Source organism: Candidatus Zixiibacteriota bacterium, assembly GCA_035380245.1.
In the GTDB taxonomy this organism is placed as follows: Bacteria; Zixibacteria; MSB-5A5; order GN15; family FEB-12; genus DAOSXA01.
The window spans coordinates 576,714-692,056 of sequence record DAOSXA010000003.1 but is presented as its reverse complement, the minus strand read 5'-3'; the positions used below and the strand labels follow the sequence as shown (position 1 = coordinate 692,056).

Below are 115,343 nucleotides of genomic sequence, written 5' to 3'. Positions count from 1 at the left end.
CTCTACCGTATGTAGTCCGCTTCCGGTTTCAATCACATAGTCGTCCATGCTGTAGCCCTCCATACGGACATTGAACGAACCGTACGGAGACAGAGTCGTGCCGTTTGAAAGCGCAAAGGGATAGGAACCGGTAGCCTTACCGCCGATCTGCCAAACCGACAACGATCCAAGATCGACATATTCCCCGAAACCTCCCAGTTTCAGGTCAAAAGGATCGGATAGTCCGGCATCGACATCCAGTAATTGGTAGTTGTAATCGACCCCGAAAGCCAGCTTGGTATCGAATCCTTCATCGTCGGCCAGTCCTAACTTGATCGATCCCTCGGAAAAATCGGACAATCCATAGGTAAAGCGACCGAAAACCGAGGTCCGGTCAGCCACACCGACGCCGATCATCATATCGCCCCGATTATCTCCGATCGCTTTCCCTGTCATCAATGTACCGAAAACCGAACCGAACGCATCGACAGCGTGGACCGATCCGGCACCGACCACCACCAGCAACGTCAGGGCTAATAAAACTCTTCGCATCATCTTACCTCTAAGATCACATCTGGAATATAATTTCAGTCTTATACAATCGCATCTTCACATAAGATGTTCCCTTCGAGACATTCAACAAAAATAGCTGAGAGTCTATTAATTGTTGACACCCAATGACCTGGCCGGTTGGTTGCGGTTCTATACAATGGACTGGGGCGCGGAATCCGGGTAGTGGTCTGCCCCGTCGTCATCATCAGTGTTCGGAGAGGAGTCATGGCAGAACAACCCACCGGCGACACGAAAACATCATCCCAATCGACCCGAGGCAATTGGGGAACACATCTCGGCTTCATCCTGGCGGCGGCCGGATCGGCTATCGGTCTCGGCAACATCTGGAAATTTCCTTACATTACCGGAGACTACGGCGGCGGCGCCTTTGTCCTGGTTTATCTGTTGTCGGTTGTAGTGGTGGGGCTTCCGGCTATGTTGGCCGAGTTGATCATCGGCCGACGTTCTCAAAAAAGTCCCGTGGGTGCTTTTCAAGCTATGCATCGCAAGGGCAGCCCCTGGCGTTTAACCGGCTGGCTGGGTATTTTATCGGGTTTCGTCATTCTCGCTATCTACTCCGTGATTGCCGGCTGGTCCATGGCTTACGTTTACAAATCATTGCAGGGTTTCAGCGGCTCCGCGGCCGACATCATGGAGCAGTTCGATGCTCTCGCCGGCAGCGCCTTTGACACTTCCGTCTGGCACACCTTGTTCATGGTACTGTGCACCCTCATCGTTATCGGTGGTGTACAGCGCGGCATTGAGCGGTGGAACAAAATCCTGATGCCGCTCCTGGTCATTATTCTAGTCGGGCTGGCAACCTACGGCATCATTGCCACGCACGGCGGCGGTCAAGCGATAGCGTTTCTCTTCAAACCGGATTTTTCCAAGCTGTCGGCGGAAGGGGTACTGTCCGCGTTGGGGCATGCCTTCTTCACCCTGTCGCTGGGTATGGGGGCAATGATAACCTACGGCAGTTACATGAAACGTGGAAGCAGTCTGGTCAAGGATGCCATCACCATTTCAATCCTCGATACCCTGATTGCCCTTATCGCCGGTGTAGCTATCTTCTCGCTGGTGTTCCATTACAACATGGAACCGAGTCAGTCGGTCGGATTGATCTTCAAAACTCTTCCGGTTCTTTTCGCTGAAACGGGACCGTGGATATCCGTCCCGTTCTTCATCCTGCTTTCGTTTGCCGCGTTGACCTCCGGTATCAGTTTATTGGAGGTAGTCGTCTCGTATTTCATTGATGAACGCGGCTGGAGTCGTATGAAAGCCACCCTGATCATGGCCTCAGCGATCTACCTAGTCGGACTGTTTGCAGCCAATCCTCATGCTATGGTGCCCTTTACAAACCTGACCGTGTTCGGATTGATTGATGTCACCTCGACTAACTACATGCTGCCGATCGGCGGTCTATTGACGGTGATCTTCCTTGGATGGGTTGTCTCGGACGCCGTACGCAAAGAAGAACTCAACCTGTCGGATTCGTTCGCGGGGGCTTTCAAGTTCATCGTAAAATACCTGACACCAATTGCTATCCTGATCGTGCTTTTGCACGGCGTACAGCTTTTACCGTTCGTTGATTTTTAATCTAAGCGGACTGGTCGGAAAGTTCTCGAAGATATCGGACCGCTTCTTTCCGGAGGCGGTCCTTGTCATATCCTGACAGGTTGGCCGACAACAGGAAATCAAGGAATCCTTGTTCGATATGAGCGAATGAAGTTTTGCCGAATTGCGGTGCATCCTCGTCTGCCGACTCGCGAGTAAAACGGATGTTGAGGTCGAACGACTTCTCCTTTAATTCCGTAATCACCGCTGCCGGGATTGTTTTGAGCGCCTCATCACTGACTCCGGTGACATTCAAACGTACGATACGATTCTCGGCTTTTGCCGCTTCAACCGTATCAATCAGCAACGTGGCCAGTTCATCCCCGCGCTTCTGGCTGGCATCGATTTGCGGCAGGTCGAGCATCGTTCGTGAAGTCACACATTCGAATTTCACTCGAAGCGGATCGAACTCGACGACCGCGAAACCTTTTTCCGAGGTACGTTCCGACTGTGAAAGGCGCTCGGTCGACCCCGCATACCAGGCATGTTTCGACACCTGACAGAAGTTATGAAAATGCCCCAGCGCGGCATAACCGAATCGATCCAGCAGGGTTAACGGCAGTTCCTGCTCTTTGAGATCGGCCATAGAAAATTCCGGCATCCCGGCCGCGACACCGTGAGCTACGAGGATGTCGTCGCTCAAGTCCGATTCGAGATTGATCTTTTCGATTTCGCGGGCCAGATCAGCCGTAGTCAGGCAATGAGGCAAAGCAAAAATACGTCTGCCGGTCAGTTCGAAAATCTCCAACTCTCCCCGGCTGGCAATATAAAGGTTGTCTATCTGACGGAAGATATCGACTGCCGCCCCGATATGCGGTTGCTTGGGAGCGTCATGATTCCCTGCAATAAGAACCGTGGGAATCCCCTTCTCTTCGGCCAGTCGATAGAACTGCTCACCGGCCCGAGCAATAATGCTGTTGAGCGGTCGGACCGAATGAAACAAATCACCGGAATAAATACACAGATCGGGTTGCAGGGCAATGATCTTATCGACCGCTTCACAGAATGCCCCGATCATATCTTCCTGACGTACGGTAAGCCCTGAGGAAGCTCGTCGATGGAAATTCTCCCCCGCACCCAAATGGCTGTCGGAAAAATGGCACAGTTTCATGGCGTTATTATAGCAGATTCATCACACGGACAAAATAACATTCTGCCAAACATATCTGTGCGATGGAATCGGATCGCAGGATCGGACACTTGGACATTTGCCAGAGCAGTATTTCAATACAGGCGATACCAAGCCGACCGTTACGCCATCCGCGAACCCGGAATCACACGCAGCGGCGGGGCTTGTCTCAACCGCGAGGGAACAGACAGGCGTCGTCCTACGCTCCCAGGCACACTCGTCGCGTTACGGGAACGAACTGATTCGTCGTTGTCGAGGATTAATATATCTGGAACCGGGCGACGCGATCACGCAGGGTGTTTCTGGAAATACCCAACGTTTCGGAGGTCTTGACCTGGTTGCCTTCGAAATGCTTCAGACAGGACGAAATCACCGCCTGCTCGAAAGCCGATTCGAGCAAATGGAATATCTGTCCCGGCGAGTTGGCAATCAACCTCGGCATGGCCGGATCGACGATTTTTTTGAACGCCTCGAAATAGTCGTCTTTAATCGTCGCGGGATCGACCGTAACCTTACTCTTGTCCTCGTTGAAGATCGGGAAATCTTCGGGCTGAAGCTCTTCGTTCTTGGACATCACCAGCGCGGTATGCACGTTGTTTTCCAACTCACGCACGTTGCCCGGCCACTGGTATTTCATCAGCAACTGGATCGCCTTTTTCGAGACATTCCGTTTCGGCTGATTGAGCTGTCCTGAGAATTTCTTGGTGAAATGGTTGACCAAAAGAGGGATATCGGTCCGACGCTCCCTCAGCGGCGGAATGAAAAGCGATACGACCTTGAGACGGTAGAACAGATCGACCCGGAAAGAGCCGTCCTTCATGGCCTGCACCAGTGACTTGTTGGTAGCGGCGATAATCCGGACATCGACTTCGATCGAGTCGTTGCCGCCGACTCGCTCGAATTTCTTTTCCTGAAGAACGCGGAGCAGCTTCGACTGTGTCAACATCGACATGTCGGCAATCTCATCGAGGAAAAGCGAGCCTTTGTCGGCCTGCTCGAACTTGCCGATTCGTTTGAAATAGGCGCCGGTAAATGCACCCTTTTCATGGCCGAACAACTCCGACTCGAGCAGCGTCTCGGGCAAAGCGGCACAATTGACGGAGAGAAAGGCATTGGAACGACGATTGGAATTGCGATGAATCGCACGAGCTACCAGTTCCTTACCGGTGCCGCTTTCGCCGAATATAAGAACGGCGGCATCGGACTTGGCTACCTGACCGATCAACTTGGCGATCTCGACAATCTCCGGAGATTGACCGATGATCTCATCGACTCCGTTGGTATGTCCCTCGGCCTGCTCCACCACGAACGGGTTCTTGCGATTGGAAGCATAGCCGCAGGCCTTGTTGACCGAGTCGATAAGTTTCTCGATCTGGAACGGTTTCGTCAGATATTCAAAGGCGCCTTCGCGCATCGCTTCAATGGCATCATCCGTCGAAACGAATCCGGAAATCACAATCACCGGAAGACTGTCATCGACTTTACGAAGTTGCTTAAGCACCTCGAGTCCCGACAGACTCGGGAGATTGACATCGAGCATGACCAGGTCGATATCTTCGTTTTCCGTAACGAAATTACAGACCTTGTCACCGTCCTCTAAAAACCGGAAACTGAACTTTTCCGGATCGAACAGGTTCGCCAGTGAGTGAGATAGATCTTTATCGTCGTCTACCAGAAGTATATTCTTCATACAGCCTTACCCAACATCCTTGTATATGCGTATATTATCGACCGGCGATTTGTTTTATAAATAGCCAATCGTTCAGATTTTGGGCGGTTTTACAGGTTTTTTAGGGGAATTTCACGATCCGGGAAGCATCCTTGCCCGGATAAAAGGCACAGGCTTTTCAACCTGAAACAACTGATAAAATCACTCTTCTATTTCCACTAGAAATCTGGCGGCGGTTCCCATCCAGAGGAAGTTGGCGATCATCTCCACGAACAAAGAGACTACCAACGCCCAGTACACCAGCTCCGGGCGGAATTTATCAACGATCAAACCCGGCTGCCCGGTGAAAAACGACATTATCACCGGTCCGGTCAGAACCAGAGCCGCCAGACAAAATGTCGAAACCGGATTCTGAAGACTGATAAGCATCCCTCTCTTAAGAGCCTGCCAGACGTTCTCGCCGAATATCGCTATACGCGGAATAACGAAAAACTGCAATGAGAGCAAAGCCACATAAACAGCCGGTAATAAAACGAATTGATACGCGAGTATTCGCCGGGGTGAACCGGCCATCCAGGACTCGAAATAACCAGGAAGGTATACCGAAATAAGCAACATCAGACCATTCATCAACGCCCAGGCCAGCGACAGATACAACCAGGAAGAGAAAATGACCCGCAGAGGAGTCTTCTCTTCCTCCGGTGAATCGAAATGATCCTCATATAAAATGAGAGCGGCCGCTCCCAGAATCGGTCCCTCGATTATGAATCCGATGATCAGTTTGGCCCAATCGAACACGTACGGCAGGATCATGAAATGACCCGGGTAATGAGAAAAACCGGTCGCATATTGATCGCCTACCAATCCGACGAAAGCCATCACAGGACCGTAAAGTGGCGGCCACATGAAGTTATCAAGAACGACCAGAATACCCCACTGAATGAGGAAGTTGACTAGAAAAAGCAACCAGACCCGACCAAGACTCACTTGACGGAGAGTATCAATAACGGTTGAGATGTATCTGTTAACGTATCTGACAACACTCATTCCCTGTGCTCCTGTCAGAGTTCAAGGTCGCTTGTTAGTCGGTTATTTCATCGTGCCGTCCGGTCGACACCTTGGCCGGCGCCAGCGTGACGATCCTTGACCAATAACCTTCAATACCATGCTTCGAAACCGGAGCAACGGCGAATCGGTGAATTACGCTCGTGTTCAGCCCGCCGATCGTTATGCTCAAGCCGGCGGTAGAATCATGCGCCGTGAACGATCCGGTCTCCGTTATGGCATGATACACCCGGTAATAAGAAACGTTCGTATCCGACTCGATTTCCCAGGAAAGAAACAGCGAGTTTTGACCCGGGTCGATATTCGTAAACTCCGGTACCGAAAGATCCTCAGGGGGATCTTCGGTTGGATAACTGACCGGCACATACCTGTCACAACCGGCAATTATAACCAGCGCGGCTAAAATCAATATGCTCAGGATTCTCATTACTAATAGAGCCTCAAAATCTGAACGCCAGTTTTACCCCGGTCCGGTCGGAACTAATAACCGGTTTCAGGCTAAGTCGCTTGGCCGGTTGTTCGCCCGCTGCAGGTTCAGGAAACAGCAGGGCATCGAGAAGACTGATAGAATAAATTCCGGCCACCAAACCTATCGTAACTCGTCGAACATTCTCGGCATCGTAGGCATCCTTTTGCGTCGTCACAAGATGGCCGTACCAGAACTGCTGTTCGTGCACCGTGCGGGAGGCTTTGTACTTAGCTCGTATATCCTGATAGGTGTCGTGCTTGCTCTGGAACCAGTCTTCCACCAGAAAGAATGTCACCACTGATGCCGTTGAAAGAATAAAATAGGATTGACCACGAGTTTTATGTCCGGCATAGGCCGTTCCCCAACCGGGGATGAACATCGAGCGCAACGCACCTTTGAGGCGAGTTTTCCGAGCTAATTTCACGGTTATATCAGCCAGAGGTTCATTTCCGACTTTGACTTCGGCTTTATGGGTCGCGTAGCCGGAGAGACATATCTCAACCTTATAGTCACCTTCCGGCACTTGCTCGAAACGCACCGGACTGATCCCGGTAGCAATCGCTTTCCCTTTAACCGTCACCAATGCTCCGGGGGGATCAGTCACCACTGTCAGGGTGTAAGATTCACCGGCTGCTGCCGTGGAGACCGACAACACCATGATTATAATCAGGAGAACAAAGGTCGTCGCGTCTGTCATCAGTTGTCGAAACATACTCTTAATAACCGTAGCTTTTGGGCTTAGGGATTATAAAACATGATCCCACTAATGACAACTGTTTACCACGCTGAGAATTGTCGAAAAATCTCTTCTGTATCGGAGACGAATATCTGGAGGTATGACATTTTCTACAGACTTTTGATTGAGCACAAAAAAAGCCGCTGTAACAGCGGCTTTCAAATTTACGGGGGGACAACCGGTAGCCTAGTTGGCTCCACGACCGGTGACAACGACAATAACCGTCCGGCATAGAATCTTGAAATCGAGCCAGGGTGACCATTCATCGATATATTTCAGATCATACTCGAGTTTGCGGGCCACGGACTCAATCGAAGTATCGTAACCGCAGGACACCTGCGCCAGCCCGGTCAATCCCGGCTTGACATCCAGACGACGCTCATAGTCATCGATTTTCTGGCTGAGATCAGCAACGAATTTCGGACGTTCCGGGCGCGGTCCTACCAGCGACATATCCCCTACCAACACATTGATAAACTGAGGGATCTCATCCAAACGCGTCTTGCGCATGAATCGGCCCAGACGGGTGATACGCGGGTCGTTCTTGGTGGCCCATACCGGCCCTGAGGCTTTCTCGGCGTTGTTGACCATTGTCCGAAACTTCATGACTTTAAACACTCGGCCACCGGCATCAGAACGACGGCGGTCGCGATTACGACGATCTTCCGATAAATCGGTTTTCTGACAATACCGACGGGAATGCTTACGACGGTTTTCGCCGACTCTAGCCTGGCTGTAGAACACCGGACCGCGAGAATCAAGCTTGATCAGAATAGGCAATACGATAAAGACCGGAAGAGTCAGAAGCAGCCCGATTAAAGCTCCTGCTATATCCACAAAACGCTTAGTGATCCGAAAAACGTACGACATCGCGGACTCCCGCTTCATTAGCATCGTCGGCACGGCCAATATAAAAATCGTAGAGGCCAGAACAAACAATATTCCCTTGAAGTATTCCCCGTAGTAGAATTGAAGCTGGTTCCAGAGGCTTACCGATGAAACCGAGGAAGCAGAATTCCATCCGACTTCTATCCCCCGGGCTGTCCCCAAACCGGGGTTAGCGGCCTGGATTGCAACGCCGTCGTGGGCGCTTATGTCGGTATTGTTGTGAAGCTCGTTTGCCATCTATTTCCATCCAAAGGCAGGTTCTTACGGCCTCTGCCCTTGTAATTCATATCATAAGTAAGTGCTATCGCTCATGGTTTGAGCAAAACGGTTGCCAAAAACCGAGTGAACAGCATTTAACAGCGGCGGCGTCCCGGCAACATTAACCGACGACAAACAGGCTGAGTAACAATAAGTTACAAACGCAATTTCTCGGCGAAATAGAGATGGGATTAGTCGGACTTATTTTCTCCCGTATTTCTTATTTACTGTTGGAATGCTGCGCACAATATCTGCAAGTGATTGCGCAGAGGTGCGAAACCAATACACAAAAACGGACAGGCCGCCTCAAGGCCGCCTGTCCGTTAATTAAACCAATAAGGAGTAAAGGATTATCTTATTCGCCCACCCCTAAGGTCAAAGAAATCCGGTGCAAGCTTCCAGCCGTATAGCGATCATCGGGTGTGAAAGAATAGTCAAACTGCATCCGACCCATTCTTATACCGGCGCCGATAGCCGCTTCAGATCCGGAGACTTTATCAAAGCTACCCGGGATGTAGTTCATTCCGGTTCTTATATAGTATTGACCATCGAAGGTAAACTGTAGTCCCTGTCTAAAGGTCAGATCGCCATCGAACTGATTATCCAATTCGACTGAAGTGGTCAGCATATCATCGAAGAACCTGACGGCCAATCCTAACCGCGCGGAAGTCGGCAGCGGCTCAGCTACTCCGTCGAATTCCAAATCCGGTCCGACATTAGCCACCACCCCCGCCACGGTTACGCGACCGAAATTGGCTGATCCGCCCATATCGAAAGCATAAGTACCGGCAGAGATATCGTCCAGTTGCTGGTTGATATACTTAGCTGTAAGACCAAAGGCGAACATATCACTCAAACGATATCCAGCCGACAGACCGGCCGCCCAGTCATAGGCCGTGATCTGTTCACCGGTAGGACCGTTATAATCGGTTGCGGCAATCTCTCCATAGCCGACGTAGATCATTGAAAAGGCCATGGACAGGTTTTCGTTTACATTGAAACCAGCGGCTCCCTGTTCGACACTGATATCCTGGTACCACTCGAAATGCCCTAAGGTCACCTGACTGTTGCTCATATATGTTAACTGAGCCGGATTCCAATAGGCGGCATCGACATTTTCAGCAACTGCCGAGTAAGCATCCCCCATCGATGCTGAAGAAGCCCCCATGCCGACTTTTAGAAAATCAGCCGCTGTTCTCCCGGCATCAGTTGCAGCTACTGTAACCTTGCCCAGGAGAGCTACCAGAACGACCAGTAAAAACCAGCCGAGTAAAATCTTCTTAAGAACCCTGTATCCCATATCGTACCTTCCTGATCATTGACCTTGCCCCTTTTGCAAGGGTTCCGCCTGTTTCACGGTCAACAATTGCAAGGACAATGCCAAGAAGGGTGCTGTTTATTATTGACTCACCCCTTAAACGGGACAAATCACAATTACATTTAAGCCATTCAAACACAACCTGTTCGCGCAAGCAATCTTGCGGATCAGATTACTGAAACCCCATAGGCCCAAAAGCTCAACGATCCGCTGTCAGCCCATGTGCGTACCTTTCGCACAACTTGACCGGTAAAACCCCTTCTCGCTCTACCTAAGCGACGTCCGGTCAAGCTGTTAGGTACGACTGCTCATATCCCGACCGGTTTTCAGGTGGTTTGTTCAACCGCTGCTCATACCGGAACATAAACAATAGGGCTTCCCCAACAGCTATCGGTCTCATTAAACACTTTTTGAAGTCTGGTTCAACAAAAATTTTTCCCATTTCGGGAAAAACATTCCGCCACGTAAGCTATTGGGGTATACCGCACTACACGCATACAAACATTACCCAACAACCTGCACAGTCATTATTGGGAAATTGATTACGTTATCCACGAATTCGCCAACGAGATTTCTCGTTCCGATATCAACCTATAGCATCATTTTATATGAGAGTCAAAGAGGATATCAGAGAGCGTAAACGACACTTAAACGCTACGGTTCACGTAGAATACGTCTATTGGTGATTATGATAAGGTCTGAAACCGGGAGATGAAACGTAGCCTGTGGCAACTAATGCAATCTGCGTTTCATTGATTGATAACGCTCCGTTCCGGAGCTTAATCCGGGAGGTAGTGGTTTCATCTCAGCGATTTGTTTGGTTGCGTTAGCGATTCGCTCTTGTGTCTCGGGATGAGTTGAAACCAGTTTTTCAAAACTACTGGCTTCCCCCTGCTGAGCTCCGAGCGCCGCTAACTTCTCGAACATACCAAGAGCACCTGCCGGATCATAGCCGGCCTTGACCATATAATGAATTCCATACTGGTCGGCTTCTCGTTCGTTGTCACGGGAATAATCGGCCAACAGAAGGTTCATCCCGGCACTAATAGCTGTTCCCAGCACCTGACTGGCGCCCTCATCTCCAAAGACCAGTTCATAGGCCGCCGCTACCCCCAACGATGTCTGTAACCGCTTGATACCGTGCCGCGCAACCACATGTGATATCTCATGAGCCATTACGGCCGCCACTTGTGCTTCGGAGTCCATCTGCTTAAGCAAGCCCGTATAGAAATAGATATAGCCACCGGGAGCCGCGAAAGCATTGACTTGATCCGACTCTATGACTGTAAAATGATATTCAATATCATGACGGTCACAGACAGCTACGATCTTCTGCCCCACTTCATTGATATAAGCCTGCCATTGCGGATCGGCCAGGACCTTCTCCTCGGCTTCAACTTGCTGAGCCATACCGGCGCCAATAGAGACTTCCTGGGAGGTTGGAATAATGATAAGCGACTTCTGCCCCCCGGGACCGGTCGTGGCACATGCCGCCAGCAACAGCAATAATGCCGTGACAGCGAAGAATCTAGGCAAATCTACCCCTTTTTATAGTCTAGAGCTTTGAACGATCGGCCAGATCGCCAATGATCGGTAACCGATAATTACGTCCCTGTACGGCGAAAACTATCCCGGCCACCGATAATCCCGCAGCTAGAAGAAGGATCCCTTTAAAGACCAAATCGGAAATGGCATCAACCAGGAACAACACCGCCACTAATTCAATCAGGAATAAAATCACCCCCTGGCGGGCGTGAAAGCGGGCTTCCTTATTATCTTTCATCGTAAACAATGGAATGAAACAAAGGAACGGGATATAGGCCAGTATCGCCGCCATGCGACCTTCGTCAGAAACGAATTCATCCCCGGCCTGATCTTGCTTAGTGTGATTGTCGTCGAGGTGAGGTAGTTCTCCGGACGGACCCGATTCCGGTTCATCCTTGAAAAACGATTCAGCCATCGCCTGCCTCCATCCTTAGCGGCCACCCAGCATCAGGGATAAGTGGGCCAGAACAACTCATCACCCGGCGGAGCGATCTCAAAACTTATCTCATTCGATTCCGGCCATTCTTCCACGACATCCAGATCATCGAAAATGCTGATCTGGATCGAAACCTTACCGTAACCGGCATCAAAAATAACCGATCTGTCAACACCGATCTCGAGTATCTGTCCTAAATAACAGACTACTCCAGGTTCGTTAATTCCGGTGCGGCAGTCTTTGGCATCCAGGTTCAAAGTAGTCGGACGCGTCGATTGAACCAGGAGCTGAAACTTCGGCTTTATTAATGAGTCTATGCCGTTTCTATCGGTAAAGTCAAGACGAATATACAAACGTTTGTGATCGTAGGCGAAGTAGATAGCCGACACCAGGTTGTCGACTCGATGCATTGCTCCGCCGGAGCGGAGACAATCGAAATATCCTGCCCCTGCCCACTCGTAGAAATATGTCAGACGACCATCAATGGTCGGAGTTACCAGACTGTCGGGCAAAACCGGTTTAAGCGCTGCCCCGCGGTTATATATAGCCGTGTGCAACTTAATCGGAATGTCCAATCCGAGCAATTCGTATACTCCCATGAGGTGGTGGCGATAGATGACATCGAACTGCTCATTGTTTTGACCGCGATGTTCGTCGCCGTACCACCAACACCAATCGGAACCCTCGGCAATATGTAATTGCTTCCACGCTGCCTGGCGGACATCCTCAGCCATATCAGGATGATCGTGCTCATAAGCGATCAACGCCTCACGAGCCTCCCAGAGAAGATCCCAGGCGGCATTGTCTTCATGATGCCCGATCCAGATTCTGAAGTTATGATTGATCCAGGAACCGGCGTGCAGTTTCGGCAAACGTCTCGCGGGGGTTTTCTCCGCGGCGTCAGACATCCCCACCATCTCGATCAATTTATCTTCGGCAAGCGTCCGATAAAAACGTCTCAGGAAAGATAATCCATCGTTAGGGAAAAACTCCCAGGCATTCTCACCGTCCAGAATTACCGGTACGACGGTTTCCTCGATTTGGTCGGGGCTGAGTGAATCACGCATACGGTGCAAGGTATTTACGAAATCTTCCGTAGAGCGCGCAGCATCCCAGCCGGAATACACAAAACCTATTCGGTCGGAAAGCCCGTGATCACGGAAGAACATTTTCAGACCGTTGGTATATTCATAAACGTGATGCGCAGCGTCTCCGCCAACCATCAATCCCGATTTTTCGAGCGAACAGCGCAGGACTTCCTCATCCGAGGCTATCCACTTGATTCCCTTTGTCCGGGCCAGTTCCGCCACCTGAGATGAAATTGATCCTTCTGAGGGCCACATCCCGACCATGGGACGACCGAACAATGTCTGAAACAACTCCATCGACTTTTCAATATGCCAGGCGGCATCTTCGGGATGTTGAAAGCGATGCTTGGGTAGTTCAAGATTAGGGGTAGCCTCGCGTGCAACGTCGGTATCACAAAGCAGCGGTAGAATGGGATGGTAATAAGGCGTAAATGAAAGATCGATACGGTTCTCGTCGAGCGCTTTTCGATAGGCGGGAATGATCTTTTTCAGGTGTTCCAACTGCCAATTCAGGAGCTCTTGCTTCTGTTCTTCGTGGTATTGTCGACCTTGTTCAAAAAGTCTCGCGATCAGCGGATCTCCGCGAAACAACGGATCTACCCATACTAAATTAGACCATACCTGCAAATCACGTAATTCCTCAGCGGAGAACAGCGCTGCCAGAACGTCACTGTTGGCCTCCGAACGAGCTTTTTTATAGAGCTGAAGATAGCGCGGGTATGGTTCGATCATGGTTGGCGGGTGAGCGCAGAAAAACGTCTCCAGGACCCTTGTCCGTTGTGCGGGACTTAGCTGTGAAGCATTCATCCGGCTGAGATCGAGATGAGGATCCGACCCACCTTGCACATAGAGGTCAATTTGATCGAGAAGTGACGGAACCAGGTTGAACGTTACTTTCACCGACGACTGCTCAGTCGCCAGCATAAGCATATCCAAATAATCCTTGGTTCCATGGAGACGAACCCAGGGCAGAACCAGATGGTTCGACCCGGGTTCCTGATAGTTAGGCTGGTGCATGTGCCACAGCAGCGCCAGTTTGATCGGCTTTTTCTCCGGCACAATTAGCCCCTTACTGATAACGTCGTAGAATTACCCCGGATACTTTTCCTGAAAGATCCTGATCGCCCGATTAGCCAACTCGGTCCCTTGGTACGATTTCGTTACGTGATCGAGCTGTTCACGAGCCAGGTTTTCTTGTTCCGTTTCTAGATAGCAACGCATGAGCGCCAGACTGTAATCGCCGTCAAGCGGCCCATCAGGATATGCTTTTATCGCTTTGAGATAATAATCGGCGGCCTCGGTAAACATTGACTGGTTTTCATAGGCAACGGCGATACCGGCTGCGGCCGCAGCTCTTGTCATAGGAAAACCTTTCGTTTCCTTGAGATATATCTCATAATAGCGAGTAGCTTCCGAATAGTTGCGTGAACGAAGATTCAAATTACCGAGAAGATAGGTTGCTTCGTCCGCCAACGAACTACTACTGTGTTCGCTAACGATCGTTTGCAAGCGCATCGATGCTTCCTGGGTGTTTCCCCTGCGGTAGTAAGCAACGGCCTCAGCGAATTTCGCGGCCGCTTCTTCATCGCTGGTCACTCGCGATTGCGCATAATAGACCACTGCTACCGAAAGCAAAATCACGACAACCAGTCCGATCGTCACAAACTGCCAATTGTCCTGAAACCATCCCCGTGACTTGAGCATGAAGATGGTGAACTTATCTTCTTTTATCTGCCGCTTGGTCAGCTTGACCTTCTGTTGCATTTTCTCTCCTTAAGAGTTCCTCTATACCGTAACCGTATAATTCGTGTATCGGCAGTCCATACAAGCAGGGTTAGTCGATCTCGACTAACCCTGACCAAATTCTGATCCAATTACTAACAGACTCTATATTCGTACAGCCCTGAGAAGACTAGAAATACCCGGTAAAGGTGAAGCCGACATCGTGGTTCTTCACCTTGATTTCAAGACCGGTAGTCTCGAAATCACGATCAATCATGCTGTAGGTGTAAGCCCAGTCAAGATGGATCTGACTCCAGTGAATCCCGGTGCCGGCGGAAAGATCGACACGTGTGGGAGAGCCATCGAGATTGGGTATCGGAGTGGGAACGACACCAAAACCGGCACGGATCGGCACCAAACCGAAACTGGTCTGTTTCATGTATTCCGTTCCGATTCGGAAAATAAATACATCATCCCATTCCGGATCGACTTCGGAGAATGTTTCGGTCGTTTTACCGGACTGATCGAGTTTGTAAGATTCCCGTATCCGCACCTTGGAAGAGCTGAAAGCACGATATTCGGCCGTAGCGGATACCAGTAAATTCTCGTTAACTTGGCGAGCGTAACCTAGAGCCACCATGAACGGCATATGGTATTTTATCAGAATGTCATCATAGAAAGTGGTATCAGTACCGGTGCTCTGAGGAAGACCGTTAATACTGTTAATCACGTAGATAGACTTATTGGTCTTTACTCTCAAATCGAACGGAGTCTTTATCACCATCGCCAGACTGTTTTTATCTACAGTGTATTTCAAACCCAGCGTGAAACCGATTCCGGAATACTTGGCGGTATCCACATCATAGTAGTCTTCGGTCATGAGTACGGGTTGCTCACCAGGTGAGACCGGATAGTCATGAATGTAATTGATATGGGTAATTTCCGTAGTCCCGTGGCCGGTATACACATTGACTCCCAATCCGGCGGCTAGACGCGAAGTCAGACGAGTACCGAAAGAGAACGTTGCACTCGCCACGCGAGCTCTGAAACGACGGTCGTCGGTTGTGTTCAAATCGAAATCTTCGGTTACCGCAATGTTATTGCGTGATACCGTCAAGGGAATCTGCATCGAATCCAACCAAGCCATTTGATAGAGATCGGTAAATTCCGTGTTATAGCTGAACGATCCTACGAACGGTCTTCCCTTAACTCGGAACGGAGCCACAAAACACAGGTCCGAAACACCGCTAAGACCGCGATCATGATTAAACCGCTGAATACCGCTGATCACGGTTCCGCTGTAGTCGGTATAGCCCTTCGGTACGATCGATCCGTACGAGAGAGAGAGCATTGGCCCCTCAATCGTCACCAGTCCGGCCGGATTCCAGGTGCCGGCGGTGATATCATCGGACACGGCGATGAAGGCATTGCCCATACCTTGAGCGCGAGCCCCAGCACCAGTGAAGTCAAAAGTATAGTAGTCCTGGTATGAACTCCCCTGAAGCGAGTAGTCGTCGGTCTCATCTTGAGCCATAACCGCCGCTGTCATTACCATTAGCAGAACCGCCACTACGCCAATACACTTCTTCATCGAGCTAACTCCTATTGCTACATCAAACACTTCTCATCCCTATCACTATGACGCACCAGGGGTGCGAAATAATTAACGAATATACATTCGACAATCTAGCCTGTCAACGACTTTAAGCACATAATTCGTTATGTATCTTATTAGTTATAAAGGAGTTGACGGCTAACTTGCGCCCCTGAAAAAGATTCCGAATTCTCGTTTCTCGCCCTTAAAAAATACCCCCGGCAGGAATCGAACCTGCGGCACTCGGTTTAGGAAACCGATGCTCTATCCTACTGAGCTACGGGGGCGTCAACGGCCCAAAGTAAACGGTTAGCATTGCAAAAGCAACGACAGTTTACTCCGAGTCATAACTGACGAGATATTTAACCGGATACCGGCTCAATTTCTCACGCCAGGGTAAAAATGACAAGTCAATTACAGCAGCTATGCCGGCTACTTCCCCCCCCAGCTCCTCGACAAGGTGAGATGCGGCCTGAAGCGTTCCTCCCGTTGCAATCAGATCATCAACGATTACGACACGGTCACCCGGTTTGATAGCATCCTCGTGAATTTCAAGGCTATCCTTGCCGTATTCCAGATCGTATTCGGAAGAAACGGTTCGAGATGGCAGTTTTCCCGGTTTGCGAGCGATTACCAGCCCGGCATGAAGTCGATCAGCCAGCGGTGCTCCGAAGATAAAACCGCGTGACTCGATCCCGAGAATGAGCGATGGTTCCCATGCTTTCACTACAGAGGTGAGTTCATCCAGCGCCAGACGGAAACCCTCAGGATTTTTCATGAGCGTCGTTATATCATAGAAAAGAACACCGGGCTTGGGAAAGTCCGGCACGGATCTGATGTATTTAGTGAAGTCAGTCATAATCCCTGTCTTTATAACGTGACATACTGATATTGAAATCGTGGAATTGTCCGGTAGGTTTAGTCCATGTTACGGAGACTTCCGATATTGCCGAGGTAGACGATCCGCTTTTCAACTCGGCGATAAACGCCTCGACAGCATCCCGATCTCCTTCAGCAAAGAGCGCCACCGAGCCATCCGGCTCGTTGCGCACCCAGCCCAGGATCCCCAGTCCCACTGCCTTACGATAACAGAAATAACGGAAACCAACTCCCTGGACATAACCAATAACGCGGAGTTCGGCCGCGACTGAATTCAAGCCAGGTCGTCTCCAAGGATATCGGCCGCCAGCGACATGGCCTTATCAGCTGCTTCTTCAGGCGAATCGACGTGTAAAATTTCATCGCTCAGACGCCAGGCATTGACCGAGATCACGGGTTTTTTAGCCTGCAATGCAAAGGCCATTTCGCTTAGTGTGCCGTACTTCCCGGGAAAAGCGATAACAACATCGGCCGCACGAACGACTAAAACATTGCGTGCCTCACCCATGCCGGTAGGTATGGAATAATCTATGTACTCGTTGGCATCATCCTTGTAGAGTGAGGGTAGAATGCCGACTGTCGTGCCACCCGCTTCCCGGGCGCCACGAGCTGCTCCTTCCATTATCCCCCCAAGGCCGCCGCAGACTATCACACCGCCTTTTTCGGCGATAAGTTTGCCACAAACCGCGGCCATATCACGCAGCTTCTTCGAGCACTTCCCCGCCCCAACAACAGCTATCATCGGCTTACGTTTTGCAGCCATTTGAGCCATCCTTTCTTGAGCCGTCATTGCTTGGTAAGTGTAGTCGGAATGGTGTCTGTCTATCTCTGAGGCCTGAGATAAAATCGGGGCGACTGGATTTGAACCAGCGACCTCTTAGTCCCGAACCAAGCGCGCTACCAAACTGCGCCACGCCCCGATCAAATCACGTTCAGATGGACATTATAGACTATTTCCTCATCTTGTCAACTGTTTTGTAGCCTCCTACAAATCATATATTTACAGTCAAAAACCAGCTCCGTCCCGCCTGGCTCTCGGAGCTTTCAGACAAAAAACGGAGGGAACTAAAGCCTCAGGGTTGTTTGTTTCAACCGGGCCAGAGCCTCCGTATCGGTAAATTTCATATTCAACGGGGTAATTGCTATTACGCCACGGGAGACAGTTTCAAAATCGGTTCCGGTATCGACCTTCCACTTTGGCCGCCCGCCAATCCAATAATATGGTTTTCCCCGCGGATCGGTCTTATGGATAACGATATCTTTATACTGCCGCACGCCCAGGCGGCAAAACTCGTACTTGCGGTAGGCACGACCGTTGTCGGGCGGTAAATTTACATTCAGAAACGTACTCGGACCCAGGTTCATTTCATCGTAAATTGCCAGGAGTTTATGCACGAATTTAGCCGCTCGCGCCATTGGTATTCCAGGTTCATGATGCGCCATGGATACGGCTATCGACGGAATCTGTAAAATCGAGCCCTCGATTGCCGCTGCGACCGTACCGGAATACGTGACATCGTCGCCCATATTGGCTCCGTGGTTGATTCCCGAGATAATCATATCCGGTTTTCGGCGCTTGAACAACAGGTGAATCGCCAGCATCACACAATCGGTGGGGGTGCCGTCGGTAGTGTAGCAGGATTTGTCCAGTTTGTGAATTCGCAGAGGGCGATTGAGCGTCAGGGAATGTGAGCTGGCGGACTGTTCCCGATCCGGCGCCACGACAAACACCTCCGCTTCGGTCAACAACTCCTCTCGCAGCGCACGGATTCCGTCGCTGAAATAACCGTCGTCATTGGTAAGTAAAATCCGAAGCTTGCGTTTAGACATGGGGGACCTCCAGTCCCTGCATGTGCATCAGCATAAAAAGCTGTCCGCGATGACGTGCCTGATGCTCCACCACATGCCAGCTCAACCAGCGCTTGGATACCTTCTCACCGACATCCTTGATCAGATAGAACGTCTCATCCCAGTCATCGCTTGTTTGCGATTCGAGCCATTCGCGGGTCACCTCGAAGTACTTATCGAGCACCTCGAGAATCTGCTCCGGAGTATGGGTCTCTCCAAACGGATCGTCGTCGCCGTCGCACCAGTCCTGCTCAAGAGCGACACATTCAATCCACCAGGCTTCGGTCTCAACGATGTGCCGGAGGATATCAGCAACCGACCAGGGATGCAGCCCCGTGCGCCAGTCAAGCTGTTCCTGCGTCAGACCGACCACCGCGGCACGCATTTCCTTACGCACCGTGTCGTAGTTGGAAAACAGATCCGATAGCTTCATGTGGAGGAGTCTAAAAGATTGACCCGGTTAAGGCAAGCTAATCTTAACCGGGCTACACTGAATAATACGAAATCAAATCAGCGAGATTATTGGTCCAGTTTAACGGATGGGGAGACGACAGATCCGATCCCGGCACTCCGCCATAGTCACGACTATATGACATAGTCACTCGGACCTATTGATTCAAAGGTGATCCACCCCCCTGTTTCTTTTCTCGCTTCATTTGCTTTTTCTCTTTGGGAGAGTGTTTCGGTTTCTTCTTATTCTCCCGTTTCGCCTTATCCTTGCTTCCTTTGTCAGCCATAACGAATCTCCTGAAATGAAATCATTCACCCATAGCTGAGTTTTATCATCCCCATATAAGTTATACGAATATATCATCGCCAATGATGCAGGGCTATACAACAAAAAATCCCCCCGTATCACAGCAATACAGAAGCGTCGCCATCCTCTTCCGTCATATATTATCAATGATTTAAATCACGCAGACACAACCGACTTCCCCCTCTACGCCCACACTCTCTTCCACATCAGGCGGACGAAACGAAGGGTGTCAGCCATAGGATTGATGAATGAAGGCGAGCCCTCGTAGACGGTTGAGATCGGCACCTCTACTACCGGGCAACCCAGCGCCCCCGCCTTGAAGAGCAGTTCCGATTCGAAATCATACCCGATCCGGCGCAGGCGCAACGCCCTCAACAGCCAGATCGGAATAAGGCGATAGCCGGATTGTGAATCCCGCACCCGCTGTGACGAAAAAACCGAGACGATGATTGAAGTGAGATTGTTCGAGAGCCAGCGCGCGAACGGCATCACTTTCGGCTTGATCACGCGCACCCCCAGCACCAGACGTTGTCCGTCGTCCTCGGCCAGAAAGCGCGGCACCTCCTCGGGCAGGTGCTGGAGATCGGCATCGATCGTCAACACCGAGCGATACTCATGTTCCATGGCGTACTCGAATCCAGCCTTGAGTGCCGCCCCTTTCCCCTGGTTTTCGCGGAATGTTATATACCGAACGCTTTGATCGGCAAGAATGGCGGCGGTTTCATCGGAGGAGCCGTCGTTCACTACCAGCAAATCATCATCGTTGACATGCTGTCGCAGACGATGAAGCAACTCCGGCAGATATTGTGCGGCGTTGTAGGCCGGAATCAGCACCAGGGTATGATTATAATGAGTCGTATTCATCGTATTCATTATACAAATCGGTCGATTCCGGGCACAATATAGAATGGACCACCGAGACTTATGCCCACCCCAATATCTTATTAAACTGTTCGATTGGTTATGGTCGGAGCGAGCCGATTTGAACGGCCGACCTCTCGCACCCCAAGCGAGTGCGCTAACCAGGCTGCGCTACGCTCCGACTTGATCTTGCACGGCTTATCGCCGGGCTTGAAAAATAGCCAAAAATGGCCTGAGTTCAAGCTAAATCTTTGAGCAGGTCCTCGATATCCTTGCGAATTTGCCCAATCAGGGTTTTTGTTCGAGCTGAGGTTTTAACCTCCTCCACCTGCTCCGAAGGACGCCGCATGGTCAATTTAGCCCGGGCGCCGGCGATGGTCAGCTTTTCCTTGGTCCGGAGATGGTTGATCCGATTGATCAACTCGATATCCTTGGAAGTGTACATCCGACTGCCACCCCGATTCTTGCGCGGTCGCAGCATGGAGAACTCCTTCTCCCAATACCGAAGGACATACGGCTCCAGTCCCGTGATCCGGGCTACCTCACTTATGGAATAATACAGTTTCTCGTTAGCATCAACTTTTGTCATGCCAACCTCCGTCCTATCCTCTTAACGCCAAATCTCGGCTTTCAGCTTGCGACCCATCAGATCGCTGACTGCAGCCGAGGGCGGCTTATCTTCAAACAAAACCTGGTACACCTGCTCCGTTATCGGCATCTCTACATCATATTTCTGAGAGAGCATGTAACCCGAGCGCGTGGTCGCGACTCCTTCGGCTACCATGTGCATCGCCTTGAGAATATCGGCGAGCTTTTGCCCCTGGCCGATCTTCTCCCCCACATGGCGATTGCGACTGTGACGACTAATACAGGTGGTAATCAGATCACCGAGTCCCGACAGTCCGGCGAATGTTTCCGGCTGCGCTCCGAGCACGGTTCCCAACCGTACCATCTCAGCCAGACCTCGAGAGATCAATGCCCCGCGTGTGTTGTCTCCCATTCCGAGGCCGTCGGTAATTCCCACCCCGATCGCGATGATATTCTTGAGCGAACCGCCCAGTTCCACTCCGACCACATCATCACAGGTATACATCCGAAAATACTGATTGCTGAACCGTTCCTGGAGTTTCTCAGCCAGGATTTCCGACACACTCCCGACCACGACTGAGGTCGGCATTTCCCTGGCCACTTCCTCGGCGTGTGACGGCCCCGACAGCGTGGCTATCCGGTCCGCCATCACTCCGGTCTGTACGGCAATCACTTCCGACATTCGCTGCAACGATTCGTTTTCGATCCCCTTTGCCAGACTCACCAAAGGTGTATCCGGAGCGAGACGATTTTTTAATCCGCCAAGAGCGGCACGCATGGACTGCGACGGTATCGCCAGCACGATCAGATCGGCCCCATCGATCGCCTCATCGCGGTCGTTGGTCAGATCGATACTCTCCGCCAGCCTGAATCCGGCCAGCTTTTCTTCGAGTCCGCGATCCGCTACCAGGCGGTTGTATTCGTTGCGGTCGAATTCCCAGAGAATTACATCGGCGCCGTTGTCATCGAGCACCTTGGCTATCGCCATCCCCCAGGATCCGGCTCCCAGTATCGCTACCTTATTGAACATGTTGCCCTCTATGCTTTCCCCGATTTCGACGAAAGCGAAAATCTATTCTCTCGTCCGTGAAGCAACCGACCGATATTCTGACGATGCGTAACCAACACCAGCATTGCCAGCACGACTCCCATCCAGACATAAACCTCGGATATCTCGGCATGCATCACGAATCGTTGAACCAGCAGAACTGCCGCCAGTGCCAATCCCGCCAGAATCGAACCCAATGAAATGAAGCGCGAAATCAACACCGTTACGATAAACACCAACAGGGCGATCAGGGCCTGTACCGGGATCAATGTCACTACCACGCCCAATCCGGTAGCCACCCCTTTGCCACCCCGAAAACCCACGTAAACCGGAAAGACGTGCCCCAGAACCGCCGCAAAAGCCGTAACCACCAGGATTAACTCGTGCCATGCGGACAAATCGGCAGCGTATTCACCAAGCCAGACACGGGCGAGCATTATGGCGGCCACCCCTTTGAGAATATCTCCGGCGAAGGCCAGAATACCTGCCGTTGCTCCCGCCGCACGCCAAACATTGGTCGCGCCCAGATTGCCGGAACCGACACCGCGCAGATCGGAGATACCGTAAAGGCGGGCGACTATCAAAGCGAACGGAATAGCGCCCAGCAAATAACCAAGCACCACCGGTAAGGCGGCTCGTAAAAGATCGTTCAAAGGGTCAAGAACCTTCCGTTTACGTGCAAGTAAAGCGGCGGCGATGCTCCCGGAAATGCCTGACATCGCCGTTCAGGTTGGTTATTATCAGGTCTCGGGGAACCGGCAAAGACGATTCCCCAAGACCGGTTTATTCATCTACCGTTGTTTCTTCCAATAACACCGTCGAGTCGGCAGTCAAAGTCGTATCGATTTCCAGTATTGCCGGACCCGCTACCTCAGCCAGCTCAGGATAGAGTTGTATCATCGCCTGAACCAGACGCTCGATATCGTCAGCCGTGTACGGCTGTTCCTTAATCGATTCACCGGCTTGTTGTACGAACAGCGCCAGCTCCTGTGGATTCTGGTCGGGCTGATCAATTTTCTCGATGAAAACTTTCGTTACTCTGTTATAACGATCGACGTCGACCCCTTCAACCGGATGTGCAATAAGTTCAGACTGGATTCCTTTCACGATTGTTTTTGCACCGACAGCCGCTAGTTTATCCAGGTTCGACACACAGTAAATCACCATAGCCACGATAAGTACAATTATCGCGCCTATCACGATCAGTGTCACCTTGAGACCGGTCGACATGCCCTTCTTGGGTTGTACAACAGGATTAATGGGTTGATCAGTCATCCTAACCTCTCAATCTCGAACAGAAGCGTTACTTTATGAATTCATCGTAATTGTCTGAGCTAGTTAATGTCACGATGCGACTTCCCTGTGTCCCTGCGCATTTATATAACACACGGACGGCTCGGAATCAAGCCCAACGATAGCAATGATCGTAAATTAATCTCATGACTGAGTAAAAAAAACCGGGCCGGTATTCAGCCGGCCCGATTGGACTTGTCTGGATCGTTATGATAGAAGGACTACTTGGCTTTTTTGTCCTTCTTCGATGGCTCTTCTTTGGGAGCTTCGATCATCAATTCGACCACCGAAAGAGGAGCGCCGTCGCCGCGGCGAACGCCGAGCTTGATGATGCGGCAGAAACCGGAGTCGCGGTCGGCGAACTGCGGGACAACCTCACCATAAAGCTTCTTGAACACTTTCTTACTCTTGACCGTCCGGGCCACCTGGCGTTTTGAAGCCAGCGTGTCCTTTTTAGCGGTGGCGATGACCCTGTCGACGATCGGCTTGAGAGCCTTCGCCTTGGCATCGGTGGTCTTAATCAGACGGTGTTCGATCAGCGACATGGCCATGTTGGTCAGCATCGCATCTCGATGGGCTCGGGTGCGCCCGAGCTTTTTCACTTTATCGCGGTGTCCCATTTTCTATCTCACTAACTGGTACTAGTTGGCTGTTCGATAAACTTGGAGATATCCATTCCGAACGAGAGGTTCATCTCCTCCAGAATGCTGCTTATCTCATTAAGCGACTTGCGGCCGAAGTTACGGTATTTCAACATGTCGCTTTCGGTTTTAGTCACCAGATCCTTGATGGTCTGGATATTGGCTGCCCGCAGGCAGTTGGAGGACCTCACCGAGAGCTCCAGCTCGTCGACCCGGGTGTTGAGCAGGTTACGAACGCGGATCACTTCCTCGTCCTCTTCCGGCTCCTCTTCCACCATAACCTCTTCATCCAGATGGATGAACAATTGCAGGTGATCCTTGATCAGCTTGGCGGCATACGAAAGGGCATCCTCCGGCGTAATAGAACCGTCGGTGGTGATCTCGAGGATCAACCTGTCGTAGTCGGTACGCTGTCCCACACGAGTATTCTCTACGGTGTAGGATACCTTGATGACCGGCGAGAAGAGGCTGTCGACGAAAATGGTACCGGCCGGAGCGTCCGGACGCTTATTAGCCTCGGCGACACTGTAGCTCTGACCGGAGTCAATATCGATTTCCATCTCAAAATCGATATCGTTGGTCAGTTCGCAGATATGCTGATCGGTGTTGAGGATTTCGACCGAGGGGTCACCCTCGAACATACCGGCAGTAATCTTGCCCTTGGTGTTGGCCTTGAGCGTGAGCGTCCGCATTTCGTCGGCATGCAGCTTCACGCGAATAGCCTTCACGTTCAGGACGATATCGGTCACGTCTTCATAGACGCCCTCGACCGTCGAGAATTCGTGCAGCACCGACTTAATGCGCATCGAGACTACCGCAGCGCCCTGAATGGACGACAGCAGAACGCGACGCAGGCAGTTACCGAGCGTATGCCCGTAACCGCGCTCGAGCGGCTCGACAATAAACCGAGAGTAATTGTCGGTCGCCGAAGACTGGTCGTTAACGACCTCCTTGGGCATGGTCAGTGGCTTCCATTTCATAGTCTAATAACCTCCCAAAGGGAAGAACATTACTTGGAGTAAAGCTCCACAATAAGTTGTTCGTTAACGTTTAGCGGAATATCGGAGCGCTTGGGGATCTCGAGCAGTTCGCCCTCGAGCGCCGCCTTATTCAAACGCAGCCACGGGAGTTCATCACCGCGTCCCACTTCCTTGAGGGCCGCGTGGACCAAATCCAGGTTCTTGGACTTGTCCTTGATTTTGATAATCTCGCCCGGCTTAATCGAATAGGCGGGAATATCCACAATTCGCCCGTTGACCATGACATGACGATGCCGAACCAGCTGTCTGGCCGCTTTACGAGAAGCCGCAAAGCCCAGTCGATAGACGAGGTTATCCAAACGCGATTCAAGCAGTTGCAGCAGGGTCTCACCGGTTACACCGGTTTTCCGATCCGCTGCCTTAAAGTAGTTGCGGAACTGCTTCTCAAGGATGCCGTAAATACGACGCATCTTCTGCTTTTCGCGCAGCTGAAGACCGTACGGAGATACCTTACGGCGGATACGTCCACCATGCTGACCCGGAGGGGTCGGCCGTCTCTCCATCGCACATTTATCGGTCATACAGCGTGTGCCCTTCAGGAAGAGCTTCTCACCTTCCCGGCGGCACAGCTTGCAGTTTGCATCACGGTAACGAGCCATCAAGTCTCCTATAACAATACTAATTCAAAATCTCATACACGACGACGTTTCGGCGGCCGACATCCGTTATGCGGAATCGGCGTTACGTCTTTAATCAGCGTGACCTCGAGTCCCGCCGCGGACATGGAGCGGATAGCCGCTTCGCGACCGGAGCCCGGCCCTTTAACCCAGACTTCAACCCGGCGCAGACCCATATCCATCGCCTCTTTGGCCGCTGTTGAGCCGGCCAATTGGGCGGCGAACGGCGTGGACTTCTTGGAACCCTTAAAACCGACTCGGCCGGCGCTCGCCCAGGAGATAATCTGCCCGGACTGATCGCAAACCGAAATAATGGTGTTATTAAAGGTCGCCTTGATGTGAGCCACACCGCTAGCGTCTACTTTGCGTGCCTTTTTCTTGGTACGCCCTTTTTTCTTAGCATCTGCCACGAAAGCACCTCAACCGTGTTTCAGTCTTACTTCTTGCCCGGCGGCTTCTTCTTAAGTCCGCCGATTGCCCGCTTCGGACCCTTCCGAGTGCGGGCGTTGGTTTTGGTCCGCTGGCCATGGCACGGCAATCCGCGACGATGGCGCAGACCCCGATAGCTGCCAATGTCTATAAGCCGCTTGATATTCATCGAAATCTCACCGCGAAGGTTACCTTCGACGTTGTATTCGTTTTCGATGACGTTTCTCAGCTTGGCTACTTCCTCATCGGTCAGCTTGTTTACCCGAGTGTCCGGGTTTATCCCGGTTTTCTGAAGAATCTGAGTGGCGCTGTAGGAACCGATCCCATAAATATAGGTCAGGCCTACTTCCACCCGCTTCTCCCTCGGCAAATCAACACCGGCAATTCGAGCCAATTGTGTCTCCTCAGTTTATCAACAAGACTAACTTAACTTTCCAACTAACCCTGGCGCTGCTTATGGCTCGGGTTACGCTTGCAGATCACTCGCAGGATTCCATGGCGACGGATTATCTTGCAGTGCTCACAGCGCTTCTTGATCGATGAACGAACTTTCATAACAACACCTTCAACTGCACTACTTATTTGTAGCGATATGTGATCCGCCCGCGAGTAAGGTCGTACGGGGATAATTCCAAAGTCACCTTATCTCCCGGAAGGATCTTGATAAAATGCATTCTCATTTTACCGGAGATATGAGCCAGAACTACGTGTCCATTGTCGAGTTCCACCTTGAACATCGCATTCGGCAGCGGTTCAATCACTTTTCCCTCAACCTGGATTGTCTGTTCTTTGGCCATAAGCTCCTTTACGATAATGTCAAAACGTCAGGACCGTTTTCAGTCACGGCCACCATGTGTTCAAAATGCGCCGAGGGCAACCCGTCGGCTGTGACATAAGTCCAGCCATCCGGTTTCGTGTAAACTTCCCATGTGCCCAAATTAATCATGGGTTCGATGGCGATGACCGTGCCGATCTCCAGCACCGGCCCCGCGTTCTCCGAACCGAAATTGGGAACCTGGGGATCCTCGTGCATATTCCGGCCGATGCCGTGCCCAACCAGAGCACGCACCACACCAAAACCGGCCCTCTCCGCAGTTTCCTGCACAGTGGCCGAAATCTGTCCCAATTTATTCCCTGGTCTCGCTTTGTCAATAGCCTTATCGAGACACTGGCGGGTTATTTCCATCAGCCGCGCCTTCTTGTCGGAAATCTGCCCAATGGCGAAGGTTCGGGCGGAATCACCATAGTAATTATCCACGATAGAACCAACATCCACCGACACGATATCGCCTTCTTTGATAACTCTTGTACCCGGGATACCGTGGACTACTTCCTCGTCAATCGAAATGCAGGCAGAAGCCGGGAATCCGTGATAGTTAAGAAAACCGGGTTCAGCGCCCTGCGAGCGAATGAACTCCTCGATGATCTTGTCCAACTCACCGGTAGTCATTCCGGAGCGAATGGTCTTCTCGACCATATCGAGCGTCCGCGAAACAACTCTTCCGGCGCGACGAAGGATCTCAATTTCATCTTTTGTCTTCAGTTTAATCACTGCAAATGCCTTAATATAATACTTTAGCCTTTTACGGCTTTCATGATGTCGTTAAATACGTTATCGGGAGTATTCTCGCCCCGAATTTCGACTAAAACGGACTCGTTCCGATAAAAATCCTCTATCGGCTGAGTCTGTTTTTTGTAGACTTCAAGGCGATTACGAACGACCGACTCCTCATCATCCGGACGACGCATCAGCTTGTCGCCGTCATTGTCGCAAATGCCTTCCTGCTTCGGCATGTTAGCCGGGTAGTTATAGGTCTTCTGGCAGGTCGGGCAGAAATAACGACCGGATAAACGTTTCACGATCTCTTCATCGCCAACAGCAATCAGGACCGCTTTGTCGAGTTCCATGGCGTTCTTAACGAACATTCCCTTGAGACTCTCGGCCTGAGGAACCGTGCGGGGAAAGCCGTCCAGGATAAATCCGTTCTTAAGCTCACCCGCCTTTACCTTATCTTCAATGAGGCCGACAATCAGAGCATCGGGGACTAGTTCCCCTTTCTCCATGTAGCCTTTAGCCTTCAAACCCAGTTCCGTGCCCTGCTTGACCGCCTCACGCAACAGGTCGCCGGTCGATAAATGCAGCACACCCAATTCTTTCGAAACGCGGGACGCCTGTGTCCCTTTGCCTGACCCCGGAGGGCCCAAGAAAATCAAGTTCATCTTACATTGACCTCCCGCGGATACGACCCTTCTTCATGAAACCATCGTAGTGGCGCATCAACAAGTGCGACTCGATTTGCTGGAGCGTATCCAGGGCCACACCGACCACGATCAGCAGACCGGTACCGCCGAAGAAGTAATTGACCTGAACCTTGGCCACGAGCACCCAGGGCAGAATGGCGATTGCCGCGAAGAAAAGTGCGCCCGGCAGAGTGATACGAGTTAAAATCTTCTCAATATAATCGCTGGTATTCTTGCCGGGACGAATACCCGGAATATAGCCGCCGTTCTTGCGCATATTGTCCGCCATTTCCATCGGATTGAACACGATGGCGGTATAGAAATAGGCAAAGAATATGATAATCAACCCATAGATAATGGAATACCAGAGTCCGCCGGGAACCAGCGCAACGGAAACAAGATTCTGGATCCAGTCGACATTCGGGAATAACTGGGCGACCGTCGACGGCAAAAACATGATTGACTGTGCAAAAATGATCGGGATAACACCGGCGGAGTTAACCGACAACGGCAAGTGTGTGGTAGCGCCGCCGAAAACCTTCCGACCCACGACCTTCTTGGGGTATTGCACCGGCACCTTACGCTGGGCGCGGGTTACCATGATAACGGCCGCGATAACACCGATCATCATGGCCACCAGGAGCAGTTCCAGAAGAATGCTGCGGGAGCCATACCAGACATAGCGGACTTCTTCGATAATAGCATCCGGGAAACGGGCGATAATACCGATGAAAATGATCAGCGAAATACCGTTACCTATGCCCCGTTCCGTAATCTGTTCACCGAGATACATGATAAATATCACGCCACAGGTGAATGTGATAATGGTCAACGGGATAAACCAAGTCGTGCTCATGTGCACGGCCGATACTCCGTTATGCTGAATGGTCGTCAGGAAGCCGGCCGTACCCCAGGCCTGCAGAGCACCGATAAGCACCGTCAGGTAACGAGTGTACTGGGTGATCTTGCGACGACCTTCTTCTCCCTCGCGCTGCAAGCGCTGCAGGTACGGAACGACCGAACCGAGCAACTGCAACATAATCGAGGCCGAGATGTACGGCATAATGCCGAGCGCGAAGATCGTGGCCTTGGCAAAAGCGCCGCCCGCGAACAAATCGAGCAGTCCGAAGATCGAGTTCTGCGAAAGCGCTGCCGCTAGAATGGAACCATCGACACCCGGGGTTGGGATATGACCACCCACACGGTAAACGATGAGAATACCAAGTGTGAAAAGGATCCTTTTTCTAAGTTCCTCAACCTTGAAGATCGACTTGAATGTTTCTAGCACTAAACCACCTCCGCCTTGCCCCCGGCCTTTTCTATCTTCTCGATCGCGGACTTCGAGAAGGCCTGTGCTTTAACGGTGAAGGCTTTCTGAACCTCGCCCTTGCCCAACAGCTTGAACGGGGCGTCGGCCTTCTTGATCAGACCGGCTTTGACCAGCGTCACACCGGTAATCTCACCCGGTTCGCAATGCTCAAGGTCAGCCACGTTAACGATCTGATAGACCTTCCTGAAGATATTAGTAAAGCCGCGTTTAGGTAGACGCCGCTGAAGGGGCCACTGACCACCCTCGTTGCCGAAGCGGTGCGTGTATCCGCTGCGGGCGCCCTGTCCCTTGTGACCGCGACCTGAAGTCTTGCCGAGGCCGCTGCCTGCCCCGCGTCCGACACGTTTGCGCGTCTTTTTGGAGCCGACCGGCGGTTGTAGCGTATGGAGTTCCATGGGAGCCTCTATCACCTCTTTTAGTCGATTTCTTCCACTTGCACCAGATGAGCGACGGCACGTACCATACCGCGTATCTGCGGTGTGTCATTGTGTATGACCGTCTTACGGATCCGACCCAGACCGAGCGCTTTAATGGTCCGCTTCTGGGGTTCCTTGCGGTCAATCGTACTGCGAATCTGGGTAACTTTTAGCCTGGCCATTTCATTCATCCTTTATCTGAGCCCAGATCGTTAATGGTCGCGCCGGAAAGCCTGTTCCTGATCGCGAGTACGCAGGAGCTGCAGACCGTTCATGGTGGCTTTAACCACATTGTTCGGATTGCGACTGCCGAGCACCTTGGTCAGGACATCCTGGATTCCCAATGACTCCAGGATAGCGCGAACCGCGCCACCGGCGATAACACCGGTACCCGGTGAAGCCGGCCGCATCATTACCGTGGTCGCGCCGAACTGGCCATCGATACGGTGCGGTATCGTCCCTTCGACGAGACTTATCCCGGTCATCTCTTTCTTGGCCGCCTCGGTGGCCTTGCGAATCGCCTCGGATACTTCGGGAGCCTTACCGTGACCCACGCCCACCTTGCCGTTGCGATCACCGACAGCCACTAAAGCTGTAAAGCTGAAGCGACGGCCGCCCTTGACCACTTTGGCCACGCGGTTGACGTTGATTACTTTCTCCTCGAATTCGAGGTTGTCTTGCTCGAATCTTGCCAATTTGAGCCTCTCTATTACTAAAGCGGACTTATTCTCTTAAAACTTGAGACCGCCTTCACGCGCCCCTTCGGCTACGGCCTTGATTCGGCCGTGGAAGAGATACATGTTGCGATCAAACACTACCGTTTCGATTCCCTGTTCTTTGGCCTTGCGGGCAATAGCCTGCCCGACCAGCTTGGCCACATCAACCTTGGACATGTCGTCCTTAAGTTCGGTTTTGATGTCTTTCGCGTTGGAGGCGGTGCCGATCAGGGTTCGTCCCTCTTCATCGTCAATAATCTGCACGAAGATATTATTGAGCGACTTGGCAACAGTCAGACGCGGACATTCGGCGGTACCAAACACCTTACCTCTGACCCGGCGACGACGCCGTACGGCCCGCTTAGCTTTCTTAGTATTCTTATCTGCCATCAGCTTAACCTCGTATATTAGGCGCCGCCGGCCGCCTTACCGGCCTTGGAGCGAACATGCTCACCGACATATCTGATACCCTTGCCCTTGTACGGCTCCGGTTTGCGCAGCGACCTGATTTTCGCGGCCACTTCGCCGACCAATTCCTTGTCGATACCTTCGACAATGATCTTGCTCTCTTTGGGCAGGTTCGTAAACTTGATTCCGTCCGGAGGAATGAAGATCGTCGGATGGGAGTAGCCGAGATGCAATACGAGCATCTCACCTTTCATTTCCGAACGATAACCAACGCCGACCAGTTGGAGTTCTTTCTTATATCCCTGCGAGACGCCTTCGACCATGTTGTGCAACAGCGCTCGAGTCAGTCCGTGCAGCGCACGATATTTCTTTAAATCGCTCGAACGGGTAACGACAACCTGGTTCTCCTCGAGGGCGGCAACGATATCAGGATGAATGGTACGTTCAAGAGAGCCCTGAGGTCCGGTCACCTTGATATGCTTGCCATCGATCTCGACCTTGACTTTGTCGGGAATCGTAATCGGTTGTTTGCCTACGCGTGACATCTTATAGCTTCCCTTTCACTACCAGCATCTGAGCAGCAGCTCGCCGCCGATCCCCTTCTTAGCCGCGTCGAAATTGGTCATTACACCGCTGGAGGTGGATACGATGGTCATACCGCGCTGGTTGAAGGTCGAATGGCGAACCTCGTCGGCGCTGGCATAGCGGCGAAGTCCCGGACGCGAGACGCGCTGGATCCCTTTAAGGACCGGTACATCGCCCTTACTGTAGCGCAGATATACCCGCAAAATACCCTGTTTGTTGTCCGGCAGCTCGGTTGAATCTTTTACGAAATCGGCTTCCTTAAGGATACGGACGACTTCACGCTTGATATTCGAGGCCGGGATATCCACCGCATTTTTGTGAGCTTTTGAGGCGTTTCTGATCCGCGTCAAAAGGTCGGCGAGAGGGTCGGTCATGCTCATTATTCGCTACTCCCAAACTTCCTTAGCTTCTACCAACTGGCTTTTACCACACCGGGGATTTCGCCAGCCAGAGCCATTTGTCTAAAACAGATGCGACACAGACCGAAGCGACGCATGTACGCCCGCGGACGACCGCACCGACGGCAGCGGTTGTATTGACGTACCTGGAATTTCGGCTTCCGGCCCTGTTTCTCTATCAAACACTTCTTAGCCATGGGTCCCCTACTTCCGGAACGGCATTCCCATTTCGGTCAACAGCAACCGAGCCTCTTCGTCGGTCTCGGCGGTCGTCGTAATGGCAATGTTCATTCCGCGGATTTTATCAATCTTATCATAATCGATTTCAGGAAAGATCAACTGCTCTTTCAAACCGAGGTTGTAATTACCTCGGCCATCGAATCCGTTGGGATTGACGCCGCGGAAGTCACGAATGCGCGGGATGGCGATATTGATCAACCGATCCAGGAATTCGTACATGACATCGCGCCGCAATGTTACGGAGCAGCCGATCGGCACCCCCTCACGCAGTTTGAAGTTGGAGATGCTCTTCTTGGCCCGGGTAACATAAGGCTTGCGTCCGGTGATCTTGGTCAAATCCTCGACCGCTGCCTCAAGAGCCTTGGCGTTCTCGATCGCTTCTCCGACGCCGATGTTAATCGACACCTTGGAAATGCGCGGGACCTGCATCGGCGATTTGTACTTGCCGTCTTTGGTCAGCTTCGGAACGACTTCTTCTTCATATTTTCGTTTCATGCTCGTCATAGCGTCTTACCTTAAATCTGCTCGCCGGTCTTGCGGCAGACCCGCACCTTATGAACTTTGCCGCCGTCGGATATCGCTTTGTTGGTGGTCTTGGTCGGACCACTCAGGGTCGAGCTGTACAGAGCGACGTTGGAGAGGTGAATCGGCGCCTCGATCGAGATGATCCCGCCCTTCGGGTTCTTCTGCGACGGACGCTGGCGACGTTTGCGCATGGCTACGCCTTCCACCAATACCGTGTTCTTCTCATAGTCGACATGCAGCACCCGACCGGTCTTGCCTTTGGCTGACCCCGTCCGAACATAGACCGTGTCGCCTTTTTTGATTCTCATCGCCATAAGCTGATTCCTTACAATACCTCAGGTGCCAAAGATACTATTTTCATGAATTGCTTGTCGCGAAGTTCGCGGGCCACCGGGCCAAAAATACGCGTTCCCCGCGGTTCTTTCTGGTCGTTAATAATCACGGCAGCGTTATCCGAAAAACGGATAATCGAACCGTCTTTACGACGCAGACCGGCTTTCGACCGTACCACCACGGCCTTACAGACCTCGGATTTCTTTACGGTTCCACCGGGAATGGCTTCCTTGACGGCCACCACAATGATGTCGCCGATACGGGCGTACTTCTTGCGGCCGCCTAAAATGCGGAAGCACATAGCCTTTTTTGCCCCGGAGTTATCCGCAACCGAAAGAATCGTATATTCTTGAATCATCGTTCAACCACCTTCACAGTTCGGTCACAATAGCCCGAGGCTATTTGGCTCTTTCCATTATCTCTACCAGACGCCAGCGTTTCTGGGCCGACAGCGGTCTGGTCTCCATTACCCGCACGGTGTCGCCCATGTGAGCATCGTTCTTCTCATCATGAGCGTATACTTTCGAGTAACTACGGAAAATCTTCTCGTATAGCGGGTGACGGTAGGTCCGGTCCACACGTACGATAATGGTCTTGTCCATCTTGTCGGAAATAACCCGACCGATACGCGTTTTCCTATGGTTTCTTGGAGTGGTCTCAGCCATTTTCTAACCTCTATTCACCCTTTTTTTCCGTGTCTTTCCTGGTGTTGAGGATCGAAGTACTGGTCTCGGCCAGCTTGTGGATACCTTTCGTATCCTCACTCAGCACCGTGTTGATGCGCGCAATCTCACGCCGAAGCTGACGCAGACGGAGCGGATTGTCGAGCGCCTTCAGCGATCTCCGCATGTGGAGATTGAACTGCTCGTCCTCGAGGTCGAACTTCTTCTGAAGCAACTCGCTGCGAGTCAATTCGCGCAGAGACTGAACCTTCAACATAATCACACCCCTTCCGTATCGGCGCGTGAAACGAACTTCGTCTTCAACGGCAATTTATCGCCGGCGAGACGCATCGCCTCTTTGGCCATATCCTGGGTTACCCCTTCGATTTCGAAGAGAATACGGCCCGGCTTTACTACGGCTACCCAGTATTCCGGAGCGCCTTTGCCTTTACCCATACGGGTTTCGGCCGGCTTCTGCGTTACCGGCTTGTCCGGGAACACACGAATCCAGATTTTACCGCCGCGCTTGATATATCTTGTCATTGCGATACGAGCTGCCTCGATCTGACGGTTAGTCAGCCAGCAGGGCTCCATCGCTTTCAAAGCGTATTCGCCAAAGCTCACTGCCCATCCGGTCTGAGCCTTTCCGGTCATCCGTCCGCGCTGAGCTTTACGAAACTTGACTTTTTTCGGCATCAACATAGGTCAAATCTCCAATGCGTGAATCAGCTTTCGGACCCTGACGCGGAGTCAGAAGCGCCATCCGCTTTCTTGGGCTTATTGTCTGCGGCACCGCTGTCGGCGGCAGGAGCCGACTTATCACGAGCCGAATCGGGACGCCGCCCCTTGGGCGCACGCCCATCGGGACGACCGGCCTTACGAACCTTGCCGCGTGGACGACGACGCGGTCCGCGTTCACCTTTATCACCAGGCCGACGGCGCGGGCGACCGCTGGGAGCATCGCTCTGCTGCTGTTCAGCCTGCTCTTCGGGACGATCATACTGACCGGCGTCAAGAATCTCACCACGGCAGATCCAAACCTTGACCCCGATACAACCATAAGTAGTATGAGCGGTAGAGGTGGCATAGTCGATATCCGCACGGAGCGTGTGTAACGGTACCCGCCCCTCACGGTATTTTTCGGTTCGAGCTATTTCAGCTCCACCCAGACGACCGGAACACTGTACCTTGACGCCCACAGCGCCCATGCGCATCGTCGCCGCCAGGGCTTTCTTCAAAGCACGTCGGAACGACACACGGCCTTCCAACTGGCGGGCAATCGAGTCGGCCACGAGCTTGGCATCCAGCTCCGGCTTACGAACCTCGACGATGTTGAGCATAATATCCTTGCTGGTCAACAACTGCAATTCTTCGCGCAGTTTATCGACCTCGGCGCCCTTACGACCGATTACAATACCCGGTCGGGCGGTATGAACATCGACCGTCACCTTCTTCGGCTGACGCGATATCATAACGTTGGCAATCCCGGCATTCTGCAAGCGACGGAAAATATAGCGCTTGACCATGAGGTCTTCGTACACCAGATCGCCGAATTGACGTCCGGTAGCAAACCACCTGCTATTCCAGGACTTGATGACCCCCAGTCGGAAGCCTATCGGGTGTGTCTTCTGTCCCAAAGTTAATTCTCCCAGCTCATCATAACTTGTCCAACTCCTGCCTATTCATCATCCTTTTTAACGTCAGCCGGCCTGGCTTTCGGCGTGGCTTCCACCTTCGCCGTTTTAGCCTTTTTGGTCGCGGCTTTCGTCCTGGACTTATTATCAGCGGCCTCGGCCGTGGTCTGCTTGGCCGCAGTGGATTTCTTCGTTGCCTTGGCCCGGCTCTTGGCCTTCTTCGGCATCACCTCTTCCTCGACATGACCCTCGAGGATAACCGTCAAATGACTATACCGCTTCTTGTAATGATGAGCCCGGCCCATCGAATAGAAACGGATACGTCGAGCCGACGGAGCCGCGTCTACGGTGATGTTTTTAATAAACAGGTCCTCCGGACGCAGGCGATCAGTCCCTTCCTGCGACAGCGCGTTGGCCGCCGCGGAACTGACTGTCTTGGCCACATGACGAGCCGCAATCTTCGGGGTGAAGTTCAGCACGTCGAGAGCCTTCTGCACCGGCATCCCTTTGACCTGACTGGCTACCAGACGCATCTTACGCGGCGGGATGCTAACATGTCTGAGGCATGCTCTTGATTTGATCAGCATATGTTACCACCCTATCCTTTCAACGAGGACGCGCGCTCCTGGAGCTTGCCGCCGTGCCCACGATAAATGCGGGTCGGAGCGAACTCGCCGAGCTTGTGACCAACCATGTTCTCGGTGACATAAATCGGGACAAACTTGTTGCCGGTATGAACGGCCAATGTATGTCCGACAAACTCCGGAATCACGGTTGAACGTCGCGACCAGGTCTTTATTACTTTCTTTTCGCCGCTGGCGTTAAGCACGTCAATCTTCTTGGCCAGCTTCGGACTAACGTATGGTCCCTTTTTAAGCGATCGTGGCATTTAACCTTCTCCGACTCTATTTCCTCGCCCGGCGCTCTTCAACAATGTGAGCTTTGGACTTACGTTTACTTCTGGTTTTGTAGCCCTTGGTCGGTTTTCCCCACGGCGTACAAGGATGACGTCCACCGGAGGAACGACCTTCGCCGCCGCCCATGGGGTGATCAACCGGGTTCATGGCCACACCGCGGACGGAAGGCCTCCGGCCACGCCAACGCGAAGCACCGGCCTTGCCCCAAACCACGTTCTTATGGTCGATATTACTAACCTGACCGATCGTGGCATAGCAGACCTGAGGGATCAAACGAACTTCGCCCGACGGCATTTTGAGCGTAACTTTGTTGCCTTCTTTGGCCACAACTTGTGCCATACTTCCAGCGGAACGGCACAACTGGCCGCCCTTGCCGGGACGCATCTCAATGTTGTGCACCTGAGTTCCCAGAATCATCTGACCAAGCGGCATCGCGTTGCCCGGACGATTCTCAACGGTTTCACCGGATAAAACAACATCATTCACCTGAAGCCCTTCGGGAGCCAGGATATAACGCTTTTCGCCGTCGACATAATGCAACAGGGCGATACGCGCCGAGCGATTGGGATCGTATTCAATCGAAGCGACGCGAGCCGGGATGTCACGCTTGTCACGACGAAAATCAATCACGCGATAATGACGCTTGTGACCGCCACCGCGACAGAAGGCCGTGACTCGGCCCTTGTTGTTTCGGCCGCCGCTCTTCTTCAGCGGGCGCAGCAACGACTTCTCCGGGATCGTCGAAGTGATCTCGTCGAATGTCGGTACCGAGCGAAAACGCTGGGAGGGGGTTACCGGTCTAAACTTCTTAATAGCCATACAATCTATCCCACATCACCTTAGATGTTGTCGAAAATGGCGATTTTCTCGCCTGATTTCAGGCGAACAATAGCCTTCTTCCAGGTGGGCGTTTTACCCATAAATCTTCCGGTACGCCGAGGCTTGCCGGCAACCACCATCGTCCGCACACTGGCAACTTTGACCTTAAAAGCCGACTCCACCGCCTGCTTTATCTGGTACTTGTTGACATCCCGCTCTACTTCAAAAACATACTCGTTATTGAGTTCACGGAGCTTGGTCGAGCGCTCAGTAGCTATGTGCGTCTTGATAATCGGGCGAAGATCTGCTTTCATCCGAACACCTCCACGACCTTCTCGAGTCCGGCCTTGGTCAACACCAGATAGTCGGCGTTCAGAACGTCGTACCCGTTGGCCAACGCGGCACGGCAATACTTGACCTTATCAAGATTCCGGCAGGACAAAACCAGCTTATCGCTTTTGCCTTCATCCAGAAGCAGACACTTCTTGCCGTTCAGTTCGAGGCGAGCCATCATCTGGGCCACCGCTTTGGTCTTGGGCTCTTCCAGCTCGATATGATCTATAACTTTAATTCTTTCGGCTAAGGCCTTGTCGGAAAAAGCGGAGCGAATCGCTAAACGCTTCATCTTCTTGGGCATATTATAGCCGTATTGACGAGGCTGAGGGCCAAAAACCACACCGCCGCCACGCCACAGGGGCGAGCGAATCGTGCCAACGCGGGCCCGACCGGTTCCCTTCTGGCGCCAGGGCTTACGTCCACCGCCACTAACCTGGCTGCGACCGCGGGATGCTGACGTCCCTTGCCTCTGGCGGGCGAGATAATTGACGATATACTGATGGACAATCGCTTCGTTCGGCTCGATACCGAACACGGCATCCTTCAGCTCGACAGTTCCGACCTCGTCACCTTGTTGATTGTATACCTTGACGTTCATCTGCATAATCCACTATTTGCCGCGGTTAGTGCTCCGAATCTTGAGCAGGCCGCCCCGGAACCCCGGAACACTGCCCTTCACCAGCATCAGATTCTCATCTTCGATAATCTTGACTATCTCAAGATTCAATACGGTCACTTTGTCCTTGCCCAAACGACCCGCCATACGTGTGCCTTTGAACACCCGTGACGGGTAGGAGGACTGGCCGATCGATCCCGGGGCGCGCCAGCGGTCGGACTGACCGTGGGTTTTATTAGCGCCCTGGAAATGATGGCGTTTCATGCCGCCGGCAAAACCGAGCCCGCGGGAAACACCGGACACATCGACTCGTTCACCCGCCTGAAACAGGTTCACCGTGATGGTCGTACCCGGCTCGTAGTCGCCGTCGGTGATTCGGACCTCGCGCAGATACTGAGTCGGCTGCACGCCGACGGTTTTGAAGTGACCTTCCGTCGGCTTGTTGATACGACTCTTGCGACGCTGTCCAAAGCCTACCTGATAAGCCTCGTAGCCGTCTTTCTCAACCGTCTTCCTGGCAACAACCGGGCAAGGGCCGGCCTGGATCACCGTAACCGGAATGGCCTCACCGGTCTCATTGAAGATACGGGTAGAGCCAATCTTTTTTCCAAGGATCTCTTTCATCGTTGCCCAACCTATCAGGTTTTGATCTCCACGTCAACGCCGGCCGGAAGGTCGAGTTTCATGAGAGCATCGACCGTCTGGGGCGTGGAGTCGTAGATATCCATCAACCGCTTATGAATCCTGGTCTCAAACTGCTCGCGCGACTTTTTGTCGACGTGCGGCGACCGAAGCACCGTGTAGACCGTGCGTTTTGTCGGAAGAGGAACCGGACCCACGATCTTGGCTCCCGTGCGAAGCACGGTCTGGGCGATCTCCTTCGTGGACCGATCCAGAGCATAATGATCGTACGCCTTGAGACGGATTCTTATCTTCTGTACGTGCATCGAAAACCTGTATACTATAGCCTAATGTTTATTCAAAAATCTCGGCGATGACCCCGGCGCCGACCGTTCGGCCGCCTTCACGAATCGCGAAACGAAGCTCTTTCTCCATCGCGATCGGCGTGATCAACTCCACATCTATTGTCACGTTGTCTCCAGGCATGACCATCTCGACGCCTTCCTGAAGCGTCGCGACACCCGTCACGTCCGTCGTACGAAAATAAAACTGAGGACGATATCCCGTAAAGAACGGCGTGTGACGACCACCCTCGTCCTTGCTCAATACGTACACCTCAGCACGGAACTTCGTGTGAGGAGTTATCGAACCAGGCTGTGCCAGAACCATTCCACGCTCGATCTCGTCCTTGTCGATACCGCGAAGCAACAAACCTACGTTGTCACCAGCCTCGCCGTAATCGAGAATCTTCTTGAACATCTCGACACCCGTACACACCGTCTTGCGCGTGTCGCGAATGCCGATGATCTCCAAAGTCTCACCCATCTTCACCTGGCCACGCTCAATACGACCCGTCGCTACCGTTCCGCGACCCGTGATCGAAAACACGTCCTCGACCGGCATCAAAAACGGCTTGTCCTTGTCGCGCTTGGGCTCAGGAATGTAACTATCCAACGCCTCGATCAACTCAAAGATCGACTTGAACGCCGGATCATCAAGACTCTTCGAGAGATCCGCTCCGGCCGTCATCGCTTCCAACGCCGAACCTCGGATCACCGGAATATCATCTCCCGGAAACTGATAGCTCGAAAGAAGATCGCGAACCTCCAACTCCACCAAATCTAGCAACTCCGGATCGTCAACCTGGTCCACCTTGTTCATGTACACCACGATGTACGGAACACCGACCTGGCGAGCCAACAAGATGTGCTCACGCGTCTGCGGCATCGGACCGTCGGCGGCGCTTACCACCAGAATCGCTCCGTCCATCTGGGCCGCTCCCGTGATCATGTTCTTCACATAGTCCGCGTGTCCCGGACAATCCACGTGCGCATAGTGTCGTTTGTCTGACTCATACTCCACGTGCGCGGTCGCGATCGTGATTCCCCGCTCGCGCTCCTCGGGGGCGTTGTCAATCGAATCAAACGAGCGTACGGCCGTCTTGTTCTTCCGGGCCAATACCATCGTCATCGCCGCCGTCAACGTCGTCTTGCCATGATCTACGTGACCAATCGTACCTACGTTCACGTGCGGCTTGGTCCGCTCAAACTTCTCCTTCGCCATAGCCTTCGACTTCCTCCGTTATATTCTTACACCTTGAAACATTTTCTGTGTTATCTCCTCCGGAACCGGCAGATAGCGGGCGAACTGCATCGAGAACACCGCCCGCCCCTGAGTCAGATTCCGCAGGGCATTGGCATATCCAAACATTTCCGAAAGCGGGACAATCACAGCGATAACCGTAACGTCACCGCGTGGCACCATACCGCTTATTTTTCCACGTCGCGAGTTGAGATCACCGACCACCGCTCCCATATAGGCCTCCGGTACGACCACTTCGACATCCATGATCGGTTCGAGCAAAACCGGCCTGGCTTTGCGCACACCGTCCCTGAGAGCCATATAACCGGCCACCTGGAACGACCGCTCGTTGGAATCGACCTCATGGGCGCTACCATCGATCAACTCGACATGAATACCGGTCAACGGATAACCAGCCAGAGAGCCGGAACTCATCGCCTCACGCACACCCTTTTGAATCGAGGGTACAAAAGCACGCGGAATAGCATTCCCGACCAGTTTGTCCTCGAAAACGAACTCGGAACCGTCTTCAGTCGGCCGCAGGCGGATTTTAACATGTCCATACTGGCCTTTGCCGCCGCTTTGACGAACAAACCGGCCTTCCTGTTCGACTTCTTCGGTGATCGCTTCTTTGTATGCCACCGACGGCCGTCCTACGGTAGCCCCGACGCCGAACTCACGCACGAGCCGGTCGGTGAGAATGTCCAGATGAAGCTCGCCCATACCGGAAATAATGGTCTGGCCGGTGTCTTCGGAAACACGCACCACGAAAGTCGGATCCTCTTCGGCCAGCCGCGCCAGTGCTTCGGCCAACTTCTCTTGATCGGCTTGAGTTTTCGGTTCAATCGCCACTGAAACAACCGGCTCCGGGAAAGTCATCCGCTCTAAAACAATCGGATGCTTCAGGTCACACAAGGTGTCACCGGTGGTGGTTTTACGGAAACCAATCGCAGCTACGATATCACCGGTTGAAGCCACTTTTATATCTTCGCGTTTATTGGAATGCATCCGCAGAAGGCGGGCGATCCGCTCTTTAATGCCTGAATTCGGATTGTACACATAACTACCGGCGTTCAATTCGCCTGAATACACCCGCAAATAGGTCAAACGCCCCACATAAGGATCGGTGGCAACCTTAAAAGCCAAAGCCGCCGCCGGTTCTTTCGGATCGGCTTTACGTTCAACCGTCTTTTCCGGTTTGTCGGGCAGTGTGCCGTGAACCGGAGGAAGATCAACCGGCGACGGCAGAAAGTCAACAACCGCGTCCAAAAGCTTTTGAATACCTTTATTCTTGAACGCCGACCCGCAAAGCACCGGCACCATATCATTGGCGATAGTAGCCTTGCGAACTGCCTGGAGAACCCGAACGGGGTCCAGTTCTTCATCATGGAGAAACTGTTCGAGAAGGTCGTCATCATGTTCGGCAACCGCCTCGAGTAATTTCTCGCGATATTCGTTCGCCAGAGGCAACATATCTTCCGGAACTTCCAGGTCTTCGTAATGGATCCCCTGAGAGTCTTCATTGAAAACCCTGAACTTCATCTCCAGGAGATCAATAATACCGGCAAACATTTCTCCTTCGCCGGCAGGAATGGCGATTGCCACACACTTGGTGGCGAACCGCTTGTTCATCATATTGAGCGTGCCAATAAAATCAGCCCCGGTACGGTCCATTTTATTAATGAAGGCTATCCTCGGGACACGATAGCGGTCCGCCTGGCGCCAGACCGTTTCAGACTGCGGCTCAACACCGCCAACGGCACAAAAAAGAGCCACCGCGCCATCCAAAACCCGCAGTGACCGCTCGACCTCGACCGTAAAATCCACATGGCCGGGGGTATCTATGATATTGATCGTATGATTACGCCAGAAACAGGTGGTGGCGGCAGAAGTGATGGTGATGCCGCGCTCTTTTTCCTGCGCCATCCAGTCCATCGTGGCCGAACCATCATGCACCTCGCCGATTCGGTGCGTCTTGCCCGTATAGAACAGGATACGCTCCGTGGTCGTGGTTTTGCCGGCATCGATATGAGCCATAATGCCGATGTTTCTGATGCGTTCTAAGTTCATCTTTTGTCATGGAGGATACGATTCTGAATAGCGCAAAAAAACCCTGACCGTCTTCAAAGAACCCGGTTATGCGTGACTCGCTTGAGGGAAGCGGTACACCCGGTTATTCAGATCAGCAGGGCAAGAACAACCAAGCTACAACTTACAACCACAATTTACAGTCGCACGATAGATATCTCTCGTCACGTATCTGCTTTAGTCAGTGGTGCTCGCGCAGTTTTCACACCTCAGTGGCGTCAATTACCACCTGAAGTGCGCAAAGGCCTTATTGGCCTCCGCCATCTTGTGCGTATCCTCCTTCTTCTTAATCGAAGCGCCTTCGTTATTGGCCGCAGCCAGGAACTCAGCCGCCAGTTTTTCAGCCATACTCTTACCGCCGCGGGCTTTGGCGAAACCGATAAGCCAGCGAATCGCCAGCGCGGTACGACGATCCTGTCGCACTTCCACAGGAACCTGATAAGTTGCACCGCCGACCCGGCGAGAACGAACCTCCAGTACCGGCTTCACGTTGTTGACAGCCTTCTGGAACAGCTCCAGGCCGCTCTGACCGGATTGTTTTTCCATCCGATCGATGGCGTCATAAATCAACCGCTCGGCGGTCGAGCGCTTGCCGCGCTCCATCAGACATGCCACGAATTCGGAAACCAGCATGTCGTTAAACTTATAGTCGGGGGACTTGCCCCGACGGCCTGCTCTGGATCTTCTGGACATAGCCTATCTTAACTTAAGCCTTTGGACGCTTGGTGCCGTATTTCGAACGGCTCCGTTTTCTTTCGGCAACCCCGGACGTATCCATGGTGCCCCGGATAATATGATAACGGACCCCCGGCAAATCTTTAATACGACCGCCGCGGATCATAACTATCGAGTGTTCCTGCAGATTGTGGCCTTCACCCGGGATATAAGCCGTGACTTCCATCTGGTTGGTCAAACGGACTCTGGCTACCTTGCGCAAAGCCGAGTTCGGCTTCTTCGGCGTCGAGGTATATACACGAGTACAAACACCGCGCTTCTGCGGGCAGCTTTTTAGAGCCGGAGTCTTGGTGGACTCGGTGACAACCTTGCGGCCCTTGCGAATCAACTGATTAATAGTCGGCAAAATATCTCCTAAATATACCACAATACACGGGAATTTATTCCCAAACAGACGCACATATTACGAGAATTGGCTATCTGTGTCAAGAGTTTTTGTCAAAAATATCAGCTATCGAGGCCGGTTCGCCGTTATCGGGGCTATCCCCCGTATCCGGTTCGCCGTCTTCATGTTCCACCGATACATTCTTATAAGCATCAATACCGGTCCCGGCCGGGATCAAATGACCGATAATCACGTTCTCTTTGAGTCCCAACAGGTAATCCACCTTGCCCGACACCGCTGCTTCCGTCAGTACCTTGGTGGTTTCCTGGAAGGAAGCCGCCGAAATGAAACTGTCGGTTGACAGCGAGGCTCTGGTGATACCGAGCAGGAGCGGTCGAGAAGTCGACGGTTCACCACCCTCGGCAATGACCCGGGCGTTTTCTTCGGCGAACTTGATTTTATCAACCTTCTCCCCTTCCAGGAAGTTGGTTTCACCGACCGTCTCGATCTGAACTTTCTGCATCATCTGGCGCACAATCGTCTCGATATGCTTATCATTGATCTTCACGCCCTGGAGACGGTAGACTTCCTGGATTTCATTAACCAGGTAGGCCTGCGCCTCGAATACTCCCAAGATGTCCAGGATATCGTGAGGATCGATAGCCCCTTCACAAAGTCGCTCACCGGCTTCGACACGGTCACCCGCGTGTACCATGAGGTGTTTGCCGTGCGGGATGAGATAGTCGCGTTCTTCGTCCTGATCGCCCTTGACAATGATCTGCTGCTGACCGCGAACGATCTTGCCGAACTCGACGATTCCTTCGATCTCCGAAATAACCGCCGGGTCGTGCGGTCGACGAGCTTCGAACAACTCGGCTACCCGCGGCAAACCGCCGGTAATATCGCGCGACTTGGCGATCATGCGTGGCATTTTCACCAGGATCTCACCACGTTCGACCTTCTGACCATCCTGGACCTGGAGCTGAGCATCGGTCGGGATTCGATAATTACCGACCGTTTTGCCCGCCTTGTCCTCGATCAAAATGGTCGGGAACAGGCTCTTCTCCTTGGTGTCAATGATGATCAACTGGATCAAACCGGTCTGACTGTCTACGGCTTCACGTACCGAAACATCGGGAATAATATCCTTGAACTTGATCTTACCGGCTCGTTCCGAAAGAATAGTCCGGGTATAAGGATCCCATTCGTAGATGGTGTGCCCGCGTTCAAGCGTCTGTTCATCCTTGGCAAGCAAGTGTGCGCCGTATGGAATCTTCAGACGGGAACGGGTGCGGCCACGCTCATCGATAATGTGAGCCTCACCGATACCGTCACGGCTGATCACCATACAGGTACCGTCGGGAAGGTCGACCGTTTTGACGTTTTCCAGCTTCACCGAACCGGTATACTTCGAAACCACCTGTGATTGTTCGGCGATACGAGCGGCGGCGCCGCCGATGTGGAAAGTACGGAGGGTCAACTGCGTGCCCGGTTCACCGATAGACTGAGCCGCGATTACACCCACGGCTTCCCCGACCTCGACCATCCTCATGGTCGCGAGGTTACGTCCGTAACAGGCGGCGCAGACCCCGTGTTTGGCCTCACAAGTCAATACGGAACGGATACGCACGCTCTCGACACCGGCTTCTTCGATCGCTTCGGCCTGTTCCTCACGAATTTCCTGACCGGCCTCCACGATCAACTCGTCGGTAATCGGATCGTAAATATCATCAGCCGACACACGCCCCAGAACACGATCGGAAAGCGACTCGATAACTTCTTCGCCTTCTTTCAAAGCTTCCACTTCAAGGCCAAGAATCGTGCCGCAGTCACCTGAACGGATAATCACATCCTGGGCAACATCGACCAGACGGCGCGTCAGATAACCGGCGTCGGCCGTTTTCAGAGCCGTATCAGCCAATCCCTTACGAGCACCGTGAGTCGAGATGAAGTATTCCTGTACGGATAAGCCTTCACGGAAATTGGCCACAATCGGGTTCTCGATAATTTCACCGACTCCGCCGGTGATCTTCTTCTGCGGCTTAGCCATCAGTCCACGCATACCGGCCAACTGACGAATCTGCTCTTTGGAACCACGAGCACCGGAATCAGCCATCATGAACACCGGATTGAAACCGTCTTCCTGCTGAGAGAGATTCTCGAACATAACTTCGGCAACGCTGTTGGTAGCTCCGGTCCAGGTGTCAATAACCTGGTTGTAACGCTCACCGTTGGTGATCACACCACGCTCATAGCGCTTCTGGATCTTTTTGATTTCCTCGTGCGCTTCGGCAATAATCTGGTTCTTGGCTTCGGGAACAACCAGATCCTCGATCGATACGGTCACACCGGCTTTGGTAGCATACTCGAAACCGATGTACTTCAACCGATCGAGGAAATCAACAGTATCATCCCGACCCAGCCGCCAGTATGAAGTGGCGACAAGATCGCCCAACTGACCGCGAGCGGCGACATCGTTGAAGAACGACGTCCCGGGCGGAAGAATGTTATTGAAAATGATCCGGCCGATCGAAGTATCCATCACCTGCCCGTTCATGCGAACATGAATACGAGCGTGTAAATCAAGAGCACCGGCGGCATTGGCGGCAATGGCTTCATTCGGACTGGAGAAGGCCATCCCTTCACCTTTGACTCCGGGACGAATCTTGGTCAGGTAGTAGCAACCGAGCACGATATCCTGCGACGGGACCGCCACCGGACGCCCTGAACGAGGCAACAATACGTTGTTCGTAGAGAGCATCAGCAGGCGAGCCTCGAGTTGAGCCTCAAATGAAAGCGGCACGTGCACTGCCATCTGGTCGCCGTCGAAGTCCGCGTTGAAAGCCGCGCAGACCAGCGGATGCAGACGAATCGCCTTACCCTCGACCAGCACCGGATAAAAAGCCTGGATACCGAGTCGGTGCAGAGTAGGCGCGCGGTTGAGCATCACCGGGTGATCTTCGATGATTTCCTCGAGGATATCCCAAACCTCGGGCCGTTCCTTTTCAACCAGCCGTTTGGCTGATTTAACGGTCTGCACGTAACCCTTTTCTTCAAGTTTCATGATGATAAAGGGCTTGAACAGCTCCAGCGCCATATTCTTGGGAAGACCGCACTGGTCAAGACGCAACTCCGGACCAACCACGATCACCGAACGACCGGAATAATCGACACGTTTACCGAGCAGGTTCTGACGGAACCGCCCCTGTTTACCCTTGAGCAAATCAGAAAGCGATTTGAGCGGCCGTTTGGAATCACCACGTACCGAGTAAGTCCTGCGACCATTATCGAACAAAGCGTCAACCGCTTCCTGCAACATGCGCTTCTCATTGCGGAGAATCACATCCGGCGCCTGAATCTCGATGAGTTTCTTGAGGCGGTTGTTGCGGTTGATCACCCGACGATACAGGTCGTTCAGATCGGAAGTGGCAAAACGACCGCCGTCAAGCGGCACCAGCGGCCGCAGATCGGGCGGCAGTACCGGGATGACACTTAGCACCATCCATTCCGGTCGGTTGTTCGATTGCCGGAACGATTCGATGATGCGCAGCCGCTTCAGGATATCCTTCTTACGCTGAACTGATGTTTCCACTTTAGCCTGCGCACGAAGCGTAACGGCCATCTCGTCGATATCTATCTGAGAGAGGAGTTCCCGGACCGCTTCGGCGCCCATACGAGCATCGAACGTCTTGCCGGCTTCCTCCAGCTCCATATACTCTTCTTCACTGAGGGTGTCGCCTTTGGCATAAGAGGAGTTGCCCGGGTCGATCATCAGGTATGCTTCGTAATAGAGAATCTTCTCCAGTTCGCGGATGGAGAGATCCAGCAAGTGCCCGATACGGGACGGCAGAGATTTGAAATACCAAATGTGCGAAACCGGCACGGCCAATTGGATATGGCCCATGCGCTCACGCCGCACCTTGGATTGCGTCACCTCTACCCCGCAGCGATCACAAACGATTCCCCGGAAACGAATGCGTTTGTACTTGCCGCAGTTACATTCCCAGTCTTTAACCGGACCGAAAATGCGCTCACAGAAGAGCCCATCGCGTTCCGGTTTGAAAGAACGGTAGTTGATAGTCTCCGGCTTGGTTACTTCGCCGTAAGACCACGACAGGATTACATCCGGCGACGCCATCTGAACCTGTATGGCCGCGAACTCAGACGGCTTCTTCGGCGCCGGTTTTTGATCCAAAATATCTACCATGGCACTAACTCCTCTATTGTCCACAGTCTGCCCAAAGCAGACCTCTTTGCCTGACCCTAATTACTCCTCCAGGAGCTTCACATCCAAACCAAGCGCCTGCAGTTCCTTAATGAGAACGTTGAACGCTTCCGGATAACCCGGTTCCGGTGGATTTTCGCCCTTGACGATCGCTTCATACACCCGGCTGCGGCCGGTCACGTCGTCCGACTTGACCGTCAGCATTTCCTGCAGAGCGTAGGCAGCGCCGTAAGCCTCGAGCGCCCAGACCTCCATTTCACCGAATCGCTGGCCGCCGAACTGGGCTTTACCGCCCAACGGCTGCTGGGTAACCAGCGAATAGGGTCCTATCGACCTGGCGTGGATCTTATCATCCACCAGGTGCGACAGTTTGAGAATGTATATATATCCGACGGTGATCCGGTTATCGAAGGCATTTCCGGTGAGACCGTCATACAGAGTGAGTTTTCCATCTTCAGGCAACCCGGCTGAAGCGAGTTTTTCCTTGATCTGTTCGATCGAGGCTCCCTCGAACACCGGTGTTGCGACATGCTCACCGAGAGCCATGGCCGCCCAGCCCAGGTGCGTCTCCAGAATCTGGCCGACATTCATACGGGACGGGACGCCAAGCGGATTGAGAATAATATCCACCGGGATACCATCAGCCTGGTACGGCATGTCTTCGATCGGCACAATGCGTGAAACGACACCCTTGTTACCGTGGCGACCGGCCATCTTATCGCCGACCGAGATCTTACGGCGAATAGCGATAGTCACCTTGACCAACTGCTTGACACCCGGCGGGAGTTCCGCACCGCGTACCACTTTGTCGATCTCGACTTCCATCTCTTCGCGTTTCTTCTCGATCAGGTTCGCCGCTTCTTCCAGCACGTTCTCAACGTGCTTGTTGATCGTGGCGTCCTTGCAATAGCCTTCCGGCGCGACGGCGTTGGCAAAATCGTAATCGGCAAAGAAGTCAGCCTGGAATTTATGACCGGCACGGATTAAAACCGCATTGTCGGCAGCCGAACGAACCGTCTGCGAACTCTGGTCGTCCAGCAATTCACCGATACGTTGCGCTCGCAGCTTCTCGATGTTGTGGATCTTCAAGTTGAAATCCTTCTTGATCTCCGCAACTTGCTGCTTCTCCAGCTTCTTGGCTTCTTCGGTGCGCTCTTTACGACTGAAGACCTGTGTCTTGATAACAACGCCCTTCATACCGGGCGGCGCCTTCAAACTGGCATCACGGACATCACCCGCTTTCTCCCCGAAAATAGCTCGGAGCAAACGCTCCTCCGGAGACAGCTCGGTTTCACCTTTAGGCGTAACCTTGCCGACGAGAATGTCGCCCGCTTCGACTTCGGCGCCGATACGTATTATTCCCCGTTCGTCCAGATTCAGCAGCGCTTCTTCCGATACGTTGGGAATTTCACGGGTTACTTCTTCCGCGCCGCGTTTGGTATCGCGGACTTGCAGTTCGTATTCCTCGATATGAATCGAAGTGAAAATATCCTCGCGTACGAGACGCTCGGAAAGAATAATCGCATCCTCGAAGTTATAACCGCGCCAGGGCATGAAAGCCACCAGCGTGTTATGCCCGAGGGCCAGTTCACCGCGATCAACGGCCGGGCCGTCGGCGATGATATCCCCCACCTTCACCTCGACACCGGGTCCGACTGTCGGACGATAATTGATACAGGTGTCCTGGTTGGAACGGCGGTACTTCGTCAGGTGATATTCGACATCTTCGATATATCCCAACTGACCGACTCGCGTCTTCGACTGCGGCCTGATGACGACTCGGGTGCTGTCAACGAACACAACCTCTCCGGCATGCTTCGAACGAATCACCGCTCCGGCATCCGCCGCCACCTTGGCTTCAATACCGGTTCCCACGACCGGAGCATCGGTGCGCAGAAGCGGTACTGCCTGGCGTTGCATGTTCGAACCCATGAGAGCGCGGTTGGCGTCGTCGTGTTCGAGGAACGGAATCAACGCCGCCGCCACCGAGACGATCTGCCTCGGCGACACGTCCATGTATTCGATTTCATCGGGTGAAACCGCCGGATATTCCGAACGACGGCGTACGAAGATACGCTTATGGACGAAATGATTGGTCTCGTCAAGCGGCTCTTCGCAATTGGCTATGTAATGCCGATCTTCCTCGTCCGCCGACAGATAATGAATATCATTCGTGACTTCGCCATTTTCCACGCGACGATACGGTGTTTCGAGAAAACCGTAACGGTTGATACGGGCAAAGGTAGCCAACGAGGTAATCAGACCGATGTTCGGACCTTCCGGAGTCTCAATCGGACAAAGACGGCCATAATGCGTGTGGTGTACGTCACGGACCTCAAAGCCGGCTCGTTCACGCGTCAAACCACCCGGACCGAGAGCGGACAAACGACGTTTATGCGTCAACTCAGACAGCGGATTGGTCTGGTCCATGAACTGCGAGAGCTGCGAGGATCCAAAGAATGTCTCGATTACGGATGAAACGGTACGGGCGTTGACCAGCAACTGCGGGGTTACGTTTTCCTGATCTTTGAGCGAAAGCCGCTCGCGGATAGTTCGAGCCACGCGGGAAAGACCTACTGAGAATAAATTCGACAGCAGCTCCCCAACCGTTCGCGCCCGGCGATTGCCCAGATGATCGATATCATCGGTGAAACCGGAGTCATTACACAAACCGATCAGGTAGCGGATAATCGCAAGAAAATCATCATTGACCAGGGTCGTGGATTCAAGCGGGATATTGAGTCCCATCCGCTGGTTGATCATGTAGCGACCGACTTCACCGAGATCATAGCGCTTGTTGGAGAAAAAGAACTTCTCCAGCAGTGACTCGGCCATTTCCAGCGTGGGCGGCTCACCCGGACGAAGCAGTGAGTATATTTTTACCAGAGCTTCTTCACGGCTCTTGGTCGGATCCTTCCTGAGGGTATTCAGAATAACAAACGTTTCACGACGTTCCGTGGAAGAAATCATCTGGCACTGTTTGTACCCCATTCCCTGCAGTTTGTCTACGACTGTTTCCGTCAGCGGTTCGCCGACACCGAAGACCACTTCACCGGTTTCTTTGTCAACGATCGTCTCGGCCAGGAAACATCCCTCGTACTCTTCATGCGACTTGCCCTTGAAAACGAGCCGGGACACTTTGTAAAATTCGCTTACGATATCCTCATCGCTGGAGAAACCGATCGCTCTAAGAAGCATGGTAACCGGGAGCTTCCGTTTGGAGTCGATATAAGCGAACATGATATCGTTGATATCCATGGCGAATTCGACCCAGCTTCCACGGTACGGGATAATGCGTGCAGAATACAACTCTTTACCGTTAGGGTGAGTTGTCTGGTCGAAAAAGACACCGGGACTACGGTGCAACTGACTGACAACCACGCGCTCCGAGCCGTTGATGATAAAAGTCCCCCATTCAGTGATAAGGGGCAGCTCGCCGAGATAAACATCCTGCTCGATTACATCCTTGACTTCCTTGTCTTCCTTCTCGGCGTCACGAACGATCAAACGCATCGTAACCTTGAGCGGAGCGGCAAAGCTCATATTGCGTTCACGGCATTCCTCGATCGAATAACGCGTCGGTCCCAGATGGTAACTGACGTATTCCAGCGAGTAATTCTCGTGAACATCGTTAACCGGGAAAATCTCTCTGAAGATCTGCTCGAGACCTCTGTTTTCCCTTTTGTCCGGAGGTATTTCGGCTTGTAGAAATTCTTCGTATGACTGGGTCTGAACGTCCAACAGGTTGGGCATATCAGTGGCGTCCGCCAGCACACCGTAACTTTTCCGTGTCAATACTCCTGAACGGGCCAAAGCATCACCCTCCTAAACAGAGATGAAGCCTCCCGAACGCACGTCTAGCGTCGGGGGACCAGATAAGAACTCGTATATAATCCAAAGGCTTGGATGATTCTGTCATAAATAACTTCTTCTCCCCGAACTCAATCTGGGGAGCCACTATTGCAGTCAATCAACCAACCGGAAACAAGAATGGGAACCTAAAAATAGTGATATACTCCCGAAAAACCGGGCCGGGAGCGGCAAAGCTCCCGGCCGATGATCCTATTGCAGTAGTTACTTAATATCTACCTGAGCGCCGACTTCTTCGAGCTTGGCCTTGACTTTCTCGGCCTCGTCCTTAGACAGAGCTTCTTTAACCTTCGTCGGAGCGGCTTCCACCAGGTCCTTGGCTTCCTTCAGACCCAGACTGGTAACCTCACGGACAACCTTGATAACCTGGATCTTCTTGTCGCCAACCGCGGTGAGCACGACGTCGAATTCGGTCTGCTCTTCGGCTTCGGCAGCGCCGGCGCCTGGAGCCGCGATAGCCACGGCCGCCATCGGAGCGGCGGCGGTTACGCCAAACTTGTCTTCAATGGCCTTGATCAGATCGGCCACATCCATTGCGCTCAGAGCCGCAATTTTGTCAACGATTTCTTCTATTGCTGCGTTCGCCACTTTCGTAACCTCGCTAGTTATTGTTATGTTTTTTTGTCTAAACTAGTTCTTATTGTCCCGGCTTGCCGGACCGCAAACTAGGACTAACTTCTGCGGGCAGTTAGCCCTCATTCTTCTTCTGTTCCTCAAGGGACATCAGCACACCCGTCAACTTACGGAATAACCCGGACAAAGCTCCGGCCAAATTCGTAAGCGGCGCACCAACGGCTGCCGCCAACTGGGCATAGAGGATTTCCTTCGACGGCAGGTCGGCCAATCGACCGATCTCTTTACCGGCGTGAAGTTCCTCTTCCAGTGAGAACACCCGCATTTTCGGCAGTTCCTTATCCTTGAATGATTCATTCAGGATCTTCGCGGCCACTGCCGGATCTTCGGATGTAAAGGCTATTGCCGTCGGTCCCTCGAGATATTGATCCAACCCTTCGATATTCGCTTCGCGGGCAGCGATGCTGAAAAGGGTATTCTTACCGATCAGGAAACGAACGTTGGACTCGCGCAATTTCTTACGCAGAGCGGTTATATCCGCCACGTTGAGCCCCTGGTAATCGGTAACGAAGAAGGCGTTGGATTCCTTAAACAGCTCGCCGTATTTCGCTACGGCATCTATTTTATCCTGTCTGGGCATCTCAAACTTCCTCTCTGGCTACCGCTTCAGGCTCGCGACCATCTCGGCGTGGTCCAATTTCAAGCCCGGACTCATCGAGGAACAAATGGATGCTCCCAAAAGATAGGCGCCTTTGGCTGCAGCCGGTTTGGCGCGCATGATGGCATCCAAAAACGCCAGCACGTTTTCTTCTATCTTCTGAACATCGAACGACAGCTTACCCACCGCCGAGGCGATGTTGGCTTGCTTGTCCACTCGGAACTCGATGCGTCCCGCCTTTAACTCTTTGATCGTCTTCTCGATATCCATCGTCACCGTGCCCGTCTTCGGGTTGGGCATAAGGCCACGCGGTCCGAGAACCTTACCGAGCTTACCGCACACCTTCATCATGTCCGGCGTCGCTACGGCGACATCAAAGTCTGTCCAACCGCCCAAAATCTTCTCGGCCAGTTCCTCACCACCGACGAAATCGGCGCCCGAGGATTCAGCTTCAGTCGCCTTCTCGCCCTGGGCAAAAACCAGAACACGAACCGATGATCCGGTACCATGAGGCAAGGCCACCGTACCACGGACCATTTGATCGGCATGTTTGGGATTTACGCCAAGACGCAGAGCGACTTCGACCGATTCGTCAAACTTGACGTAATGGTTTTCCTTCAGCAGATGTACTGCATCGGAAAGCGAGTAGGCTTTGGTGCGGTCGATTTTCTCGCGATACGCTTTGTAGTTTTTTGATCTCTTCATGGTCTCCTATTCTCCCCGGGCGCAACCATGCTTGCCCCGGGTACGGACGAATGTTTGAGCCGGACAATCCGGCTGGTTACGGATATCTTTCCTAACGAGTCACTTCGATACCCATCGAGCGCGCGGTACCTTCGATGATTCGCATCGCCGCCTCGACATCGGCAGCGTTCAAATCGGCCATTTTAGCCTCTGCGATCTCGCGCACCTGGTCAGCCGTGACTCTGCCCACCTTATCTTTATTGGGAACCCCGGAACCCTTCTTGAGCTTGGCCGCCTTCAACAGAAGTGTCGACGCGGGCGGGGTTTTGGTTATGAAGGAGAACGATTTGTCATGGTAGACGGTTATGATCACCGGCGTTAACAGACCTTTACCTTCTTTGGTCCGCTCGTTGAACGCCTTGCAGAACTCCATGATATTGACGCCGCGCTGACCGAGCGCCGGGCCCACCGGGGGAGCCGGATTGGCCGCTCCGGCCGGAATCTGCAGTTTGATGTACCCTTCGATTTTCTTAGCCACTTGTCTATCTGCTCCAGAATGAGTCTTTTTCTATTTTTTGGCTATTTCCACCTGCAGGAAATCCAACTCCACTGGAGTGGGGCGACCAAAGATGGAAACCATTACTTTCACCTTCCGTCGTTCCATATTGACTTCGCTAACAGTCCCGGTGAAGTCAGCGAAAGGTCCGTCACAGACCTTGACGGAATCACCCGCCTGGAACGGAATATCAGTAGGTTCTTCGGTACGGCTCTTGTCGATCTGGCCGACAATCCGCTCAACCTCCTGGTTTTTGAGCGGGATCGGCTTACCGGCGCCACCGACAAAATTGGTAATACCGGGTGTCGACACCACTAACTCCTGTGTGACTTTGTCCAATTCCATTTGGACCAGGATGTAGCTGGGAAGAAACTTCTTGGTCGTCGTCGACCGTTTCCCCTGCCTCATCTCCGTGACCTCTTCGGTCGGCACCAACACGTCGCCAAACTTATCCTCCAGACCGGCATTTACTATTGCCGACTCGAGATATCGCTTGGCCTTGTGTTCATGACCCGAATAGGTGTGAACCGCATACCAGCGAAGCGCCATCTGTAACTTACCCTCCAAGACCCCCGCCGAAAATCGTCGTGATTCCCCACGAGAGAATGCGATCGACGATACCGATGAAGATCGCCACGATGAACGACACTACGATCGTAACGATCGTGGAACCGATCAACTCATCTTTCGTCGGCCAGGTGACCTTACGAAGCTCCGCGACAACCTCTCTGAGGTATTTTTTGATCTTCTCCAAAATAACCTACTTATGATCAATGCAGGCCAGGAGGGATTCGAACCCCCAGCATCCGGTTTTGGAGACCGGCGCTCTACCAGTTGGAGCTACTGGCCTGTGATTTTTATTATCTAGCTTCTTTGTGTACAGTATGTTTATTGCAATGACTGCAATACTTGCGATACTCTACACGCTCCGGGTGCAACCGTTTATTCTTCATCGTAACGTAGTTACGACGTTTGCACTCACCACAAGCTAGTATGACACGTTCTCTCGGCATCGATTGCTAACCCGCGTTTACATTTGCGTTTTTATTCAAAAATCTCGGCGATGACCCCGGCGCCGACCGTTCGGCCGCCTTCACGAATCGCGAAACGAAGCTCTTTCTCCATCGCGATCGGCGTGATCAACTCCACATCTATTGTCACGTTGTCTCCAGGCATGACCATCTCGACGCCTTCCTGAAGCGTCGCGACACCCGTCACGTCCGTCGTACGAAAATAAAACTGAGGACGATATCCCGTAAAGAACGGCGTGTGACGACCACCCTCGTCCTTGCTCAATACGTACACCTCAGCACGGAACTTCGTGTGAGGAGTTATCGAACCAGGCTGTGCCAGAACCATTCCACGCTCGATCTCGTCCTTGTCGATACCGCGAAGCAACAAACCTACGTTGTCACCAGCCTCGCCGTAATCGAGAATCTTCTTGAACATCTCGACACCCGTACACACCGTCTTGCGCGTGTCGCGAATGCCGATGATCTCCAAAGTCTCACCCATCTTCACCTGGCCACGCTCAATACGACCCGTCGCTACCGTTCCGCGACCCGTGATCGAAAACACGTCCTCGACCGGCATCAAAAACGGCTTGTCCTTGTCGCGCTTGGGCTCAGGAATGTAACTATCCAACGCCTCGATCAACTCAAAGATCGACTTGAACGCCGGATCATCAAGACTCTTCGAGAGATCCGCTCCGGCCGTCATCGCTTCCAACGCCGAACCTCGGATCACCGGAATATCATCTCCCGGAAACTGATAGCTCGAAAGAAGATCGCGAACCTCCAACTCCACCAAATCTAGCAACTCCGGATCGTCAACCTGGTCCACCTTGTTCATGTACACCACGATGTACGGAACACCGACCTGGCGAGCCAACAAGATGTGCTCACGCGTCTGCGGCATCGGACCGTCGGCGGCGCTTACCACCAGAATCGCTCCGTCCATCTGGGCCGCTCCCGTGATCATGTTCTTCACATAGTCCGCGTGTCCCGGACAATCCACGTGCGCATAGTGTCGTTTGTCTGACTCATACTCCACGTGCGCGGTCGCGATCGTGATTCCCCGCTCGCGCTCCTCGGGGGCGTTGTCAATCGAATCAAACGAGCGTACGGCCGTCTTGTTCTTCCGGGCCAATACCATCGTCATCGCCGCCGTCAACGTCGTCTTGCCATGATCTACGTGACCAATCGTACCTACGTTCACGTGCGGCTTGGTCCGCTCAAACTTCTCCTTCGCCATAGCCTTCGACTTCCTCCGTTATGGTCTAAAAAGCCCAGAACCAGGATTGAACTGGTGACCTCATCCTTACCAAGGATGTGCTCTACCGACTGAGCTATCTGGGCTTCTCTTCTTATTCTAACTGTTTACCGGCCACAAAAATAGCCTGTGCCTAATCAAGGCAGACCCCATATATAGTGGGCCAGAAAATACTGTCAAGGGATTTCTTCATATAGGGCAAAAAAAATGAAAAAAGTTCCCAGCAGCCGGCCTAACAAGAAAATCGGCAGTCTACTCCGGCTTTATTAGCGATTCTGTTCATTTTTCGCACAGAATTTTCATAAAACACCGAAAAACCATCCCGGGAGCACCTATCCCCTTATCGGATCAGCACTTAAACAGTAGACAGAACCGGCGAGAGACAAAAAAGCGGGAGACGGGGTTCGAACCCGCGACCAACGGCTTGGAAGGCCGTGACTCTACCAATTGAGTTACTCCCGCTTGCAGGCCGCAAGTTATTCGGCGAGTTCTATTTTGGCAAGTGAATTCTGACTAACAGAAGCCTGTCGATCAATCTTCATCACCGCGTGCGGATGGTACTATACCCCAGTGCAGCTTCTTCTTGAGCACTTTATAGAAAGAGGAATTCCCCGGGAAAACAATGAAACGAGTGCGGAACGAAGCTCGCCGTACCGTAATCACGTCGGTATCAACCAGCGGCGCCATTACTTGTCCATCCAAAGTTAAACCAGCCACTTCGTGCTCCGACCGCACCCGCATTTGCAACACATCGGACGCAGCAAAAATCATCGGTCGCACTGAGAGACTGAACGGAGAGATCGGCGTACAAATAATCCCATCCATCGAAGGATTCATAATCGGGCCGCCACACGCCAGCGAGTAAGCGGTTGAACCGGTCGGAGTCGAGATAATCAGGCCATCGGCCCGATAGGTCACAATCGGTTCCCCATTAACCGTCAGATCGATATCGATTATTCGGCTGATTGGTCCATTGTCTACGACCACATCGTTCAAGGCATACGGGCTTTCGAGCCGATGCTTGCCTCCGGTGGAAACCTCCAGCATCATCCGCTCTTCCACCCGGTACTGCCCCCGAGTGATGGCATCGAGAGCCGCGGGAAGTTCTTCGGGAGTAAGCTGCGTCAGAAATCCCAGTGAACCGAGATTAATCCCCAGCAAGGGTGTCCCGGTAGCTCCCACCGCGCGGACCGAAGCCAGATAGGTACCGTCGCCTCCCATCGAGACCACGATATCACTATCGGCAGTCACTTGTTGAAGTGAACCGATGTCTAACTCGTCGCTACGCATGTGCTCGAGGTCCGGGGAAGCGACAATCTCGTGCCCGGTGCTTCGAGCCCAGTCCAAAATGATCCGGATGGCATCATCCGAACCTTCGCGCTTGATATTGGAAATTACCCCAATTCTCATAGTCAGCTTCGCCCCTTTTCATCCTGAACGGCGGAATGATAAGCATCACCTTTGGTCTTCGCTTCCGGTTGCAACCGCACTGAGGACGGTTTCTCTTCCTCATCCGAAGGTACGGATGCCGCCAGGCGCTTGACCGTATCGACAATCCCTCTGGCGTCCAATTCAATCGCACGTAAAAGAGTAGTGCGATCGCCGTGCGTGATAAACTTATCCGGAATACCCATCGCCTTAAAACGGCCGCTATAACCGGCTTCCAGTAAATAGTCGGCCACCGATGATCCAAAACCACCGACCAGGCTGTTTTCTTCGATAGTCACGATCACCCGACAGCGCCCCCGAAGTTCGTCGAGCAGATCGACATCCAGCGGTTTGATGAAGCGCGCGTTCACGACGGCGGTTTCGATGCCTTCGGCCTTAAGTAAATCCGCTGCCGCCAGCGCTTCCGTTACCATGGTACCGACACCGATGATCACGATATCCTTCGACTCGGTTAACTCGGTCCAGCGCCCCCAGCGAATTTCTTCTACTTTATCCTCTATCGGGGTCGGAACGTTGGCGCGGGGATAACGAATTGCTACCGGCCCGGTGAGATCATTGGTTGCCGTATAGTACAACATTGAGCGTAATTCGTTGCCGTCACGCGGCGCCGCTACCGTCAGATTAGGGACACTGTTGAACAGCGACAGATCAAACACACCATGATGGGTAGGACCGTCAGCCCCGACGAGACCGGCTCGATCCATGCAGATCACGACCGGCAGTTTCTGGAGAGCGATATCGTGAATCAACTGGTCCAGGGCCCGCTGCATGAATGTCGAATAGATCGTCAAATAGGGTCTCATCCCTCCGGTAGCCAGCCCTGCCGCAAAACAACCGGCATGGCCCTCGGCAATACCGACATCGTATAAACGATCCGGGAATTTTTCGGAAAACTTCACCAGCCCGGTGCCGGTCGTCATGGCGGCCGTGATGGCCACGATTCTTTCGTTCTTTTCAGCCAACTCGGCCAACATGTCACCGAAGACGTTCGTGTATGACGGCAATGAAGATGTTTTTCCGGTTGGTTTGCCGGTCACTTTATCGAACTTACCTACACCGTGGAACTTGGTCGGATCACCTTCGGCCGGTTGATACCCTTTCCCCTTGACCGTCGCCAGATGCAACATGATCGGTCCGCTAAGATGTTTGATACTCTCCAGTGTTCGGATCACCAGCGGCAGGTCATGACCGTCAATCGGGCCGAAATACCGAAACCCCAAACTCTGGAATACCATCCCCGGGGCAAGAAATCCCTTGAGTGATTTCTCCAGGTGTGAGATCGTGGCCCGGATTTTATCGCGCCGTTTGAAACGACCTGTAAGCTCCCAGATTTCATCACGCAAACGATTGAATTTCTCGTCCACCATGATCGAGGTCAGATATTTCGACAGCGCCCCCACGTTTTTCGAAATCGACCAATGATTATCGTTGAGAATAACCAGTAGATCGCGTTTGGACGATCCGGCATTGTTTAGTCCCTCAAAAGCGAGACCACCGGTCATGGAGCCGTCGCCGATAATCGCAACCACCTTGTGATCCAATCCGGCATGGTCACGCGCCGCCGCCAGTCCAAGGGCGGCTGAAATCGAAGTCGAGGCATGCCCCGCTCCATAGCAGTCGTACTCGGATTCGGTCTGTTTCGTGAATCCGGAGAGACCATCGTTCTGGCGAATTGTGCCGAACGATTCCCGCCGTCCCGTCAGCAACTTGTGGGGGTAGACCTGATGCCCGACATCCCAGACGAATTTGTCGCGCGGGCAGTCGAACACGTAATGCAGGGCAATCGTAAACTCTACCGAACCGAGGTTGGTGGCCAAATGACCGCCGGTTTTCGATACCGTGGCGATCAGCTCCTCCCGGATCTCTTCGGCAAGAACCGTCAGCTCTTCTTCTGACAGTCGCTTCAGATCGGAAGGATTCTCTATGAAAGGCAGATACTTCATATTTGTGTATACGTAACCAATCAGAAATCTCGTTGCCCGATAAAACGGGCAATATAGGTCAGCATGTTGTCGCCCGCTTTATCACCGAGCGCCTCTTCAGCTTGCCGGATCAGGTCACGGGCGTCCTTACGCGCTCGATCGAGACCGACCGCGGCCGGATAAGTCGCTTTTTGATTTTTACTATCGGACCCGATATCCTTGCCCAACAATTGTTCATCGCCGACCACATCCAGAATATCATCTACGATCTGGAAAGCCAGCCCGATTTTCTCCGCATAAGAGGTCAACCGCTCAAGCAGCCCCGGTTCGGCGCCGGCTAAAATCGCCCCGATCCGGACCGAGCCACGCAACAGCGCCCCGGTCTTGCGGCGATGGATATTGACGACTTCTTCCAGCGTGATACTATCGCGGCCTTCCGCCTCGATATCGGCCACCTGGCCGCCCAGCATGCCTTCGGTGTCAACCGCTTCGGCCAACTCCCGAATCGCTTCAATGGATTCGGTACGAGTCATCAACTCGAACGCCGCCACGTGCAGGGCATCACCGGCCAAAACCGCCATCGCTTCGCCGAACTGCTTGTGACAAGTAGGGATACCGCGTCGCAAGTCATCGTCGTCCATGCACGGCAGATCATCATGAATCAGCGAATAAGCATGAACCATTTCCAGCGCCGCCATGGCGAAATGAACCGGGAGGTCTTCGCCGTCGGCATTGCCGCCGCAAAATTCATACGCGGCCAGACAAAGAGTCGGTCGCAACCGTTTGCCGTCCGCAAGAGCGGAATAACGCATCGCCTTATGAAGCGAAGTCGGCTCTCGGTCTTCGGCTGGAAGATACTTCCGCAACAGCCGATTGGTCAACTCACGACTGTCGGCAAGATACTGGCGTCCGTCTATCGCTGCCACTTCCATTACTCTTCACTACTATCGCGCGTGAATGTTTCTTCAACCAGAGCGCCGTTTTTCTCGGCGATTATTTTGATTTTTTGTTCGGCTGCTTCGAGTTTTTTATGGCATTCCTGAGCCAGCTTGAGCCCCTCGGTATACAACTCGATCGACTGATCCAAAGAGGCCTCGGTCGATTCCATCTCGGCCGTTATCTCTTCCAGCCGTTCCAGCGCCTCTTCAAAACTCAGTTTTTTGCCTGACGACATTTCTTTTCATCCTTTCGGATCGACTCCACGAACGACACGACTTCGCCGTCCGATAAGAGAGTTTCCATACGGTCACCGGGGAGAATGTCGCCCGTAGAACGGAGCACCTGATGTTTGGGGAGACGACGACTGACCGAATATCCGCGTGACAGAATCTTGAGGGGCGAGAGCGTCTCCAGTTTGGTCACGGCCAAAGATAAGCGGTTGCGTCCCGATTCAAAACAGTTTTTTCCCGAGGTCATCAGCGCCTGTACGGCATAATCAAGCGCCTGTTGACGCTGACGGATCATCTCCAGCGGCCGCTTAAAAACCGGTCGGCTCAACTGAGCTTTTAACGTCGTGCGAGCATGGTCAACCCGGCGACTTAAAATCGAAGCCTGCCGCGTGATATTGCCATCCACGAATTCACGGGTGTCCGACAACGACCAGACGGCCAGTTCCGCTGCCGCCGAAGGTGTCGGAGCACGCAGGTCGGCCACGAGATCGGACAACGTTATGTCCACCTCATGCCCTACCGCCGAGATTACCGGCAAGCGCGAGGCGGCAATCGCCCGCACGGTTATTTCCGTATTGAACGGCCAGAGATCTTCGAGTGATCCGCCGCCGCGCCCGACGATGAGCAGGTCGATATCATCACGACCGTTGAAATACTCGATTCCACGCGCTATTGTCGTTTCGGCGCCGTCTCCCTGGACCTTGGCCGGATAAATAATAAGTTCCACGGCCGGATTGCGCCGTCCCGATATCTGGATGATATCCCTGATTGCGGCTCCGGTCGGCGATGTTACCACCCCGATCCTTCGCGGATAAGCCGGAATCGGTTTCTTGCGATCTTCTTCAAAAAGCCCTTCAGCCGTCAGTTTCTCATGAAGCTGACGAAACGCCAACTCCAACTCCCCCACCCCCACCGGAACCAGCTTACGGCAATTGAGTTGGTAGCTGCCGCCTTTTTCATAGACGGTGATATCGCCGAATGCCAGCACCTTCTGGCCGTTTTCCGGCTCGAATTTTAAAGCCGATCCGGCCGAACGCCAGATAGTGGCGCGCAGGTTCGCATGGGCATCCTTGAGATTGAAATAACGATGCCCGGACGAATGATGGACGTAATTGGAAATCTCCCCCTCGATCCAGACCGACGGCAACGATTGTTCCAGCAGGTCCTTGATTATCCGCGTTATGGCCGCGACCGTATATGCCTGGGGTTGTTGCATGGCTTAGGATAAAGATTCTCCCTCAACCGGGGCAAGCACTAATCCGGTTTAATGGCGTCCATAATCAGCCGCGCCAGCTTTTCGTTGATTCCCTGCAACGCGGTCAATTCCTCCAGCGAAGCCTGCTTGATCTGCGCCACCGAACCGAACTTGTCCAACAGGAGTTTCCGCTTAGCCGGGCCGATGCCGGGGATATCATCGAGCGCCGATTTGATCGTCCGCTTGGACCGCACCTTGCGGTTGTAGGTGATCGCGAACCGGTGGGCTTCGTCCCGGACCTGCTTCAGCAGCATCAACGCCGGGGAACGTCGGTCTAGTGTGACCGGGTCCGATTCTCCCGGTCGGAACACCTCTTCCAGTCGCTTGGCCAGTCCGATCACGGCCTGGTCGGAGAAACCCTGCGCCTGAAGCTCCGCCAGCGCCGACGAAAGCTGCCCCTTGCCACCGTCGACCACCACCAGATCGGGCGGATCAATTTCTTCATCGCGAATCCGGCTGAAATAGCGCCCGATAACCTCCCGCATCATGGCGAAATCATCCTGTCCCTTGATCGTCTTAATTTTGAAATGCCGATAACCGCTCTTTTTAGGTTTGCCGTTTTCGAAAAACACACACGAGCCCACGGCGTCGGTCTCCCCCGTGTTGGAAATATCGAAGCAGGAAATACGACGCGGCGCCGTGTAGAGTCCCAACTGTTCCTGCAACGAAGAAACCATCTTGCTCGTGCGCTCGGCCTGGCCCCGTTTCTGGATCAACAACTCATCGAGCAACAGGCGAGCGTTGGCCGCCGCCAGTTCGACCAGCCGAACGTGTCCGCGCGCTTTGGGCGACTTGATCCGCACCGGACTTCCCTTGAGTTGCCTGAGCCAGGCGGCCAAAAGATCGGTCTCGGGGATATCCAGCGGCAGACATAACTCGTCGGGCAGATTGGGCTGGTGGTTATAATACTGTTTGAGGAAAGTATCCAGCACCGTTTCATTGGGATCGTCCTCATCGGCCGTAAGCTGGAAATCCTGACGTCCGATCAACACCCCCTCGCGGATTTGCATTACGACCGCCACCGCATCTCGTTTCTCTCGTGCGATGGATACGATATCCCGGTCAACTATTTCCCCGATATCGACGTTCTGTTTGATCATTATCTTGCGGATCGCCTCTATCTGATCCCGCAACACGGCCGCTTGCTCGTATTCCATAGCGTCGGAAGCGACCTGCATCTTTTTGGTTAATCGGTCGATCAGCTTACTGCTGCGCCCCGATAACACCATAACGACGGCATCGACCAGCTCCTTGTACTCCTCACTGTTCTGGTGACCGGCGCATGGCCCGCTGCAGCGTTTGATGTAATAATCGAGGCAAACCGGTTGCGGCTTGCCCGAGGGATGCGGAATGGTCAGGTTGCAGGTACGAATGGTGAACAGCCGCGTCAGCAGAGCCACTGTCGAACGCATCGATTTGGCGCTGGTATACGGTCCGAAATAAGTCGCGTTGTCCCTCTCAAGGCGGCGAACGATCAGCACCCGGGGAAAAGGTTCATCGGTGGTGATTTTGATATAAGGAAAATGTTTGTCGTCTTTGAGCGCCACGTTGTAACGCGGCTTGTGCTCGCGCACCAGATTGGCCTCAAGGATCAACGCCTCAACCTCGGTAGCAGTCACCATCAACTCGACATCCGCCACGCGCGACACCAACCGTGCAGTCTTGGCATCATGCCCCCGCGATCCCTGGAAATATGACCGCACCCGGTTGCGCAGGACTTTAGCCTTGCCGATATAAATGATCTTCCCGCTCTCGTCACGAAACATATAGACACCGGGACCGGTGGGGAGATTCTTCAGCTTCACTTTGAGAGCGTCGGGCAGAGTTTTCATGACCGTTTGGGATTGGTCGGTTTGCCCAGGATACGGCGTGCCGTAACGAATCGTTTGGACCAGTAATTTTCGGTCAGCGATGAAATTACCACCCCCTGGGAGCTGGAGGCATGAATGAACTCGTTATGACCGGTGTAGATGCCGACATGCGAAATTCGCGCCCCGACAGTATTGAAAAAGACCAGATCGCCATAGGCCAAACTGCGACGCGACACCTCGAATCCCTGGTTCACTTGTTCGGCTACCGTGCGGGGCAAATAGATACTGCGATCAAACTGGCGGAACACTTCCTGGACGAAGCCGCTGCAATCCACCCCCTCTTCATAACGCGAGGTTCCCGCATACGGTTTCCCCAGGAAGCTGCGCATGATTCGACCCAGGCGAAGCAGGTCATTCGTAGTATATCCCGTTCTGGTTTCAGAAGCTGTTACTCTTTCGGGAGACGCCTCAGTCCCCCCGCTGCGAAATCGCGGATTGGGGGTACACCCGACCAAAACCATCAGGGCCGTGAATATGGTAAGTGAGTATTTCATGCCAGCTTAGGGTACGTTTGACTGAACCGCTGGCGATAATATATCCGGGTTAAAAACAGCAGGGCAACAATAAACAGGAGATAATAAGGATAGTGATATCCGGCGAAAAGCGTCAGTAACGCCAGCGGCAATTTAGCGGCCAGCAAAATCAGTCGTTCCCGCTTCACCAACAGAGCGATAAAAGTCACCAGCGCACTTATCACCGACAAACTAAGCAGCGCAACATCGCCAACCATAACCGCCGGATAAATTGAGAGCCCCACCAGAACCAACGCCGTCATCACAGCACTACGAAAACTCAATATCACCCCAATCGTCCGCTTATCGGCAGCGGCATCGCCGGCGCGATCAGGGATCGTCGTAAGGGTATGCATCGAGGCTACCGTCAGGAAGAAATATAAACCAAGCTGCCAATCAACCGCATGAAAACAGACCTGCCGCACGGCAGCGGCCGCCAGCGGGATAAGCAAACCGAAACTCACCGCATTAGTTACCAATCCAGCCAGCGGGCGATCCTTGAATTTCAACTTCGGGGCGCTGTAACAATATCCGAGCGTCACCTGTAATGCCGTCAAAGTCAGAAACAGCATCGACACCAATCCGGCTCCTATAAGCCCGCACAGCGTCAGGATTAAATAGCCAGCCTGCATCTGTCCCGAAGTGAGAAAACCGCGCTGAAGAAAACCCAACTTCTTATTAATCCGGTCGGATTCAATATCATAGAGCTGGTTCAAAAAGAACGCTCCCGCTGCCGTCATGCTTAGCGACAACAACGCCAGTCCATCCCACCAGGTCAGATCGGACGATCTCCCCCCCGCGATAATCAGGGCCATGAAATATACCGACCAGATCGGCAGATGCAGAAAAGGCCGTGCGGCAAAAAACAGATCGATGATTTTAATCATGCCAACAGGCGCAGATAGAAATACATGAACGGCGCTGCGAAGAGAAGTGAGTCGAAACGATCCAGCACACCCCCGTGGCCGGGGATCAGGGCTGAGGAGTCTTTGATTCCAAGCGAGCGTTTCCACATCGATTCGACCAGATCCCCCAACTGGCCGCATACTGAGCACCCCGCTCCAATCGCCAATAAATGGCCAAAGGAGAAGGAATTGAATTTCCAGAAATACATTAAAACCGTAACGGCCAGCGCACCTGCGATTCCGCCGATAAATCCCTCGATCGTTTTATTGGGTGATACCGCCGGAGCCAGCTTGTGTTTGCCGATGGCCATGCCGGTCCACATCGCAGCCGTATCCCCGACCCAAAGTAAACCGAACAGGAACAACAGCCAGTTACCGCCGGAGATATCGGCATAACCATGACCGACCCGATAAACCATCGGATACAACAACGACAGATAAAGCACACCCCATACGATCCGGCTGTGCCGCTTGAACAGTTCCGAAGGCGGCTCTTTACCTACCGCCAGTATCATCGCCGTAAACGTGAAAAAGAACAAACTGGGAACAACCATACCCAGACTGCCGAATGCCCCGCGAATCGTCTCAGCCGGACAGAATCGCCCTAAGCAGGCTCCGGATATTACCGCGAAATTGACGGCTACGGTCAGCAGACCGATCCAGAAAAGTCCCCCGGTCGGTTTGCTCCCTTCACCGAGGAAAAACTCTATCGCTCCAATAGCAGCGAACAAAAGCAGCATTCCGAACAGCCAGGCTCCCCCCTCATAGCAAATCCACAAAATAATCGGAATCGCCACGGCCGCGACCGCAATACGCGCAATCAGATTCTTGCTCATTTTGAGCCCTTCGCTCCCACGCGCCCGAAACGTCGCTCACGCTTCTGGTAATTATCGATCGCCTGAAACAGTTCCAGCCGGCCGAAATCGGGCCAGAGGATGTCGATTATATAAAGCTCCGTATAGCTGGTTTGCCAGAGCAGGAAATTCGATATCCGGTGCTCACCCGAAGTCCTGATCAACAAGTCCGGATCGGGCAGATTGGCCGTGTAGAGAAAACTCGCAAACAACTCCTCGTCAATATCAGCAATGTCGATCAAACCGGCGGCAACCGAGCTGGAGATTGCCTTGACGGCATCGAGAATCTCCGTACGCCCGCCGTAATTGAGAGCCAGGTTCAACACCAGTCCCTGGTTGTTGCGGGTTTTTTCCTCAGCTTGTTGCAGGACTTTGCGTCGCGTCGCTGAGAGGCCGTTGATCCGTCCGGTCGTAATCAGCTTGACATCGGACTCCATCAACTCCTTGATTTCCCGTCGCGTGGTTCGAGTCAGCAGCGACATCAACGCCGCTACTTCTTCACGTGGGCGTTTCCAGTTCTCGACTGAGAAAGTGTATAGCGTGAGATACTTGACTCCGATTTCACCCGCCGCACTAACCACTTCCTTCACCGCTTTAACTCCGGCCTCATGGCCGTAGGTGCGCGGCTTATCCCGCATAGCCGCCCAGCGTCCGTTGCCGTCCATGATAATGGCGACATGAGTCGGAATAGTCCCCCGATTTTCGAGGATACGACGTTGCAGTTGTTCGATTTCGTCGGTCATGTGGTGTCAATTTATCGTCCCCGGTATCGGACCGCAAGCAATAACCTCCATCTCAAACGGGGGCGCTGATGGCCTTGTCATTGGTGGTCCACCCGTGCCCGGGTGGGGCCAAAAACATGCTGGTGGCCGACAGACGTTCTCATCTGCCGCTCACCGATGCGAAGAGAAGATAGGCTTCTGCTTCCGGGATTGTTGACAAACCTCAATCGCGGCGAAGACAAGCCCCGCCGCTACGCGTTTAAAAAGTTCAACCTCGCGTAGCGGGCGGCCTTGCGTCGACCGCACTTCCGCAGTGATTTGTGCGAATGTTCGTGAGGATCTACTCAGTCACGTGGATGTCGGTGACGATCGTGGTTTTACGGTAATACTCCGGCATGAGGATACCCATGTGAGCTCCTAGCTCAACCACACTGTCGGCCAGAATGACCGAATCAATCTCGATCACACGAAAGCTGAGAGAGAAATTTCGATAATCGGGTCGATGCGGATAATGCAAATAAAGCAGTTTGAGTCGATTCGTTTCGCGGTCAATCTCGGCCAAACCGGTAGGTAAATCGTTATGGGTGGAGTCCGTGTCGAAACCGATGGCCAGCTCCGCCCCGCCGGTATCGTTTGGATAGAAATTGAAAAAATACGGTTGTGTGAAAACATTGGGGAAACTCAGGTCCCAGTCCTTCAGACGTCCGGGGCCTTCAATCACGGTACTACTCGAATCAACCCGGCCGTTTGAGTAATAGAAAACCTGAACGGCCGAATCAATCCGCTCCACACCGCCGGCAGAGTTCAAATCGGCAAGATAGGCCGTTGCCTTGAACTGGAGGCGGTAACCTTCCTGAAAAGCGTACTTCTCAGAAAGCACGTTACCGGCATTTCGACAGTAATAACCAAGCACCGGATCATTACCATAATCCTGCGCAGAGACCGTCGCCAGAGCGATTAAAAGACTTAACATCGCCGGCAACACAAACTTACAAAGGCAGTTTTCTGTTGACATAACGGCCTCAATATAGCACAATTAATAAGGAAACCAACATTCTCTTTCCTTTAGCCTCGAAATCCGTTCCTTTGGGACATCCCCAACCCCGTCACACGGCGGTGGAACGGGTCGCAAGACAGCGAAATCAAGGAGGTGTTTATATGAACGTACGGGATAAACTGGAATCCAAATCGCGCGAGCTCATCACTTGCCCCCCGGATACCACTATTATCAACGCGATGAACCTGATGCTCGAAAACGAGATCGGATGTCTGCCGGTTCAGGGTCAGGCCGGTGATCTGCTGGGACTGGTCAGCGACAAAGACATTTTCAAAGCCGTTTTCGAAAATCAGGACGCCTACAAGGAATTGACTGTCAAGGACATCATGGCCGAGGATATGGTCGTGGGCGTACCCTCGGACGACATCGACTACATGGCGGCGCTGATGACCAAAAACAACATCCGCCATGTCCCGATCATGGAAAACAAGAAGTTGATCGGGATCATTTCAGCCGGAGATGTGGTTCGAGCCAGGATGAAGAGTATCGTGGCCGAGAACCGCTATCTCAAAATGTATATGGAAGGCACGAACATGCATTAATGGCAGGTTCTGTCATCCGAAAAACTTCGGCCGCGCGAGCCTATACTCACGCGGCCGTTTCATTTGTGCTTACTATCCAAGTACTTATGACCGAGAACCGCCTACGCCACATCCCGGCTGTGGAGAGTCCCCCGCTTGATCGGTCTCGCTTCGCAAGGGGATGTCGTCAATAAGCAGTTTCGAAATTACCCGGTCGGGAATCGCTATCTATAATCATATATCCACAACGAGCATCCGGGCTAACTTGCCCAAAAGAAAAAGGCGGCTCAACCAGCGCCGCCTTCTCGGGATTCTTAGGAGATCGGTTCAGACCTCCATCATTTCCTTCTCCTTTTTCTCCAGCAACTCATCGATCTTCTTGATCGTCTCATCGGTCATTTTCTGAATCTCGACCAGAGAATCCTTTTCCTGATCCTCGGAGATTTCCTTGTCCTTCTGAGCTTTCTTGATCTTGTCGTTGGCATCACGACGAACGTTACGCACGGCAACCCGGCCGTCCTCGGCAAGATTCTTACACTGTTTCACGAGTTCCTTGCGGCGTTCCTCGTTAAGAGCCGGAATGGGCAAACGGATGGTCTGACCGTCAACCATCGGGTTTAATCCAAGGTCGGCTTTCTGGATCCCCTTGACAATATCGCCGACGGTGGTTTTATCGAAAGCCTGGACAATCAGAAGTCGTGGTTCCGGAGCGGAAATAGTGGCGACCTGGTTTATCGGCATGGTGGTTCCATAAGCCTCCACTTTCACCGTGTCGAGGAGATGGATCGAAGCCTTACCGGTGCGGACGGCGCCGAATTCGCGCACGACAGCTTCGACTGATTTCTGCATGCGGTCTTTGGTATCTTTGTAGATTTCGTCCTGAGTCATACCAACTCCAATTTTAGCAGGTCCTTATAAGCCATTATACGAAATAAGTGAGCCGATTTCTTCACCGCAAACGACTCGGATAAGATTATCCGGCGTTTTTAAATCGACTACACGTAAGGGTATGCGATTTTCCATAAGGAGTGAAATAGCGGTGGAATCAATCACCCGCAGTCCCTGAGTCAACACATCCATATAACTTAGTCGCGGGTAGAACTCGGCATCCTTGAACTTTTTGGGGTCCGCGGAATAGACGCCATCGACATTGGTGGCCTTGATCAGCAACTCGGCCCCGCATTCCATCGCACGTAAGGAGGCGGCGGTATCAGTGCTGAAATAAGGTCTTCCGGTCCCGGCCGCGAAAATGACCAGGCGGCCCTTTTCCATGTGACGAATGGCTCGACGGCGGATGTACGGTTCGGCGAAATCCTCCATCTGAACCCCGGACATTACCCGTGTGAAAATGCCCATTTGCTCCAGATTGTCCATCAGGGCGAGAGAATTAATTACGGTTGCAAGCATACCCATGTGATCGGCGGTGACACGATCCATCCCCCGCTCGGAGGCATTGAGCCCGCGGAAGATGTTGCCGCCGCCTACAACGATGCCTATTTCCACCCCGAGGTCTTTAATTTTCTTGATTTCAGAGCAAATGAACTGAACGGTCCGCGTATGGATCCCGAATCCCTCGGGACCCATAAGCGCTTCACCGGACAGTTTTAGCAGGATGCGTTTAAACGCTAGAGGAGAGTCGTCTCCGTCCATAACTCAGCCACCCAGGCGGAAGCGGGCAAACCGCTTGATCTGCATGTTTTCGCCAAGCGATGCGATCATTGCATTGACCACGTCCTGTACTGTTTTGTCATCATCCTTTACAAAGGGCTGCTCAAGCAAAGCCACTTCAGAGTAGTATTTCTCGACACGACCGTCAACGATTTTGTCGATGATCTTCTCGGGCTTGCCGTCTTTAATTGCCTGCTGGCGGTAGATCTCTTTCTCGGATTCGAGGGTGGAGGTATCCACCTCATCGCGGGAAACCACGAGCGGATCGGAAGCGGCAATGTGCATAGCGATGTCGCGAGCGAACTCTTTGAACTGGTCGGTGCGTGCGACGAAGTCGGTTTCGCAGTTGATTTCGACCATGACGCCGAGCTTGTCGCCGGGATGTACGTAGGTCGCGATAACCCCTTCGGCCGTTTCACGACCGACTTTCTTGGCGGCCTTGGCGATACCGGATTCGCGCAACACCTTGATGGCGGCTTCCATATCGCCGTTGGCCTGGTTCAGGGCCTTTTTACAGTCCATCATGCCTGCGCCGGTCTTATTGCGCAGTTCCTGTACCATTTTCGCTGTTATTTCCATGGGACCTTAGCTTTCTGTTTCACTCTCATCGGTGTCTTGATCATCTTCACTAACATACACGGTCGGTTTGACCTCGCGGTCCTCATCGACCGCAGCTTCGATTTCGCGCTGCGTCACGGACTGCTTGGCCTCGTTGGCGGCCTCGACCAGGTGACGAATCAGCACACGAATCGACTTGATGGAATCATCGTTACCGGCAATCGGGAAATCGATCAAATCCGGATCGGCATTGGTATCGACAATAGCAATGATCGGAATGCCGAGGCGACGTGCTTCAGCCACCGCAATCTTCTCTTTGCGGGCATCCACTACTATGACTAAACCGGGGAGGAAATTCATATCTTTGATGCCGCCAAGAACACGGCGAAGCTTCTCGGCTTCGTTGTCCAGTTTAGCCTGTTCTTTCTTGGTGAACTTCTCGATCCGGCCGTCCTCGTGCATTTTCTCGATATCTTTGAGCTTTTTGATCGAGTTCTTGATGGTATCGAAGTTGGTCAGCATGCCGCCGAGCCACCGTTCAGTGACGTAGAATGCGCCACAACGACCGGCTTCGACATTGATCACTTCCTTGGCCTGTTTCTTGGTGCCCACCATCAGGATGGACCGACCGCGCTGGACGACCTCGCGCACCTTGGCGGTAGCACGGTCAACGGCGGTAACGGTTTTTTGCAGGTCAATAATGTAGATGCCGTTGCGAGCCGTGAAGATAAACGGCTTCATTTTGGGGTTCCAACGGCGGGTCTGATGACCGAAATGGACCCCGGCTTCGAGTAATTCTTTTACTCTTGGGGAGATCATGAATCACCTTTGTTAAATATGGTTGTCCTTTGCCTCGACCTCATTCCCAATCGGAACCCGCAGGAACTGGGACCACCGATCGAGTCCGTCGAGGCTGTTCATTTCCCCGCCTTCCGGCGGGGATGGGCGTTCCAGTTTAACGCTTGGAGTACTGGAACCGTTTTCTGGCCTTCGGCTGGCCGTACTTCTTGCGTTCCACTTCACGCGGATCGCGAGTAAGCATACCTTTTTGGCGGAAGGTGGCACGCAGATCGGGATTGATCTGAATCAAAGCCCGAGCCACGGCAAGTCGAATCGCGCCGGCCTGCCCGGTGATACCACCGCCACAAGCCCGACAACGGACATCGTAATGGCTGAGCATATCAGCCAATCCCAGCGGAGCCAGCGCATGATTGATCACCGACTCACGCAGCAGATAATCATTTATCTGCTTACCGTTGACGACAAAGGCGCCTTTACCCGGTTTCAACTCCACACTGGCGACAGCCTCTTTACGACGACCGGTTGCCGTGATTGAAGTCTGTTCCATAAGCCTCAATAACTATAGTTAGACGTTAAGTTTTTCCGGTTTCTGAGCGAAATGCGGATGCTCCGCACCGGCATAGACGTGAAGCTTCTTGTACATCTTCCGTCCCAGCCGGTTCTTGGGCAACATACGCCGCACCGAGAGACGAAAGGCCTCATCGGGCTTGTTCTTAACCAACTCCTCATAAGTAGTGGTCCGCAAACCACCCGGATAACCGGAATAGCGATAGTAAGACAACTGGCGCGGTTTATTAGCGCCGGTAACCCGCATCTTGGCGGCGTTGACTACTACCACATGATCCCCGGTATCCATGTGGGGCGTGAACAACGGCGTGTGCTTGCCTCTCAGAATCATCGCAACCCGGGTGGCAACGCGGCCCATGACCGCCCCATCCAAATCAACCAGCCACCACTTGCGACGGTTGGAATCAACTTTTGGCATAAACGTATTCATTCGTTTCCTTACCCTTGGTAAAAGTCCAAGAATCAGACAGACCATGAAAATACATGATAGCAATGGTTTGTCAATACAAACCTGCGTTTTTTTAACGGAAGATCGGCCTGTCAGAAAGTATATCGTCCCGTAAGGCCAATTGGTTTAGCGACAAGGGTTTGCCCTGCCATAAGGAATAAAAAAGGCGGCGACCCAGCCCCCTCCGGATCACCGCCCGACGAAGCGCTGCTATATTTTACCGACCAAATCTAGGCCGGGTTTGAGCGTTTTTGCTCCCGGTCGCCAACTGGCCGGGCAAACCTCTCCCCCATGTTCACGCACAAATTGGGCCGCCTGCAACTTACGAATTAATTCACCGGCACTGCGTCCGATGGAATTGTCGTTGACCTCAAACGACTTGACTACGCCATCCGGGTCAATGATGAATGTACCTCGCAAAGCGAGTCCTTCCGCCTCGATCATCACACCATAATTACGACTCAGGCTGCCGGTGGGATCGGCCATCATCGGGAAACCGATTTTTCCGATGGCCACAGACGAGTCATGCCAGGCCTTGTGTACAAACACGGTGTCGGTCGAGGCGCTGAGCACCTCGGCGTTCATGCTTTTAAAGGTGTCATAATTATCGGCCATTTCCGCCAGTTCGGTCGGACATACAAAAGTGAAATCCGCCGGGTAGAAAAATAAGATCACCCACTTACCACGCAGCTCCGCGAGTTTTACTCGGGTGATATTGTTATTTTGGTAGGCTTCCAGGTCAAAAGCTGGGGCCGGTTGGTTAATCTGTACCATTACGCTCTGTCTCCTGAACCGAGTTTCATTTCATGTTTTCCATTACCATCGGCATCAAAGTTGTCGCCCCACCGAAACAACTTCGATCCAGTTTGCCCATGTAACAACCAAATCCCGGTTGGGTTCACAAAATCTCCCCTTAAAGCTCGGAAAATTTAATTAGGACGAATTACACTGTACTTAAGACGTAGTTTAAATCGCTTATCGAACTTGCGACCGCTGGTACAAACACCGCACGAGGCCATACGCAATCGTTTCTGGCGAGGATATTCTCGCCCGCAAACGGGACATTCGTAAACATATTTAGGCGGGCGGCGCAAATCAGGATGAGACCGAGCCCGGATCGAGGCTCCGATTCGGCGGGCTTCTGCCTTGAAAGCAGCATCATGTTTAATATGGATGATATGAATCATCTCATGCTTGAGAGTATCGGCCAATTCTTCGGGATAGAGGTTGTGATAGCGACGACCGATTCTGATGATTTTGGCCGAAGGCAAATACATTCCGGCGGCCAGCATACGGTCAGAGTATTCGATTTTAACGCGCGGAAGTTGTCCCTCGAAATAAAGGTCGTTGAAGCGGTCGAACATTTCACGCAAGCCAGCTTCGGAAGGAAGTTTCGGGCGAGGTATTAACCCGGATTCAGTTTCGACTCCAGCCGGATAGCCGGGGACTTGAGGCATCACCGGCGGAGGCGGCGTCGTAAAGAGATCGTAGTTCGCGTGATAGAGCGCTTTTTTCTGACGTTTATTCATTTTCTATCGCAACGCGGGCCTTTCCTGAGACCGGTGTTGTAAATATAATATGATACCAGGTCGGCCGGTGTCACATCAAAAGCCGGATTGTAAACCGAAATACCGAGCGGTGCAGTTCGTGTTCCAAATCCGCAGGTGACTTCTTCCTCGGATCGTTCCTCTATTATTATATCGGCTCCGGTCGGGGAATGTTCATCGATCGTCGATTCCGGCGCTGCTACATAAAAAGGTACGTTGTGCCGAGCGGCATTAACGGCTACCGAATAAGTCCCGATTTTATTAGCAAAATCGCCGTTGGCGGCAATCCGGTCGGTGCCTACTATTACATGGTCTATTTTCCCCTGCTGCATCAACATGGCCGCTACGCTGTCGCAAATCAGGGTCACGTCGATACCGGCCTGTTGGAGCTCCCAGGAAGTCAATCGGGCGCCCTGAAGCAAAGGACGGGTTTCATCGGCGTAAACTTTGATCTTCTTGCCTTGCTTGTGACATTCATAAATAACCGCCAGGGCTGTGCCGGAACCGCCGGTGGCCAAAGCCCCGGCGTTGCAATGGGTCAGAATAGTATCGCCGGATTGTATCAACTCCGCTCCATGGCGGCCGATATCGTCACACATAAGGCGATCTTCTTCGTGGATAGCCCTCGCCTCGGACCAGATTAATTCGACAATCGTTTCTAGATCGGTTGAGTTTTCAGCCCGCACTCGTTCCATAACCCGGTCAACCGCCCAGGCCAAATTAACGGCTGTCGGTCGTGCGGCCTTAATCTCCCGAGCCAGCTTATCGATGGCCGCCCAATCAGTCTTCCCGGCCTGTTCCACAGCCAGTCCCAAACCATAGGCGGCAGCAATACCTATCGCCGGTGCGCCACGGACATCGAGCCGCTTGATCGCTTCAATCACTTCATGGTAATCAGCCAGTTCCAGGTAGGTGAACTCAGCGGGGAGTCGGGTCTGAGCCAGTAATAATAAAGTATGATCGAAAGTCTTTATTGCCTCGACGTGCATGAATTATTCTCCCAAAATCTGAACCACCAGACGACGCTGCCTGGGTTTGTTGTCACATTCAAGGAACACCACTTGTTGCCAGGTGCCTAGTGTAATTTGACCCGCTACGATGGGGACGGTTATATCCGGACCGATCAGGGCCGCTCGCAGATGAGAGAATCCGTTCCCGTCATGCCAGGTGTCGTCATGGTGATAAGGACGATCCGAAGGAATCAATTTCTCCAGCAGTTCCGGGAGATCCTTCAGCATTCCCGGTTCATGTTCGATCGTGGTAATCACCCCGGTGGAACCGGGACAAAAAACCGTTACCGTTCCGGCCGTGACGCCGGACTGTCGAATCAATCGATTGAGTTCTTCGGTCAGATCAACGATATCTCCGGGGTGATCGGTGCCAAGCATTATTTCTTCGGTATGAACCATGCACTAATCCTGACGGGGACAAAGGCAAGTGCTGAAATACACTACTCGCCAGAAAACCAGCCTCCCGGCTACGCGCTTGAGATCCCTAATCTCGCGTAGCGAGCGGCCTTGCGTCGCCCGTATTACGTTTGTGTTTTCTCGAATACCGGAACGTACAACTTTTTCGACAGGTCCGAAGCGGCGGATACCCTATTAGCTATACAGGTATCGCTTAACCTTTCGGGTGGAGGTCTTCGCCAGTTCTTCGAACTGGAGATCAAAGGCTGAAATACGCTTGAATTCGGCCACTCGCTGATTCACTCCGGCGATGACATCGCGGAATATCTCTCTAATTTTCTCGGGATTGCGAGTTGTTTCAGAAATGCCAAAGCGAGTCGCTATAGATTCCATGTTAGGCACGATTAGAGCTCGGACCTCCTCCCCCTGACGCGTCTCACGATTACGGCCAAAAACAATCGCTTCCATCACGAGATCAGATTCCAGAAGTTTTTCCTCCAGTTCTTCCGGATAGATATTTTTTCCGGCCGCTGATACAATCACGTTTTTGCCTCGTCCTGTAATCCAGATATGCCCGTTGTACATCCGCCCCAGATCACCGGTGTGCAACCAACCGTCGCAAATTAACTCCTCGGTCAATTTGGGATTGTCCTTATAACCGCTGGTAACACTATCACCTCGAACTACTATCTCCCCGATCCCATCGGAAGTGGGATTATCGATACGAACCTCGACATTACCAATTGGCGGCCCCACCGACCCGAATTCGATATTTTCCGGACGATTGACTGAAATCACCGGCGAGGCTTCGGTCATACCGTAACCTTGCAGAAAATCGAAACCAAGCATATTGAAGAATTCAGAAATATGCGGCGGGAGCGGTGCTCCCCCTGAGCAGAAAATCCGGATAGAGTCCAGTCCGGCTTTCCGGCGCAACGGTCGAAAGAGCCTCTTGCCCGGCCTGCCGCCCAATTTCCAGCCAATTCTGGAAGCAGCCATGAAAGTCTGAAACATGACCTGCTGATGTTTGGGGACTTCGGAAATTCTCTTGATGAAATTGTGGTGCATCTTCTCGAAAAGAAGTGGAACACCTATCATAAGTGTACATTTAGTCCGTCCGATATCTTCGAGAATATCACGCGACTTCAAAGAACGGGCATAAATGATACTTGCCCCCGAAAGAATCGGTAAAATAAATCCGGCCGTTGCTTCAAATGTATGATGCAAAGGCAGAATGGAGTAAAATCGATCGTGGTCGTGTATTTTTAAGATTAACTGGATACCGTCGACATTAGCCAGAAGATTCTTATGTGATAGCTGTACAGCTTTAGGCGCCCCGGTAGTTCCGGAGGTATAGATTAAAGCAGCCTGGGGGTTGTCCGCGATTAAACCCTCTATAGGCTCATGGTCGTGGAGTTGATTCCAGCTTTCAGGCTGATCATCGGTTATAACGAAGATATTCAGGCCAAGTCGAAGGTCCTTTAACGTTCGAGCCGTAACGGGTGAGGCAATAACCGTCCTGATGCGGGAGTGACCGATAATATATGATATTTCCTCCGGTCTCAAATTGGCATCTATGGGCACTACCGTAGCCCCGGCGGTAAGAATAGACAGATAGGCAATTGGCCATTCGGGACAATTCTCCGACATCAGGCCGATTCCATTTTCATCTACTAAATCCGAAGCTACCAGCCCACCGGCAATTCGCTTGACACGAGAGAGAACCTCACCATAAGTCCAGGCTTTACCCAATCCGCCTTCGGCAAGGAGTACCGGTTTATCGCGGTATTCGGATGCAATACGAGAAAACCTGCTTACAATGCTATCTATTTCTGCCATCTCCAAACCAGTCCCGTCATAACTCGACGGATTATATTATAGCGACCGATACCGTTTGAAAAGCAAAAATGTCGGTGGAAAAGATACAAGAAAAGGCCGCCGAGGCAAACCCGGCGGCCTTTTTGAGCTATTGATATCGGAGTTTATTCTTCTACGGAAACCGTAGTGGAAAGAACGACACCCCCGCGGGCATCGGTATCGATCGCCGTTATAGTGTATTCACCGGCGGCTCCCGGAACGAGCCAGGAGAAATAAGCTTCACCGTAGGAATTGGTCATAACCGATGAGGGAACAGGAGCCGGGGTAGCGGCCGGGGTGGTGATATTGACGGCATGATCACCCAGCGGGTTGCCCCAGCGATCCTTGATCGTGATCGTGAAATAGGCATCGGAACCCGAAGACGGAGTACCGACAGAAGCCAGTTTGGAGTTGCCGCGATAGGCATAACCGGTGGTAACGTTGACTGAGAACGATGTCTCCGCTCCGGCTGAGTGCCAGTAGGTCACAATGTCGACGGCGCCAATACCGTCATCGGCCACACCGGTCAACGAGTAGTCCATATCCAGCGTAGAGGACGTTAGTTCCACACGATCCGTAGCGGAATAGCAACCATCCTCAAGCGAACCGCCGCTGGCATTGAGATAAATAGCTTCTCCCGTGAAGCTGGTACCGCCAATGACGGGATTTCCGTTAAGGTCGTATCCGGTAACCCTGACATAGGTCTTGGACTCACCATCCGCCGCCATGCTGGCCGGTACTCCCACGACAATCAACGTATCGGGGTAATGCGTGTTATAGAACATTCCCGTATCGGCGACATTGCCACCCGAGGTTTCAGCGATGATTATAACACGACCATCGGCGGTCGGAACATTGTTGCCGCTGATCCAGTCGGTCGAGGCGATACCTTCAAGATTTCGAGTGCTCAACTGGTGCGATTTCATCGTACCTTCGTCGCAGGTGAAGTAGACCGCCGTTGAGTCGGGCACCGGGTTGTTATAAATGTCGGAAACCACGGCCGTAATCCCGACAAACTCACCGACATTGTCCCAATAGTCGACATTGCAATCCTCAGACCCGATGACGATATACGCGGGCGGACCGGCCGAAACCATAACCTGGGTAGCATTGGAAAGAATCGAGTCGGCATAGGCACGAATCCGAATCGTTCCCGACACGGTACCACTGTGCAGCGGCACGGAAGCCTCACCCAGACTATTGGTCAGAGCCGTATAAGGGCCGTAACCGGCTGTATCGAGGTGTTCACCGCCGCCGGGGCCGTCGGTGATTATAAACGAAATGGCCTGTCCCTCGGGAACGGCGTTGCCATAACGGTCGTAGCCCGTGGCAGTAATTGAGGCGATCTCTATTCCGCCGGTGCTTTTAACCGTCAGGTTAAGCGAATCGGAAGACAGGAATATCGCGTTAATAGTGGCGCTGGAAGTTAACGTCAGAGCCAGATCAGAACTGCCGCCGATGTTGGCGTCGGTCACAGTAACCTTCAGATATACAGTTCCGGCATCGCTGCCGGCGTGATAAACGAATTGAGCCTGGCCGGCGCTGCCGGTAACCTCAACGTAGGACGGAACGAGACCGAAAGCGTCCCATTCATCGTTGCCGTTATAATCGTAGACAAGTGAATCGACACCTTCCGACCAATAACCGTTTTCGTCGATATCGACAAAACGTTCACCGGCCGTTATCGCCAGCAGTGTGCCGTTCGGGACAACCTGACCGAGAGCATCACGAGCCGTTACGGTCACGACCGCCGAGTCGGTGCCGTCCGCCAGGAGAAGGCTTTTATCGACGCTAATGTTGATATTCCCACCGGTCTGCTGGGTGCTTGAGACCGTTACACCGAGAGTAGTCGACTGCTCGGTGGAACCGACTTCGGTGCTCGCTCCAAGAGTGAGGGTACCGCTGGATGTCGCCGTAAAAATAGCACCGGCCACACCGTTCTGATCGGTTACGGCGGAAGTCGGAGTGAAATAACCGGCACTGCTGGGACTGACCGTGAAAGATACCGTCTGTCCGGACAGAGCTGAGCCGCCGTCGAGAACTGTCGCCTCAACCACTGAGGTTCCGTTCACGGAAACCGAACTGGGGCTGGCGGTAAGAGTAATGTCGACATTATCTCCGTTGGAACCATCCTGAACGCTCTTGGTACTACAACCGACAACCAGCGCGAGCATGGCCGCGATCAGGACTATCGGCAACCAGAAGCTTTGTTTTCTATTCATCATGTCTCCTGCCTATCTAGTATATTCTTTTTCTAACTCTCGAAAAACAGGTAGCTTATCCGGATCAGCGTCCCGAGTCGTTGCTCAGGGCCAGTTTGTCGTCGACAATAGTCGGCGTGACAAAGATGACCAGGTCACGGCTCTCGATCTTCTTGGTCGTATACTTGAACAGGAGACCTACCACCGGAATATCCTTGAGAATCGGCACACCGGTGGAACCTTCGCTCTCGTCCTCGGTTGTGAGACCGCCGATCACCGCCGTCTGACCGTTGGAGACAATCACATGGGTCTCGGCGTTGCTGGTGTTAATAATCACACCGTTGGCGTCGTACTGATAGCTCGAGCGCTCCGGCGCCAGGTGCATGAGAATTTCGTTATCCGCCGTGATATGCGGGGTTACCGTCAGGATCGTACCGATCTCTTCGAACTTGATAACCACATTACCGGCTTCGTCGAACTGCTTGACCGGGATCTTGGCGCCCATTTGAATTTTCGCTTCATGGTTGTCAATGGTCGTGATCTCCGGGTGAGCAATGATCTTGCCCTTGCCGTTGGAGACAATAGCCTCAACAACCGCTTCGATATTGGTGCCTTGTCCGACCGAAGTCACGGAGACCTCGATACCGCCGTCGGTAACATCGGTAGCATCGATGACACCGCCGACCTGACTGGTGCGATGACCGCCGTCGGATTCCATGGCCGAGGCGACATCCCAGTCAATACCGTATTCAGTCAGATCGCTGGTGTAGATCTCGAGCAGTTGCGTGGAGATTTTGATCTGGCGCGCCGGGCGATCGAGTTCGGCAATATAGTCCAGAATAACCGGCATGTTCTCCGGGATTTCCTGGAGAATAATCGAGTTCGAGCGAGGATCGGAAGTAGCCTTGCCGCGATCGGTCATGAGCGACTTGACCGCTTCAACGATATCATCGGAAGTCGAGTTGGAGATACTCACGATCTTGGTATCGAGCTTCACCAGCTTCTGCTGCTCGGACCGGTGCTTCTCCATCTCGGTCATTTCTTTACGATAGTCTTCCGCAGGAAGCACTCGCAGATAACCGCCCTCTTCATCCACAACTGTCATATTGTAGGTGCGGGCAATGATATCCATGGCTGACCGCCAGTGGACATTATGCAATTTTATCGTTACGTTGCCCTTGACTTCCGGGGCAATGACCACATTGATGCCGCCGTAATCAGCCAGGAAAGTCAATACCGAGCGAATATCGGCCGACTGGAATTGAAGATTGGCAATCGGCTCACCTGGGTTGCCGGTTTGTTGTGCGGTTAACGGCAGAGCCGTCGCCAGGAGCAACAGTAGAATACCTGCGCCCAAGGCATTTCTGAATTTGTTTCTGCTAGACATCTATGCTACCTGCCTTTCGTTAGTTTCCATCTATTGCAAGAGCCACCGTACGGCTCCAACCATATTCGAAAATCTGGAAATAAACCCGATCAGTTTCGATCCGAAGCACATAACCCTTCTGGACCTTGTCGCCGGCTTTGAGGAAGTATCCATAACCGTCGGTATCTTCAAAGAGCGCACGGCTGCCGGAAGGCGACTGAATGACACCCACGAGCTTGAGGCCTTCCACATTCGGCACGCGCTGTTCGGTCGGGCTGCTAAGAACACGAGACTCATTAATAAGAGTTTCGAACGGGTCGCGATAACCGGCGGCGCTGTACTTAATGACCAGACGCTTCGGGAATTCCGCTACGAGCGTCCCGCGCATCTTCTTACTCATGGCCGGTTGACGACGGAAGCGGCTGGTAGAGTTGCTCTTGTTGTCTTCCTGAGCAACTATGACCGGGGCTTCCTCGGCCTTTTTGTCATTCTTGTTCGCTTTGGCTAACGCCGGCTTCGAGCCCGACTGCTTCTTAGCGTTATCCGGCTTAACCGATGACTGCTTGGCGGCGGCTTTGGGAGCAGGCGGACCGGATGGTTCGTCCGACACTCCCGGCTTCGCCGTAGTTTGAGCCAGTTGCTTACCGGCAGGTTTTTCATTAACCACGGCAGGTTTTTTCGCAGGCTCAGGATCAGCCTTGGCGACCTGAGTGGTCGGTTTCGGCTGTGGCTGAGCGACTACCTGCGGAGAAGCCTGTTTCTTCACTACCGGTTTCGGGGTCTCCACCCATTCTCCGGGATAAGAAGCCATTCGTTCGGTACCGACGGGGACAGACAGATGCTCAACGGCATATTCGCCCTGCGGTTTGGGAAGCGGTTCGGCAGGCTTCCGGGATTCAACAGCTTTATCTTTGGTCGGAGTTGGAGCCTTGGTCTCAACCGCCTCAGTTGTGTTGGGCTTCCGGGGCGTTGTCTGCTGCGACGGCGCCGCGGCGGCCTGAGACAAAGTCGTTTGCTCCTTCTCTGAGGTCTTCACGGCCGGTTGCGGAGCAGGTTTAGCTACCGGGGTTTCGACTTTTGTTTCCGTCTTCTTGACCGGTTGTTCGTTCTGGGATGCCGTCCTGGAGTCAGTCAGGCTAGCCAGACGATCATTATCGAACGCCTGATTGCGAGCTTTTACTGACTTGTTCGGAACCGGTTTGGTGACTGTCGGCTCAGCCTCGGTTGTCGGCAGTTCGGCCATTTCTGCTTTCTGCTGACGAGCCTGTTCGGCGAGCCATTCGGAAGTCGACCAGGCGGCAAAGGTTTTACCCTGCTCATCCGGAATGTATACATTGACGGACTTATCGTCCGAATCAATACGATAGACAGTCTCGGCCTTCATATCAAACACGACCCGGACTACCTGTTCCGGTTCAACGGCGTACTGCGAAGTACGAATCGCCGTGATCGGACAAGCCGGTAAATCGTGGAAAGTCTTCTGACCGAGATGATGCGTCGCCGTAATGATATCGACAATAATCCGGAACGGCTTGCCGTCCTTGGCTTCTTCGGTCTGATGCGAGAAGCGTACAACGGGACCGTCGACATCGATGGCGGCTACGGTGTAACCCTTCTGATAGCTCAAAGCTACATTGTCGACTTTGGAGCCGGCAAAGGCAGCGACAGCCGTCACCAGGAGGGCGAATACTATAATGTATAGAGTTCTTTTCATCGGTTCGCCTCCTAGAGGGTTATTTCTTTCAGCCGCTCGTTCTCTTTAACATAGTAGGTCGAGAGATTGAACGTGGCTGCAACGGTTTCACGTTTCTGCATGGTGTTTTCCATGTCATCCGATTTTTCGGAACCGGAGATAGCTACTTCAAGCGCCGTTAGCTGCATATCCGAAACGTTGGCGATAAACGGGAAATTAGCGACATAGCCTATGAACTTACCCATGTCATGGTAGGTGCCGGTCATATTGATCTCGAACGAGGCGATATTATAGAACTCCTCGCCTTCGGTCGGCAACGGCTGTATTCCCGTGATCTTGGTGCCGGTCAGCGATGACGCCGTGTGCAGTTGGACCAGGAACGACGGAATCTGCTTCACTTCCGGCAGTAAGGCCTCGATCTGATGATAACGACCGAGCAGATCCTGGTATTCCAACTTGAGGGCGTCAAGCGACTTGGCCTTGAGTTCGACATTGCGCAGATCGGTGGTGATCCGCTCGAACTCCTGGCTCTTGGTCTCTATCATATGGTCATACTTGGAATACAAACGGGAGTACCAGAAGTAGACGACAATGAAGAAGGCCATGGCCCCAAGCAATATCTTCTGAGTATTTGAGTCTTTGAAGTCCATACGGTAATCCCTAGTTTAGACTTTTATGCGAGGCTTGTGCGAGGGCATCATCGGTCTGATCGGCTTGTGCTACCTTACCCCGGGCCACTTCATCGGAGATGAAATGCATATCCGAACGTAGCACGAACTTGTAAGCCCGATGTTCATCGAACTGGACCTCACTGGTCGAAAGCAGTTCGACTTCGTCGAAATAATCGCTTCGCATCATGTTTATCATGAAGGCCGCCAGGGCGTTGAGTGTAAACGCATGGCCTTCCAATTGTACTTTCGTGTCAGTGGGAGCCGCTTGTGTTTTTTTCTGCTCGGGAGCAGGCTCTTCTTCTTTATCCTTGGCCTTGGCCTTGCGAGCCGAAGCCTTTTCGGATGTCTGAACTTCATTGAATTGAGCCAGCCATACGAATTCCGGGACATCGCGGGCGATCTCTTCAAAGATACGCACCCATACCGAGCGATTATGGTCGAGCCGTTCCACGGCCGTCATCCGCTGGGTGATCTTGGCCTTCACGTCGGTGAGGGCGTCCACCACCTGAATATCCTTGCGGAGCATGGCAGCCCGCTGCTGGGCACGGTCGATATTCTCGTTGAGTTGGCTGATCTGGTGACGCTGGTAAAACGTCACGGCAATCAACATCACGATAATACAAGCCGCTGCACCAATGGCGTAAACCCCGGTTTTCCCCAGACTGAAGTTAAATGACTTCTTCTGGTATTCTTTGGGGAGTAGATTTATTTCTATCATAGATATCTACCTCACCTTCCGCATCGCCAGGCCGACCGGGACAGCCAGCAGAGGCGCGATTTTTTCCGGTTGCAGGTACTGGAAAAGCTCGGGGTCATAGTCAACGTTGCGAAGCGGATTGGAGATCTCGAGCGGTACGGCCAGACGTGACTGAAGGAACTCAGCCAGGTAAGGCACCAGAGCGCCACCACCCGAGAGTACGATCCAGTCGACACTCTCCAGTTTTGCCTGAGATTTGAAATATGAGAAAGCCAGCTCGATACCCGAGATCAATTCATCCGTGGAAGAAATGATCGTGGCTTTGAGCATATCTTGATCGATTGAGTCACCCATTTCCCCTTTAATAGCCTTCGCCGTAAGCTCCGGATTGAGCCTGAATTCCTTCTGGATGGCGTTGTAAATCTCACGTGTGCCGCTGGAAACATCACGTGTCGAGTGATACAAACCATCTACCAGATAGGTGATATTGGTCACATCATGGCCGATATTGACCAGGGCCGTGATCTTAGTCGGATCAATATCGTAGTTGGTCTCATAGGCGTTGTAAATCGCAAGGGCATCGTCGTCCACTATCACCGGCCGGAGACCGCAGTCCTCGACCAGTTCGAGATAGACCTTAAGTGATTCCTTACGCGCCGCCACCAGCAGCACATCCATCTTATTGAGGTCGTCATCAACCTTGATGATGTGATAGCTGAGGGAGACATCATCGACATCGAACGGAGCCCTTTGTTCGGTTTCGAACAAAATCGCCTGTTCGGCTTCGGCACCGGTTTTCTTATCAATGGTAAACCGGTCGGTTATTACACTGTGACCCGAGATCGAGACCACCACGTCCTTGATCTTGGGGTCGGTCTGGTCGATCAAGGATTGGATATTAAATATCACCGCTTCCCGATCACGGATCTCATCGTTGACAATCGCCTCTGCGGGCAACTCTCGAATACCGATGGCCGAAACCGAGTAGCCTTGCTTGGTGTGGTCGAGCTTGACCAGCTTAACGGAATTTGATCCGATATCCAATCCGACCGTGCTCTTACTTTGACGCGAAAACGGCATTAGCTGACTCTTTGTTTGGAGACTCAGGTTATTTTCTTCTTTACTGTTTATCTATCGACATTTTCGGACTTCTTTTAACTCCATTAGGGAGTTGACCCCATGGCCTTTTGACGCCGATGAAACAGTCGGGCGGCCAAACCGCAAAAACCGTTTCAATGCCTTCTCAAGAGATATCGGAACAGATGATCGGATTCTTTACATTTTATTAAGATTCGGGAATCACTGTATAGATAACAAAAGAAAGGCCCCTCCGCCGTCAACGGAGAGGCCTAAGGAGATGACCCACAGTCACTTACTGCATTCTATTACTGATCTGTTTCTGAGTATCGGTCGTGATTGGCAGCCCATTCCTCATAGGAATCATAGGAACGGATCCTGCCGGTGGCGGGCAGGATATTGTGATAATGCTCATATAAACCACCGGCGTTGGAATAACCGTGAACAGAGATATTACCGTATCCGGAGAAGCTGGCGGAGCCGTTGGGATTAAAAACGATCACATTATTAGCCATATCGGTAAGGAGATACTGGACTTCCGAGGGCAGTTGCTCGCTCTTGAAGACCGGATCATCATCGTCCATAACGTACGGATTGGCAGCATTAACGATGGAGTCCTTGAAAATTGTAACAGTACCGTCCCAATAGTTGAACTGTACGCCATAAGGCACTTTTTCCGTTATCGCTTCGGATCTGGCCATACGCAGGTAGTTCGTTATTTCTCGATTAGCCGACCGGAATCTTAGCCTTTCGATAGCAATTTGAAAACGCGGTACCGCCATCGACGCCACGACACCGAATATCACTACGACCGACATTATTTCGAGTAGTGTAATACCTTTGCAGGAACGAAAAATCTTCTTCATAGTAAACCACCCATCAGGTTTCACGATTCGAGCCGCCCTAAGGCCGCACGCTCAGTTTTCCTGATCCGCTTTAAGCGAAAAACGTGCCTTGTCATCCCATGAGTTTGGGGACGTCCTTAGTATTCATTCAGGTTATTGTGTTGTAACGGATTATAACTACTGCAAGACAGTTCGCCATTTGTCTTGGAACAAATTGAAATACGTGTATATTTAGGAAAAGTGTGGGGACAAACCAATAGTGATTGGGTCCTGCCCTTCGAATCAACCCTGAGCGGGTATGCTAAAATGCAGGCCTGCCGATATACCTCCTAAATGACCTGACCGGTGCGTGTACGTGTCAGCAAGACAACAGAGAGCTATTCTAATGAATTACAGCAAACTTAAGATTACTTTTTTGACCGTTGCTTTAACGGCTGTCGCAGCAACCCTGGCAGCCGCGGCCGGATTCGATCCTGCTTTCCTGGAAGAACACCCGGTGTTAATAGAGAAGCAAACTGCGCTCGCTTTGAGCACCGTTGAGAATCTTCGCAATCGCGATGGTGATACTACTCTGGTCTGGGTTATGTTCACCGACAAAGGAATATCCGATCAGGCTTCGTTCGATGCCCTGGCGGCGGCATCTCCATTTACCGAGCGCAAAGCGCGACGACGCGCCAAGATGGACCTGAACCAGCCGGTATTCGCCGATCTTCCGGTCAATCAATCGTATCTTCAAGCCGTTGCCGACGCCGGTGGTCAACTTCGTAGAATCACGAAGTGGCTCAACGGAGCCAGTTTCACCGTTCCGACCGACCAGTTAAATGAGATTGCGGCGCTGCCTTTCGTACGAGAGATTCGCCCCGTAGGACTTTGGAAAAGACCCGCCGATCCAACCGCAGAACCGGTCCGAGTCGATCATCAGGATCCCCTGTCGCTGTCACCCGATGTTCTGAGCTACGGTCTGGCTCTCAATCAGGTAACCCAGATCAATGTCCCGGCGGTACATGAACAGGGCTACGATGGTTCCGGAGTGACACTGGCGATATTCGATACCGGGTATCGTAAAACCCACGAGGCTTTCGCCAACCATTACGCCGAAGGACGAGTGCTGGCGGAGTGGGATTTTATCTTCAACGACGGGAACACATCCAACGAAAGCGGTGATTATTCTACTCAGTGGAACCACGGCACTTACATTTGGTCGACCTCCGCCGGTTACGTTCCCGGCACCCTGATCGGCCCGGCCTATAAAGCTAATTTCATTCTTTGTAAAACCGAGGATGTTCGTTCCGAAACCCAGGTCGAGGAAGACAACTGGGTAGCAGCGCTGGAATGGGTCGACTCCATAGGAGCCGATGTCGTAACCAGTTCTCTCAGTTATCTCGAATGGGACGACGGCACCGGCTACGATTATTCCGATCTGGATGGAGAGACGGCCGTAACCTCGATAGCCGCTTCCATGGCAGCTTCGATGGGAATCGTCGTTTGTAATTCAGCCGGCAATTCCGGACCGTCCTCCCCCTCCATGAGCGCCCCGGTCGACGCCTTCGATATCGTTACCGTCGGAGCTGTGAACGCCTCCGGCGACCTGGCCTCATTCTCATCCCGTGGTCCGACTTATGACGGACGTATCAAACCCGAAGTCCTCGCACAGGGAGTGGCGACACAATGCGCCGTCACCAACAGCGATGCTTCTTACGGCGGAGTCAGCGGGACTTCATTGTCGACACCGCTGGTGGCCGGTGTTGCCTGCCTGCTGGTCCAGGCACGACCGAACTTCACACCGCAGATGATACGCAGCGCTCTGATGGAAACCGCCGATAACGCCTCCTCCCCGAACAACAATCTCGGCTGGGGTATCGTTGATGCCAACGCCGCTTTGAACTGGGGCGTGAATTTCTATTCCGATGTTCAGGTCGGAGAAGCTCCGATGGTGGTGCATTTCTACGACAGTTCGTCACTGGCCAGCAGTGCCTGGACCTGGGATTTTGGCGACGGTGACTCTTCCATTTCACAAAATCCTCAGCATGGCTTTCAGGAGGGAGGAGCCTATACCGTATCTTTGGAGATCAACACCAGCTATGGCTCGATGACCCGCGTGCGAGACAGCTATATCATCGCCCTGGCAGACACGGTAACGTTCGTAACCGATTCGGTTTATGCCGGCGGACAGGCGGTGATGTCGGTCAACATGACCAATTCGCAACTTTTGAACGAAATGAGCATTTCGTTCCGGATCGACACTCTGTCGGCGTTCAGCTTCGATTCAGCTACGCTGGGAAGTCGTACTTCCTATTTTGAAGATTTTCAGCAGACCGCCTATGCCCCGACTGAAGGACGTTTTGCCTACAGACTCGTTGCGGATGACGGCGGCGGCTCTCCCCTCCTGACTCCGGGAACGGGTGAAATCATGAAGATTTACGTTACCACCGATGATCTGGCCCTGGGCGGTCTGGCCGCTGAAGTGGACTCTTCACAGACACCGCGCAGGCTTAACCTGACTTCGCCGCAGTTGACCTACGATCCGGTAGTACACGCCGGACAGATAATAACGCGCTACGTCATGCGCGGAGATGTCAATGGTGATTTTTCGATCGACATTGCCGACGTCGTTTACCTGGTGACCTGGATGTTCCAGGGTGGTCCGGCGCCGATAGCCGTACAAGCGGCTGACGTTAACGCCAACCTTCAGGTTGGAATCGACGATCTCGTGTACCTGGTAGACTACGAATTCAACCAAGGTCCGCCACCAGTGACGCCGTAATAACGGAACTTCCACGCAGATAATGAAAAAGCCGACGTCGTTTGACGCCGGCTTTTTCGTGAAAGCTGATTACCGCGATCAGATTTTGAATTTTCCGTTGGCATAGATCACTTTGCCGTCGGCCGTGATCTGTCCCTTCTTGAGATCGCAGATCATATCCCAGTGCAGGCCGGACTTGTTCTTACCGCCCGCTTCGGAAAATGAATTACCGGCCGCCAGATGGCAGGTGCCGCCGATCTTCTCATCGAAAAGGATGTTCTTGGAAAACTGTTTGATCTCATAATTGGTACCGACCGCCACCTCGCCGAGATAGCGAGCGCCTCGGTCCATATCGAGCATGGCCGTGAGATACTTCTGGTTCTTCTCCGCGGTTTCGTTGACTATTTTTCCCTTCTTGAATTCCAGTCGAACGTTCTCAACTTCGCGTCCCATGTAAATAGCCGGGAAACTGTAAGTGATGAAACCCTCTACGGTGTCCTCGATCGGACTGGTGAAAATCTCGCCGTCGGGGAAATTCTCATGACCGCTGCAATTGATCCACTTGCGTCCCTTGACACGAAGCTGCAGATCGGTTCCCGGGGCCTCGATATGAATCCGGTCGAAGCGGTTCATGATCTTAATCAGACGATCCTGTTCGGTCCGGACCTTATTCCAATGCTTGACCGGGTCGGTCTTGTGCAGGTTCCCGGCGCGATAGACAAAATCCTCGTAGTCACTGAGTGACATGTCGGCTTCCTGGGCATCGGCGTTGGTCGGGAACATGGTTCCACACCAACGCAATTCACCCATGCTGTGGCGCTCGTAAAAGCGCTCCATTATTTTCCGGGAAGCCTGGCGAGCCAGGGCTTGCTTTTTAGGATCGACCCCGGCCATGTTGCGGGTGTTCTCGTTTCCCCAGAACATCAGATAGGCATCGATCTTGTTGATTTCCATCCGTGCAAACGGAGGGATCCAGGTAAGTTGGTCCTTCGATCCGTATTTCAAAAGCGTTTCATCGTTATCGCCGATGCGAACCTGGACATAAGGATGTGCCCCGATTTCTATTGCCTCGCGAAAAACCGCTTTAATGGCCGGTAGTGTTACCACCCCGCCGACGATTTTAAGCGTCTGGCCCTTTTTCAATTTTAGAGAATACCGGCACAAGACTTCGGCCAGTTTCTGCAAACGTGGGTCCATACTATTCTCCTTGTATCTTCAAGGTCCCGATCTATCGTTCTATCAGCGTCGCATGATGCGGCGCTTTCACGGACTCGTTAGTTTCATTCATAAAAGGGTTCCCTGCCGGCGGACATCAGGTGACACTCCCTCCAACTGCAATAGTCTTCGTTTCATATCAAGACCTCCCCCATAGCCCCCCAGACCGTCGGCCCCGACGACACGATGACAGGGGATCACCAACGGCAAAGGATTACCGGCATTGGCCTGACCAACCGCTCGCGCTCCACCGGGTTTACCGAGCTCGGCGGCAATTTCCCCATAGGTGCGGGTATGACCGTATTCGATACGCGACACGACAGCGAGCGCTCGACGACAAAACGCTCCTCCGGAAAGTTTCAGGGGCAGGTCGAATCGCTGCAGGCGACCTTCGAAATAAGCACGCAGTTGTCGCTCCGCTTCAAGGTTGACCGGTCCATCGACGGCGAAATCCGTGGCGCTCGATCGTTTTACCAATTGCTCGTGGAATTGATGGTCCGTTTGACCCGGTAGAGCAACCGCAATCAGCGCCTCGTCATCGGACGCAAGTTGAATCCGGCCGAAATGCGAGTCGAAGCTACGTGTCCAGAGTTTCATCGATCACCTCCGTTCAGACGCGCTATCAGATCCGGTAACTCGGAGATATGATCGAGAAAGTAGTCCGGATCGGTCGCACGCAAACGGATATCGTCACCGTAAGGCGACCTTATCGCCGCCACCGGCAACGGAACCGCTTTAGCGGCCAGCACGTCGTTTTCCGTATCGCCGACCACCAGCGTAGTCCGAGGATCGGCCTTCATACGTGTCAAAGTCAGTTGAAAAGCCTCAGGATCCGGTTTGACCCGATCCACCTCATCGCCGCCGACACCGACCACGAAAAAATCCTGCCAGTTCAATAAACTCAAAATACCGTCGAGATGTCGTTTGACTTTGGTGGTAGCGATAGCCAGCCGGTAACCCTGTTCGTACAGCAAACGAATCGCCTTTTCCACTCCCGGCAAAGCAACTGTCGACGAGATGACCGTTTCGGCTGCTTTTACCTGGAAATGCCGATAGAGCTCATCGAGCGGCTTGTCGGTGAAATTCGGATACATAGCTGATAACGGATAGCCGATGTAAGCCTTGATCAGTTCCGGCGATTGGTGTGGTTCTCCCATCTGCTCCAATGAGTAATTAACCGCCGCTACTACTCCTTCGCTGGAATCGATGAGGGTACCATCCAGATCAAAGACAACATTCTCAATACGGTTCAAAACAGCGCGCTCACTTCTCCGTCGATATTGGCCAGCGGGACTACGGTGACATCGACCACTGTCCCCAATCTGACATTGGCCAGCAAAATAGAAAATTCATCCACGTACGTCAACGGACAATCCCCGCGCAGTTCAGTCCCCAACGCCGTCGTCGGTTCCAGAACCGGCTCACCGTTGGCGATTACGACACCGTCGATCACCTCGACACTTTCTCCGGGGAAACCAAGCACCAGACCGCTGCGCGATTGGCCTCGTGAATCGGTCACCCGAATGAGGTCATACCGATCCGGCAATTTCGTCAGGAACGGTTTATCCACGAAGGCAAGACGGACTTTATAGGCCAGCGGATTGGTAATCATAATTTCCCCCTCGGCATACCTCGGGGCGAAACGGGTATCGGCCAGGATGAAAATATCGGGGTGGTTTCTTATGAGAAAATTAACCGCCCCCGACGGCGCCAGAACCTGGTACGCTAAACCAATGATGAGAAATATCACGGCACGTCGGGACCAGATCGGCGTGAAACAGCGCTTGCGGATAGCTCGAGCCAGATCGAAAAAGGTGAACACATAGAAAATAACCGGCAAACCGAGCAGGACGAATTCCGCCAACGGCGGCATCGCCACCAGAAAACTGACGAAGAACAACACCACCGCCAGCAGTGTTACCAGAAAAACGAACAGACCAAAGACATATTCCTTCGCCAGGACATGTCCCAGACCGGGCAGCAACAGGTGCAATAAGTACGGAATAAACCTCGAACCAAAGCGTCGATTGGACATATACAACATGGCCCTGTTCATTGAGTGAACAACTTGAGACGCATGAATATCTTGTATAACAACTCAAGCCGATAGTATAAAATAGCTTACGAGCCCTGACCGCCCGGGGTTCGGTTTTGATTGAATAAAAAGATGATTTTCGGTTGCCGAATCGCACAGCTAGCTATAAGGCGTACACTGCCTTAGATAGTATTACAGCTTTGGCGGCCGGACATCCGAAACGAACGGAGTGTTGTAAACGTATAATCTGCAAATAGATACTGATGCGACCCGAAAGCGTCCAAACTTGACAGAATTATGCTTTTGGTTACCTTGCAGTCAGTTAAGTGCACGCACCCTTTGGAGGATTAGATGATTCGCTATACGGTACAGCTTTTTGGAATTACTATTTTTGCGCTGGCAATGATCTGGCACTTCGGCTCCGGTGAAGCAGCCAACCGCGACAATCAGATCTGGGCCGACACCACTCATATAGACGTGGAAATTCCTCCCAAGACGATGGATACCGATGAGAACAGCAGAGATACTTTTCTCCGTGATATCCGCTCTCTGACCAATACCGCTTACGAGATTCGTTCCCGGTATATGGAGGATGTCAACTCGGATGATATCATCAATGCCGGAATCCGTGGTATGCTGGAGAATCTCGATCGTTATTCGGTCCTCATGGAAGAAGACGAGTATGAATCACTGATGGAACAAACCCGGGGCAAGTATGAAGGCCTCGGCATGCAGATCGACTCGCGCGACGACCGAATCGTCATCATTTCTCCGATCGAGGGCACCCCGGCCTACCGCAAGGGGCTCCGGGCCGGTGACATTATCATGAAAATAGATACGGTTGATACCGAAGGACTGACCACTTCCGAAGGGGCCGACCTGATGCGCGGCCCGGCCGGCACTTCGGTCAAACTGATGATTAAACGGGCCGGCATCGCGGATGTCATGGAGTTCGATGTCGAGCGGGCCGTGATCGAATTGAAATCGGTCAACTACTCCGGCGTCATCCAGGGAACGGATATCGGTTATGTTCGTCTCAACCGGTTCGCCGAAGAAACCTCACACGAGTTGCGCGAGGCTATCACCGAACTCAACAACGACAGTGTTTCGGCCTTGATTCTGGACCTTCGTTCCAACGGCGGCGGTCTGCTCGATCAGGCCAAAGAAACGGCGGAGTTGTTCCTGAAACAATACAGCGAAATCGTCTCGACACGCGGTAAGGATCCTTCGAGTGAAACGCATCTTTATTCCGAACGTCCGCCCATTTTCCCGGACAAACCGCTGGTCATATTAGTGAACGAAGGAACGGCGTCGGCTTCGGAGATCGTCTCGGGAGCGATACAGGACTGGGATCGCGGCGTTGTCATGGGACGCACTACCTACGGCAAGGGTCTCGTGCAGCGGCTCTTCCCTATTACCCCGGATGGCTCAAAACATTTGAAACTCACCACCGCTCGTTATTATGTGCCGTCCGGACGGTGCATCCAGAAACCGGAGCGACAAGCCAAACACGGCAGTCAGGCAGAAGCGGACCTGGAGGCGGGATCTGACTCGCTCGAAACCAGAAAGAAAGAAGTATACTACACCAACGGCGGTCGGATAGTTTACGGCGGCGGCGGTATCGTGCCGGATATCGAGGTCGAAGCTGATTATTTGACCCCGATCGAGATCAATCTGGAGCGGCAGTCGATGTTCTTCGACTTCGCCGTTAAATGGCTTGCCGATCATCCCATGTCCGATATCAATTTCGAAGTGACCGACGAGATGGTGGCGGCGTTCAAAAAGTTTACCCAAGAACGTGATTTCGATTACAAAACCTCCATGCAAGTAGCCCTGGAAGATCTGACGGAAACGATCAACGACGAGGAAAAACTGGACTTGTTCCAACCCACTCTGGATTCCCTGTCCAGTTTGATCGAGGCTCAGAAAGATGAGGATTTCAAGAAATCCAACGACTACATCAAACGAGCGATCAAGCGTGAGATACTGTCGTCAATCGGCGGTCAGAAAGGGATGTATGAAGGCCTGGTGTTGAAAACCGATCCGGCGGTGCTAAAAGCGATCGAACTTCTTGAACATCCCGGCGAGTATACTGAGTTGATCACCGAAGGCCGCAAAGACGTTGCCAAGGCTGAGGTCACCAACGAAGAATAAATACGACATGAATTATTAGTAGAAAAGGCGCTCTCTTGAGAGCGCCTTTTTTAATTCGGGGAAGCCGTTATCAGGGTTGTTCCGGGATATCCGAGGAATCAGGCAACACGAACCGGCCGAGAAGCCAGAGGTCTTTGTCCTTGCGATAAGTCATACGCAGAGGGCGGTCACGTCGGTGCGTCGTATCCATAACGAAGCAATCGATTTGAGCTGCATCGTGCCCGTATTTGATCTCTCCCAGAGCAAACTGCTCGAAAGCGAAATCACGATCGGGGCCATAGACCAGGCTTAGCAAAGAATCGGAATTCTCATCGTAATCGAGAATTTTCACCGAAAGCAACGAGTCTATCCCGGCTCGATTCTTATCCTTGACTGCCACCTGTAATTCCAACAAACACTGTTTCAGAATGGGAATCTGATTGCGGCTGGGCGGTCTATTATCACAACCGAGCCAGGCCAATACAACTCCGATAAACAACAACAGGACAACAATAGAACGCTTCACAACTAGTCACCTCAAATGGAATTGAAACGATACTGGCCAAGCCCCTCTCTTGTCACTATTCCCTCCGCCGCAAGTTGTTTCAGCGTACGGGTGGCAACCAGGTTCCAGAACCAATAGCGCTCGGCATAATCGAGACGCGGGTGACCGTATTTTGTCGCGACATCACGAAGCTTAATATAAGTGTGCCAAAGCAAGGAATCCGTACCCGAGGTAAGTATTTCGAGAGCCGGTTCCACCAGGGTAGTGTCAATCGTGAAACTTACGAAGTTGAAAGTGTCCGGCAATGTCCACTTAGCCGACAAGCCCATCTCCGCCCGACGCAGGAAATCATCACTGCAGATAATAGGGACCGGGCCGTCGCCGAAATAAATGGCATATTGTCTCAGCGATATGAACTGACCGTAAAACTGGTCGCCGTTAAGATCGGAGCCGCCGTGAGTCAGATACATGTAGTTGGGGATGCGAGCGTTGCACAAATCGGTCCCATCGTAAATCAGCAGCGGAGCCGAACGGGTTATAAAGGATCGTCCCAGCTTCGTCCAGAGAGCCAGGCCGCCAACAACCGGATATTCATGGTAAAGCACTGAGCCCGGATCCATGAAGAGGTTGGGATCGGAACCAATCTTTTTGTTGGCCACCATGTCGGCTAGCTTATCGCGAAAGACGGGAAGATTATTACCAATTATAGCGGTGAGCGAATCGGCCAGCTCCTGGGCCAGAACCGCTGCCTCACGCGCCTCTTCGTTGCCGATAACCGTGAATGTGGTATGATACCCGGCATCGTCCTGAGTGACATATTCATTCTTGACCATGAGCCTCAGTTGATCGAGAATAAACTTCTCGCTGGCGCCGGTAATACGTGCGATGTCAGAGACAGCTTTGCCTTCCGAAAGCATCAATAAAATCAGACGCGCCACGGTCTGATCGAAATATGGATGCTCCGCCACTCGAGGCGGCAATGTCAGATCTTTATCAAGATAAGGTTCGACTTCTTCGGTGGGAGCGAACTCGGCGTACAACGTGTCGGTGTCGAAATGCTGATATTCGAAAATTTCATCGACCGTGTCGACAACGTCGTAATAGCGTACTTCGATACGTGCCTTACCGTAGTCTCCGGGGATAATCAACAACGGCTGTAAAACCATTTTCGATTCCGGCGGCATAACGAAACTGGTCCTTATCCTCCGGTTGGTTTTGAATTTATTGTCGATGAAGTCAACATTGGCTACGATGGTGGTGAATTTGAAATCGACCGTGTTGTTGGTCATGTGCACCACGAATGTCTGTGATCCCCATATGGGATTGTCCAGGTCCACACCGGTGACGGTAAGGTCCTCTGTTGTCTGAGCCGCAACCACTCCGATCAGACACAGTGTAAGGACCAGAACAACGCCGAGCATACGTTGCATTATCTAGTTCCTCCTCGAAGGATTCTCGCCGGCTAACTGTCCGCAGGCGGCATTTATATCGACACCTCGGCTCTTCCTCACCGTAACCGCCGGAACGCGCGGATATAACTGATGAGCGAACCATTCTACGTGACTGTCCGACGGACGCCGGAACGGCAATCCGTCAACCGGATTATAGGCCAATAAGTTTATTTTGCAAGGGATTCCACGCACGAGGTGAGCGAGCGACTGAACATCATCCGAAGTATCGTTGAAGCCGCTGAACAGAGCGTATTCGAAGGTGACTCTGGTTCCGGTGCTCTGTGTGTATTTCTTCAATGCATTCATTAGAACCGGCAGCGGGTATTTTTTAGTAATGGGCATTATTTGTACCCGTTTTTCCTGAGTCGGAGCATTCAGTGAAACAGCCAGTCGAACTTTACTTCGGATCGCCGCCAGATGCTCGATCCCCGGTACGATACCGGCTGTCGAAACGGTTACTTTTTTAGCGGCATGGCTGAATCCGGCGCCGTCGGTCATTATACCAACGGCTGCCAGCACACGGTCCAGATTGAGCATCGGCTCCCCCATGCCCATAAAAACGACATTGGTAAAAGCTCCGGGACCAAAACGGTGACGCAGATAAACAAGCTGGCCGATTATCTCCCCCACGGTCAGGTTCCGAGCAAACCCAAGTTGAGCCGTGGCGCAAAAAGCACAATTGAGCGCACAACCGGCCTGCGAAGAAACACAAACCGTAACTCGTCCCGATTCGGGATCGGGAATAAGCACCGATTCGATCGCAAAGCCATCCGTAAGACGAAACAGAAACTTACGGGTGCCGTCCTCGGAAAGCAGGTCTTTTTCCGGTTCGGGGATTGTGTAAGTGAACTGCTCTATCAATTTGGTACGGACTTGCTTGGATAGATCCGTAAGCGTCTCGAAATCAGGCTGAGTGATCTTATATAGCCATTTGAAGAGTTGCCGCCCGTGGAACGGTTTCTCTCCCAGCTCGGTCATCAGTTTCTCCAGCTCAGCGCTGGTGTATCCCATGAGGTCGGTACGAGTCATGGCCCGGAATGTAAGACATTCTCGGTCAGAAGGAAAGCGGATACTGTTGACAGTTAATCGGCCTTGACACCTGCCGATGTTAAGGCTATGTTGAAAGGCTGAATTCGGGGTGTGGCGCAGCCTGGTAGCGCACTTGCTTTGGGAGCAAGGAGTCGGAGGTTCAAATCCTCTCACCCCGATTTTTCTATGCCCGCTCTTATACCTCTGATATTTCCATTCAATCAATAGCCTCGACAAAATTGAAAATGCATCGGGTCACGACGTCTACCGATCCAGCGGCCACCCCACTCGAAGCCGTACTGCTCAAAAAGACTCACGAGATCAACGGGCATATCCCCTTTAGTGCCGAGGTGGTTCGTTGCTACATTCAGGTCAAGAGCGATCCCCCAGGCATGAGTCGAAAGCTCCGCACCGCTGCGTTTGTGACGGAAGCAATAACATCCACCGTAGCTTTCAATGAGCGGCCCCAACTCACCCTCTACCAAATCGTTAAATAACTGTGATAAAATCGGCGCCAGTTTGCTATGGCAGTGAATTCGGGTCGCCCGAAGCGATTTATCCCAGGCCAGCGGAACGGCAAACGGCAGGTCAATGCGGGTGAGGTGCCCACGACACCAGTCACGGCTCGGCTCACCGGTTTCAGTCAACGAAGCGGCAATATCACCGAAAACCCTGATAATCTCGCTCAATCCACAAGGGGGCTTTAATCCCGTAGTATTCATATAAAACTCCTCAAGTTAACACGATACAACCAGAGGAGCGATTTGTGATTTTGTGCAACTTCTGTGTTGCTTTTGATGACGTGCTACTGATTTACCCTCAGCGGTCATTCGGTTCAAACCGGGTGGATAAGCTTCCGTAGCATGGGATATCTGATCAGTATCCGTAGCGAGGGATCCCCGTGATCCCGCGCGTTGAGAACCTTGCATTGCTACGCGACACTTCACAGCGCATATCCATCTTCGAACCCGCGCGGACGGCGAGAACTTGCACTCGAGGGAAAACTTATGTGGGCGGCAGACGTCTCGTCTGCCCCTGCAACAGCACACCCCGAAGAACGTCTTTCCCTCGAAAGCGGGTATCAATCTTCATCTTTTTTGGTGCTCCCCCCTTGGTTGGGACCTCATCCAGCGTACTCCATAGTTCAGGTCCGTCTTCGGACCTGCCGCAAGACCTTCGCGGCGCAAAGGGCGGGATCGCGGGGATCCCGCCCTACGGGACTATGTAGTGAAGGTCTCCCCGAGACCTGCCTCCTTGCACTGATCGCATTCGTCCCCTGCGGGGCCGCCGTCCCGCCGCAGAGCGACGGAACGAGAAGAGACTCCGTCTGCCGTCCCGGGCCCGGCGCTCATATTTTTCTTTGAATCCGCCGATAATTGGCTACATTGGTCGCTTCTGAAACCGCCCCCAAAGGGCTCGAACATAACCCTAACGCCAAGGCAGGCCCTGAACCTGCTGGGCATAAGGAGTTCGTGATGAACAATCCCGATACTATCCCAACCAACGACGGCTCACCGCTGTCCGACGGCGCTCCCACGAGCAACTTCATCCGAGACATTATCGATGAAGACAACAAAACCGGCAAACACAAAGGTCGCGTGCACACCCGTTTCCCTCCGGAACCGAACGGCCATTTGCACATCGGTCACGCCAAGTCGATCTGTCTGAATTTCGGCGTCGCCCGCGATTATCATGGGCTGTGCAATCTGCGCTTCGACGACACCAATCCGGCCAAAGAGGAACAGGAATTCGTTGACGGCATCATGGAGGATATCCGCTGGCTCGGCTTCGACTGGGAGGATCGCCTCTATTTCGCCTCCGACTATTTCGACAAGCTCTACGATTTCGCGGTGCAGTTGATCAAGGACGGTAAAGCATTCGTCTGCGACCTGACCGCCGATGAAATACGCGAACATCGGGGGACTTTGACCGAACCGGGCAAGGAAAGCCCTTATCGTAACCGGTCGATCGACGAAAATCTGGATTTGTTCGAGCGGATGAAGGCGGGTGAGTTTCCCGATGGTTCCCACACTCTGCGGGCCAAAATCGACATGGCTTCGGGTAACATGAACATGCGCGACCCGGTGATATATCGCATCAAACACACCGAGCATCATCGAACCGGTGACAAATGGTGCATCTACCCGATGTACGACTACACCCATTGCATCTCCGACTCGCTTGAAGGGATCACTCACTCCCTCTGCTCGCTGGAGTTCGACGATCACCGCCCGCTGTACGACTGGTTTCTCGATCAACTCGGTATTTTCCACCCCCAGCAGATTGAATTTGCTCGTCTCGAGGTAACCTACACCCTCATGAGCAAGCGGCGGCTGGGCTGGCTGGTGGAGCAGGGCTTCGTTCGCGGCTGGGATGATCCGCGTATGCCCACCCTGGCCGGTTTGCGGCGACGCGGCTATACCCCGCGTTCGATTCGGGTGTTCGCCGACAAGGTCGGTGTAGCCCGTAAGCGCGGCTCGGTAGCCGACATGGCGCTGATGGATTTCGGCCTTCGCGAAGAACTCAATCTGACTGCCAAACGAGTGATGGCGGTGTTGCATCCGCTCAAGGTCGTGATCACCAACTATCCTGAAGGACAGGTCGAACAGTTCGAGGCGATCAACAATCCCGAGGATGAATCGGCCGGTACGCGGATGATCCCGTTTTCGCGGGAGATATACATCGAGCGGACTGATTTCCTGGAAGATCCTCCGAAGAAATACTTCCGCCTCTCCCCCGGCTCGGAGGTTCGCCTTAAGCATGCTTATTACATTACCTGTAACGAGGTGATTAAAGACGATAACGGTGAGGTGATTGAGCTGCGTTGCACTTACGACCCGGAAAGCCGCGGCGGCTCGACGCCGGACGGTCGCCGGATTAAGGGAACACTGCAATGGGTGTCGGCCGAACATGCTTACACGGCCGAGGTACGTCTGTACGACAACCTGTTCACCAACGAGATGCCCGGTTCGGCAAAGGATGATGACGAACTGCGTTCCTGGATGAATCCTGATTCGCTGGAGGTGCTGACCGACTGTAAAGTTGAGCCAAGCTTAGCGGAGGCAGTCCCGGGGGATCAGTTCCAGTTCCTGCGCCACGGTTATTTCAGCGTCGACTGCGGCGACTCGAAACCGGGGAAACCGATCTTCAACCGTACGGTCGGCCTGCGCGATACCTGGGCGAAGATCGAAAAGAAGGGCGCCTGAGCGATTGCGCTAACGGCGACATTTGGGTATACTTTGGCCGGGACCGAGGGCGTCCCGGCCTTTGTCTGAAAACCGCAATCGTATCTGACACCTCAAGGGAGGAACCATGTCAAGCTTGCGCGTATCTATTATCGTTTTCCTTCTGATAGGCACAGCCACCTCCGCGTCGGGGGGAATAAGCCTCAGAGGGAACATATTCACGGGATACGAATACGCCTTGGACGGGCACACTTACGTTGACGTGGACTCAAACGGTGACGAGCTTCGGCTTCACATGCGCGGCAGCAAGAAGGCCGTGGCGCAGATGGTCAAGTTCAGAACCTATTCGAACATTGCAGAGGTCGTGGGCTATGCGGGTAGCGGCTTGATCGGGGTAACGCTGGGGGTATGGACCGTTAACGATGAATGGCAATCTCCGTATACAACATTGGTCATTGTCGGGGGATCACTCGTCACAGTGTCTCTGGTCTTCATTGGAATATCGGCCCATTATCTAAAAGAGGCAGTGGCCGTCTACAACAGCGAAAGAAGAAAGTCGAGCCTTGGAATAGCCCTTAACCTCCGTCAGGGTTGCGGGCAAACGACGCCGATCCTGGGTCTCAGATTGAGATTTTAGCATCTCAAGGCGGGATCATGAGGTTGGTTCGCGGAGGCCGGGAGCCGCCATTTTAGTCTTGATACCGCGAACTCCAGCTCCTATCTTGTGTTCCGAATAATGGCGGAGATGCAGCTCCGACTGCTTTCTCTGCCCCATCGAATACGCCCCCGTAGCTCATTCGGATAGAGCATCTGCCTTCTAAGCAGAGGGTAGCAGGTTCGAATCCTGCCGGGGGTGCTTTTTTATGGGTCTTCATTCGATTACCGGCATAATAGCACACACTCTCAGGTAATAGGAAATGCATTGACAGATTTGCGGAGAGGGTGTATCCTATGGGTGTTGTGTGCTCAGTAGTTACTAATCGACTCCAAACTAACGAGCTTCTTATAATACCTGCTTGCTAACGCTCACATAAGATAGTGCCGTTATCGTCCTCCGCGGAGGACACTATCAATCGGAGGTATGTATGCGTTTTCGCACCGCCCTTAGCCTTGGTCGTATTCTGACCGGCTTTGTTCTAACTCTCGTAACTGCAGTCGCCGGTATCGCGACCGCAAGCCCTGCCGCACTTGAACCGGACGACGGTTACACCGCGTCAGAGCGCGCCGAATACGAACAGTTGATGACTCAGGTAGAAGTCAATGTATCCAACAGTATTCCGGCGATGGTCATTATCGACCCCACCAGCCACAACGTCTGTTTCGGCATGTACCGTCTTAGCCAGATGACCGAACCGGGCTGGGAGCTGTTCGGTAGAACGGTCGCCTGGGCGATGGATTACACCGCGCCGTCCGAGGCCCGGATATTTCTGGCGACCTACAACGGTACGCTGGACCCGGACCAGCGCGACGAGGATGGACTCGCCGCCTATAATTATCTGGTGGATGTGTTTGGGATCGATTCCGTCAACCTGGAAGTAGGCAGCCAGACGGCGCTCGAAACCGAGGATTTCAGCGGCTATGATCTGGTAATGTACACCAACAGCTACCCGCGTGCGGTGGACAATGTGGTTGGAGCCGGCGTCCCCTTCGTGACAACATCGGTTCTTCAGACCAATCTCCTGGGAATCGGTACGGGGGACTTTGTGATGCACGTAGATCGAGATTACTTCTACGTCGCTGATAATAATCATCCTATTACAGAGACTTTCGACGTCGGCCTGGTCGAGTTGGATTCTTCTATGTGGATGAATGCCACGTATGTCGACGGCAACGGGATTGCTCTCGTGACAGCCGAGACAGGCAATTATTACCCTCCGGTACAGATAGGTGTTTCCTGTGCCTGGACCGTAGAGCTAGGCTCGACTGAAACGATGTATATCTCTCTTGATAACTATCACACCTGGCTGGAGATGGGTGGGTTCGATTTAATGCTCCAGTATAACACGGAGGTGATGGTCGAGATTCTGGATGTCCTCCCCGGCTCCATCCTGACCGATTGCGGTTGGGAGTATTTTGAATGGAGACTGGGCGGAGAAGCAAATTGCGGTGGAGAACCTTGCACGGACAGCGTTCTTCATATCGTTGCCGTGGCCGACGTGGCGAGTGTTCCGGGAACACCCTCCTGCCTGGCCGATGCGAGCGGTTCACTGGCGAAAATTGTTTTCCGCTTCACGGACGATCCGGCTATGTACGATGTCGGCGGCGCGGTGCGTTTCGTATGGTTCGACTGCGGCAACAATATCATCAGTAACGCCGCGGGTGATACGCTTTCCATCTCACAGACGGTACGCAACGAATACGGTCTGGATATTACGGATGATGTAGACATGCCCACTTTCTGCGGAGCGCCGAGCAGTTGCATTACAGATTCGTCTATTATTCGCAGGGTCGACTTCTGCGGGGGAACAGCGACCGTTATCGCCCCAATGCCGGTTCTGATAGGAGATGTAAACCTCAACCTTCTCGCCTATGAAATTGCCGATGCGATCTTATTCGCCAACGCTCTGGTCTTCGGATCAGATGTCTTCAATATCGATCTCGAAGACCAGTTGGCCGCAACCGACTGCAACAATGACGACCTCCTCTTCACCCTCGATGATTACGTTTATCTCTGGCGTGTTATATTCGGAGATGCTCCTCCCCTTAAGAATTCAATCTCAGGCGATACCGTCCAGTTCGAACAGGATGTCGACAATAAGGTAGTTCGGATGAACTACCCCGATTCAGTAAGAGCAGTGTTGCTGGTTTTCGAAGGAGACTTGGAACCCCGGGGGCAGAACGACGAATCCCGTCCTTTCGATGGAACCCACACCCGTGTGCTTATGGACATCTATCGGGACAATCCGGATGTTCTTAGCCATGACTCCCTTTTCTTCTATACCGGTGAGGGCACCCTCGTAGAGGCCTATGCTGCTTACGACGGCATCACGTCGTTGCCGACCGGCATAACCATAACATCCTCATCCTGCTGTCGGAACCGAGGCAATGTCGACCACAGCGCCGATGGCTCAGTGGATATCGTCGACCTGATTCGGCTGATTCAGTATATATTTGAGGATGGAACACCTCCGCCCTGTTTCGATGAGGCGGATGTGAACGTCGATGGAGCAGTGAACATAAGTGACCTGGTACGCATGGTCGATTTCATGTTTCTGCACGGCGAACCGTTTCCGTCGTGTGAATAAGGTTCCAGGCAGATCTCCGGAAGACTCTGCCCCATACTGTCAGATCAAAGGCAATCTGACTTAATAAAATGTCTCGGCCGGGATTCCTTCAATCCCGGCCATTGCATGAACATGGTGTCGGATTGACGGCAGGGACATCAGCCTCCCACAAACATCATGTGAAGTGAAGTTGTTTCCCCGGATTCATCCACCCCGAACCCGTTCTCACACACGTTCTGGTTGACCGGAACCGTTGAGACCTCTATCCTGTATCAAGATTGATTCGTTTAGATATATCCATAGGAGAAGACTATGATGGCAATTAACTCCGGGGTCAGCCCGATCGCTCTGACCGTTAAGACTATCCTTATATGCGGGATAATAATCATCGCTATGTATACGGTTTTACAGGCACAAACCGACGATGAGTGCCGTACTATTCTTTATGACACCGAGACGCTCGACAATCCTGTTCAATACATCCTGTACGAAATGAGCAAGTGCGACTGTCTCCTCCCCGGCCTTTCCACCAACGGTGTGGTCCTGATGAAGAGCTATCCCGACCAGTCCGGTGAGATCATCTGGAGTGATTTTTCAAGTTACGAAACTACCACAGAAGCGAACCTTCACGATTTCGACGGCGACGGAGTGCCGGAAGTTATCATTGTCAAGGCAAACAACGGCAGCAGATCCGGAGATATTCTTCGCTTGAGTGTGAGAGCCGACACTCTGGTCAAGCTGCAACATCTCAGTCTTCCTGAAACATTTCAGGACTGGCAGGTTGACACCTCTACTTACATGGTTTACCCGAGCGGATCAATCCGTTGGTTTGGAGCCTTCGGAGACAAAGTGGACTGGCTGGTAGGGTATGTTAACGATCCCGATAGTCTCATTGACGACGGCACTATGGGAGATACGCCCATAGGCGACAGTCTCATTATCGAAGAGATTGAGGCTTATCCCATCGACGGCGATGCGCGCATGATCATGCGTGAGGAAATCGACAAGGTGATCAAGGACAAGCGATAAACGAGCAAACGTACCGAGCCTTCCCTTCCTTGTCAGATTCCGGGGGATTTGGCAATCCTTGGTAGATACAGAGAGACGGAAACCGACTGGAAAATCGCCGAAGACGGATTAAACAAAGGCAGGTCTCGGGGAGACCTGCCTTGCTGAAACTTGAATGTAAAAATTGCTTCGCTTCGCTCGTAGCGACCAATGACTACATCTGCTGGAGAAGCTCGAACGACTTCTTCGGATTCATGAGAACAACTTCACGATCACCGGCTTGCTCGTGATCAGCGCCGTCAAGAATCAACTTACGGAGTTGAGCCACAGTCAGATCGGAACGTACGGCCAGCAACTTTGCAGCCAGACCGGTTACCTGCGGTGAAGCCTGTGAAGTACCGCTCAAACTCAGCTGGTCGCCACCAGGAACGAAACTGGGGACTTCGAAGCCGTTGGCGTAGACATCGACTTTGCCAAAACTGGTGAAACTGGTCTCATCACCGGCCTGATCGACCGCTCCGACCGACAGGATGTTAGGCAAATCGAGGCCGCTGGGTAAGGACTCATCGAACTTAACATCGTTGTTTTCGTTGCCGGCTGAAGTAATGAACAGAATTTCCGGCGCGTCTTTAATCGATTCGTACAGAGCACCTTTGCCGATCTCAAAAATCTCCCGAGCAAGGGCCTTGCGTTCTTCGGGCGTTCCACCGGCGTTGTGTTCCTCCAGCGCACTCTCGATACCCGCCAGATCACCACCCCAGCTCATATTGACCACGCGGACACCGTTGTCCTTGTAATATTGGATCGTTTCTACCGTCGCCACAGAGTCTTTACGAGCCTGCTTGACAGTCGGGACATCACCGATCATGCGATAATCAAAGGTCAGACGCGAAGTCAGCAGGCGGGCATAAGGATTCCCGGCAAGAGCGATTCCGGCTACGTGGGTGCCATGGCATAAATTGCCGTACTTACTGATATCCTCAATAAACGGTTGAACCTCTTCGGGCTTGAGGGTCGAGAGAGTTTCCTTAATCTCGCGTGATTCATCGCTGTCGATATTATACTGCATATCGAACACGCCCTTCATAAGACGCTGCAAACGAGGCCGCTCACTCTCCACGTCGCCAATCGGATAGAGCAGATCGGTTGTCTTATCAGAGTACAGCGTATAGGCGATGCCGTGGACGTCGTCGATGAATCCATTGTTGTCGTCATCGATACCGTTATCCGGAATCTCTGCCGTGTTGGTCCAGAGTTGATCGGCATAAACGGTCGTGTCGGTGCCCGAATCCCAGATACAGATTATAACCGGACTTTTTCCTTCACCCTCGGTAAGAATTACATCACGGTCAGCCCAGATGTCGGCTTTCTCCGTTTTGTGTGAATCCAAATAGGCCGTCAGGACAGTTTTAACCATTTCCTGATACGGCAGATAATAGCGCAGCGTGTAACCGAACCGAACCAGTTGGGCGGCCAGATCTTTGCTTAACTCACCGCCACTCTTGTCGAGAATCGGCTGGAGGCGACTGTCGATCAGTCCAACAATGAAGTTCTTACTTATCATCTCGGCCTGAGCCTTGGATGATTCGATATCCGCTTGAACGACATCATACGGCAGCTCATTGACTCGGCGCGTGTATTCCTGTGCCAAAGCGGTGTTAAAACCATCGCTTCCAGATCTGGCGGCAACGATATAAGACTGACTTAGTAATCCGGCCGTCAGCCGCGTCGATTCTTTATCCTCTAGCTCACGGGACTTGTTGTAGAACTCCGCAGCTTTGTCGTAGTCTTTGTCAAGCATGGCAATGGAGGCTAAAATGCCATAGTATCCCTTAAGAGTGGTCTTGTCCGAAATGTCGTATTTCAAAAGGTCATCTTCGAGGTCGGTCTTGAGCGCGTGGGCCAGCGTCATAAGAGCCGTATCATCGACGATCAGATCGGCGGCTTTCTCTGAAACGGTGTAGGTGTGGCGCGGCAGATCATCGAGCTTCTCGATTTTGATCTTCTCCGCCGACACCATGGGCGCCAGTAAAAAAGCCGCAATTACCAGGGTTAAGCAGGATAAAGCGATTCGGTTCATGATTTACTCCTCATATTCGTATCCGTTCGTTCCGTATATTCGTTATTGACTATTAAATGCCGGTTGGACTCATAAGTTCAATCCCGGTGAAAGTATGCTATAATACTCACCGGCTCAAGCGAAAATATCAGGCCAAAGATCACCTGGAAATGTCTGATTACCCGGCAGTCCTTATCGGGGTATGGACTAATTGCAGACAGCCCCCCGCCTGTTTTTAATCGTGAATAGTTATCCTGAGGTGAATTAAACTTGGATAAATGAGTACATACAGTTAGATTTTCGAAAGAAATTTAATACTCATGGAGGCAATTATGCCGTTTTGTCCAAAATGTGGGTATGAATATGAACCGGGCATAACCGAGTGTCCCGATTGTTGCGTCAAGCTGGTTGATGCACTCCCGGCACAAGACGAAGAGGATGAGGACATTGAATGGGTCCAGTTGGCTCGTATAAACTCAGCCTCAACAGCCGAAATGGTCAAGGAAGCTATCGAGAGTGCCGGCATACCGGTTGTAATGAGATCAGGAACCGGCCATTTTGGTGTCACCGGTCAACTTGGCCCGAGTTCTTATGCCCCGATAGGCGGGGGCTGGTCGTTTTTTGTCGACGCCCGCCGAGTTCGCGAAGCCGACGCTATTGCCTCCGGAATTATTGGGGATGAATGGGAAAAAGACCGCCTGGTTGATTTCGACTAAGATATCCCCCTTAAGCGTACCATAAACGGACACCCTGATCAACGGCAGTACGGACATTTTGTAATCGTAGATATGTCTATCTGCCGCTTCAGGTTAAAGTTCGTCTCCCCCGATATAGGGACTCGCTCAGACGGCGAAGAGGTTTTCTTACAAACCTCTTCATAAGAGAGTTTCTCCTCTTTCCCGACAAGGCTGACCTCTAAAGAAATAGTCTGATTCGTCCGAAATTTAGTTCAGAGGAGCCGTGATCGCACATGGTCGTGGCGCCTGAACGAAAACTGGGGCGGTGAAATGACAAGAATTTCTATCAAGACAAAACTCCTGGCGTTGGTGCTGACACCCGGAGTCGTGATTACTCTGCTTGTAACTATCTATGGTCCCTGGCAGGGACTGTATCTGGGGACTCAGATGATGACAACTGAATCCCATTTCATGGCGGAGTTACTGGCCCAACAACTTGCTTCGGCATTATCATCTGAACCTGACAATGGCAGCCGGGCTATCGTAGACATGGTGGCACAAGCTACCGACGATGAAAAAGGCCAGATGATCTCAAACATGTGGGTTTACAACCGAGACAACGATCTTATGGCGGCCATGAACACAAGAGAATCACCGGTGTCGCTCCCTCCCTCACGACCAGTTCTAACCGGGTATAACCTTGACGGTTCTTATGAGGTATGGGCGCCTATTTTCAGTCCGTCCCATGAACGTCTGGGTACGGTAGCCCTGGCCTTTTCCAAGGAGAGTTTTACGAATGTGGTGACGGCACGGATGGTATACGATACGATTCTGGCCTTCCTGGTTGTCGCCGGACTGATAGGGCTTACCTGGTTCGTGGGACGAAGAGTCGCCGATCCGTTAAAACAAATGGCCGAAGCAGCCCAACGCATCGCGGTCGGTGATATTAACCGAGATATTGATATCAAATCAAACGACGAAATCGGCGATTTGGCCGAATCGTTCCGCCGAGTAATCGCTTATTATCAACATCTCTCGGAATTGGCGGATAGAATATCGAATAATGACCTGACAATCAAGGTCATCCCGCGCAGCAAGAATGACATACTTGCTCATGGTTTTCAGCAGGCTCTGGAAACGACGAGCCGTGTCATCCGTGCCATCAAACATGATACGCGGAGCCTGGTCGAGATTTCAACCAAGATCGATGACGCTGCAGCCGAAATCATGAAGGGGTCTCATAAAGTCAGTAATGACATTTTATTGTCTGCACAAAGCTCAGAACAAATAAGCAACAACATGAGTACGGTGGCGGCAGCGGTCGAAGAGATGTCAACGAACATCAAGACTATGTCTGATGCTGCTGAAGAAATGTCTCATTCAGTCGGCAGCGTTTCATCGGCAATCATTCAAATGCATGAAAACTTCAGCGGCGTTACCAGTGGCTCGGAACAAACCGCTTTGATCGCCGAATCGGCGGATACCACTGCCCGAGCGGCCAAAGATAAAATGGACGCATTGGCGGCCAATGCCATGAAAGTGGGACAAATCGTCAGTTCAATCACTGACATAGCCGACCAGACCAACCTCCTGGCTCTTAATGCTGCCATCGAAGCGGCCTCGGCCGGTGAAGCCGGTCGCGGTTTTGCGGTTGTTGCAAATGAGGTTAAAGAACTGGCCAAACAGACAGCCAAGGCCACCGCTGAGATTACCGAACAAGTCAGTACGATGCAACAGGACACTGCTCATGTGGTAAGCGCCATCGCGGCTATCCTGGAAGTTACCAATGACATCAGATCAATATCGGCGGAAGTAGCCATGGCAATCGATCAGCAATCGGAGGCCGTGAAAGAGATATCCGAAGCCATCGCTAGTTCTGCCGTTAGCGCTGAATCGGTATCGACCAGCGTTAAGGAGTTGTCCAACGGTACAATAGAAGTCGCCCGTTTCGTAGCGGAGACATCCAGTGGTGCTGATGGAATCGCTCGGACGGTATCAGGAACAGCCGATACGACCAGTGAGATCGAAACAGCTCTGGCCAGCCTGACCCATATTGCCGATCTGTTGAAAACCAACTCAGCGATCTTCATGGAAATGATCAATCGGTTTCAAGTCGACGAAGATGGACCCGATGCTTACGAATCGATGAATGAGCCTTTTCGTCTAAAAGTCACTGATGCCGTCAATAACGTACCCGTCGCTTGAATGTAAAAACATCGTAGAAAGCAAAGGCCGATCCCCGGGGACGGCCTTTTTTTTGATTGAACCGAAATGAAGATAAAACAAAACCGATTGGATGCCCCTCAAATCTGCGATGAAGTAAAGACCGTAGTCACGGCTCACATAATCAGCACGAGCTTGCCGATCTGAGTCTCCCCGTTCTCCGCCTCCACAGTCCAATAGTAAAGACCGGAGACGGCCAACTGCGTGTTACGGGTAATCAGGTTCCACACAGCGTGAGTATCGTGTCCCTCTCCGACAGAAACATCATGGTCTATCTGACGAACCAGATCGCCGTCCAGCGAGAAAATTCTGATCGTACAGCGGGGAGGTAAATTTGCGAAGTGGATTTCGCGTGTGCGATCGGAAGGGCGATCGGTTGCGACTCGACCCTCGAAGCCACGGCTGCGATAGTCTCCATCGGACCGGTACGGGTTGGGATAAACGTACACTTCAAGTCCCTGTGATACTACCGAATCGTAAGAAGCATAGGGCATAACCGAAACAGCGCCGTCCGTCACCGAAGTCTCCAGCGATGCCAATCCCGACTCGGGTGAGCCATAATCGAAAGCTGTAACATTGATCAGATACGGGACAGTCGGCAGGTAATCACGGATATAGAATTCGTACTCATAGTATTTAAAGTAGCCGTCATCGGTCAACTCATTGGAGTCTGCTTGAGCCGGATTGTCTACGGTGGGCTCATCGATCTTAGCATAGACCTTCACAATATCCGTTGTTATTCCCGGTTCCGAGACATTGTAATCCTGCGGCGTGAAATAGAAAAGTGACTCCGGGAAATTAGGGTGCACGTATGGACGAGAAATACGATAGGACAACGGGTCAAACGTGCTGTCGTAACAGGACTCCCCATACAAACAACGGAGTTCATCGATGGTGAAGGGGTGTTCGAGGAGCTGATAAGCATTTTCAGAGGCAACGTAAACGAACTTATTGTAATCCTCACGATCATAGGAAGCCACAACCGAGTACGACGTCGCCCGCACGTCACGCGCCATGTAGATGCGATATCCTTCGAAATCCATCTCCCCTGAGAAAACATCGCGCGTGGTCTCTGAATTGAAACCGTTGAATCGAACCCGCAACACGCCTGCCTCGGGGCGTTCCACCCAGAACTTAGGCGCAGGCGGCGGCGCGGCTCCGCGGAAATCAGGGATTCCGTCTCCTTCATACCAGAAGGTATCACAGACCGGCCCTTCTCCTAAGGAGCTGTCGCAACAAATGCGGAGACTGCCGCTGTCTCCGTCACCATCGCTATCGACCCCCGGATTGTCGTAAATCCAGGAAGCCCACTGAGCGTTTGTAGCCAGATCACTGAAATCCAGATTGGCTAAATAGCTCTCGGGGGCTTGCGGCAGGAAACGTTCGGCATTGTCGGGTATAGTGTGAAGATTCTCTCCGGCGACGTAAGCGAAAGAAATCGGCAGAGTCTGCCCCGGTTCGATCTCGAACGGTCCGAACGAAAGCAAATAGCGGGCATCGTAACCGTCCGCGAAATCAGCCGCCTGATCCTGATCGGGGTACATCCATAAGGTATCGTTCGGCTGAATCGAAGCCGTAAAAACCTGGTTGTAGTCGAACTCACGATTGCTGAGTTGATAGTATTTGTTGCCGTCCCCTTCAGGAGTGCCTAGTCCGCCCGTCCGGAAATCACGCCAGGCATCTTTACGTCGCCCTACTCCCGCCCTCTCACGCGGGCCGAAATCGAGCGCGGCGTTGCCGTTACCTATCCACCAATTGAAACTGACATCGAGCGACTCGGCCGGTGTGCGTACGATACGGGTAGCGGTTACATTGGGACAGGGATGCATGCTGCCGTCGTCGAAAACACGCGTGAGATCACCGTCGTTGTCGGCAATCCAGGCAATCGAGACCGTATCAAGATACTCACAGGTGCCCCGCTTGGCTGGATAGGTATGCAGAAAACCACTATGGTCGTCGGTGTAACCGCTGCTGGTTCCCATGCAGTCATAACACACCATGCAATCGACATAAACTCCCATATAGACTTCCCGCAATCGCTCTACGCCGATGTTCCTGATCTTATAATCGAACAGAACAAAATCCTCAGCGTAAGAGTAACTCCAGGCATAAGAGGACTGCGTTACTTCAACATAGAGCGGTTGATGGGGACGACCGAAAAAATCCGCGGGAACACCATCGGTCAGGGTATCGGTATATACGGCGATATAATCTTCTTCGGAAACGGCATCGACATAGCGAGGCGACTCCGGATCTTTGATGGAGCGATATATCATCTCGCCGAACGGTGCCTCGTCGGGATACATCTCGTAAGCGAGTTGCCAACCATCGGCGCCGACCGATACGAGGGTATCCCGGCCTACCACGGCGCCAATCCAGAACGCTCCGCCGAATAAATAGACAACATTGGAGTTCTTGGGATACTGGCAGGAAGCTGCTATCTCCTGCCCGGTGAAGCAATCAACTTTGGAACCGTGATGGTATTCGACACCGAAGGTTCCGTTGTTGGCCACGGCCAGTTCGATTTTGCCTACCCGGTGTGCGGCCAGACAATATGCCGGGCTGACACTCAGCATTGACGGACCTGATTTCAGTCCCGGATCAATCGGGAGCCGCATTTGAGCGGCAACCGATCCACCAAGACCAAGACATACGGTCAAGGCAACGATGATAATATAAGAATGCGATTTCAACTCCATCACCTGTAAGACGGCGAGAGAATCAAAACCGAGTTACGGTTATGGCTTGGTAATTTCAACCAGTTCTATTTCAAAAAACAGGTCTTTACCGGCCAGGGGGTGGTTGGCATCAAGGGTAACGTTGTCGCCTTCGATAGCCGTCACCTGAACGTTGATCGTCTGGCCTTCTTTGGTCTCCATCTGTAATACCTTACCGATTTCCGGCTCGATTTCGTTCGGGAAAACAGAGCGATTCACTTGTGCGATCAGTTCATCACGACGCGGGCCATAAGCCTGATCCGCCGGTATTGAGAGTTCCTTCTTTTCACCGGACGCCATCCCCATGATGCCCTGATCGAAACCCGGGATCACCTGTCCCTGTCCCAACATGAATTCCAGAGGCTCACGGTCGACGGAACTGTCGAAGATCGTTCCATCCTGCAGCTTTCCTGAATAATGAACTTTTACTTTATCGCCCGATTCGGCCGTGGCCATAACAAACTCCTGTGTTCAAGTAAACGATTATGATCAAACTTACAGAAACCGGCGAAATAGGAACAAAGTCAAGTAATATCAGGAATTTCTGTCATACCATAAAGAGAACCGGCTCCTTTATGGGGAGCCGGTCTCCAAGAATGCTATGACTGAAGAGAGTTATCAGCTTTTGGAACGACGACGATGGACACCATAACCGACACCGACTAAACCGAGAGAGAACAGAGCGATCGTTACCGGCTCGGGAACATCTGTGATGATAGTGACACTAACACCGTCGTTGAAGAAATGGCAGTCGGGATCGAAGGCGAAACCATAAGTACCGCTGGAGGCATACTCCAGGAAAATATCAAGTAGACCGAGATCACGAAGGCTGTAGGTAAGTGTCTGCCCGGGAGAATCCCAGCCGGTGCTGAGAGTATCCTGCCAGGCATCGATCAGCACGCCCTGACCTTCGAAATAGTCAATCAAACCATCTTCGTTGTCCCAGCCAATGTTGAGACCAAGGGGGACTTCATCGAGCAAATGGATGAACAACCGGTTGTCTTCGAGCTGCCAGTTGCGGATGTTGTCAAAAGTGAGAACGACATCGTACACCGTTTCATCGGTCTGATCCCAACTAAGACCCCACTGGTAATACTCATGGTGGTCAAGCCCGTTTAAATCAACTGGATCAGGATTGTAAACATACACTCCGGCGCTGGCTGAAAGCGCCAATATCGCCAGTGCGGCGACAGCGAATAATGAAATACGAATCGTTCTCATAGCAATCCTTGGTTAGCCTTCCATTCCGTAGTTAATATCCAAACATCATTGGTCCGTAGTAATACCATACTACAACCCACCTTTAATGTAGCAATAAACAGACCAGAACGCGTAAGTCATTATGTGTCAACAAATGTCACAATCAGGAGGAAAATCACCTGCAACATACCTGTTTAATCATTGCACAAATTTGCGCAACAGGTTGCATATATCATAAGTCAATTTAATGAAAAATGGGGATTTAGATCGTAGTGCTGGTAACTTCAGACGTAACGGTGCGATGCTTGATAACCTGAGCGGGATTACCTACCGCTACGCATAAATCAGGAATAGGCTTAACGACAATTGAGCCGGCGCCAATGATGGTCTTTTCTCCGATGTCGGCCATGACCACACTCTTATCACCGATGAACGAATCGGCGCCAATGCTGACTCGATAAAATGAACTGCTGCCGTCCATGACGTTGGTATCGGGATCGGAGAAATTATGCTGATGGCGACCGGAAAGAACGTTGACATTGTTCCCGATTACGGCTCTATCCCCGATATCGGCACAACCGACCGTGGCATGGCCGGCGATGGTGACATTGTGTCCCACGCGGGTCTGCATCTTGGTGAACCTTGCGAAAAACGCCACGACCATATCCAGGTGAGCCTGCTCCAAAGTCTGGTAATAGAAACAGACACGGACAGCCTGTCCCGGATAACCGGGAATCATACTGAAAGATTCAGCGAAGAAATGAAAAAGCATCTGGCTCTTAAAGAGCACATAAAGCAGCTTTGCCGACCAACCGGCCGGAATAACCAGGAGATATGTAATCGATAAAATTGTGTATTTGACTATTCGTCTCATAATCAAGTGTCTGAGGGCCGATTGCTTAAATACAATCGGCCCTCCTTATTTTACATCGAAACAGAGCGAAGTCAATTAAGAAACGGAATCAAACGGCTTTCATTCAATCTCCATTGGAACAACAATTACTTTTCCAAACTGTTCCAGAGGTTTGTCGAACATCGTCCGCTGCCCTACCACAACGATAGCGACATGATCCGGCTGTAAGTACTCACGGGCGACACGATTGCAATCTTCCCGCGTAACTTCGCGATAGGCTTCAAGATCGCGACTTAGCTGGTCAACGGGAAAGCCATCGAATTCGAGTTCAGCCTGAGCATTGACAATCTGACTCGGGGTGACAAAGTTAAACACGAAGTTGTTTATAATCGATTCCTTGGCCAGGCTAAGTTCTTCCTGGGTGATACCCGAATCTCGTACCTGACGGATAATTTCAAGCATACTGTTCAGTGCCTGGGATAATTGATCCGCTCGCGTCTGGCAATAGCCGAAAAACACTCCGCCGAGAGGACGGTTATTGAGATAGCTTCCAACACTGTAAGCCAATCCCTGAGTAGTGCGAACTTCCCTGGTGAGTCGGGAAGTAAAACCGGATCCGCCCAAGGCGAAGTTCATCACATCAAAAGCGAACCGATCGGGATTATGGTCGTCAAGACACCGATGGCCGAATCGGATATTCGCCTGATTGATGTCTTTTTCCGCATAATACACGCCGGGAGTGAATTGGTCGGCAGCTTTCAAATCGGTGATGGGAACAACTGTCGGACCGGTCCAGTCACCGAAGAGTTTCTCTACGAGTTGCTTGACATTTTCGGATGAGATCGCACCTGAAATCGACAAGATGCAGTTCGACGGAGATATAAACGCATCATGCTGAGAGGCAACATCCGAGACACCTATTCCCGCAATTGATTTCAATGTGGCATAACGACCGTAAGGGTGATCCTTGTAAACGGTCTGGTAAAACACTCTTCGGCTTACGGCATGAGGATTGTCGTTT

General features: G+C 52.5%; 122 protein-coding genes and 8 tRNA genes (2 of these 130 cut by a window edge). 12 read left to right on the top strand and 118 right to left on the bottom strand.

Features of this window, described 5'->3' with window-relative positions; genetic code table 11:
* Positions 1 to 534, bottom strand: the 5' portion of a protein-coding gene (locus tag PLF13_13365; protein ID HOP08265.1) for a hypothetical protein. 141 nt of this gene lie to the left of the window's left edge; the window shows 534 of its 675 coding nt (coding positions 1-534); it begins with the start codon at positions 532 to 534; its stop codon lies beyond the left edge, outside the window.
* A 222-nt stretch (positions 535 to 756) separates the two neighbouring features.
* On the opposite strand from PLF13_13365, the gene PLF13_13360 reads away from it, so the two are divergent.
* Positions 757 to 2,127, top strand: coding sequence for a sodium-dependent transporter (locus PLF13_13360; GenBank protein ID HOP08264.1), 1,371 nt, complete (start codon positions 757 to 759; stop codon positions 2,125 to 2,127).
* 1 nt (position 2,128) lies between these two features.
* Here PLF13_13360 and PLF13_13355 read toward each other — a convergent pair whose 3' ends face one another.
* The 85 genes from PLF13_13355 to PLF13_12935 form a co-directional block, all read right to left on the bottom strand.
* Entirely contained in the window at positions 2,129 to 3,256 is a 1,128-nt protein-coding gene (locus tag PLF13_13355; protein HOP08263.1) for a metallophosphoesterase, read from the bottom strand.
* Between the two features lie 277 nt (positions 3,257 to 3,533).
* Positions 3,534 to 4,964 carry a sigma-54 dependent transcriptional regulator gene (locus PLF13_13350; GenBank protein ID HOP08262.1) on the bottom strand — a complete coding sequence of 477 codons (1,431 nt, stop codon included), beginning with the start codon at positions 4,962 to 4,964 and terminating at the stop codon, positions 3,534 to 3,536.
* Between the two features lie 180 nt (positions 4,965 to 5,144).
* The gene (locus PLF13_13345) at positions 5,145 to 5,990 is read right to left on the bottom strand and encodes a hypothetical protein (GenBank protein ID HOP08261.1); all 846 of its coding nucleotides are present in this window, start codon (positions 5,988 to 5,990) and stop codon (positions 5,145 to 5,147) included.
* Between the two features lie 34 nt (positions 5,991 to 6,024).
* A complete protein-coding gene (locus PLF13_13340) occupies positions 6,025 to 6,435 on the bottom strand; it encodes a fibronectin type III domain-containing protein (protein ID HOP08260.1) in 411 nt (136 codons plus the stop codon).
* Between the two features lie 13 nt (positions 6,436 to 6,448).
* The gene (locus PLF13_13335; GenBank protein HOP08259.1) at positions 6,449 to 7,174 is read right to left on the bottom strand and encodes a PEGA domain-containing protein; all 726 of its coding nucleotides are present in this window, start codon (positions 7,172 to 7,174) and stop codon (positions 6,449 to 6,451) included.
* A 225-nt stretch (positions 7,175 to 7,399) separates the two neighbouring features.
* A complete protein-coding gene (locus tag PLF13_13330; protein ID HOP08258.1) occupies positions 7,400 to 8,338 on the bottom strand; it encodes a sugar transferase in 939 nt (312 codons plus the stop codon).
* A 376-nt stretch (positions 8,339 to 8,714) separates the two neighbouring features.
* Positions 8,715 to 9,659: a PorV/PorQ family protein gene (locus PLF13_13325; GenBank protein HOP08257.1), complete on the bottom strand. Its 945-nt coding sequence runs from the start codon at positions 9,657 to 9,659 to the stop codon at positions 8,715 to 8,717.
* A gap of 750 nt (positions 9,660 to 10,409) precedes the next feature.
* Complete coding sequence (locus tag PLF13_13320) at positions 10,410 to 11,213, bottom strand: M48 family metallopeptidase (protein HOP08256.1); 804 nt, start codon at positions 11,211 to 11,213, stop codon at positions 10,410 to 10,412.
* A 19-nt stretch (positions 11,214 to 11,232) separates the two neighbouring features.
* Positions 11,233 to 11,637, bottom strand: a complete 405-nt coding sequence (locus tag PLF13_13315; protein HOP08255.1) for a hypothetical protein — start codon at positions 11,635 to 11,637, stop codon at positions 11,233 to 11,235.
* A gap of 32 nt (positions 11,638 to 11,669) precedes the next feature.
* Complete coding sequence (locus PLF13_13310) at positions 11,670 to 13,805, bottom strand: glycoside hydrolase family 57 protein (GenBank protein HOP08254.1); 2,136 nt, start codon at positions 13,803 to 13,805, stop codon at positions 11,670 to 11,672.
* Between the two features lie 30 nt (positions 13,806 to 13,835).
* Positions 13,836 to 14,510: a tetratricopeptide repeat protein gene (locus PLF13_13305; GenBank protein HOP08253.1), complete on the bottom strand. Its 675-nt coding sequence runs from the start codon at positions 14,508 to 14,510 to the stop codon at positions 13,836 to 13,838.
* 148 nt (positions 14,511 to 14,658) lie between these two features.
* Positions 14,659 to 16,059 (bottom strand): outer membrane protein transport protein, encoded by a 1,401-nt coding sequence (locus tag PLF13_13300; protein HOP08252.1) that lies wholly within the window; start codon positions 16,057 to 16,059, stop codon positions 14,659 to 14,661.
* Positions 16,060 to 16,275: 216 nt separating this feature from the next.
* Positions 16,276 to 16,349: transfer RNA gene (locus PLF13_13295), tRNA-Arg, on the bottom strand.
* Positions 16,350 to 16,396: 47 nt separating this feature from the next.
* Complete coding sequence (locus tag PLF13_13290) at positions 16,397 to 16,921, bottom strand: adenine phosphoribosyltransferase (protein ID HOP08251.1); 525 nt, start codon at positions 16,919 to 16,921, stop codon at positions 16,397 to 16,399.
* Entirely contained in the window at positions 16,914 to 17,219 is a 306-nt protein-coding gene (locus PLF13_13285) for an acylphosphatase (protein HOP08250.1), read from the bottom strand. The genes PLF13_13290 and PLF13_13285 overlap by 8 nt, the downstream gene beginning before the upstream one ends.
* Positions 17,216 to 17,704 carry a TIGR00725 family protein gene (locus tag PLF13_13280; protein ID HOP08249.1) on the bottom strand — a complete coding sequence of 163 codons (489 nt, stop codon included), beginning with the start codon at positions 17,702 to 17,704 and terminating at the stop codon, positions 17,216 to 17,218. Before PLF13_13280 ends, PLF13_13285 begins: the two co-directional genes overlap by 4 nt.
* Before the next feature lie 83 nt (positions 17,705 to 17,787).
* Positions 17,788 to 17,861: transfer RNA gene (locus PLF13_13275), tRNA-Pro, on the bottom strand.
* A 145-nt stretch (positions 17,862 to 18,006) separates the two neighbouring features.
* Positions 18,007 to 18,771, bottom strand: coding sequence for a 5'/3'-nucleotidase SurE (gene surE / locus PLF13_13270; GenBank protein ID HOP08248.1), 765 nt, complete (start codon positions 18,769 to 18,771; stop codon positions 18,007 to 18,009).
* The gene (locus PLF13_13265) at positions 18,764 to 19,222 is read right to left on the bottom strand and encodes a DinB family protein (GenBank protein ID HOP08247.1); all 459 of its coding nucleotides are present in this window, start codon (positions 19,220 to 19,222) and stop codon (positions 18,764 to 18,766) included. The genes surE and PLF13_13265 overlap by 8 nt, the downstream gene beginning before the upstream one ends.
* 175 nt (positions 19,223 to 19,397) lie before the next feature.
* Complete coding sequence (locus PLF13_13260) at positions 19,398 to 19,526, bottom strand: hypothetical protein (protein ID HOP08246.1); 129 nt, start codon at positions 19,524 to 19,526, stop codon at positions 19,398 to 19,400.
* A gap of 203 nt (positions 19,527 to 19,729) precedes the next feature.
* Positions 19,730 to 20,419 carry a glycosyltransferase family 2 protein gene (locus tag PLF13_13255; protein ID HOP08245.1) on the bottom strand — a complete coding sequence of 230 codons (690 nt, stop codon included), beginning with the start codon at positions 20,417 to 20,419 and terminating at the stop codon, positions 19,730 to 19,732.
* A gap of 91 nt (positions 20,420 to 20,510) precedes the next feature.
* Positions 20,511 to 20,588, bottom strand: a tRNA-Pro gene (locus PLF13_13250).
* Between the two features lie 57 nt (positions 20,589 to 20,645).
* Positions 20,646 to 20,996 (bottom strand): MerR family transcriptional regulator, encoded by a 351-nt coding sequence (locus PLF13_13245; GenBank protein HOP08244.1) that lies wholly within the window; start codon positions 20,994 to 20,996, stop codon positions 20,646 to 20,648.
* 21 nt (positions 20,997 to 21,017) lie between these two features.
* Positions 21,018 to 22,025, bottom strand: coding sequence for an NAD(P)H-dependent glycerol-3-phosphate dehydrogenase (locus tag PLF13_13240; GenBank protein HOP08243.1), 1,008 nt, complete (start codon positions 22,023 to 22,025; stop codon positions 21,018 to 21,020).
* A gap of 8 nt (positions 22,026 to 22,033) precedes the next feature.
* On the bottom strand, positions 22,034 to 22,696 hold the full coding sequence (gene plsY, locus PLF13_13235) for a glycerol-3-phosphate 1-O-acyltransferase PlsY (protein ID HOP08242.1): 663 nt from the start codon (positions 22,694 to 22,696) through the stop codon (positions 22,034 to 22,036).
* Between the two features lie 130 nt (positions 22,697 to 22,826).
* On the bottom strand, positions 22,827 to 23,318 hold the full coding sequence (locus PLF13_13230; protein HOP08241.1) for a hypothetical protein: 492 nt from the start codon (positions 23,316 to 23,318) through the stop codon (positions 22,827 to 22,829).
* Positions 23,319 to 23,557: 239 nt separating this feature from the next.
* A complete protein-coding gene (gene rplQ / locus PLF13_13225; protein HOP08240.1) occupies positions 23,558 to 23,956 on the bottom strand; it encodes a 50S ribosomal protein L17 in 399 nt (132 codons plus the stop codon).
* A gap of 11 nt (positions 23,957 to 23,967) precedes the next feature.
* Entirely contained in the window at positions 23,968 to 24,957 is a 990-nt protein-coding gene (locus tag PLF13_13220) for a DNA-directed RNA polymerase subunit alpha (protein HOP08239.1), read from the bottom strand.
* 29 nt (positions 24,958 to 24,986) lie between these two features.
* Complete coding sequence (gene rpsD / locus PLF13_13215; protein ID HOP08238.1) at positions 24,987 to 25,616, bottom strand: 30S ribosomal protein S4; 630 nt, start codon at positions 25,614 to 25,616, stop codon at positions 24,987 to 24,989.
* Between the two features lie 32 nt (positions 25,617 to 25,648).
* Positions 25,649 to 26,044 (bottom strand): 30S ribosomal protein S11, encoded by a 396-nt coding sequence (rpsK, locus tag PLF13_13210; GenBank protein ID HOP08237.1) that lies wholly within the window; start codon positions 26,042 to 26,044, stop codon positions 25,649 to 25,651.
* Positions 26,045 to 26,070: 26 nt separating this feature from the next.
* Positions 26,071 to 26,457, bottom strand: coding sequence for a 30S ribosomal protein S13 (gene rpsM, locus PLF13_13205; GenBank protein ID HOP08236.1), 387 nt, complete (start codon positions 26,455 to 26,457; stop codon positions 26,071 to 26,073).
* A 44-nt stretch (positions 26,458 to 26,501) separates the two neighbouring features.
* Complete coding sequence (rpmJ, locus tag PLF13_13200) at positions 26,502 to 26,618, bottom strand: 50S ribosomal protein L36 (GenBank protein ID HOP08235.1); 117 nt, start codon at positions 26,616 to 26,618, stop codon at positions 26,502 to 26,504.
* A 23-nt stretch (positions 26,619 to 26,641) separates the two neighbouring features.
* Complete coding sequence (gene infA, locus PLF13_13195) at positions 26,642 to 26,860, bottom strand: translation initiation factor IF-1 (protein ID HOP08234.1); 219 nt, start codon at positions 26,858 to 26,860, stop codon at positions 26,642 to 26,644.
* A gap of 8 nt (positions 26,861 to 26,868) precedes the next feature.
* Positions 26,869 to 27,615 (bottom strand): type I methionyl aminopeptidase, encoded by a 747-nt coding sequence (gene map, locus PLF13_13190; GenBank protein ID HOP08233.1) that lies wholly within the window; start codon positions 27,613 to 27,615, stop codon positions 26,869 to 26,871.
* A gap of 23 nt (positions 27,616 to 27,638) precedes the next feature.
* Entirely contained in the window at positions 27,639 to 28,283 is a 645-nt protein-coding gene (locus PLF13_13185) for an adenylate kinase (GenBank protein ID HOP08232.1), read from the bottom strand.
* Between the two features lies 1 nt (position 28,284).
* Positions 28,285 to 29,592: a preprotein translocase subunit SecY gene (gene secY / locus PLF13_13180; protein ID HOP08231.1), complete on the bottom strand. Its 1,308-nt coding sequence runs from the start codon at positions 29,590 to 29,592 to the stop codon at positions 28,285 to 28,287.
* The gene (gene rplO, locus PLF13_13175) at positions 29,592 to 30,029 is read right to left on the bottom strand and encodes a 50S ribosomal protein L15 (GenBank protein HOP08230.1); all 438 of its coding nucleotides are present in this window, start codon (positions 30,027 to 30,029) and stop codon (positions 29,592 to 29,594) included. The genes secY and rplO overlap by 1 nt, the downstream gene beginning before the upstream one ends.
* A gap of 20 nt (positions 30,030 to 30,049) precedes the next feature.
* On the bottom strand, positions 30,050 to 30,232 hold the full coding sequence (rpmD, locus tag PLF13_13170) for a 50S ribosomal protein L30 (GenBank protein ID HOP08229.1): 183 nt from the start codon (positions 30,230 to 30,232) through the stop codon (positions 30,050 to 30,052).
* Between the two features lie 30 nt (positions 30,233 to 30,262).
* A complete protein-coding gene (gene rpsE / locus PLF13_13165) occupies positions 30,263 to 30,745 on the bottom strand; it encodes a 30S ribosomal protein S5 (GenBank protein HOP08228.1) in 483 nt (160 codons plus the stop codon).
* Between the two features lie 36 nt (positions 30,746 to 30,781).
* Positions 30,782 to 31,156, bottom strand: coding sequence for a 50S ribosomal protein L18 (rplR, locus tag PLF13_13160; GenBank protein HOP08227.1), 375 nt, complete (start codon positions 31,154 to 31,156; stop codon positions 30,782 to 30,784).
* Positions 31,157 to 31,173: 17 nt separating this feature from the next.
* Positions 31,174 to 31,719, bottom strand: a complete 546-nt coding sequence (gene rplF / locus PLF13_13155; protein ID HOP08226.1) for a 50S ribosomal protein L6 — start codon at positions 31,717 to 31,719, stop codon at positions 31,174 to 31,176.
* 18 nt (positions 31,720 to 31,737) lie between these two features.
* On the bottom strand, positions 31,738 to 32,139 hold the full coding sequence (rpsH, locus tag PLF13_13150) for a 30S ribosomal protein S8 (protein ID HOP08225.1): 402 nt from the start codon (positions 32,137 to 32,139) through the stop codon (positions 31,738 to 31,740).
* A gap of 29 nt (positions 32,140 to 32,168) precedes the next feature.
* Positions 32,169 to 32,354, bottom strand: coding sequence for a type Z 30S ribosomal protein S14 (locus PLF13_13145; GenBank protein ID HOP08224.1), 186 nt, complete (start codon positions 32,352 to 32,354; stop codon positions 32,169 to 32,171).
* Positions 32,355 to 32,361: 7 nt separating this feature from the next.
* The gene (gene rplE, locus PLF13_13140; GenBank protein ID HOP08223.1) at positions 32,362 to 32,901 is read right to left on the bottom strand and encodes a 50S ribosomal protein L5; all 540 of its coding nucleotides are present in this window, start codon (positions 32,899 to 32,901) and stop codon (positions 32,362 to 32,364) included.
* Between the two features lie 11 nt (positions 32,902 to 32,912).
* Positions 32,913 to 33,236 carry a 50S ribosomal protein L24 gene (gene rplX / locus PLF13_13135; protein ID HOP08222.1) on the bottom strand — a complete coding sequence of 108 codons (324 nt, stop codon included), beginning with the start codon at positions 33,234 to 33,236 and terminating at the stop codon, positions 32,913 to 32,915.
* Between the two features lie 11 nt (positions 33,237 to 33,247).
* A complete protein-coding gene (gene rplN, locus PLF13_13130; GenBank protein HOP08221.1) occupies positions 33,248 to 33,613 on the bottom strand; it encodes a 50S ribosomal protein L14 in 366 nt (121 codons plus the stop codon).
* A 40-nt stretch (positions 33,614 to 33,653) separates the two neighbouring features.
* Positions 33,654 to 33,920, bottom strand: coding sequence for a 30S ribosomal protein S17 (gene rpsQ / locus PLF13_13125; GenBank protein ID HOP08220.1), 267 nt, complete (start codon positions 33,918 to 33,920; stop codon positions 33,654 to 33,656).
* Positions 33,921 to 33,930: 10 nt separating this feature from the next.
* Positions 33,931 to 34,194, bottom strand: coding sequence for a 50S ribosomal protein L29 (gene rpmC, locus PLF13_13120; protein ID HOP08219.1), 264 nt, complete (start codon positions 34,192 to 34,194; stop codon positions 33,931 to 33,933).
* Positions 34,195 to 34,196: 2 nt separating this feature from the next.
* On the bottom strand, positions 34,197 to 34,619 hold the full coding sequence (gene rplP / locus PLF13_13115; protein ID HOP08218.1) for a 50S ribosomal protein L16: 423 nt from the start codon (positions 34,617 to 34,619) through the stop codon (positions 34,197 to 34,199).
* Between the two features lie 23 nt (positions 34,620 to 34,642).
* Complete coding sequence (gene rpsC / locus PLF13_13110) at positions 34,643 to 35,554, bottom strand: 30S ribosomal protein S3 (protein HOP08217.1); 912 nt, start codon at positions 35,552 to 35,554, stop codon at positions 34,643 to 34,645.
* A 41-nt stretch (positions 35,555 to 35,595) separates the two neighbouring features.
* Positions 35,596 to 36,138 (bottom strand): 50S ribosomal protein L22, encoded by a 543-nt coding sequence (gene rplV, locus PLF13_13105; protein ID HOP08216.1) that lies wholly within the window; start codon positions 36,136 to 36,138, stop codon positions 35,596 to 35,598.
* An 11-nt stretch (positions 36,139 to 36,149) separates the two neighbouring features.
* Positions 36,150 to 36,440: a 30S ribosomal protein S19 gene (rpsS, locus tag PLF13_13100; GenBank protein HOP08215.1), complete on the bottom strand. Its 291-nt coding sequence runs from the start codon at positions 36,438 to 36,440 to the stop codon at positions 36,150 to 36,152.
* Between the two features lie 16 nt (positions 36,441 to 36,456).
* Complete coding sequence (gene rplB, locus PLF13_13095) at positions 36,457 to 37,287, bottom strand: 50S ribosomal protein L2 (protein ID HOP08214.1); 831 nt, start codon at positions 37,285 to 37,287, stop codon at positions 36,457 to 36,459.
* A gap of 20 nt (positions 37,288 to 37,307) precedes the next feature.
* Entirely contained in the window at positions 37,308 to 37,601 is a 294-nt protein-coding gene (locus tag PLF13_13090; GenBank protein ID HOP08213.1) for a 50S ribosomal protein L23, read from the bottom strand.
* Positions 37,598 to 38,221 (bottom strand): 50S ribosomal protein L4, encoded by a 624-nt coding sequence (gene rplD / locus PLF13_13085; GenBank protein HOP08212.1) that lies wholly within the window; start codon positions 38,219 to 38,221, stop codon positions 37,598 to 37,600. The genes PLF13_13090 and rplD overlap by 4 nt, the downstream gene beginning before the upstream one ends.
* 12 nt (positions 38,222 to 38,233) lie before the next feature.
* Entirely contained in the window at positions 38,234 to 38,863 is a 630-nt protein-coding gene (rplC, locus tag PLF13_13080) for a 50S ribosomal protein L3 (protein HOP08211.1), read from the bottom strand.
* Positions 38,864 to 38,877: 14 nt separating this feature from the next.
* Positions 38,878 to 39,186, bottom strand: coding sequence for a 30S ribosomal protein S10 (rpsJ, locus tag PLF13_13075; protein HOP08210.1), 309 nt, complete (start codon positions 39,184 to 39,186; stop codon positions 38,878 to 38,880).
* 28 nt (positions 39,187 to 39,214) lie between these two features.
* Positions 39,215 to 40,423, bottom strand: a complete 1,209-nt coding sequence (gene tuf / locus PLF13_13070) for an elongation factor Tu (protein ID HOP08209.1) — start codon at positions 40,421 to 40,423, stop codon at positions 39,215 to 39,217.
* A gap of 18 nt (positions 40,424 to 40,441) precedes the next feature.
* A complete protein-coding gene (gene fusA / locus PLF13_13065; protein HOP08208.1) occupies positions 40,442 to 42,511 on the bottom strand; it encodes an elongation factor G in 2,070 nt (689 codons plus the stop codon).
* A 240-nt stretch (positions 42,512 to 42,751) separates the two neighbouring features.
* Positions 42,752 to 43,222 carry a 30S ribosomal protein S7 gene (rpsG, locus tag PLF13_13060; protein ID HOP08207.1) on the bottom strand — a complete coding sequence of 157 codons (471 nt, stop codon included), beginning with the start codon at positions 43,220 to 43,222 and terminating at the stop codon, positions 42,752 to 42,754.
* A 13-nt stretch (positions 43,223 to 43,235) separates the two neighbouring features.
* Positions 43,236 to 43,610 (bottom strand): 30S ribosomal protein S12, encoded by a 375-nt coding sequence (gene rpsL, locus PLF13_13055; GenBank protein ID HOP08206.1) that lies wholly within the window; start codon positions 43,608 to 43,610, stop codon positions 43,236 to 43,238.
* 79 nt (positions 43,611 to 43,689) lie between these two features.
* On the bottom strand, positions 43,690 to 47,796 hold the full coding sequence (gene rpoC / locus PLF13_13050) for a DNA-directed RNA polymerase subunit beta' (GenBank protein ID HOP08205.1): 4,107 nt from the start codon (positions 47,794 to 47,796) through the stop codon (positions 43,690 to 43,692).
* Between the two features lie 60 nt (positions 47,797 to 47,856).
* Positions 47,857 to 51,609 (bottom strand): DNA-directed RNA polymerase subunit beta, encoded by a 3,753-nt coding sequence (gene rpoB / locus PLF13_13045; protein HOP08204.1) that lies wholly within the window; start codon positions 51,607 to 51,609, stop codon positions 47,857 to 47,859.
* A gap of 279 nt (positions 51,610 to 51,888) precedes the next feature.
* Entirely contained in the window at positions 51,889 to 52,272 is a 384-nt protein-coding gene (gene rplL / locus PLF13_13040) for a 50S ribosomal protein L7/L12 (protein HOP08203.1), read from the bottom strand.
* A gap of 100 nt (positions 52,273 to 52,372) precedes the next feature.
* Positions 52,373 to 52,897, bottom strand: coding sequence for a 50S ribosomal protein L10 (gene rplJ, locus PLF13_13035; protein ID HOP08202.1), 525 nt, complete (start codon positions 52,895 to 52,897; stop codon positions 52,373 to 52,375).
* Positions 52,898 to 52,915: 18 nt separating this feature from the next.
* The gene (rplA, locus tag PLF13_13030) at positions 52,916 to 53,620 is read right to left on the bottom strand and encodes a 50S ribosomal protein L1 (GenBank protein ID HOP08201.1); all 705 of its coding nucleotides are present in this window, start codon (positions 53,618 to 53,620) and stop codon (positions 52,916 to 52,918) included.
* Between the two features lie 91 nt (positions 53,621 to 53,711).
* Complete coding sequence (gene rplK / locus PLF13_13025) at positions 53,712 to 54,137, bottom strand: 50S ribosomal protein L11 (GenBank protein HOP08200.1); 426 nt, start codon at positions 54,135 to 54,137, stop codon at positions 53,712 to 53,714.
* A gap of 30 nt (positions 54,138 to 54,167) precedes the next feature.
* The gene (gene nusG, locus PLF13_13020; GenBank protein ID HOP08199.1) at positions 54,168 to 54,704 is read right to left on the bottom strand and encodes a transcription termination/antitermination protein NusG; all 537 of its coding nucleotides are present in this window, start codon (positions 54,702 to 54,704) and stop codon (positions 54,168 to 54,170) included.
* A gap of 7 nt (positions 54,705 to 54,711) precedes the next feature.
* Entirely contained in the window at positions 54,712 to 54,909 is a 198-nt protein-coding gene (gene secE, locus PLF13_13015) for a preprotein translocase subunit SecE (GenBank protein ID HOP08198.1), read from the bottom strand.
* A 22-nt stretch (positions 54,910 to 54,931) separates the two neighbouring features.
* Positions 54,932 to 55,005 (bottom strand) — tRNA-Trp (locus tag PLF13_13010).
* 10 nt (positions 55,006 to 55,015) lie between these two features.
* The gene (rpmG, locus tag PLF13_13005; GenBank protein HOP08197.1) at positions 55,016 to 55,168 is read right to left on the bottom strand and encodes a 50S ribosomal protein L33; all 153 of its coding nucleotides are present in this window, start codon (positions 55,166 to 55,168) and stop codon (positions 55,016 to 55,018) included.
* A gap of 31 nt (positions 55,169 to 55,199) precedes the next feature.
* On the bottom strand, positions 55,200 to 56,408 hold the full coding sequence (gene tuf, locus PLF13_13000; GenBank protein ID HOP08196.1) for an elongation factor Tu: 1,209 nt from the start codon (positions 56,406 to 56,408) through the stop codon (positions 55,200 to 55,202).
* Positions 56,409 to 56,439: 31 nt separating this feature from the next.
* A tRNA-Thr gene (locus tag PLF13_12995) sits at positions 56,440 to 56,512 on the bottom strand.
* Positions 56,513 to 56,815: 303 nt separating this feature from the next.
* A tRNA-Gly gene (locus tag PLF13_12990) sits at positions 56,816 to 56,888 on the bottom strand.
* Positions 56,889 to 56,957: 69 nt separating this feature from the next.
* Positions 56,958 to 57,836 carry an NAD(+)/NADH kinase gene (locus PLF13_12985; protein ID HOP08195.1) on the bottom strand — a complete coding sequence of 293 codons (879 nt, stop codon included), beginning with the start codon at positions 57,834 to 57,836 and terminating at the stop codon, positions 56,958 to 56,960.
* Positions 57,837 to 57,838: 2 nt separating this feature from the next.
* On the bottom strand, positions 57,839 to 59,818 hold the full coding sequence (gene dxs / locus PLF13_12980; protein ID HOP08194.1) for a 1-deoxy-D-xylulose-5-phosphate synthase: 1,980 nt from the start codon (positions 59,816 to 59,818) through the stop codon (positions 57,839 to 57,841).
* A 20-nt stretch (positions 59,819 to 59,838) separates the two neighbouring features.
* Positions 59,839 to 60,723: a polyprenyl synthetase family protein gene (locus PLF13_12975; protein ID HOP08193.1), complete on the bottom strand. Its 885-nt coding sequence runs from the start codon at positions 60,721 to 60,723 to the stop codon at positions 59,839 to 59,841.
* 5 nt (positions 60,724 to 60,728) lie between these two features.
* Positions 60,729 to 60,971 carry an exodeoxyribonuclease VII small subunit gene (gene xseB / locus PLF13_12970; protein HOP08192.1) on the bottom strand — a complete coding sequence of 81 codons (243 nt, stop codon included), beginning with the start codon at positions 60,969 to 60,971 and terminating at the stop codon, positions 60,729 to 60,731.
* Entirely contained in the window at positions 60,950 to 62,182 is a 1,233-nt protein-coding gene (gene xseA / locus PLF13_12965; protein HOP08191.1) for an exodeoxyribonuclease VII large subunit, read from the bottom strand. The genes xseB and xseA overlap by 22 nt, the downstream gene beginning before the upstream one ends.
* A 38-nt stretch (positions 62,183 to 62,220) precedes the next feature.
* Positions 62,221 to 64,053, bottom strand: a complete 1,833-nt coding sequence (gene uvrC / locus PLF13_12960) for an excinuclease ABC subunit UvrC (GenBank protein HOP08190.1) — start codon at positions 64,051 to 64,053, stop codon at positions 62,221 to 62,223.
* On the bottom strand, positions 64,050 to 64,586 hold the full coding sequence (locus tag PLF13_12955; GenBank protein HOP08189.1) for an NlpC/P60 family protein: 537 nt from the start codon (positions 64,584 to 64,586) through the stop codon (positions 64,050 to 64,052). The genes uvrC and PLF13_12955 overlap by 4 nt, the downstream gene beginning before the upstream one ends.
* Positions 64,583 to 65,491: a UbiA family prenyltransferase gene (locus PLF13_12950; GenBank protein HOP08188.1), complete on the bottom strand. Its 909-nt coding sequence runs from the start codon at positions 65,489 to 65,491 to the stop codon at positions 64,583 to 64,585. Before PLF13_12950 ends, PLF13_12955 begins: the two co-directional genes overlap by 4 nt.
* A complete protein-coding gene (locus tag PLF13_12945; protein ID HOP08187.1) occupies positions 65,488 to 66,345 on the bottom strand; it encodes a phosphatidate cytidylyltransferase in 858 nt (285 codons plus the stop codon). The genes PLF13_12950 and PLF13_12945 overlap by 4 nt, the downstream gene beginning before the upstream one ends.
* Positions 66,342 to 67,106: an isoprenyl transferase gene (locus tag PLF13_12940; GenBank protein HOP08186.1), complete on the bottom strand. Its 765-nt coding sequence runs from the start codon at positions 67,104 to 67,106 to the stop codon at positions 66,342 to 66,344. The genes PLF13_12945 and PLF13_12940 overlap by 4 nt, the downstream gene beginning before the upstream one ends.
* 319 nt (positions 67,107 to 67,425) lie before the next feature.
* A complete protein-coding gene (locus PLF13_12935) occupies positions 67,426 to 68,100 on the bottom strand; it encodes a hypothetical protein (protein HOP08185.1) in 675 nt (224 codons plus the stop codon).
* 143 nt (positions 68,101 to 68,243) lie between these two features.
* Between PLF13_12935 and PLF13_12930 the strand changes: the two genes are divergently transcribed.
* Positions 68,244 to 68,684, top strand: coding sequence for a CBS domain-containing protein (locus PLF13_12930; protein ID HOP08184.1), 441 nt, complete (start codon positions 68,244 to 68,246; stop codon positions 68,682 to 68,684).
* A 306-nt stretch (positions 68,685 to 68,990) separates the two neighbouring features.
* Here PLF13_12930 and frr read toward each other — a convergent pair whose 3' ends face one another.
* The 18 genes from frr to PLF13_12840 form a co-directional block, all read right to left on the bottom strand.
* Positions 68,991 to 69,551, bottom strand: a complete 561-nt coding sequence (gene frr, locus PLF13_12925) for a ribosome recycling factor (protein ID HOP08183.1) — start codon at positions 69,549 to 69,551, stop codon at positions 68,991 to 68,993.
* Positions 69,552 to 69,575: 24 nt separating this feature from the next.
* The gene (gene pyrH, locus PLF13_12920) at positions 69,576 to 70,313 is read right to left on the bottom strand and encodes a UMP kinase (GenBank protein ID HOP08182.1); all 738 of its coding nucleotides are present in this window, start codon (positions 70,311 to 70,313) and stop codon (positions 69,576 to 69,578) included.
* 3 nt (positions 70,314 to 70,316) lie between these two features.
* The gene (gene tsf, locus PLF13_12915) at positions 70,317 to 70,910 is read right to left on the bottom strand and encodes a translation elongation factor Ts (GenBank protein ID HOP08181.1); all 594 of its coding nucleotides are present in this window, start codon (positions 70,908 to 70,910) and stop codon (positions 70,317 to 70,319) included.
* Positions 70,911 to 70,916: 6 nt separating this feature from the next.
* Positions 70,917 to 71,708, bottom strand: coding sequence for a 30S ribosomal protein S2 (rpsB, locus tag PLF13_12910; protein HOP08180.1), 792 nt, complete (start codon positions 71,706 to 71,708; stop codon positions 70,917 to 70,919).
* A gap of 136 nt (positions 71,709 to 71,844) precedes the next feature.
* Positions 71,845 to 72,237: a 30S ribosomal protein S9 gene (gene rpsI, locus PLF13_12905; GenBank protein ID HOP08179.1), complete on the bottom strand. Its 393-nt coding sequence runs from the start codon at positions 72,235 to 72,237 to the stop codon at positions 71,845 to 71,847.
* 18 nt (positions 72,238 to 72,255) lie between these two features.
* Positions 72,256 to 72,687: a 50S ribosomal protein L13 gene (gene rplM, locus PLF13_12900; GenBank protein ID HOP08178.1), complete on the bottom strand. Its 432-nt coding sequence runs from the start codon at positions 72,685 to 72,687 to the stop codon at positions 72,256 to 72,258.
* A 228-nt stretch (positions 72,688 to 72,915) separates the two neighbouring features.
* Complete coding sequence (gene ahpC / locus PLF13_12895) at positions 72,916 to 73,479, bottom strand: alkyl hydroperoxide reductase subunit C (protein ID HOP08177.1); 564 nt, start codon at positions 73,477 to 73,479, stop codon at positions 72,916 to 72,918.
* A 155-nt stretch (positions 73,480 to 73,634) separates the two neighbouring features.
* Positions 73,635 to 74,234, bottom strand: a complete 600-nt coding sequence (locus PLF13_12890) for a SprT-like domain-containing protein (GenBank protein ID HOP08176.1) — start codon at positions 74,232 to 74,234, stop codon at positions 73,635 to 73,637.
* A complete protein-coding gene (mtnA, locus tag PLF13_12885) occupies positions 74,231 to 75,241 on the bottom strand; it encodes an S-methyl-5-thioribose-1-phosphate isomerase (GenBank protein HOP08175.1) in 1,011 nt (336 codons plus the stop codon). The genes PLF13_12890 and mtnA overlap by 4 nt, the downstream gene beginning before the upstream one ends.
* Positions 75,242 to 75,244: 3 nt before the next feature.
* Positions 75,245 to 75,661 carry a secondary thiamine-phosphate synthase enzyme YjbQ gene (locus tag PLF13_12880; GenBank protein ID HOP08174.1) on the bottom strand — a complete coding sequence of 139 codons (417 nt, stop codon included), beginning with the start codon at positions 75,659 to 75,661 and terminating at the stop codon, positions 75,245 to 75,247.
* A gap of 192 nt (positions 75,662 to 75,853) precedes the next feature.
* A complete protein-coding gene (locus PLF13_12875; GenBank protein HOP08173.1) occupies positions 75,854 to 77,497 on the bottom strand; it encodes an AMP-binding protein in 1,644 nt (547 codons plus the stop codon).
* 143 nt (positions 77,498 to 77,640) lie between these two features.
* The gene (locus PLF13_12870) at positions 77,641 to 79,737 is read right to left on the bottom strand and encodes a hypothetical protein (protein HOP08172.1); all 2,097 of its coding nucleotides are present in this window, start codon (positions 79,735 to 79,737) and stop codon (positions 77,641 to 77,643) included.
* A gap of 64 nt (positions 79,738 to 79,801) precedes the next feature.
* Positions 79,802 to 81,103 (bottom strand): secretin N-terminal domain-containing protein, encoded by a 1,302-nt coding sequence (locus PLF13_12865; GenBank protein HOP08171.1) that lies wholly within the window; start codon positions 81,101 to 81,103, stop codon positions 79,802 to 79,804.
* Positions 81,104 to 81,122: 19 nt separating this feature from the next.
* Complete coding sequence (locus tag PLF13_12860; protein ID HOP08170.1) at positions 81,123 to 82,796, bottom strand: AMIN domain-containing protein; 1,674 nt, start codon at positions 82,794 to 82,796, stop codon at positions 81,123 to 81,125.
* Positions 82,797 to 82,807: 11 nt separating this feature from the next.
* The gene (pilO, locus tag PLF13_12855; GenBank protein ID HOP08169.1) at positions 82,808 to 83,425 is read right to left on the bottom strand and encodes a type 4a pilus biogenesis protein PilO; all 618 of its coding nucleotides are present in this window, start codon (positions 83,423 to 83,425) and stop codon (positions 82,808 to 82,810) included.
* Positions 83,426 to 83,435: 10 nt separating this feature from the next.
* Positions 83,436 to 84,164 carry a PilN domain-containing protein gene (locus PLF13_12850; protein ID HOP08168.1) on the bottom strand — a complete coding sequence of 243 codons (729 nt, stop codon included), beginning with the start codon at positions 84,162 to 84,164 and terminating at the stop codon, positions 83,436 to 83,438.
* A 6-nt stretch (positions 84,165 to 84,170) separates the two neighbouring features.
* A complete protein-coding gene (gene pilM, locus PLF13_12845; GenBank protein HOP08167.1) occupies positions 84,171 to 85,223 on the bottom strand; it encodes a type IV pilus assembly protein PilM in 1,053 nt (350 codons plus the stop codon).
* Between the two features lie 305 nt (positions 85,224 to 85,528).
* The gene (locus PLF13_12840) at positions 85,529 to 86,086 is read right to left on the bottom strand and encodes a GspH/FimT family pseudopilin (GenBank protein ID HOP08166.1); all 558 of its coding nucleotides are present in this window, start codon (positions 86,084 to 86,086) and stop codon (positions 85,529 to 85,531) included.
* Between the two features lie 364 nt (positions 86,087 to 86,450).
* Here PLF13_12840 and PLF13_12835 point away from each other — a divergent pair, with 364 nt between their 5' ends.
* Positions 86,451 to 88,829 (top strand): S8 family serine peptidase, encoded by a 2,379-nt coding sequence (locus PLF13_12835; protein HOP08165.1) that lies wholly within the window; start codon positions 86,451 to 86,453, stop codon positions 88,827 to 88,829.
* A 78-nt stretch (positions 88,830 to 88,907) separates the two neighbouring features.
* On the opposite strand, the gene PLF13_12830 is transcribed toward PLF13_12835, so the two are convergent.
* From PLF13_12830 to PLF13_12815, 4 genes are all read right to left on the bottom strand, one after another.
* Positions 88,908 to 90,005 carry an aminopeptidase gene (locus PLF13_12830; protein HOP08164.1) on the bottom strand — a complete coding sequence of 366 codons (1,098 nt, stop codon included), beginning with the start codon at positions 90,003 to 90,005 and terminating at the stop codon, positions 88,908 to 88,910.
* Positions 90,006 to 90,092: 87 nt separating this feature from the next.
* Entirely contained in the window at positions 90,093 to 90,620 is a 528-nt protein-coding gene (locus PLF13_12825) for a methylated-DNA--[protein]-cysteine S-methyltransferase (protein ID HOP08163.1), read from the bottom strand.
* On the bottom strand, positions 90,617 to 91,276 hold the full coding sequence (locus PLF13_12820; GenBank protein ID HOP08162.1) for an HAD family hydrolase: 660 nt from the start codon (positions 91,274 to 91,276) through the stop codon (positions 90,617 to 90,619). Before PLF13_12820 ends, PLF13_12825 begins: the two co-directional genes overlap by 4 nt.
* On the bottom strand, positions 91,273 to 92,079 hold the full coding sequence (locus PLF13_12815) for a hypothetical protein (GenBank protein ID HOP08161.1): 807 nt from the start codon (positions 92,077 to 92,079) through the stop codon (positions 91,273 to 91,275). The genes PLF13_12820 and PLF13_12815 overlap by 4 nt, the downstream gene beginning before the upstream one ends.
* Before the next feature lie 330 nt (positions 92,080 to 92,409).
* Here PLF13_12815 and PLF13_12810 point away from each other — a divergent pair, with 330 nt between their 5' ends.
* Positions 92,410 to 94,212, top strand: coding sequence for a S41 family peptidase (locus PLF13_12810; protein ID HOP08160.1), 1,803 nt, complete (start codon positions 92,410 to 92,412; stop codon positions 94,210 to 94,212).
* 70 nt (positions 94,213 to 94,282) lie between these two features.
* Here PLF13_12810 and PLF13_12805 read toward each other — a convergent pair whose 3' ends face one another.
* From PLF13_12805 to rlmN, 3 genes are read right to left on the bottom strand one after another with little or no spacing between them, the layout of a single operon-like run.
* Positions 94,283 to 94,717, bottom strand: a complete 435-nt coding sequence (locus PLF13_12805; GenBank protein ID HOP08159.1) for a hypothetical protein — start codon at positions 94,715 to 94,717, stop codon at positions 94,283 to 94,285.
* An 11-nt stretch (positions 94,718 to 94,728) separates the two neighbouring features.
* The gene (locus PLF13_12800) at positions 94,729 to 96,126 is read right to left on the bottom strand and encodes a hypothetical protein (protein HOP08158.1); all 1,398 of its coding nucleotides are present in this window, start codon (positions 96,124 to 96,126) and stop codon (positions 94,729 to 94,731) included.
* Between the two features lie 3 nt (positions 96,127 to 96,129).
* The gene (gene rlmN / locus PLF13_12795; GenBank protein ID HOP08157.1) at positions 96,130 to 97,176 is read right to left on the bottom strand and encodes a 23S rRNA (adenine(2503)-C(2))-methyltransferase RlmN; all 1,047 of its coding nucleotides are present in this window, start codon (positions 97,174 to 97,176) and stop codon (positions 96,130 to 96,132) included.
* 105 nt (positions 97,177 to 97,281) lie between these two features.
* Between rlmN and PLF13_12790 the strand changes: the two genes are divergently transcribed.
* Positions 97,282 to 97,355, top strand: a tRNA-Pro gene (locus tag PLF13_12790).
* Between the two features lie 42 nt (positions 97,356 to 97,397).
* Here the strand turns inward: PLF13_12790 and PLF13_12785 are convergent.
* Positions 97,398 to 97,898 (bottom strand): M15 family metallopeptidase, encoded by a 501-nt coding sequence (locus tag PLF13_12785; GenBank protein HOP08156.1) that lies wholly within the window; start codon positions 97,896 to 97,898, stop codon positions 97,398 to 97,400.
* A gap of 753 nt (positions 97,899 to 98,651) precedes the next feature.
* Here PLF13_12785 and PLF13_12780 point away from each other — a divergent pair.
* From PLF13_12780 to PLF13_12760, 5 genes are all read left to right on the top strand, one after another.
* Positions 98,652 to 100,382 (top strand): glutamine--tRNA ligase/YqeY domain fusion protein, encoded by a 1,731-nt coding sequence (locus PLF13_12780; protein ID HOP08155.1) that lies wholly within the window; start codon positions 98,652 to 98,654, stop codon positions 100,380 to 100,382.
* 106 nt (positions 100,383 to 100,488) lie between these two features.
* Positions 100,489 to 100,998, top strand: coding sequence for a hypothetical protein (locus PLF13_12775; GenBank protein ID HOP08154.1), 510 nt, complete (start codon positions 100,489 to 100,491; stop codon positions 100,996 to 100,998).
* Between the two features lie 145 nt (positions 100,999 to 101,143).
* Positions 101,144 to 101,217: transfer RNA gene (locus tag PLF13_12770), tRNA-Arg, on the top strand.
* 229 nt (positions 101,218 to 101,446) lie between these two features.
* A complete protein-coding gene (locus PLF13_12765; GenBank protein ID HOP08153.1) occupies positions 101,447 to 103,606 on the top strand; it encodes a dockerin type I domain-containing protein in 2,160 nt (719 codons plus the stop codon).
* A 291-nt stretch (positions 103,607 to 103,897) separates the two neighbouring features.
* Positions 103,898 to 104,614, top strand: coding sequence for a hypothetical protein (locus PLF13_12760; protein ID HOP08152.1), 717 nt, complete (start codon positions 103,898 to 103,900; stop codon positions 104,612 to 104,614).
* A 193-nt stretch (positions 104,615 to 104,807) separates the two neighbouring features.
* Here PLF13_12760 and PLF13_12755 read toward each other — a convergent pair whose 3' ends face one another.
* Positions 104,808 to 106,673, bottom strand: a complete 1,866-nt coding sequence (locus PLF13_12755; GenBank protein ID HOP08151.1) for a S8 family serine peptidase — start codon at positions 106,671 to 106,673, stop codon at positions 104,808 to 104,810.
* A 311-nt stretch (positions 106,674 to 106,984) separates the two neighbouring features.
* On the opposite strand from PLF13_12755, the gene PLF13_12750 reads away from it, so the two are divergent.
* Positions 106,985 to 107,368, top strand: a complete 384-nt coding sequence (locus PLF13_12750) for a hypothetical protein (protein HOP08150.1) — start codon at positions 106,985 to 106,987, stop codon at positions 107,366 to 107,368.
* Positions 107,369 to 107,659: 291 nt separating this feature from the next.
* Entirely contained in the window at positions 107,660 to 109,534 is a 1,875-nt protein-coding gene (locus PLF13_12745; protein ID HOP08149.1) for a methyl-accepting chemotaxis protein, read from the top strand.
* 134 nt (positions 109,535 to 109,668) lie between these two features.
* On the opposite strand, the gene PLF13_12740 is transcribed toward PLF13_12745, so the two are convergent.
* The 5 genes from PLF13_12740 to PLF13_12720 form a co-directional block, all read right to left on the bottom strand.
* Positions 109,669 to 112,245, bottom strand: coding sequence for a hypothetical protein (locus PLF13_12740; GenBank protein ID HOP08148.1), 2,577 nt, complete (start codon positions 112,243 to 112,245; stop codon positions 109,669 to 109,671).
* A gap of 45 nt (positions 112,246 to 112,290) precedes the next feature.
* The gene (locus tag PLF13_12735) at positions 112,291 to 112,725 is read right to left on the bottom strand and encodes a peptidylprolyl isomerase (GenBank protein ID HOP08147.1); all 435 of its coding nucleotides are present in this window, start codon (positions 112,723 to 112,725) and stop codon (positions 112,291 to 112,293) included.
* Between the two features lie 162 nt (positions 112,726 to 112,887).
* On the bottom strand, positions 112,888 to 113,490 hold the full coding sequence (locus PLF13_12730) for a PEP-CTERM sorting domain-containing protein (protein ID HOP08146.1): 603 nt from the start codon (positions 113,488 to 113,490) through the stop codon (positions 112,888 to 112,890).
* Between the two features lie 241 nt (positions 113,491 to 113,731).
* Positions 113,732 to 114,343: an acyltransferase gene (locus tag PLF13_12725; protein ID HOP08145.1), complete on the bottom strand. Its 612-nt coding sequence runs from the start codon at positions 114,341 to 114,343 to the stop codon at positions 113,732 to 113,734.
* 99 nt (positions 114,344 to 114,442) lie between these two features.
* Positions 114,443 to 115,343, bottom strand: partial view of a pitrilysin family protein gene (locus PLF13_12720; GenBank protein ID HOP08144.1) — the 3' portion only. The gene runs 506 nt beyond the window's last position; only the last 901 of its 1,407 coding nucleotides appear in the window; its start codon lies beyond the right edge, outside the window; its stop codon occupies positions 114,443 to 114,445.

Bases quoted from the DNA above. Each gene is read 5' to 3' on its own strand.
- PLF13_13360 (HOP08264.1), top strand. From the start codon at position 757: ATGGCAGAACAACCCACCGGCGACACGAAAACATCATCCCAATCGACC.
- PLF13_13355 (HOP08263.1), bottom strand. From the start codon at position 3,256: ATGAAACTGTGCCATTTTTCCGACAGCCATTTGGGTGCGGGGGAGAAT.
- PLF13_13350 (HOP08262.1), bottom strand. From the start codon at position 4,964: ATGAAGAATATACTTCTGGTAGACGACGATAAAGATCTATCTCACTCA.
- PLF13_13345 (HOP08261.1), bottom strand. From the start codon at position 5,990: ATGAGTGTTGTCAGATACGTTAACAGATACATCTCAACCGTTATTGAT.
- PLF13_13340 (HOP08260.1), bottom strand. From the start codon at position 6,435: ATGAGAATCCTGAGCATATTGATTTTAGCCGCGCTGGTTATAATTGCC.
- PLF13_13335 (HOP08259.1), bottom strand. From the start codon at position 7,174: ATGACAGACGCGACGACCTTTGTTCTCCTGATTATAATCATGGTGTTG.
- PLF13_13330 (HOP08258.1), bottom strand. From the start codon at position 8,338: ATGGCAAACGAGCTTCACAACAATACCGACATAAGCGCCCACGACGGC.
- PLF13_13325 (HOP08257.1), bottom strand. From the start codon at position 9,659: ATGGGATACAGGGTTCTTAAGAAGATTTTACTCGGCTGGTTTTTACTG.
- PLF13_13315 (HOP08255.1), bottom strand. From the start codon at position 11,637: ATGGCTGAATCGTTTTTCAAGGATGAACCGGAATCGGGTCCGTCCGGA.
- PLF13_13305 (HOP08253.1), bottom strand. From the start codon at position 14,510: ATGCAACAGAAGGTCAAGCTGACCAAGCGGCAGATAAAAGAAGATAAG.
- PLF13_13300 (HOP08252.1), bottom strand. From the start codon at position 16,059: ATGAAGAAGTGTATTGGCGTAGTGGCGGTTCTGCTAATGGTAATGACA.
- PLF13_13290 (HOP08251.1), bottom strand. From the start codon at position 16,921: ATGACTGACTTCACTAAATACATCAGATCCGTGCCGGACTTTCCCAAG.
- PLF13_13280 (HOP08249.1), bottom strand. From the start codon at position 17,704: ATGGCTGCAAAACGTAAGCCGATGATAGCTGTTGTTGGGGCGGGGAAG.
- surE (HOP08248.1), bottom strand. From the start codon at position 18,771: ATGTCTAAACGCAAGCTTCGGATTTTACTTACCAATGACGACGGTTAT.
- PLF13_13265 (HOP08247.1), bottom strand. From the start codon at position 19,222: ATGAAGCTATCGGATCTGTTTTCCAACTACGACACGGTGCGTAAGGAA.
- PLF13_13260 (HOP08246.1), bottom strand. From the start codon at position 19,526: ATGGCTGACAAAGGAAGCAAGGATAAGGCGAAACGGGAGAATAAGAAG.
- PLF13_13255 (HOP08245.1), bottom strand. From the start codon at position 20,419: ATGAATACGATGAATACGACTCATTATAATCATACCCTGGTGCTGATT.
- PLF13_13245 (HOP08244.1), bottom strand. From the start codon at position 20,996: ATGACAAAAGTTGATGCTAACGAGAAACTGTATTATTCCATAAGTGAG.
- PLF13_13240 (HOP08243.1), bottom strand. From the start codon at position 22,025: ATGTTCAATAAGGTAGCGATACTGGGAGCCGGATCCTGGGGGATGGCG.
- PLF13_13230 (HOP08241.1), bottom strand. From the start codon at position 23,318: ATGACTGATCAACCCATTAATCCTGTTGTACAACCCAAGAAGGGCATG.
- rplQ (HOP08240.1), bottom strand. From the start codon at position 23,956: ATGGGACACCGCGATAAAGTGAAAAAGCTCGGGCGCACCCGAGCCCAT.
- PLF13_13220 (HOP08239.1), bottom strand. From the start codon at position 24,957: ATGAAATGGAAGCCACTGACCATGCCCAAGGAGGTCGTTAACGACCAG.
- rpsD (HOP08238.1), bottom strand. From the start codon at position 25,616: ATGGCTCGTTACCGTGATGCAAACTGCAAGCTGTGCCGCCGGGAAGGT.
- rpmJ (HOP08235.1), bottom strand. From the start codon at position 26,618: ATGAAAGTTCGTTCATCGATCAAGAAGCGCTGTGAGCACTGCAAGATA.
- infA (HOP08234.1), bottom strand. From the start codon at position 26,860: ATGGCCAAAGAACAGACAATCCAGGTTGAGGGAAAAGTGATTGAACCG.
- PLF13_13185 (HOP08232.1), bottom strand. From the start codon at position 28,283: ATGAACTTGATTTTCTTGGGCCCTCCGGGGTCAGGCAAAGGGACACAG.
- rplO (HOP08230.1), bottom strand. From the start codon at position 30,029: ATGGAACTCCATACGCTACAACCGCCGGTCGGCTCCAAAAAGACGCGC.
- rpmD (HOP08229.1), bottom strand. From the start codon at position 30,232: ATGGCCAGGCTAAAAGTTACCCAGATTCGCAGTACGATTGACCGCAAG.
- rplR (HOP08227.1), bottom strand. From the start codon at position 31,156: ATGGCAGATAAGAATACTAAGAAAGCTAAGCGGGCCGTACGGCGTCGT.
- rplF (HOP08226.1), bottom strand. From the start codon at position 31,719: ATGTCACGCGTAGGCAAACAACCGATTACGATTCCCGACAAAGTCAAG.
- rpsH (HOP08225.1), bottom strand. From the start codon at position 32,139: ATGAGCATGACCGACCCTCTCGCCGACCTTTTGACGCGGATCAGAAAC.
- PLF13_13145 (HOP08224.1), bottom strand. From the start codon at position 32,354: ATGGCTAAGAAGTGTTTGATAGAGAAACAGGGCCGGAAGCCGAAATTC.
- rplE (HOP08223.1), bottom strand. From the start codon at position 32,901: ATGACGAGCATGAAACGAAAATATGAAGAAGAAGTCGTTCCGAAGCTG.
- rplX (HOP08222.1), bottom strand. From the start codon at position 33,236: ATGGCGATGAGAATCAAAAAAGGCGACACGGTCTATGTTCGGACGGGG.
- rplN (HOP08221.1), bottom strand. From the start codon at position 33,613: ATGATTCAAGAATATACGATTCTTTCGGTTGCGGATAACTCCGGGGCA.
- rpsQ (HOP08220.1), bottom strand. From the start codon at position 33,920: ATGGCTGAGACCACTCCAAGAAACCATAGGAAAACGCGTATCGGTCGG.
- rpmC (HOP08219.1), bottom strand. From the start codon at position 34,194: ATGTTGAAGGTTCAGTCTCTGCGCGAATTGACTCGCAGCGAGTTGCTT.
- rplP (HOP08218.1), bottom strand. From the start codon at position 34,619: ATGTTGATGCCGAAAAAAGTCAAGTTTCGTAAAGCTCAGCGCGGACGG.
- rplV (HOP08216.1), bottom strand. From the start codon at position 36,138: ATGCTGATCAAATCAAGAGCATGCCTCAGACATGTTAGCATCCCGCCG.
- rpsS (HOP08215.1), bottom strand. From the start codon at position 36,440: ATGCCACGATCGCTTAAAAAGGGACCATACGTTAGTCCGAAGCTGGCC.
- rplB (HOP08214.1), bottom strand. From the start codon at position 37,287: ATGGCTATTAAGAAGTTTAGACCGGTAACCCCCTCCCAGCGTTTTCGC.
- PLF13_13090 (HOP08213.1), bottom strand. From the start codon at position 37,601: ATGAAAGCAGATCTTCGCCCGATTATCAAGACGCACATAGCTACTGAG.
- rplD (HOP08212.1), bottom strand. From the start codon at position 38,221: ATGAACGTCAAGGTATACAATCAACAAGGTGACGAGGTCGGAACTGTC.
- rplC (HOP08211.1), bottom strand. From the start codon at position 38,863: ATGAAAGAGATCCTTGGAAAAAAGATTGGCTCTACCCGTATCTTCAAT.
- rpsJ (HOP08210.1), bottom strand. From the start codon at position 39,186: ATGCACGTACAGAAGATAAGAATCCGTCTCAAGGCGTACGATCATTAT.
- tuf (HOP08209.1), bottom strand. From the start codon at position 40,423: ATGGCGAAGGAGAAGTTTGAGCGGACCAAGCCGCACGTGAACGTAGGT.
- fusA (HOP08208.1), bottom strand. From the start codon at position 42,511: ATGAACTTAGAACGCATCAGAAACATCGGCATTATGGCTCATATCGAT.
- rpsG (HOP08207.1), bottom strand. From the start codon at position 43,222: ATGTCCAGAAGATCCAGAGCAGGCCGTCGGGGCAAGTCCCCCGACTAT.
- rpoC (HOP08205.1), bottom strand. From the start codon at position 47,796: ATGGTAGATATTTTGGATCAAAAACCGGCGCCGAAGAAGCCGTCTGAG.
- rplJ (HOP08202.1), bottom strand. From the start codon at position 52,897: ATGCCCAGACAGGATAAAATAGATGCCGTAGCGAAATACGGCGAGCTG.
- rplA (HOP08201.1), bottom strand. From the start codon at position 53,620: ATGAAGAGATCAAAAAACTACAAAGCGTATCGCGAGAAAATCGACCGC.
- nusG (HOP08199.1), bottom strand. From the start codon at position 54,704: ATGGCGCTTCGCTGGTATGCGGTTCACACCTATTCGGGTCATGAACAC.
- rpmG (HOP08197.1), bottom strand. From the start codon at position 55,168: ATGCCGAGAGAACGTGTCATACTAGCTTGTGGTGAGTGCAAACGTCGT.
- tuf (HOP08196.1), bottom strand. From the start codon at position 56,408: ATGGCGAAGGAGAAGTTTGAGCGGACCAAGCCGCACGTGAACGTAGGT.
- PLF13_12985 (HOP08195.1), bottom strand. From the start codon at position 57,836: ATGAGAATTGGGGTAATTTCCAATATCAAGCGCGAAGGTTCGGATGAT.
- dxs (HOP08194.1), bottom strand. From the start codon at position 59,818: ATGAAGTATCTGCCTTTCATAGAGAATCCTTCCGATCTGAAGCGACTG.
- xseB (HOP08192.1), bottom strand. From the start codon at position 60,971: ATGTCGTCAGGCAAAAAACTGAGTTTTGAAGAGGCGCTGGAACGGCTG.
- xseA (HOP08191.1), bottom strand. From the start codon at position 62,182: ATGCAACAACCCCAGGCATATACGGTCGCGGCCATAACGCGGATAATC.
- uvrC (HOP08190.1), bottom strand. From the start codon at position 64,053: ATGAAAACTCTGCCCGACGCTCTCAAAGTGAAGCTGAAGAATCTCCCC.
- PLF13_12955 (HOP08189.1), bottom strand. From the start codon at position 64,586: ATGAAATACTCACTTACCATATTCACGGCCCTGATGGTTTTGGTCGGG.
- PLF13_12950 (HOP08188.1), bottom strand. From the start codon at position 65,491: ATGATTAAAATCATCGATCTGTTTTTTGCCGCACGGCCTTTTCTGCAT.
- PLF13_12945 (HOP08187.1), bottom strand. From the start codon at position 66,345: ATGAGCAAGAATCTGATTGCGCGTATTGCGGTCGCGGCCGTGGCGATT.
- PLF13_12940 (HOP08186.1), bottom strand. From the start codon at position 67,106: ATGACCGACGAAATCGAACAACTGCAACGTCGTATCCTCGAAAATCGG.
- PLF13_12935 (HOP08185.1), bottom strand. From the start codon at position 68,100: ATGTCAACAGAAAACTGCCTTTGTAAGTTTGTGTTGCCGGCGATGTTA.
- PLF13_12930 (HOP08184.1), top strand. From the start codon at position 68,244: ATGAACGTACGGGATAAACTGGAATCCAAATCGCGCGAGCTCATCACT.
- frr (HOP08183.1), bottom strand. From the start codon at position 69,551: ATGACTCAGGACGAAATCTACAAAGATACCAAAGACCGCATGCAGAAA.
- pyrH (HOP08182.1), bottom strand. From the start codon at position 70,313: ATGGACGGAGACGACTCTCCTCTAGCGTTTAAACGCATCCTGCTAAAA.
- tsf (HOP08181.1), bottom strand. From the start codon at position 70,910: ATGGAAATAACAGCGAAAATGGTACAGGAACTGCGCAATAAGACCGGC.
- rpsB (HOP08180.1), bottom strand. From the start codon at position 71,708: ATGATCTCCCCAAGAGTAAAAGAATTACTCGAAGCCGGGGTCCATTTC.
- rpsI (HOP08179.1), bottom strand. From the start codon at position 72,237: ATGGAACAGACTTCAATCACGGCAACCGGTCGTCGTAAAGAGGCTGTC.
- rplM (HOP08178.1), bottom strand. From the start codon at position 72,687: ATGAATACGTTTATGCCAAAAGTTGATTCCAACCGTCGCAAGTGGTGG.
- ahpC (HOP08177.1), bottom strand. From the start codon at position 73,479: ATGGTACAGATTAACCAACCGGCCCCAGCTTTTGACCTGGAAGCCTAC.
- PLF13_12890 (HOP08176.1), bottom strand. From the start codon at position 74,234: ATGAATAAACGTCAGAAAAAAGCGCTCTATCACGCGAACTACGATCTC.
- mtnA (HOP08175.1), bottom strand. From the start codon at position 75,241: ATGCACGTCGAGGCAATAAAGACTTTCGATCATACTTTATTATTACTG.
- PLF13_12880 (HOP08174.1), bottom strand. From the start codon at position 75,661: ATGGTTCATACCGAAGAAATAATGCTTGGCACCGATCACCCCGGAGAT.
- PLF13_12875 (HOP08173.1), bottom strand. From the start codon at position 77,497: ATGGCAGAAATAGATAGCATTGTAAGCAGGTTTTCTCGTATTGCATCC.
- PLF13_12870 (HOP08172.1), bottom strand. From the start codon at position 79,737: ATGAATAGAAAACAAAGCTTCTGGTTGCCGATAGTCCTGATCGCGGCC.
- PLF13_12865 (HOP08171.1), bottom strand. From the start codon at position 81,103: ATGTCTAGCAGAAACAAATTCAGAAATGCCTTGGGCGCAGGTATTCTA.
- PLF13_12860 (HOP08170.1), bottom strand. From the start codon at position 82,796: ATGAAAAGAACTCTATACATTATAGTATTCGCCCTCCTGGTGACGGCT.
- pilO (HOP08169.1), bottom strand. From the start codon at position 83,425: ATGGACTTCAAAGACTCAAATACTCAGAAGATATTGCTTGGGGCCATG.
- PLF13_12850 (HOP08168.1), bottom strand. From the start codon at position 84,164: ATGATAGAAATAAATCTACTCCCCAAAGAATACCAGAAGAAGTCATTT.
- pilM (HOP08167.1), bottom strand. From the start codon at position 85,223: ATGCCGTTTTCGCGTCAAAGTAAGAGCACGGTCGGATTGGATATCGGA.
- PLF13_12840 (HOP08166.1), bottom strand. From the start codon at position 86,086: ATGAAGAAGATTTTTCGTTCCTGCAAAGGTATTACACTACTCGAAATA.
- PLF13_12835 (HOP08165.1), top strand. From the start codon at position 86,451: ATGAATTACAGCAAACTTAAGATTACTTTTTTGACCGTTGCTTTAACG.
- PLF13_12830 (HOP08164.1), bottom strand. From the start codon at position 90,005: ATGGACCCACGTTTGCAGAAACTGGCCGAAGTCTTGTGCCGGTATTCT.
- PLF13_12825 (HOP08163.1), bottom strand. From the start codon at position 90,620: ATGAAACTCTGGACACGTAGCTTCGACTCGCATTTCGGCCGGATTCAA.
- PLF13_12815 (HOP08161.1), bottom strand. From the start codon at position 92,079: ATGAACAGGGCCATGTTGTATATGTCCAATCGACGCTTTGGTTCGAGG.
- PLF13_12810 (HOP08160.1), top strand. From the start codon at position 92,410: ATGATTCGCTATACGGTACAGCTTTTTGGAATTACTATTTTTGCGCTG.
- PLF13_12800 (HOP08158.1), bottom strand. From the start codon at position 96,126: ATGCAACGTATGCTCGGCGTTGTTCTGGTCCTTACACTGTGTCTGATC.
- rlmN (HOP08157.1), bottom strand. From the start codon at position 97,176: ATGACTCGTACCGACCTCATGGGATACACCAGCGCTGAGCTGGAGAAA.
- PLF13_12785 (HOP08156.1), bottom strand. From the start codon at position 97,898: ATGAATACTACGGGATTAAAGCCCCCTTGTGGATTGAGCGAGATTATC.
- PLF13_12780 (HOP08155.1), top strand. From the start codon at position 98,652: ATGAACAATCCCGATACTATCCCAACCAACGACGGCTCACCGCTGTCC.
- PLF13_12775 (HOP08154.1), top strand. From the start codon at position 100,489: ATGTCAAGCTTGCGCGTATCTATTATCGTTTTCCTTCTGATAGGCACA.
- PLF13_12765 (HOP08153.1), top strand. From the start codon at position 101,447: ATGCGTTTTCGCACCGCCCTTAGCCTTGGTCGTATTCTGACCGGCTTT.
- PLF13_12760 (HOP08152.1), top strand. From the start codon at position 103,898: ATGATGGCAATTAACTCCGGGGTCAGCCCGATCGCTCTGACCGTTAAG.
- PLF13_12755 (HOP08151.1), bottom strand. From the start codon at position 106,673: ATGAACCGAATCGCTTTATCCTGCTTAACCCTGGTAATTGCGGCTTTT.
- PLF13_12750 (HOP08150.1), top strand. From the start codon at position 106,985: ATGCCGTTTTGTCCAAAATGTGGGTATGAATATGAACCGGGCATAACC.
- PLF13_12745 (HOP08149.1), top strand. From the start codon at position 107,660: ATGACAAGAATTTCTATCAAGACAAAACTCCTGGCGTTGGTGCTGACA.
- PLF13_12735 (HOP08147.1), bottom strand. From the start codon at position 112,725: ATGGCCACGGCCGAATCGGGCGATAAAGTAAAAGTTCATTATTCAGGA.
- PLF13_12730 (HOP08146.1), bottom strand. From the start codon at position 113,490: ATGAGAACGATTCGTATTTCATTATTCGCTGTCGCCGCACTGGCGATA.
- PLF13_12725 (HOP08145.1), bottom strand. From the start codon at position 114,343: ATGAGACGAATAGTCAAATACACAATTTTATCGATTACATATCTCCTG.